The organism is Catenulispora sp. MAP12-49 (genome assembly GCF_041262705.1).
GTDB lineage: Bacteria > Actinomycetota > Actinomycetes > Streptomycetales > Catenulisporaceae > Catenulispora.
In genome coordinates, this window is sequence record NZ_JBGCCP010000003.1 from 397,066 (window position 1) to 512,408 (window position 115,343).

Consider the following 115,343-nt stretch of genomic DNA (forward strand, 5'->3'; position numbering starts at 1 on the left):
TACGCGACAGCTCTCTGCCCAACGGAAGAACCCTGCCCGGGGAAACGCCGGACGAAGTAAAAGGGAAGTAATATTTCCAGACGGTGATTGGGTCGTCCGATATCAGAACCGCTATCAGATTACCCCGTCCGAAGGCGATTCTTTGTCGAATTCCGCAATGTGCCTTCGCGCTGCCTCGGCGCCGGTCCACACGATGGCGTGGATCCCGGCCTCCCGGGCGGCGGCGACGTTCACCTCGCGGTCGTCCAGGAAGAGGACCTCGCCGGCATGTGCGCCGAGCCGGGCCAGCAGCGCCTGCCAGATCGCCGCGTCGGGCTTGGCGACTCCCAGTTCCCCGGAGATCACGAAATGCTCGAACGGCGCGGCCCACTGCCGTGTGCGGAAAGCCGTGCCGTGGGCTCTCGGCGCGTTCGACAACAGCGCCAGCCGCCGACCGGCCGCCGCGAGCTCCTCGATCAGCTCGACCGAGCTGGGGTCGAGGGTGTTCCACAGCTCGACGTCCGCCGCGCTCAGCGCCGCGGCCTCGGCCGGGCCCACCTCGACCTGTGCTTGTGCGCCGACCGCCTGCCAGTAGTCGAGCTCTGCCAGGCCGCGGTCGTACTTCTCCCGATGGCGCCAGTAGCCCTCGGCGAAGTCCGCGGCCGGCGCCTCGATGATCCCGGCCAGCCGCGCGAACGCCTGCTCTGTCGGCCGCTGGGCGATGACCTCACCGTAATCGAACACGATCCATGTCATCGCCCCAGCGTGCCAGCCGTCAGCCGCCCTTCACCACCGAGACGTCCACCGTCCCGCCGCTCGAGGACGAGGTCTGCTGCCATTTGCCCGAAGCCCGGGTCCACACCTGGTTCGCGTACTGCACCCGGTCCACGTCCAGCGTCTTGGACGAGGCCACGGCCCAGGCCGCGAGCACCTGCGGGTTGAACAGGTTGTTGGACGTTATCCGCAGCGTCAGGCCGTCGGAGGAGTGCGAGTACTGCGGAGCCGCCCCCGCGCCGTTCGCGCTGAACTGCTTCACCAGCGCCTGGCCCAGGGTCGAGGCGCGGGGCGTCAGGCCGCTCGAGCCGGGGGCCTCGACGGCCAGCTTCGGGTCGTCGTAGGTGCAGGTCAGCGAGGTGCCCGACTTGGCGTCCAGGGTGGTGGCCAGGATCGTGGCCATCTCCTCCCACTGCCCGTAGGACTCGCCCGAGGAATCCGCCGAGCGCTGCACGGCCTGCGCGGCCTTGCCGACGTCGATGGTCTCCCAGTTGTTCACGTTCAGCAGCGCGTAGAAGAACTTCCCGGTCGAGTACACCGGGTCCATGATCTGTTCCTGGCTGCCCCAGCCCTGCGAGGGCCGTTGCTGGAACAGGCCCAGCGAGTCGCGGTCGCCGCCCTGCAGGTTCTGGATCTTCGACTCCTGCTCGGCCGTGGCCAGGGCGATTATCGTCGCCCGCTCCGGCAGGTTCTTGGCCCGGGCCACCGCGGCGATGGTGGCCGCGTTGCCCATCCGCTCGTTGGCGATCGTGGAGGACTGGCCGTCCGCGCCGACGGCCGTGCAGTTCTCGGCGGAGACCCCGCCGTTGAACGCGTGGTAGACGAAGAAGCCGCCGGCGCCCAGCGCGCCGAGCAGCATCACGGTCACGATCCAGGCACCGATGTGCCGGGATTTGCGCGGCGCTTGTTCCTGCCTGCCTCGGGGGCGGCCTCTCTGACCCATACCGTCCAGTTCCGTCCGTTAATGTCCGAGATCCGTCCTGCGGTGTGAACGCCGCGAGGCCACCGTAGCTGAAACGCATATCGTGGTGGCCATGACGAACGCACCGACTGCCCAGGATTTCGCCTCCCCGATCTCGGCAGTGATCGACGAGCTGTGGGAGCGCCGCGCGGAGCTCAGCCCGGCGGACTCCGACGCCCGCAAGGCCGTGGTGGAGGCCGTGGACCTGATCGACGCCGGAACCGCGCGGGCGGCGTTCGTGGACGCGGCCTCCGACGAGGTGGTCGTGGACGAGCGGGCCAAGCGCGCGATCCTGATGTCGTTCAAGGTCCTGGACATGGTCGAGTCCAACGCCGGCGACTTCCGGTTCCACGACAAGATGCCGCTCAAGAGCGACTTCGGCGGTGCGCGCGTGGTCCCCGGGGCCATCGTCCGGTGGGGCTCCTACGTCTCCTCCGGTGCGATCCTGATGCCCTCGTTCGTCAACATCGGCGGCTACGTCGACTCCGGCACCATGGTCGACACCTGGGCCACCGTCGGCTCCTGCGCGCAGATCGGCAAGAACGTCCACCTCTCCGGCGGCGTCGGCATCGGCGGCGTGCTGGAGCCGCCGAACGCGGTCCCGGTCGTGATCGAGGACGACGCGTTCATCGGCTCGCGCTCGATGGTCGTCGAGGGGGCCCGGGTCCGCCAGGGCGCCAAGCTCGGCTCCGGCACCAACATCACCAAGTCGATGCGGGTCTTCGACGCGGAGACCGGCGAGGAACTGCCCCGCGGCGAGGCCCCGGCCTGGTCGGTGTGTGTCAGCTCGACCCGGGTGAAGAAGTTCCCCGGCGGGGAGTTCACCACTCCCTGCCTGCTGGTGCTGAGCCGCCTGTCCCCCGGCGAGTCCCACGACAAGCTGCAGATCAACGACATGCTCCGCGACAACGGATTCACCGGCTGAGGACGGGGAGCGACCAAAGGATGTCCGGCCTGGACCTCACGCAGAGTGCCGCCCGCCTGACCGCGGCGCTCGTCGACATCGAGTCCGAGAGCGGCAATGAGAAGGCGCTCGCCGACGCGGTCGAGGAGGCGCTGCGTCCGTACCCGCACCTTGAAGTGCTGCGCGACGGCGACTCCGTGCTGGCGCGCACCAATCTCGGCCGCGCCGAGCGCGTGATCCTGGCCGGACACCTGGACACCGTGCCGATCGCGGTCGACAGCACCGGGCGCCGCAATGTCCCCTCGCTCCTGGAGGGCGACTGGGAGACCGGGACCCTGCGCGGCTGCGGCACCTCGGACATGAAGGCCGGCGTGGCGGTCCAGCTGGTGCTGGCCGCCGGCCTGGCCGAGCCGAACCGCGATGTGACGTACGTCTTCTACGAGTGCGAGGAAGTCGAGGCCGAGCGCAACAGCCTGGGCCGGCTGATCCGCACCCGGCCGGAGTGGTTCGCCGCCGACTTCGCGGTGCTGCTGGAGCCGAGCAACAACATCGTCGAGGGCGGCTGCCAGGGCACGATGCGGGCCCGGCTGACCTTCCGCGGCGCCCGCGCGCACTCGGCGCGCTCCTGGCTCGGCGACAACGCGATCCATAAGGCCGGCGCTGCGCTGCGGCGGCTCGAGGAGTACCAGCCGCGCCGGGTCGAGGTGGAGGGCCTGGAGTATCGCGAGGGCCTGAACGCGGTCGGGATCACCGGCGGCGTGGCCGGCAACGTGATCCCGGACGAGTGCTCGCTGGTTGTGAACTTCCGCTTTGCCCCGGACCGCAGTCAGGACGACGCGGAACGTCATGTCCGCGAGGTCTTCGCGGATCTGGGCGCTGAGATCGTGGTCACGGACTCCGCTCCGGCGGCGCGTCCCGGTCTGCATCTGCCGTCGGCGGCGGAGTTCGTCGGCGCTGTGATGGCTGAGGTGGACACAGAGCCCACGGCGAAGTTCGGCTGGACCGATGTCGCCAGGTTCGCCGAACTCGGCGTTCCGGGCGTGAACTACGGGCCCGGAGACGGATCCCTGGCTCACAAACCGGATGAATCAGTGGACTTGGAGCAAGTTGTCCGATGTGCGGAACGGATGAGAAGCTGGCTCGGCTCCGCCCCGTGAGCTGACGGCCCGCGGCGGCGCGCGCCGGTTCAAACAGGTGCGCGCCGGAGGCAACCGGTTGGGACCTATTAGCGTCTTACCAGCGGCGGAGCAGCCCCCGTACGACCACGGGAGCCCGGCGATCAGCCCGCTGTCCAGGCAAGTTCCGAGAGGTCCGAAGTTTCGATGAGCCCGACCGGCTGGCCGATGATGGTGACGGCGATCCTTCTCGCGGTCGCCGCGCCGATCGGCACCTATCTGTTGTGGAACCGCATCCGCGGGCCGCGCCCCGTGCGTGCCGTGACACGGCTGTCGATGATCGGCGTGAGTCAGGTCATGGCGATCCTGCTGTGCGGTGTGGTGGTCAACAACTACTACGGGCTCTACGCGTCCTGGGACGACCTGCTCGGCGACACAGGCAGCCCGGGCGTGATCATCCACCAGAACACGGTGGCCTCCGGCACCCCGATCGCCGGCGGCGACCTGACGGACGGCCGGGCGCAGGGCGGGCGCGGCCAGGTGGTGCCGCGCGTGCGGCCGGACGGTCCCGCGCAGGACTTCAAGAAGTACGGCGACGACGCGCTGGTCACCAGCTTCACCGGGCCCAAGTCCGGGCTCGGCGGCACGAACGACGTGATGGTGTGGACGCCGCCGCAGTACAACGACCCGGCGTACGCGAACACCGACTTCCCGGTCGTCCTGCTGTTCCCCGGTTACCCGGGCACTCCGCAGACCTGGTTCGGCAACATGGCGGGACAAAAGGAGCTGGGCACGCTGGTCCAGCAGCACGCCGCCACCCCGTTCGTGCTGGTCGCGGTGAACATCTCGCCGGTCAAGGGCGTGAACACCGACTGCACCGACATCCCGGGCGGTCCGCAGGTCGCGACCTACATCACCGACGACATCCGGACCATGATCGAGCGCACCTTCCGGGTCACCACCGACCGTTCCGGCTGGGGCATGATGGGCTACTCCGAGGGCGGCCTGTGCGCGGGCAAGCTGCTGGTCCAGTATCCGCAGCTGTTCAGCGCCGCGGTGCAGATGAGCGGCGACGTGCGGCCCGGGGGCTATGTGGCCAAGTACGGTCCGGCCTTCGCCAACCAGAACTCCACGCTGTGGATCCTGCAGAACCACAAGCCCAACCCGCCGGTGGCGCTGCTGGCCGCGGCCTCGGCCGAGGACGCGCACGGCAGCGTGCTCTCCGACGCGCTCTCGCTGCAGCAGGTGGCGCCGGGTGTGGTGGACGTGCTGAAGAAGGACCACGGCTCGCACAACACCGAGGTGTGGAAGCAGTGGCTGCCGCAGGCCTACGGCTGGCTGAGCCAGCACCTGGAGCAGGTGCGCCCGCAGTCCTGAGGCGTTCTGCGGCCTGAGCGCGGCCTGACCGTCGCCCGCCCGCCGTCGTCCGGCCAACCCCGGCCGGTAATGTGCCGACTATGAGTCAAGGCAGCGGAAACGGACACGGCTCCGGCACCAGTTTCACCGAGCGGTTCGTCGGCGCGGTGACCCGGCGGCGCGGACACGAGCAGTTGCCGGCGGCCACGGCCGACCAGAAGCTGCTGGACCACGCCTACGGCAAGGACTGGAAGGACGAGGACCCCTGGCGGGTCCTGCGCATTCAGGGCGAGTTCGTGGAGGGGTTCGACTCCCTGGCCCGCACCGGTCCGGCGATCACCGTCTTCGGCTCCGCGCGTACCCCGGCCGGCAGCCCCGAGTACCTGTTCGGCGAGCAGATCGGCCGCGGCCTGGCGACCGCCGGCTGGACCGTCATCACCGGCGGCGGCCCGGGCGCCATGGAGGCGGCGAACAAGGGCGCCCTGAACGCCGGCGGCCGGTCGATCGGGCTGGGCATCGAGCTGCCCTTCGAGCAGTCCCTGAACAGCTACATCGACCAGGGCATCAACTTCCGCTACTTCTTCGTCCGCAAGACCATGTTCCTGAAGTACTCGCAGGGCTTCGTGGTCCTGCCCGGCGGCTTCGGCACCATGGACGAGCTGTTCGAGGCCCTGACCCTGGTCCAGACGCACAAGGTGACGTCGTTCCCGGTGGTGCTGGTCGGCCGCGCCTTCTGGGGCGGGCTGGTGGACTGGATCCGCGACGTCATGGTCCCGGCCGGCAAGATCGCCGCGGCCGACCTGGACCTGATCCACCTGGTCGACGACCCGGACGAGGCGGTCGCGATCATGGGGAAGCCGGGGGACCGCGGGTAGGTCCGATCCTTTGGCCTGCGGTTAGACCAGTCCGGCGGTTAGCCCGATTCGGCGGCTAGGCCAGTCCGGCGGCCAGACCGGTCCTGCGGCTAGGCCAGCCCCCGCTTGGCCACCGCCGGCTCCCGGAGCCCCTGGATCGCCGACACCATGTCGAGCACCTGCCGGGTCTCGGCCACCTCGTGTACCCGGTACACCCGGGCGCCGAGCCAGGCCGACACGGCGGTCGTCGCGAGGGTCCCGGTCAGCCGCTCCTTCACCGGCCGGTCCAGGGTCTCGCCGACGAAGTCCTTGTTCGACAGCGACACCAGGACCGGCCAGCCGGTCGCGGTCATCTCCGTCAGGCGGCGCGTCGCCTCCAGGGAGTGCCGGGTGTTCTTGCCAAAGTCGTGGCCGGGGTCGATCAGGATGCGGTCGCGCGGGACGCCGAGGGCCGCCGCGCGCTCGGCCTCGCCGTGGACCGTGCGCTCCAGAATGTCCGCCATCACGTCCGCGTAGCCGATGCGGTGCGGACGGGTGCGGGGTTCGACGCCGCCGGCGTGCGTGCACACCAGCGCCACCGCGTGCCGGGCCGCGACCTCCGCCAGCTGCGGGTCCCAGCCGCCCCAGGCGTCGTTCAGTACGTCCGCGCCCTCGGCGCACACCGCGTCTCCGACCTCGGCGCGCCAGGTGTCCACGGAGATGACCGCTTCGGGGAACCGCTTGCGGACCTCGGCGACGAAGGGCACCACGCGGCGCATCTCCTCGGCCAGGTCCACGGCGTCGCCGGGGCCGGCCTTCACGCCGCCGATGTCCACCAGGTCCGCGCCCTGGCTCAAGGCCGCCTCCACGCGGTCCAGCGCGGCGGCGTCGGTGAAGGTGGCGCCCTTGTCGTAGAACGAGTCCGGGGTGCGGTTCACGATCGCCATCACGAGCCGCTGGTCGGGTCCGTATTCGTACGGTCCCAGTCGCAGCGTGCCCTGCGGGACGGAAGCCGGGGCCACACTGCTGCCGGTGGGGCCGCCGTGGGTACCGTCCGCGTTCGATGACATGGAGATCAGCCTAACGGCGACGGCGCGGCGCCGGGCGTGGCACGATGTGCGCGTGCTGTACTTTCAGTTTCTGGTCGTCGCGGCGGTGTTCGGTGCGATCGCGTGGGTGGCCGCCGGCCGCGGCGGGGGTCTGGACGACCCGCGCCAGGACCGGCCCGAGCCCGCGCTGGCCGACGACCGGCAGCTGGGCCGGGAGGACATCGACGGCACCCGCTTCGCCGTGGGGTGGCGCGGCTACCGCATGGACCAGGTCGACCGGCTGCTGGACCGGCTCGCCGCCGAGATCGACCACCGAGACCGGCTGATCGCCGACCTGACCCGCCCGGCGGGCGCCCGGTTCGGTGAGGCCGGCGCCGGCTACGAGCCGGTGCCCCGGACCCAGGACGCGGTGCCCGGCATCGGGGGCGCCGGCGGCGCGGCTACCGCGACCGCCGTGGTGCAGCCCGGCTTCGGCCCCGGCGTGGACGTGGCGCCCGGCCAGACCGAGGCCGCCGCCCCGGCCGATCAGGACCCTGCGGAGGGCAACCCGCTGTCGTCGTGGTACCGGCGTCCGGAGGACGACCAGTAGGGTCTTCATTTCTTAAGCTCGCACGGAACGGCCGGCCCCGGCAGGGGGCCGGCCGTTCTGGTCGTTCTGGTCGTTCCGGTCTTTTCAGGGGCCGGTGTCAGCGTCCGGTGAAGGTGGGCTTCTCCTTGGCCAGGAACGCCCGCACCGCGTTGCGGTGGTCCTCGGTGGCCGCGCACGCGTCCTGCAGGTCGGCCTCCAGCTCCAGGGTCTCCTCGAACGAGTGCGTCAGCCCGAAGCCGACCGCCTGCTTGATCGCCGCGTAGGCCGCGGTCGGCCCGGCGGCCATCTTCGCCGCCAGCTCGCCGACCGCCGCGTCCAGCTCCTCGGCCGGGACCACGCGGTGCACCAGTCCCAGCTCGGCGGCCTGCTCGACGCCGATCGTCTCCGGCAGCATCAGCAGCTCCAGCGCCTTGGCCGGGCCGACCAGCCGCGGCAGCGTCCAGGAGCCGCCGGAGTCGGCGGTCAGGCCGATGTTGGCGAAGGCCAGGTTGAAGGCCGCCTTGTCGGAGGCGATCCGCAGGTCGGCGGCGAAGGCCAGGGCCGCGCCGGCGCCGGCCGCCACGCCGTTGACCGCGGCGATCACCGGCTTGGGCGCCGTGGTCAGGGCCCGCAGCAGCGGGTTGTAGTGCTCCCGCACCGTGTTCGCCAGGCCGGTGCCGGCCTCCAGGGACGCCGCGTGCTCCCGCAGATCCTGTCCGACGCAGAAGGCGCGCCCGGTGGCGCGCAGCACGATCACGCGAACGGAGTCGTCCTCGGCCGCCGCCGTCGCCGCGTCGCGCAGCGCCGCCTTGGTCGCACTGTCGAGCGAGTTCAGTGCGTCCGGGCGATTCAGGGTGATGGTGCCGACACCCTCGGTGACGTCGTAGACAACGTTGTCGGACATAGGGGGTCCCACTCTCCGCCTTATCGGCTTCCAGGCATGTACCAGTGTTGGTCGCGTCCGGTAGAACTGTTTGCAGACTCTGACGAAGCTACTCAGTCGGGCCTCCCGCGGCGACACCGGAACCCAATCCGGGCGCGTGCGGGATAATGGATTGGTTGAGAGCTGGCTCCTAGGAAGGGGAACGAGCATGGCGGCGATGAAGCCGCGGACGGGTGACGGCCCGCTTGAGGTGACCAAAGAGGGACGCGGCATCGTGATGCGGGTCCCGCTGGAGGGCGGCGGCCGGCTCGTGGTGGAGCTGTCGGCGGAGGAGGCCGCCGCGCTCGGCGAGGCGATCAAGGGCGTCGTCGGTTAGTCCGGCGCGGCCGCGATCGCCACCCCATTCGTCCCACCAGTGACGTCTGGCCCCCGAACGGCCGGGGTCCGGCGTCCTCCAACCCACGTGTTCCTTCTCACTTCCGCACCCGGCCGGACCGGCACCCCACCCCGGTCAGAGCGTCCGCGTCGGGTCGGACGTCGTCCCCGCCGGCTCGGCGGCCTGCCCGCGCGGGCGGTGCCGCGGGCGGCACGGGTCTGGCGTCGCCGAGCGCGAGGCCCGTTCTCAGGAGCGCTTAACCGCGCACAGCAACCCGTCCCCGGTGGGCAGCAGCGCCGGCAGCAGCCGGGTGTCCTCGGCGACCTGGCGGTGCAGGTACCGCAGCGCCGAGGTGCGCGCGTCCCGGATCGAGGGATCGACCACGCGGTCCTGGCCCAGGGCCCCGTCGAAGGCCACCAGCCCGCCGGGCCGCAGCAGCCGCAGCGCCTCCTCGTAGCCGGCCAGGTGATCGGTGCCGGGCCCGCCGCAGAAGACCATGTCGTAGCCGCCGTCGGCCAGGCGCGGCAGCACCGAGCCGGAGGCCCCGCCGATCACCCGGGTGCGGCTGGCGGCGAAGCCGGCGTCGGCGAAGGCGCGCCGGGCCGCCTGCGAACCCTGAGTGTCCTCGTCCACGGTCGTCAGCACCCCGTCCAGGCGCATGCCGCGCAGCAGGTATATCCCCGACACGCCGGCGCCGGTGCCGACATCGACGACCGCCCGCGCCCCGAGCGTGGCGGCCAGCAGCCGCAGCGCCGCGCCGGTGCCGGGCTCGACCGGGACGATGCCCAGCCGCCGCGCCTCGCGGCGCGCGGAGACCAGGACGTCGTCCTCGGCGACGTACCCCTCCGCATACGCCAGACTGGCGTGCCGGTGACTGGGGATGACGGCCTCCGAGGGTCGCGGGTCCCGGAGCCGGGTCGGCCGGGATCTGGTCGGTTGGTTGCTACTGGGCATCAAGAGCGTAGCCACCTGGCCGCGCGCATACCACGTCGGACTGTCATCCGAACAGATAGAGCGCGGGGGGACCGCTTATATGACGCGTGGCCGCGGCGGACGGTTCGGCGTGCCGTCCCGGAGCGGGACGTGCTGGTACCGCGGCCCGCGGCGGGGTCCTGATCGGGTCTTCTGATCGCTGTAGGCGGACACCGCGGGGGAACCTCCCCTTCGGGAACTTCAACCCGGTGACCGGCCGTTCTGCCCAAGACAGTGGCTCACGGTGTGGAGAGCCGGGAGATCTTAGACCGATCTCAGGTTCCTTTCAGCCTTTAGCAGCGAGGCAGGCGTCTATGGTGATGAGTGCGGTACTGGAAATAGGAGGTGGGGACGTCGTGGCTGACGCCAACAGCGCCCGCAATCCTGGAGCCGTCCCGGTCAATACCATTGGACCGCGGATAGATCTCGGGGAACTTCGTCGTCGGCGTGCGGCCCGCAAGGCCGCCTTGGAAAAGACCCGCCGGGGGGCGGAGGCGATCCCCGATACCGCGATGCCGGCGGAGACCGCCGCACCGAGCGCGGGGGAGATACAGACACAGGCCCAGCCGCTGGACGCCGCGGCCGTCGGCTGGGAGCCGCCGAGCTGGGACGACATCGTCCGGACCCATTCGCAGCGGGTGTACCGGCTGGCCTACCGCCTGACCGGCAACCAGCACGACGCCGAGGACCTCACGCAGGAGGTCTTCATCCGGGTGTTCCGCTCGCTGTCGAGCTACCAGCCCGGCACCTTCGAGGGCTGGCTGCACCGCATCACCACGAACCTGTTCCTGGACATGGTGCGCCGCCGGGCCCGCATCCGCTTCGACTCCCTGGGCGAGGACGCCGACGACCGGCTGCCCGGGCGCGAGCCGTCGCCGGAGCGGATCTTCGCGGACTCGCACATGGACGCCGACATCGAGGCCGCGCTGGCCGCGCTGGCCCCGGAGTTCCGGGCCGCCGTGGTGCTGTGCGACATCGAGGGGTTGTCCTACGAGGAGATCGCGACCACCCTCGATGTGAAGCTCGGCACCGTGCGCTCGCGGATCCACCGCGGCCGCTCGCAGCTGCGCGCGGCCCTGGAGCACCGGGCCCCGGGCGCGGCCGCGAACGCGAGTGGAAAGGAGGGCCGCCGGTGACCAGGCATCTCGGAGACCGCCTGACCGCCCTGATCGACGGCGAACTGGACCACGGCACCAGAGAGCGCATGCTCGGCCACCTCGCCCAGTGCGGGGACTGCCGGGCCGAGGCCGACGCCGAGCGGCAGACGAAGTCGCGCCTGAGCGCGATGGCCGCCCCGCAGGTGCCGGTGGAGCTGATGCTCGGGCTGCTGAGCCTGGACGCCAACCGGGGCGCGGCCTCGGGAGCGGCGTCCGGCGGCGTGTCGGGCGGCGGCAGCGGATCGCCGGCCGCCGGCCCCGGCGCCGGTCCGTCCCCGTTCTCCTTCCAGACCGTGCCGATCCGCCCGCCGGCGGCTCCGGCGTCCGGCCGCCCCACGGCCGGACGCTCCCCGGTGCGCCCGCAGCGGCTGCGGGTCGCGGCGATCGGCGCGGTGTCCCTGGCGGCCCTGGGGACCGGCGTGTGGCTGGTCGGCGACTTCAGCGCCAGCGCCAGTCCCTCGCACGCCCCGGCGAACCCGGCGCCGGCCCAGGTCGTCAACTACGGACCCGCGCACTGAGACCGCGGCCCCACCGCGATCACGGACTCCCTCTTGACGTCGAGGCTCGGCATTGCCGAGCCTCGACGCGCAAGGATCGAACGACATCCACCCTCCGGGGGTCCGGTATCCGCCCGGACGGGAGTTACGCTAGCGCGTAGCGCCGGAAAGCCGCCGGCCGCGCCCGCCAGAGCAGGAGCCTCCCACCGTGCCGTTTCTCGACATCAGCCCGCTGGAGCTGATCGCGCTGCTGGCCCTGGCCGTCATGCTGTTCGGCCCCGACAAGCTGCCCGGCGCGGTGCAGGGCCTGGCGCGTACCCTGCGGCAGTTCCGCGAGTTCACCCGCAACGCCCAGAACGACCTGAAGAAGGAGCTGGGCCCGGAGTTCCAGGACCTGGAACTGACCGACCTGCATCCGAAGAACTTCGTGCGCAAGCACGTGCTCGGACCCGAAGACGGCGACTTCCGCGAGATCAGGGACATCACCACCTCGCTCAACGGCGAGATACGCAGTGCGGCCGAGGGCGCCCGGCGCCCCCTTGCCGCCGACGACGCGACCCCGGACGATGCCCTCTACCGGGCCCCCGCCCCGCGCCTGGCCGCGGGCGAGCGCCCGCCGTTTGACGCGGATGCGACGTGAGGTTCCATGAGCAGCACCATCTCAACTGAAGACTTCGCCAATCCCCCCGGCCCGGCCTCGCAGCCGGGCTCTGTGGGGCTGGGCGTGGCCGGTGCCGCCGGTGCCGACCGCCGGGCCGGCCGCACCGCCGATCCGGACGACTTCGTCCCGGGCCCGCCGGTCGCCTCCATCTCCGCCGCCGCCCTGGCCGCCTCCGAACCCGACGTCTGGCCCGGCCAGCGCACGACCGTCCCCTGGTACGGCCTGGACGAGGCCTGGGCCGGCGACCGCTGGCTGGGCTCGATCATGCTCGGCCCCGACGGCGCCGCCGAGTACGGCACCCTGGGCCACGGCGACCACCCGGCGCGCCGCCCCGACGACCTGTCCCCCCGCCGCTTCTGCGGTGTGGTGACCATGGCCCGCCTGGACCGCCGCCCCGGCGGCGGTTCGACCATCCTGGAGCCGACGACCCTGTCCACGCTGGCCGCCGTGGCGGGCCTGGGCCTGCTCTCGGACGCCTGGCCCTGGGCCGTGGACAAGGCCCTGCGCGGCGACTGGCTGCACCAGCAGACCGACCTGGCCTACGAGGTCGCCGAGAACCTGGACGACGCCCCCTGGCGTGCGGTCCAGCTCCCGGTCGACGGCAAGCCCACCCGCTTCCGCTACCGCGAGAGCGAGTACGGCTGGGTCCTGGCCGCCGAGCTGCGCGAGTGCTGGCTCGGCGCCTACGGCCGCGGTGTGACGGCCTACGGCCTGGGCTTCGAACAGGTCACGCTGGACGCCTGGGAGGCGTACGAGGCGCTGCCGCGCTGACGGCGGCGCCGGGCCCGGCGGGCGTTCGGCGGCACCGGGCATTCCTTCGGGCTCGCGAGCCCGCAAGTCTTCGCGTCCTCGCGCAGGCGGGGACGATCACGAGGGGCAGACGTGACGACCCTTTCCATGCTCCTGGCCGCGGCCGGCATCGGCGTCGGCCACGCGATCCTGCCCGACCACTGGATGCCGCTGGCCCTGCTGGCCCGTACCCGCCGCTACCCGTTCGGCCGCGTGGCGCGCCTGGCCCTGGCCGCCGCGGTGACGCACGTGCTGATGTCGGTGGTGTTCGGCGCGGCGCTGGCGGCCGTCGGGCTGCGCCTGCGCGAAGCGGTGGCGCGGCATGCGGACCTGGCGGTCGGCGGGGTGCTCGTGGCGACGGGGGTGGCACTGCTGGTGCTGGAGGTCGCGGGGCGCGGACACCGGCACGACCACTCGGATGGCGGGGCCGACTGCGGTCACCATCAGGACGATCACATTCATGGTCATGGTCATGGCCATGCCGGTGCGGATGGTGAGGAGACGGCCACCGCCGCCCCGCTCGTGTCGAGCCAGGCAGAACCCAGGTCAGGCCATGCCGTCGCAGTGCTCGAACGGCCTGCTGCTTCTTCCGCATCCGATCACCGGCGCCGCACCATCCTGAACCTCCTGGGCCCCTTCGGCGCGGCCGTCAGCCCGGACCTGACGATCCTTCCGCTCTTCCTCACCGCCGGCGCCCTCGGCGTCGGCCCGGCACTGGGCGTCCTGGCCGTCTTCGCGCTCGCGACCATCGCCGTCATGGTGGGCCTGACCCTCGCCGCCGCGTCCGGAGCGCGGCGCCTGACCGCGCCCTGGATCGAGGAGCGCGCCACCCTCCTGACCGCCGCCACGCTTCTGGCCATCGGCGGGCTCGTGGTCAGCGGTGTCCTCTGAACGTGCCGCCCATCGCCGACACCGTCTCGACATCGGTGATCAGGCATCCGCAGTCCGGGTGCGGCGGCCGCTCATAGCGGGTCTGCGCGCCGAACGGCGGTACTACTTCCAGCGCGGCATTCACCGTCGGCGGCGGGTCGCCCTCGACGAACGCCAGGACGTGCAGCACCGCCTGGACCGCCAGGAGCGAGGCCATCGTGACATCGCAGGCGCGGTCCTCGGCCGCCGGCACCGCGTCCACACCGCCGAAGGGCACCATCGCCCGCGGCCAGCCCGGGTCGCGCGCCGTGCGGTACAGGTCGCGGCAGCGCAGGCACGAGGTGCGGCCGGGCTGCACGAACGGACCGAGCACGCCGGTGGTCTCGTGCACCTCGGCCGGCAGGTGCGGCACGCCGTCGGACTGCAGTGCGGCGGCCACTGCCGGGTAGCCGTCGGCGATCGGGGCCAGGACCGCCACATCGGGGTGCTGGCGGTTGGCCGGCAGCGTGGTGCGGGTCGAGGGCGCCGAGGCCCGGATCATGGCCCGGACGAGATCCTGGCGGCGAGGCGGGGGAGAGGCGAGATTGATCGTGGTGGGCGGGGCTGCCGGTCTGGACTCGGCTGCCTTTGCTGCTTTGCCGGCCTTGGCCTCGGTGGCGGCCTCAGTGGCAGTGGTGGCGGTGGCGGACCCCTTGTCCGTCCGCTTGCGCCGCGGCCCCGGAACCTCCCGCTCGTCCCGGTGACTCAGCCCGCGAGGATTCCGGAATCCGGCCGGCGCCGCGTCGGCGGGCCGCGCCCGCCCGCTGTCGATCGGCACCACACACCCGATGCCGGCCGCGGCCAGCAGGTGCGCGATCGACGCCCCGACGCGCCCGCATCCGTACACCGTGATCACCGCCATGCGCCGGCGCGTCATCGCCCGCACCGCGCCGCCCGGGACCAGGTAGCCCAGTGCCAGCGCGGCCAGATCCGGGGCGAGCCGGTCGGCCTCGGAGACGTCGAGCGCGCGCAGCGCCGGTCCCGGGTCGTAGCCGGCGTCGTCGAGGAAGCCGGCCCGGGCCAGCATGTCGAGCAGGGTCGTGGCCTGTGCTCCCGACAACCCGATCTGCTCGGCGAGTGTCAGCAGTTCGGAGATGTCCCGGTGTCCGTCCAGCGCGCCGACGAACGCGGTCGCGGCCGGGCCCAACCCGTTCAGCAACAGCGACCTGCCCGGTGTCACTCCCACCTGCAGCGCGCCGCCGGGCCGCCACAGCCGTCGCAACCCCGCCTTCAGCACCGGACGCACGCCCTGGCCTCCCGCCGTGTCAGCCCCAGCCCACCGCTGCCGTTCCCACCTGCTGCTTCCCACCCTGCGGCACCCGCCGCCGCCCCCGCATCCCTCAGCCCTCTAATTCACCCGTACGGCGGCCGGAGGACCGGCCGCCGCCTGCGCGTCGAACCTCAGGCCTTGCCCAGGATCCGGTTGAGCTTGGTGCCACAGGTCGGGCAGATGCCCTGCGCCATCCGCCGACCCGAGTCGCTGACCTTCACCTGGCCGGTGAAGTTCTTCTTCTCCTTGCACTTCACGCAGTAGGCGTCCCCGGTGTACGACTCCGCCATGCTTTGTCACTACCTTCCGTATCTGAGGCCATACGTACCATTCACCCCGAACGCGGAACACCATACGACAGCCCGGGGCCCAAAAAGCACCGCTACGCTGACGCCATGCCTGAGTCGCGCGAATATCCGCTTCTGGCCGTCCGTCGCACGTCGGATGGTGTGTTGACCGTGACGTTGGACGACCCGGACCGGCGCAACGCGATGACCGCGCCGATGACCGAGTCCTGGGATCGGCTCATGCGGGAAATCGCGCAGGACGAGAAAGTCCGCTGTGTCGTGGTGACCGGTGCCGGCTCCGCGTTCTGCGCCGGAGGCGATCTGGGCTGGATCGGTGCGGAGCCGGGCGCGCCTGTGGAAAAGCTGCGCGACAAGATGCTGCCCTTCTACCGGATCTGGCTGAGCCTGCGGGACCTGCCGGTGCCGACGATCGCCGCGGTGAACGGCCCGGCGGTGGGGGCGGGGGCGTGTCTGGCCCTGGCCTGCGATCTGCGCTACGCGGTGGACACCGCGAAGTTCGCGGTGCCGTTCACCAAGCTCGGGATGCATCCGGGGATGGCCGCGACCTGGCTGCTGCCGGAGGTCGTGGGGATGGCGAACGCGCGCGAGCTGCTTTACACGAACCGCGCCGTGAGCGGCACCGAAGCGGTCGCGCTGGGCGTCTACAACAGGGTGTTCCCTGCCGGGGACTTCCCTGGGGAGATCGAGCGGATCGCCTCCGAGGTGGCCGCCGGCGCGCCGATCGCGGTGAAGCTCACCAAGCAGGCCCTGATCGGCGACGGTCACGAGTCCTTCGAAGCGGCGCTGCGCTGGGAGGCTCTGGCCCAGCCGATCACGATGGCCACCGAGGATCTCCAGGAAGGCCTCGCCGCCCAGCGTGAGCGCCGTGCACCGCGCTTCACGGGCCGCTGACCCGCCCGTCTCTCACCGCCACCCGCTACGCGTCGCGGATCGATTGGCTTGTGTTAGGTAACCCACAAGAAGACACATCCTGTGGATAACTCTGTGGAAAACCTGTGCATGGCATGTGGACAATCCGATGAGCGCCGATGCCGACGCCCCGGCATGTCATTTCGGTAACGCCATAGGAGGGTGGCACACGCTAGGGTCCCTTGCCGTGGGACTCGACGAAGCCCCTCACCAGGGCGGTCAGATCGAAGTGCGGCGCAGCAACCGGCGGCGGCGCACCGTCTCTGCGTACCGGGACGGCGACAAGACTGTGGTGCTGATCCCGGCGCAGATGACGCGTGCCGAGGAAAAGCAGTGGGTCGACAAGATGCTCGCCCGCCTCGCCGGCCAGGAGCGCAAACGCAGGCCGGACGACGAGGAACTGTCCCGCCGGGCCCGTGACCTGTCGGTCCGCTATTTCCACGGCCGCGCGCAGCCCTCCAGCGTCCGCTGGGTCGCCAACCAGCAGACCCGCTGGGGTTCCTGCACGCCTGTGGACGGCACCATCCGCATCTCCGACCGGGTGCGCGGGATGCCGGAGTACGTGCTGGACTACGTCCTGCTGCACGAGCTCGCGCATCTGCTGGTGCCCAGCCACGGGCCGCGGTTCTGGGAGCTGATGAGCGTGTATCCGAAGACGGAGCGGGCTCGCGGGTTTCTGGAAGGGTTCGCCAGCGCCGGCGGCGGGATCGCCTCGGACGACGCGGACTGAGGCGCGACGGCACCACCGCACGACGGCACCACCGCACCACTGCACGGACGAGGCCCGGCCGTGCGGCGACGATGACTCTCGCCGCCGCGTGACCGGGCTGGTAGCTGGAGCCGCTACCCAGCTACCCGCTACTCCTTGGGCTTGTCCTCGCCGCTCTCGCCCGAGTCTTTGCCGTCCTCGTCCTTCGAGTTATCCACAGGGCCGTTGTCCACAGCCCCCTCTGTTTTGTCCTGGGCCTTGCTCCCGTCCCCGCCGCCCAGCAGCTCGTCCAGCCCGGAGAAGTCGAACTCCAGCCCGTCCTCGTCCCGGCCGTGCACGAATCCGTCCGGGTCGTCCAGGTCGGCCGAGGTCGGGAGCAGGTCCGGGTGCGACCACACCGCGTCGCGCCCCTCCAGCCCGCGCGCGTCGGCCAGCGAGGCCCACAGGCGCGAGGCGTCGCGCAGCCGCCGGGGGCGCAGCTCCAGGCCCACCAGGGCCGAGAAGGTCTGCTCGGCCGGGCCGCCGGCCGCGCGCCGGCGCCGCAGCGTCTCCCGGAGGGCGTCCGCGCCCGACATCTTCGGCGAGGCGGCGGCGTGCACCACCGCGTCCACCCAGCCCTCGGCCAGCGCCAGCAGCGTCTCCAGACGGGCCAGGGCCGCCTTCTGGGCCGGGGAGTCCACCGGCTGGAACAGGCCGCCGCCGCCCAGCATGTTCTCCAGCTGCGAGGGGTCCAGGTTGGTCAGGTCCATCTGCTCGGCCTGCTGGGCCAGCTCGCTGAACTTGGAGGCGTCGACCGTGATGCCGCGCGCGTACTCCTCGACCGCGCCGAGCAGGCGGGGCTTGAGCCACGGCACGTGGGAGAACAGCCGCTGGTAGGCGGCCTCGCGCAGGGCCAGGTAGAGGCGGACCTGCTCGATGTCGATCTCCAGGCCCTCGGCGAAGAGGTCCACGTTCGCCGGCAGCAGGACCGCCTTGCCCTCCGGGCCCAGCGGCAGGCCGATGTCGCTGCCGGAGACCACCTCGCCGGCCAGCGAGGCCAGGGCCTGGCCGACCTGGGAGCCGAACATCGCGGTGCCCATCTGCTTCAGCATGCCGCCGAGCGGGTTCTGGCCGCCGCCCCCTGCTGCTCCGCCGAACAGGTTGCCCAGCATGTCGCCCATGCCCGGCGGCAGGCCGGCCGCCTCCGGGTTCTCCGGCATGCCCAGCTCGCCCACCGCGCCGCCGACGGCGTCGCCCATCGCCGAGGTGATGCGCTCGGCGACCGGCTCGACCAGCTGCTTCCAGACCGGCAGGGTCTCCTCGATCCACTGCGCGCGGGACCACACGCGGGTGCCCGCGGTGCCCGCCGGCAGCGAGGTGACCTGGTCCAGCCAGTGCTCGGCGAGCTGCACGGCACCGTCGTAGGTGCGCTGCTCGCCGTCGGTGGGCGAAGGGTCGGGTCCGGCGGAGGCCACGGCGTTGCGCGCCATGGTCTTGGCCAGGTCCCAGTTCACCGCGCCGTCGCCGCCGCCGCTCATCAGGGCCTGGATCTGGCTGAACACCATCTGCAGCATCTGCGGGTCCGGCATGCCCGGGATGTTCGAGCCCGGGGACTGCGCCCCGCTTCCGCCGAACATCTGCTGGAACATGGCCCCCAGCGGATCAACGGGGCCGTCCGGGCGCTTACCCTGGTTCTGCGACTCGTCGTCGTCCGACGGGTTGTGATCTTCGGGGTTCTTGTTCACGGCGGGTGACCTCACGGACGACGGGGAAGAAGGATCGGTTTACAGCGCGGAGACTGACTTCCTCTACACATCTAACGTAACCACAGGAGAGCCTCAGTGAGTTCCTCGCCGGACCGCAAGCGCCCCGGCCGCACCAGCAAGCCCACCATCGCCGTCACCGGCGCGGCCGCCCGGCTGGGCGAGGCACTGACCGGCAAGCTGGCGTTCGGCGGCGAGGTGCGCCGGGTGGTGGGCCTGGACGCCGAGCGCGGGGCCGCCCCGGCGACCTGGCGGTTGGGCGAGGTGACCGACCCCCAGCTGGCCGAACGCCTGTCCGGGGTGGACACGCTGGTGCACCTGGCCGTGGACTCCGACCTGAACTCCGAGCCGCGCGAGCGCACCGCGCGCAACGTCCGCGCCGCCCAGACCGCCATCACCGCCGCGGCCGCCGCCGGCGTACACCATGTGGTGCTGCTGTCCACGGCGATGGTCTACGGCGCGCTGCCGGACAACCCGCTCCCGCTGGAGGACGACGCGCCGCTGCGCGCCACCCCGGACGGCACCCTGGTCGGCGACCTGCTGGAGATCGAGCGGCTGGCGGCGATCGCGCCCCGCGCGCACCCCGGGCTGACGATCACCGTGCTGCGCCCGGCGGCCATAGTCGGTCCCGGCGTCGACACCTACCTGACGCGGCATTTCGAGGCGCCGCGCCTGCTGGTGGTGCGCGGGTCCAAGCCGGTCTGGCAGTTCTGCCACATCGACGACCTGCTTTCGGCCCTGGAGTACGCGGCCCTGGGGAAGGTGAACGGGATCGTCCCGGTCGCCTCCGACGGCTGGCTCACGCAGGACGAAGTGGAGGAGATCTCCGGGATGCGCCGGATGGAGCTCCCGGAGGGCCTGGCCATCGGTGCCGCCGAGCGGCTGCACAGGCTGCACCTCACTCCCGCTCCCGCCAGCGACCTCCAATACGTCATGCACCCCTGGGCAGTTTCGAACAAGAAACTCCGCGAGGCCGGGTGGGAACCTGGTTTTACCAACGAGGAAGCGTTCGCCCAGCTCCTGGAGGACATCGACGGCCACCACGCCGCGCTGGCCAGGCGCCTGGGCAAGAAGGACGCCGCGGCCGGTCTCGGCGCGGCCGGCGCCACGGTCGCGCTGGTCGGCACCGCGGCCTTGGTACGCCGGGCACGGCGCAAGCGCCGTGGGGGAGGGACAGCGTGATCGAGGAGAAGGAAAAGGACCAGGTGACGACGGGACACGCAACCGTCAGGACGGCCATCCACACGGACGTCCGCGAGAAGCAACTGTCCGTCGACGAGGTCGTCGCGGCGGTCACACACCCGGCGGCCGGCGGCATCGCGCTGTTCATCGGCGTGGTGCGTGACCACGATCACGGCCGGTCCGTCACCGCTTTGGACTACAGCGCGCATCCATCCGCCGCCGAACTGCTGGCGACGGTCGCCGAGGACGTCGCAGCCGCGCACCCGGACGTGGTCGCGCTCTCGGCGATCCACCGGGTCGGCGCGCTGACCGTCGGCGATCTCGCGGTCGTGGTCGGAGCCTCGGCGCCGCACCGGGCCGAGGCGTTCGCGGCGTGCCGCGCCTTCATCGACACGCTCAAGGCGCAGGTGCCGATCTGGAAGCGCGAGGAGTTCGCGGACGGCGACCACGAATGGGTCGGCTGCTAGCTTCACTGCGCGTGACGGAATAGTGCGTTAAAGTCACCGTGTGCTGTCGATCCTGGCTTGGTGGGCGATCCCCGTCGGCGCCGTGGTGCTGGCCGCGGCGGTGTCAGCGCTGGCCCGTCATGTGCGGCGGCCCAGCGACGACGACACCATCCATGCCTATCGGCGGTTCCGGGAGGCGATCTCCAACGAGGACCCGATCGCGGTCGAGGCCGCTCCTCCGGCGTAGGTCTCAGCGCCGCTTCAGACTGCAACAGATAGCATCTGTGGAATGCAGCGCCGTGCCCTCACCCTGAGTCTGTCCGGAACGACGGTCGCCCTGCTCACGGCCTCGGCGTTTCTGATCCCGACGCCGTACGCGGAGATGTCGCCGGGTCCGACGTACGACACCCTGGGCAGCTACTCGACGGACTCCGGGCAGCCGGCCAAGCCGGTGATCGACATCACCGGCACCCAGACCTTCCCGCACACCAGCGGCGGGCAGCTGCGCATGGTGACCGTCGAGGTGTCCCGGGCGGACTACAAGCCGAACAGCGTCGAGGTGCTCTCCGGCTGGCTGTCCAGCGACAAGATCGTGGTCCCGCGCACGGTCATCTACCCCGAGGGGCAGACCGCCGAAGAGGCGACCCAGCAGAACACCGCCATGTTCGACGACTCCGAGGACCAGGCGATCACCGCGGCGCTGGCCTCCCAGGGGATCAAGCCGGTGCGGACCGAGGTGATCGTCGACTCGGTGACCCCGGGCAGCCCCGCGGACGGCAAGCTGCAGCCGCAGGACGTCATCGACGCCGTGGACGGCACGGCGCTGGTGAACCCCGACGACGTGCACACCCTGATCCAGAAGCACAAGGCCGGCGACACGGTGGTCTTCACCGTGACCCGGGCCGGCAAGCAGCAGCAGGTCTCGGTGGTGACCACGCAGTCGCACGACACCGGTCCGTCGCGGGCGCTGGTGGGCTTCCTGCCGGGCACCCAGAACGTCTTCCCGTTCAATGTGAAGATCCAGCTCGACAACGTGGGCGGGCCCAGCGCCGGCATGATGTTCGCGCTGGGGATCATCGACGAGCTCTCGCAGCAGGACATCACCGGCGGCCTGAAGATCGCCGGGACCGGGACCATCGACTCCACCGGCAAGGTCGGCCCGATCGGCGGCGTGCAGATGAAGACGCTGGCCGCCAAGCGGGACGGCGCGACCGTCTTCCTGACGCCCGCCGACAACTGCGCGGACGCCGCCAAGAACGCGCCGAGCGGGCTGCGCCTGGTGAAGGTGAGCACGCTGCAGGACGCGCTGAAGGCGCTGCAGACGCTGCGGGCCGGCGGAACACCGCAGGGATGCAGCTGAGCAGCGAGCAGCTGAGCACCTGAGAGCAGAAAGACGGGGTGCAGCCGGATAGGTCCGGCTGCACCCCGTCTGTGTATCAGAGAACTCTTGGCGGGCCGCCTACTCCTCGAAGGTCTCCAGCAGCGCCGTCGCCAGGTTCGGCACCAGGTCCGGCCCGGACAGCACCTCCATGTCCGAGTCCTTCGACCGCAGCCGGATCGCGGCCTGGCGCGTGCCGTCCCGCAGCACCCCGACCGCCATGCGTACGTCCTGGCGCTCCGGATGCTTGGTCACCCAGCGCTCGAGCGCGGCGCCCTCCAGGTCCTGCGGGATCTGCTCCTCCGCGCTCGGCGGGAGCATCTGCGACTCGATGACCAGGGCGCAGCCCTCGACCCCGGCGGGCCAGACCATCTTGGCCAGCATCTCGTCCAGCGGCTGGTTCAGGGCCAGGCCGTCCTGCTCGATCGAGGTGAGCGTCGGGATGCCGCCGGTCTCCGCCGACTCGTCGGACAGGCCCAGGGCCGCGGCCATCCGGGGCTGGGTGAGCAGCAGCTCGGCGGTGGGCACCAGGGCGAACATGCGCGGCCGCTGGTTCCAGCCGTCGGCGGCGACGTGCTGCTCGATCTCGACGACGGACTGCATCAGGGCGACGCTGGCGACAGAGCTCATGGCGCCATTGTCTCCCGGCGCGGCGGTGCTGCCGACCGGACGCCGTCCGGACCACGCTCCGGCCTTTCGATATGACGAACACACTGCACGCGGCCGTCGTCCTGCGCGGCCCGCAGCGTACGCTGAGGCCGTGGCGTTCGAGATGCCGGACTTCGGCGGGGATGACAGGGACGCCGGGGGCGGGCGTCGGGTGGCGTTCGGCGTTCCGCCGCGCCGCACCAGGGTACTGGCCATCACCATCATGATCATGGCGGCGCTGGTCGCCCTGTTCCTGGTCTTCGACGGCGTCTACACCTCCTACCTGTGGTACCACTCCGTCGGCGCGGGGCAGGTGTACCGGACGCGGACCCTCACGCAGATCGTCCTCTTCCTGGTCTTCGGCGCCCTGATGGCGCTGATCGTCGGCGCCAACATGTGGCTCGCGCACCGGTTCCGGCCGCCGCTGACCGGGGTGTCCCTGGAGCAGCAGGCGCTGGACCGCTACCGCATGGGTCTGGCGCCGTTCCTGCCCTGGCTCCTGGCCGGCACGTCGGTCCTGTTCGGCATCGCGGCCGGCGCCTCCTCCGCGGGATCCTGGCGCACCTACCTGATGTGGGCCGACGGGGTCCCGTTCGGCACCGAGGACCCGCAGTTCCACAAGGACATCGGCTTCTACGTCTTCACGCTGCCCTGGCTGCGCCACATCCAGGGCTTCCTGGTCGCCGCGGTGCTGCTGAGCCTGCTCGCCGCTCTGTTCACGCACTACCTGTTCGCCGGCTTCGCGCTCACCCCGCCGGCCGGCGCCGGGGGCGGGCACGTCCTGGGCTCCCGGGCCACCCGCGCCGCGCAGGTGCACATCTCGATCCTGCTCGGCTGTCTGGTCCTGGTGAAGGCCTACGCCTACTGGCTCGACCGGTACTCGCTCACCGTGGACCGCTCCAAGATCACCAGCGGCTGGGCCGGCCCGACGTACAAGGACGTGCACGCGGTCCTGCCGGCCAAGTCGATCCTGCTGGTGATCGCTATCCTGTGTGCCCTGCTGTTCTTCGGCAACGCCGTCCGCCTGCTCGTCCGCGCCGCGGTGCCGGACTTCGACCGGGGCGGCCACCCCTGGGCCCTGCCGGCGCTCGGGGTCTCGCTGATGGTGCTGGCCTCGGTGGTGATAGGCGGGGTCTACCCGCTGGCGGTCCAGCAGCTCAAGGTGGACCCGAGCCAGGCCTCGAAGGAGGCGCCGTACATCCAGCGGAACATCGACGCCACGCGGGCCGCCTACGGCCTGGACGGCAGCCGGGTCGCCACCACCTCCTACCCCGCCAAGACGGACGTGGCGAAGGGCCTGCTGGCCGCCGACGCCGGGACGGTCGCCCACATTCCCGTCATGGACCCCTCGGTGGTCTCGCAGGACTTCGACGGGCAGCAGGCGGGCCCGAACGGCGCCTACTACACCTTCCCTGACACCCTGGCCGTGGACCGCTACCAGGTCGACGGCAAGACCCAGGGCACACTGGTCGGGGTCCGGGGCCTCAAGCCCGCCGGCACCCTGGCCTCCCCGGACAACTGGGTCGACGAGCACCTGAAGTACACCCACGGCTACGGCGTCGTGGCCGCCAAGGACAACGCCACGGCGCTCGACGGCTCGCCGGACTACATCGAGCAGAACCTCCCGGCCTCCGGCGCCCTCGGCCAGTACCAGCAGCAGGTCTACTTCGGCCAGGGACTGCCGGACTATTCGATCGTCGGCGGCCCGGCGAACACCGCGCCCGCCGAGTTCGACCGCCCTGACGACGCCACGCCCACGGAGCAGCAGAGCACGACGTACTCGGGCCGAGGCGGCGTGCCGGTCGGCTCGTTCCTGGACAAGCTCTTGTACGCGGTGAAGTTCCACGAGCCGAAGATCCTGCTGTCCAACGGGGTGAACAAGGACTCGCGGATCATGTACGACCGCGACCCCGGGCAGCGCGTGCGCGAGGTGGCGCCGTGGCTGACCGTCGACGGCAACGCCTATCCGGCGGTCGTGGACGGCCGCATCCTGTGGGTGGTGGACGGCTACACGACCACGTCGGCCTATCCGTACTCGACGACGACTCAGCTCGGCGGCAAGGCCAACTACGTCCGCGACGCCGTGAAGGCCACTGTGGACGCCTACGACGGCACCGTGACGCTCTACGCCTGGGACGACACCGACCCGATCCTGAAGACCTGGATGAAGGCCTTCCCCGGCACGGTGAAGCCCCGCTCTGCGATCAGCTCCGACCTGTCGGCGCACCTGCGCTACCCGCAGGACCTGTTCAACGCGCAGCGCGACATGCTCGGCCGGTACCACGTGACAAACGCCAAGGAGTTCTCCGCCGGCACCTCGTTCTGGACCGTCCCGGCCGATCCGACGAAGGACAGCCCGGAGGGTCAGTCCCAACAACCGCAGCAGCCGTACTACCTGACGCTCCAGATGCGGGGCCAAAAGGCACCCGCCTTTTCGCTCACCTCGACCCTGGCCTCGGGCAGCAGCGGCAACCCGGCGGCCTTCATGGCCGTGGACTCCGAACCCGGCCCGGACTACGGGAAGATCAGCGTTCTCGAACTACCCGCCGACACCAAGGTGCCGAGCGCAGCACAGGTCCAGAGCAGCTTCCGCACCACTTACGCGGACCTGCTGAACACCCCGAAGACCGTCGAGGGCAACCTGCTGACGCTGCCGGTCGGCGGCGGCCTGCTGTACGTCGAGCCGGTGTACGTGCCGCCGACCGCGCAGGCCGAGTATCCGGTCTTGAAGGGCGTGATGGTCGCGTTCGGGGACCACAAGGCCTTCGAGCCCACCCTGCAACTGGCCCTCGACGCGCTCTTCCCCGGCGGATCCGGCGCCGCGACCGGCGAGAATGCCCTGCCGGCCGGCGTCCCCACCTCGCTCCCGGCTCCCGGCAGCCTGGTCGCCGACCAGTTGCGGCAGGCGCTCACCGACGCGTCCGCGGCGCAGGACAAGGCGGTCAAGGCCCTGAACCAGTCGCCCCCGGACTGGACCGCCTTCGGAGTGGCCGAGACCCAGGCCCAGGAGGCTCTGAAGCGGGCCCAGGACCTCGCGAAGAACCTCCCCGGTGTGCCGTGAAACGGCCGGTGACCCGCGGGTCACCGGGGGCGCGGCCACTCGATTTGCTCTGTCGGCCCTCGGCGGGTTACCTTTAGTTCACCGACGCGGGGTGGAGCAGCTCGGTAGCTCGCTGGGCTCATAACCCAGAGGTCGCAGGTTCAAATCCTGTCCCCGCTACTAGGGAAAGGGCCCGGTTCTTCGGAACCGGGCCCTTTCGCGTGCCCGGGTGCGCCGCCGACCGGCCGGAATCCGCCACCATCATCCTGACCAGCGCGATCCCTTCCGCGCGACGGACTATTCACTCGGGTTATACCTCCGGTGTATAGTCCTTTCCGTGAGCGTCCCCCTGACCCTGCTGGGCCTGCTGGCCCGAGGCCGGCCGACCCACGGCTACGACCTCAAGCGCGACTACGACAGCCACTTCGCCAACGGCAAGCCGCTGCCCTACGGCCAGGTCTACTCGACCCTGGGCCGGCTCGCGCGGGACGGGAAGGTCGTCGGCGGGGAGGCCGAGCCGGGGGACGGGCCCGACCGCAAGCGCTACGCGATCACCGATCTGGGGCGCGGCGAGGTCATGGACTGGCTGTCGCAGACCGTGGAGCCGGAGCCGCATCTGCAGACCGTGCTCTTCTCGAAAGTCGTGCTGGCGCTGATGCTCGGCGAGGACGCCGCCGGCTACCTCGACGCCCAGCGGGCCTCCCATCTCAAGCGCATGCGCGAGCTCACCGAGATCAAGCGGACCGGACCGACGGTCGACGCCCTGCTGGCCGACTACGGACTGTTCCACCTCGAAGCCGATCTGCGCTGGATCGAGCTGACCTCCGCCAGGCTGACCGCCCTGGCCCGCGTCGTGACCGACGACCAGAAGCAAATGGGGGAAACACAATGAGCGAGTACATCCTGGAGGCGCGCGATGTGCACCGCGCCTTCGGCCAGACGCAGGCGCTGCGCGGGGCGAGTGTGGCCGTGGAGCGCGGGGAGCTCCTGGCGGTCATGGGGCCGTCCGGATCCGGGAAGTCGACGTTGCTGCACTGCCTGGCCGGCATCTACACGCCGAACCAGGGCGAGGTGTGGTTCGACGGGGCGCGCGTCGACACGCTGAACGAGGGCAGGCGCACCGAACTGCGGCGCGACGCCTTCGGCTTCGTGTTCCAGTTCGGCCAGCTGGTGCCGGAGCTGACCGCGCTGGACAACATCGCGCTGCCGCTGCTGCTGGCCAAGAAGCCGCGCCGGCAGGCGTACGCGCAGGCCGCGCCGTGGTTGGAGCGCCTCGGTCTGGAGGAGCACGGCGACCACCGCAGCGGCGAGCTGTCCGGCGGCCAGGCGCAGCGCGTCGCGCTGGCCCGCGCGCTGGTGCACAAGCCTCGGGTGCTCTTCGCCGACGAGCCGACCGGCGCGCTGGACACGCTCACCGGCGAGACCGTGATGAACCTGCTGGTCGGCGCGGCGCGCGACGAGGGGACCACCGTCGTGCTGGTCACCCACGACGCCCGCGTGGCGGCCTACGCCGACCGCGAGATCGTCGTGCGCGACGGCCGCGCGGTCACCACCCCGAGCTCGGCGGTGGCCTGACCATGATCCGCTTGGGGATGCGCCTGACGCTGCGCGGCGGGCGGGAGGCGGTGATCCGCCTGGTCGTGACGTCGCTCGCGGTGGCGGTCGGGGTCGCCGTCATGCTCGGCGTCTTCAGCCTGTTCAACGCCTATCAGGGCACGACGAACCGGCAGTGCTGGGAGTGCTCGCCGAGCATGACGGCCGCGGCGGGCCCGGCGGACGGTGCCACAGGGCCCGCCAGGCCTGGGGGACGCAACGAACAAGGCATGCCGGCCGGCATGAAGGCCGACGGCACCGTCGACGTGGCCGTCGCGAAGCAGGCCGGCGCCAAGGAACTGTGGAACTTCTCCCAGGACTTCTATCAGGGCACGGAACTGCGCCGCCTCGACGTCGCGGCACTCACCGCCGACGCCCCGACCCTGCCGGGCATGACGACGGTGCCCGCACCCGGCGAGTACTACGTCTCCCCGGCGCTGGCGCACCTGCTCACCACCGTCCCGTCAGACGAACTCGGCGACCGCTTCCCCGGCCACCAGGTCGGCGTGATCCCGCGGGCCGCCCTCTACAGCCCGGACGAACTGGCCGTCGTCATCGGCCACACGCCGGAGGACCTGGCCGGCCGCCAGGCCACCGAGCCGATCACCGCGATCTCGACCGCCAAGGAGGTGAAGGGCACCACCACCATCTACCGGTTCGCCTTCGCCTTCGGCACCGTCGCCCTGCTGCTCCCGATCGTCATCATGGTCGGCACCGCCACCCGGCTGTCCGCCGCCCGCCGCGAGGAGCGCTACGCCGCGATGCGCCTGGTCGGGGCGACGCCGCGGCAGGTGGCCGCGGTCGCCTCGGTCGAGTCGTTCGTCGGCGCGGCCCTGGGCTCGGTCCTCGGGATCGGCGTCTATCTCGCGGTCAGTTCGCAGGTGGCCAAGGTGAACGTCACCGGCACCCGGTTCTTCCCCGCCGAGGTCTCTCCGGGACTGCTCGGGTATCTCGGGGTCCTGATCCTGGTGCCGGCGCTGGCCGCGCTCGCGGCCGTGCGCTCGCTGCGCCGGGTGCGGTACGACCCGCTGGCTGTCGCCCGCAAGGCCACGCCGAAGTCGCTGACCGCGAAGCGGCTGATCCCGCTGGCGCTGGGTATGGCGCTGTTCGTGGTCGCGGTCAGCCTCCCCGCCAATGACAACGCCGACGGCGTGGTCTACCCCTCTTTGATCCTCACCATGTGGGGCGTCGTCTTCGCCGGGCCCTGGGTCACCATGTGGTCCTCCCGGTTGCTGGCCCGCATCGGCGGAGGCGCCGCCACGACGCTGGCCGCGCGCCGGCTGGCCGACGACCCGCGGGCGACGTTCCGCACCGTCGCCGGGGTGACCGTGGCGGTGTTCGTCGGGACGGCGGTCGCCGGGGTCCTGCCCACCGCGGTCTCGGCCCAGACCTCCGGCCAGCGGGCACCGCTCACGGACGTGCTGCGCCTGCGCTACGACATGAGCTCGGTGGCCGGAAGCGGCGGCCTGACCCCCGCCCAGGCCGCCGCCACGCTGCACGACCTGCGGGCCATGCCGGGTGTCACCCCGATCCCGATCTACGTCACCGCCGACACCTCGGGCTGGGACCCGGTCGGCGGCACCCCGCCGCCGATCGGCTGGACGCCGCCGGCGGACTATGTGAGCTGCGCCGATGCGGCGGCGCTTCCGGTCCTCGGCAGCTGCGCGCCGGGCCAGGGCGTCTCGGCGATCGCCGCCGACGAGCTGTTCATCGACAACCCCCTGATGCTGCACCTGCCGGTGATGGGCTTCAGTGACATCGACCGCGTTTCCGGCAACGGCAAGGCGGCGTCGGTCCCGGCCGGCGTCGATCTGTCGAAGCTGGACGTCACGACCCTGATGGTCGCCGCCTCGAACCCCGCGGTCCTGGAGCGCGCCCGGACCTACTTGGACCTCCACGCGCCGGTCCTGATCGGCCTGGGCAGCCCGGACCAGTGGTCCACCAACGCCGCCGGGCCCATGACCTTCGGCGAGGTCGCCTCGGTCCGCGGCGAGCAGCTCACGGCGGCCCAGCAGATGATCATGTTCGTGGTCGGCCTGACCCTGTTCGTGGCCGGCTGCGGCCTCGCCGTGGCCACCGCCGGCAGCCTGGTCGAGCGCAAGCGCCCGTTCACTCTGCTCCGCCTGACCGGCACCCAGATCGCGGTCCTGCGCCGCGTGGTGTTCCTGGAATCGGCGCTGCCCCTGGTCGCGGTCTCGGCCATGGCGGGTCTTGCCGCCTACGCCATGGCGCTGATCGCGGTGCGCTCGCTGGCCAAGGGGGTCTCGATGTCCTTCCCGCTGGCCACCTACTCGGTGAGCGTTTCCGTGGTGGTCGTCGCGGCCCTGGCCGTGATCCTCGGCTCGATGACGCTCCTGAACCGCATGACGCGCTCGGAGTACGCGCGTTTCGAATAGCGGGGGAGGAGACGGTCGGGCGGACATCTGGTGTCTGCCCGACCGCCTCTGTGTGCTGCTATGTTGACCGCCATGCCGTCCGGGACCAAAGGCGTTGCCATAGCCGTCCTCGTCACAGCCGCTCTGAGCACGGCAGCGTGTGGTGGTGGTTCGGCCAAGAAGGCCGCCCCGCCGCCATCTCCGGCGACGGCGACGACACCGACGACAGCGACGGCGCCGTCGACGACGACCTCCAGCGCCGCCGCGGCCGGCGGCCTGTCGGCGGCCCAGCTCGGCAAGCTGCTGCTGACCGGCCAGGACGACGCCGGCTTCACCTACGACGCCTCCCAGGACGGCTCCTCGGTCACGAGCATCCAGGACGTCGTGACCACCGGAGGCAGCGCCTGTCAGGCCTTCGTGGACGCCCAGGAGGCCCTGTCCACGAAGTACGGCACGACCGCCGAGGTCGACCGCCAGCTGACCAAGGCGAACGACGACAGCCACGTCGTGGAGTCCTCGGTGATGGCCTTCCCGTCCGCGGCGAAGGCCTCGGCGATGGTCTCCGACCTGACCGCGAGCCTCACGGGCTGCAAGAACCTGGCGGTGAACCAGGACGGCACCGCCGTGACCATGGCGCCCAGCGTGATCCCCGAGCTGGTCAAGGACGGCCAGGTCGGCTACGTCGACGACATGACCGCCGCCGGTCACACCGAGCTGCTGGCCGCCGACCTGGTCCGGGTCGGCACGGTGGTCTCGGTGGTCGCCTTCCTCGGCCCGGTGACCAACGATCCGGCGGCTCTGCAGCAGATGGGTGGCGTGCAGCTCGCACACCTGTCGGATGTGCAGGTCGCGCGGCTGAAGGCGGCGCAGGGCTCGAGTTGATCGGCGGGGGAACCCCACACGATTCCCCGGGTGCCCGTCACTCGATGTAAACAGAAACCAAGATTGTTGACAGCTTCAAACAAGCCGCGGTCCTGTTCCACCGGCGCCTCGCAGGGCTAGTCCGCCAGCCCGGTGTAGGTGGCGAACGACGCGCGAGAACCTCACAGTTCCGGACATGTTCAGCCAACAACGCGGTCCAAGACCCACAGGGTTCGGGTTGCAACTGGGTAACGGATGGGTTCCGCGCTGTTACGGAACCTTGACAGTGCCCGTTCGGCCGAGTGTGATGTGCGGCACCTGTTCGTTCGTGTTCGATCCTGGTGGCATTCTCATTCGGCAGGGAGACCCTCATATGACTTCCCCTCGGATTCCCCAAAACTTCGAACGGCCTCTCGCGCGTCGAGGGCTGCTCAAGGGGATGGGCGCGGCTGCGGCATTCGCGACGGTGCCGGGCGCTCTGGCCGCCTGTTCCTCAAGTAAGAGCTCGGGTTCCTCGAGCAGCAACGCGGGCTCGGCCACCGCTCCGGTGACGTTCGGATCCAACTACTCCGACGCCAGCCCGAAGGCGGCGTTCGCGGCGCTGTGCGCGGCCGCCACTGCGGCCGGCGGCCCGAAGGTGACCGTCAACACGGTCGACCACAACACGTTCCAGAACAACATCACCAGCTACCTGCAGGGCACCCCGGACGACCTGTTCACCTGGTTCGCCGGCTACCGCATGCAGTACTTCGCGGCGCAGGGCCTGGCGCTGCCCATCGACGATGTCTGGGCGAAGATCGGCGGCAACTTCAGCGCCTCGGTGAAGACGCTGTCCACCGGCCTGGACGGCCACCAGTACTTCGTGCCGATCTACAACTACCCGTGGGTGGTCTTCTACAACAAGAGCCACTTCGCCTCGAAGGGCTACACCGTCCCGACCACCTGGGACGACTTCATCACGCTGTGCAAGAAGATGAAGTCCGACGGCATCATCCCGCTGGCCTTCGCCGACAAGGACGGCTGGCCCGCGCTGGGGACCTTCGACATCCTCAACATGCGCATCAACGGGTACGACTACCACCAGAAGCTGATGAAGCACCAGGTGCCGTGGACCGACGCCGGCGTCACCGCGGTGTTCGACAAGTGGGCCGAGCTGATGCCGTACATGCAGACCGGCGCCAACGGCCGCATCTGGCAGGACGCGGCCAAGACGCTGGAGCAGAAGCAGGCCGGCATGATGTTCCAGGGCACCAACCAGGTCGCGGCGCAGTACGTCACGGACAACGCGAACCTGGACGACCTGGACTTCTTCCCGTACCCGGCGATCAACCCGACGTACGGCCAGGACTACATGGACGCCCCGACCGACGGCTTCATGATCAGCAAGAAGGCCAAGAACCCGGCCGGCGCCAAGGCGATCCTGGAGTACATAGGCACGGCCGCCGCCGAGTCGACGTTCCTGAAGACCGACCAGTGGGACGTCGGCGTCGCCACCGGTCTGCAGGCGCCGTCCTACGACGCGATCCAGAAGAGCTCGGTCACGGCGATCTCCAACTGCAAGGCCGTGGCCCAGTTCATGGACCGCGACGCCGACCCGGCGATGGCCACCGCGATGATCTCGATCATCCAGAAGTTCATCGACGACCCGAGCACCGGCAACATCACCAGCCTTCAGAACAGCGCTGAGCAGCAGGCGAAGGCGATCTACACGTCATGACCGACCAAGAACTGAGCCCGGCGGCGGCCGCGGCGCCTCGCGCGCCGCGCCGCCGCCGGGTGGGCCGGCTCAGCGGCCGGGACAAGGCCGTGGTGGCCGTCCTGCTGGGCCTGCCCATCCTCCTCGACCTCGCGTTCATCTGGGGTCCTGCGCTGGCCACCGTGGGGCTGTCGTTCACCAAGTGGAACGGCGTGGGCGGCCTGTCCACGAAGATCTGCCAGCCGAACGTCCCCTCGATCCTGAACAACGGATGCCTGTACGGCGTCCAGAACTACCACCAGGCCGCCACCATCTACCCCGAGTTCTGGCCGGCGGTGCGGCACAACCTGATCTGGCTGGCGGTGTTCGTGTTCTTCGCGACCCCGCTCGGCATGTTCTTCGCCGTGCTCATCGACCGCGGCATCAAGGGCAGCCGGATGTACCAGAGCATCCTGTTCCTGCCGGTGATGCTCTCGCTGGCGCTGGTCGGCATCATCTGGGAGTTCATGTACTCCCAGAACTACGGCCTGATCAACACCGTCATCGGGCACAACCACAACGGCAACGCCATCGACTGGCTGGGCAATCCGAAGCTGAACCTGTGGTCGGTGCTCATCGAGGCCAGCTGGCGCCAGGCCGGCTACGTGATGGTGCTCTACCTGGCCGGCCTGAAGGCCGTGGACCCGCAGCTGCGCGAGGCGGCGCTGATGGACGGCACCAACGCCTGGCAGACCTTCTGGAAAGTGGTCTTCCCGGTGATGCGGCCCATCAACATCGTCGTCATGGTGGTGACCGTCATCGAGTCGCTGCGAGCCTTCGACCTGGTCTACATCACCAACAAGGGCATCAACGGCCTGGAGCTGCTGTCCGTCCTGGTCACCTCCAACATCGTCGGGGAGACCCAGCGCGTCGGCTTCGGCTCGGCGCTCGGCGTGATCCTTCTGGTCATCTCGCTGGTGCCGATCTGCGCGTTCCTGTACCTCACGTTCCGCCGCGAGACCCAACCCAAGGGTGCCCGATGACTGCACAGACCATCCACCGGACGACGCCGCGTGCCTCGGCCGGCGGCGGCCGCAGGAAGCCGCTGCGCTGGGGGCAGCTCGCCTCGCAGGTGTTCCTGATAAGCGCGTGTGTGCTGTGGCTGCTGCCGATCGCCTTCGCGCTGTATGTGGCACTCCGCCCTTATTCGGAGACCCAGAAGTACGGCTACGTGTCGATGCCGCACCACCTGACGCTGAAGAACTTCAGCGACGCGTGGAGCCAGTCGGACATGCTCCACTACTTCTGGAACTCGGTGCTGATCACCGTACCCTCGGTGATCATCGTCCTGGCGCTGGCCGCCGGCCTGGCCTTCGTCCTCACCCGGGTGAACGTCAAGATCAACGTGGCCCTGCTGATCCTGTTCACCGCCGGGAACCTGCTGCCGCAGCAGGTCATCATCACCCCGCTGTACCGGCTCTTCCTGCAGATCCACATACCGACCTTCCTGGGAAGCAGCGGGCTGCTGTACAACTCGATCCTCGGCCTGATCGTCATCAACGTCTCGTTCCAGCTGGGCTTCTGCACCTTTGTGCTGAGCAACTACATGAAGTCGATCCCGGATGAGATGTACGAGGCCGCGCTGGTCGACGGAGCGGGTCTGTGGACCCGGTTCAGGAAGCTGACGCTCCCGCTGTGCCGGCCCGCGCTGGCGGCCCTGGCGACGCTGCTGACGACCTGGATCTACAACGACTTCTTCTGGGCCATCACCTTGATGTCCTCGGGCGACAAGCGGCCCGTCACCTCCGCGCTGGCCAACCTGCAGGGCCAGTTCGTGAGCAACCAGAACCTGATCGCCGCGGCCGCGATGATCGTGGCGATTCCGACCCTGGTCGTGTACGTGCTGTTGCAGAAGCAGTTCATCGCCGGGCTGTCGCTGGGGAGCAGCAAGGGCTGAGTTCGCCGGTCGGGGTGCGCCGCCTCGGCCATTGATGGAGACCGACATCGCGACACACCCGCGGCGGGCGGGCGACACGAGGGGCGGAACGGCGGATGCTGGCAGCGCAGCGGCAGGCGTGGATCCTCCAGGAGGTCCGACAACACGGAGCCGTGCGGGTCACGGAACTGGTCGCGGCGTTGAACGTGTCGGACATGACGGTGCGCCGGGACCTGGACTCGCTGGCCGACCAGGGCCTGGTCACCAAGGTGCACGGCGGCGCCACGGCGCGCGGCGGCGGCTCCACCGACGAGCCGGCGTTCAGCGTGAAGGCCGCGCGGCAGCGGCGGGCCAAGGAGGCCATCGCGCGGGCCGCCGCGGATCTGGTGCGCCCCGGGACGGCGATCGGGGTGTCGGCCGGGTCCACCACCTACGCCTTCGCTCAGCAGCTGGCCCGGGTGCCGGACCTGACGGTGGTGACGAACTCGCCGCCGGTCGCCGAACTGCTGCACGCGCTGCCCGGCCCGCCGCAGACGGTGATCCTCACCGGCGGCATGCGCACGATCTCCGACGCGCTGGTCGGCCCGGTCGCGATCGACGCGATCCGCCGGCTGCACCTGGACTGCGTGTTCATCGGGGTGCACGGCATCGACGCCGAGGCCGGGTTCACCAGCCCGAACCTGATGGAGGCCGAGACCAACCGGATGCTGGTCTCCACGGCCCAGCGCCTGGTGGTGATGGCCGACCACACGAAGTGGGGCGTGGTGGGGCTCTCGGAGATCGCCGCGCTGCACGAAGCCTCGGTGCTGGTCAGCGACGACGGGCTGGGCTCGGCGGCGCGGCAGATGCTGCGCGAACAGGTGGGGGAGTTGATCGTCGTTCCCGTTGAAGGGACGGGGGCGAATGAGGAGGAAGAGTAGGGAGGCACCATGCGTCATCGGGCCCCGCGCAGTCGACAGTTGCGCGCCGCCTTCGCAGCGTTCGCCCTCGTGGTCGGGACGTTGTTCGGCGTAGCGGTATCGGCACCTGCACAAGCACTCGGCAACGGTCTGGCTCTGACCCCGCCGATGGGATGGAACGACTGGAACTCCTTCGGGTGCAACGTCTCGGAGAGCCTGGTCGAGCAGACGGCGGACCTCATCGTCTCGTCCGGGATGAAGAACGCCGGCTACCAGTATGTGAACATCGACGACTGTTGGATGTCCTCGAGCCGGGACGCCAACGGGAACCTGGTTCCCGACCCGGCCAAGTTCCCGGACGGGATCTCGGGGACCGCCGCCTACGTCCACAGCAAGGGCCTCAAGCTCGGGATCTACGAGAGCGCGGGCACCGCGACCTGCGCCGGGTACCCCGGCAGCCTGAACCACGAGCAGGCCGACGCGAACTCGTTCGCGTCCTGGGGCGTGGACTACCTGAAGTACGACAACTGCAACAACCAGGGGATCTCGGCCCAGACCCGCTACACGGCGATGCGCGACGCGCTGGCCAAGACCGGCCGGCAGATCGTGTTCAGCCTGTGCAACTGGGGCCAGGAGTCGGTGTGGACGTGGGGCGCCGGCGTCGGCAACCTGTGGCGCACCACCGGCGACATCAACGCCAGCTTCAGCAGCATGCTGTCCAACTTCCACAACACGGTCGGGTTGGCCTCCTACGCCGGTCCCGGCGGCTGGAACGACCCGGACATGCTCGAAGTGGGCAACGGGATGTCGTTCACCGAGGACCGCTCGGAGATGTCGCTGTGGGCCGAGATGGCCGCGCCGCTGATCTCCGGGACCGACCTGCGCAGCGCGACCCCGGCGACCCTGTCGCTGTACACGAATAAGGACGTCGTCGCCGTCGACCAGGATTCCCTGGGCAAGGCCGGGAAGGAGATCGCCTCCTCCGGCGGGGACGACGTGATGGCCAAGCCGCTGTCCAACGGCGACGTGGCGGTGGTGCTGTTCAACGAGAACTCCTCGGCGCAGACCATCTCGACCTCCGCCTCGGCGATCGGGATCGCGTCGTCGTCCTCGTACAAGCTCGACAACCTGTGGTCGAAGGTGATCACGTCGACGTCGGGTTCGATCAGCGCCACGGTGCCCGCGCACGGATCGGTGATGTACCGGGTGTCCACGGGCAGCGGGAGCAGTGTCGGGAGTGCGCACCGGTTCGTCGGCGCGTCGTCGGGCCGCTGCCTGGACGTGCCGAACGGGAGCACGACGACCGGCACCCAGCTGGACATCTGGGACTGCAACACCGGCTCGAACCAGTCCTTCACCCCGACCTCGGGCAAGGCGCTCCAGGTCTACAACGGCAGCCTGTGCCTGGACGCGAGCGGTCAGGGGACGACAGCCGGGACCAAGGTCATCATCTGGACCTGCAACGGCCAGACGAACCAACAGTGGAACCTGAACCCCGACGGGTCGATCACCGGCGTGCAGTCCGGGCTGTGCCTGGACGTGACCGGCGGCAACGTGCCGGCCGGGAACGTCAACGGCACCCTGCTCGAACTGTGGGGCTGCAACGGAGGCGCGAACCAGCAGTGGAGCCTGGGGTAGCGCGCTGCGCGTAGGCGCCGGACCGTCCTGACCTTGATCGCCGGGCCCACCCGGTTGCGAGCGGCACCGAGGCATTCGATCATCGCCTCATGATGCCGACCTCGGAACTGGTGGACCCGGCGGTGCGCACTTTTGTGGACGCGCTGAACGCCAACGACCCGGTGGCCGTGCGCGCCGCCATGACTGAGAACGCGACGATGACCGACGACGGCACGCCCCGGCTGCTGTGGGACTGGCTCCAGCGCGAGGCCTTCGACACGCGCGGCCGGATGGACGTGACCCAGCAGTCGGCGGACGGCCGCAACCTGATCGCCGACTTCACCAACGAGCAGTGGGGCACCATGACCACGCGCTGGCACTTCGAGGTCGCCGGCGACCGGATCGCGCACTTCGACACCGGGCAGGCAGGCGAGCCCCCTTATGACCCGGCGTCATGGCTGGGGCAGCCATGACGCGTTGCGGGTATGTGGCGGCGGACTACATGGGAAGCGCGGGGCACCGTCTCTAGCGTGACCGGGTATGACGCCTTCTATGGACGCTGCTGCCGCTTCTGTCGCCTCCCTGGATCTGTCCGGCCGCACCGCGCTGGTCACCGGCGCCGCCGGCGGCATCGGGCTGGCCTGCGCCGAACGGCTGGCCGCGGCCGGGGCCAAAGTGGTCGTGGCCGACATCAGCGCCGACGGTGCGCACGCCGCCGCCGAGAGGGTCGGCGGCGAGGCGCTGGTCGCCGACCTGAGCGACCTGGACCAGGCCTCGGCCCTGCCGCACCGGATCGGCGGCGTGGACGTGCTGGTCAACAACGCCGGCCTGCAGCATGTGGCCCCGCTTCACGAGTTCCCGGTCGAACGCTTCTCGCTGATCCTGCGGCTGATGGTCGAGGCGCCGTTCCGCCTGATCCGCGAATCGCTGCCGCACATGTACGAGCGCGGCTGGGGCCGGATCGTGAACATCTCCTCGGCGCACGGGCTGCGGGCCTCGGAGTTCAAGGCCGCCTACGTGACCGCCAAGCACGGTCTGGAAGGGCTGTCGAAGGTCGCGGCGCTGGAAGGCGCGCCGTACGGGGTCACCTCGAACTGTGTGAACCCGGCTTACGTGCGCACGCCGCTGGTCGAGAACCAGATCGCCGACCAGGCCGCCGCGCACGGCATCCCGGAGGAGGAGGTGGTGGCCAAGGTGATGCTGGAGCGCTCGGCCGTCAAGCGCCTGATCGAGCCCGCCGAGGTGGCCGAGCTGGTGGCCTACCTGTGCTCGCCGGCTGCGGCCTCGGTCTCCGGCGCCTCGTTGGCCATGGACGGTGGATGGACAGCGCGGTGAGGTGCGCGTGATGCTGGGCGCCATGTCCGCGCTCGCCACCGCTTCGGTGTTCCTCGACCTGCTGGCCCGCGATGCCGCCGCCATCGAGTACGACGGCCCGGTGGTCGCCGCCCGCGTGGCCGGCGCGGGCGCCGAGGAGCTGGCCGAGCTGGAGGCGGCCAAACGGGTGGCGCTGGAGGTGCGCGCGACCCTGGCCCGCTCACGCCGCCGCGAGGCCGAGCTGGTCGCGCTCTTCGAGACCGCCGGCGACCTGGCCGCCCTGCGCGACCTCGACGCGGTCCTGAAGGCGATCGTGACCCGCGCGCACACGCTGATCGGCGCGGACGTCACCTACCTGACCCTGGACGACCCCGAACGCGGCGACACGTACATGCGGGTGACCCACGGCTCGGTGTCGGCCCGCTTCCAGTCCCTGCGCCTGCCGATGGGCGCGGGCCTGGGCGGCCTGGTCGCCCAGACCGCGAAGCCGTACGTCACCCCGGACTACCCGGGCGACGCCCGCTTCCGGCACACGAACGAGATCGACGAGGGCGTCGGCGAGGAGGGGCTGATCGCCATCCTCGGAGTCCCGCTGGTGCTGGGCAGCCGGGTGATCGGCGTGCTGTTCGCCGCGAACCGCACCGCCCGGCCCTTCGCCCGCCACGAGATCACGCTGCTCGGCTCCCTGGCCGCGCACGCCGCGGTCGCCATCGACAACGCGCGCCTGCTGCAGGCCACCCGCGACGCCCTGGGCGAGCTGCGATCGGCGAACGAGCTGGTGCGCGCGCACAGCGAGGCGGTCGAACGGGCCGCGGCGGTCCACGACAAGCTGGCGGACCTGGTGCTGCGCGGCGGCGACGTGGAGGGGATCGCGGCGGCGGTCGCCGAGGCGCTCGGCGGCGGGCTGGTGGTGCTCGACGCCGACGGGGTGGTGACGGCGGTCGCCGGGGAGGTCGGCGCACTCGACGGCACCGGGATCGGCGAGCGCGCCGGATCGGGTGCCGCGGTCGGCATCCAGGGCGCGAACCGCGCCGCTGAAGCCGAAGTCGCGATCGATGTCATCTCCCGGGTCGTGAGATCCGGGCTGGCGATCGCTGCTGGGCAGGGCCATGGCGCGGGGTTCGGCGGCGCGGCCGATCTGGTCGCCCTCTCCGCCGCCACCGGCCGGGCCGTCCGCTCCGGCGACCTGGTCGTCGCCGCTGTCGCGGCTGCCGCCGAGCCGCTCGGTGCGCTCGTCTTGTCCGCCCCCGAGTCGTTCAGCGATGTCGACCAGCGCATTCTGGAGCGCGCGGCGCTCGTCGTCGCCCTCCATCTGCTGATGCGCAGATCCGAAGCCGAAGCCGCCGAGCGGCTGGGCGGCGATCTGCTCGACGACCTCCTCGCCGTCCCCGTCCGCCACACCTCCACCCTCGCCGAGCGCGCCCGCCGCGTCGGCGTCGACCTCGACCGTCCGCACACCGTCGTGGCCGCCGACGCCGCCCCGGCCGACCGGCCCCGCGCGCACTTCGCCGCCGGCCGCCTGGCGAAAGCCGAAGGCGGTCTCGCAGGCTCCCACGAGGGCCGCATCGTCCTGCTGCTTCCCGGTGACGACCCCGCTCCTGCCGCGCAGCGCGTGCTGGCTGCGCTGCGCGGCGGTCTGGCTCATCCCGTCACCGTCGGTGCCGGCGGCCCCAAGTCCGAGGTGGCTGCTTATGCCGACGCTCACGCCGAAGCCGTCCGCTGCCTCAGCGCCCTGCATGCCCTCGGACGTGTCGGCTGCGCTGCCGCGTCCTCCGACCTCGGCTTCCTGGCGCTGGTCTTGGGCGGCGGCGATCCCGGCGCCGTGGTGCGCAGGGCCCTCGGGCCGCTCGTCGACTACGACGCCAAGCGCGGCACCGACCTGCTCGGCACCGTCGAGCAGTACTTCGCGTGCGGGCGCAGCCTCGGGCGTACCGGCGAGGCGCTGCACATCCACGTCAACACCGTGACCCAGCGTCTGGACCGCACCGCGCGGCTGCTGGGCGCCGACTGGCAGGAGCCCGGCCGCAGCCTGGAGATCCAGCTGGCGCTCCAGATCCGGCGCGTCATGGGGCTCTGAGGCACAACCCTGCTTGATCTTGTGGCGGGCGAAGACATATCAAACGGAGCAGTCCGTCCATACCGTCCATCCTCATGGACAAGACAGCCCCGACCCCGTCCCAAGCGGTGGCCGACATCCCCTCGGCGGCCACGCTCGCCGTGGGCGGCTTCGGCCTCTGCGGCATCCCCAGCACCCTGATAGCGGCCCTGCTCGACCAGGGCGCGACCGGGCTCTCCGTCGTCTCCAACAATTGCGGCGTGGACGACTGGGGCCTCGGCCTGTTGCTCAGCGCCGGCCGCATCGCCAAGATGACCAGCTCTTATGTCGGCGAGAACAAGGAGTTCGCGCGCCAGTACCTGGCCGGCGAGCTGGAGGTCGAACTCCTGCCGCAGGGCACGCTCGCCGAGAGCCTGCGCGCCGGCGGCCTGGGCATCCCGGCGTACTACACCCCGGCCGGCGTCGGCACGAGCGTCGCCGCGGGCAAGGAGACGCGCGTCTTCGACGGCCGCGAGTACCTGCTGGAACCCGCCATCACCGCGGACTTCGCGCTGGTCCGCGCCATCAAGGGGGACCGCCACGGAAACCTCGTCTTCCACGCCTCGGCCCGCAACTTCAACCCGGTGGTGGCCATGGCCGGCCGGGTGACGCTCGCGGAGGTCGAGGAGCTCGTCGAGCCCGGGGAGCTCGGCCCCGACGAGATCCACCTGCCCGGCGTCTTCGTGCAGCGCGTGGTCCAGGTCCCGCCGGACCATCGGGACAAGCGCATCGAGAAGCGGACCACCACCCCGAACGGAGCCTCCTGACATGCCCCTCACCCGCGACGAGATGGCCGCCCGCGCGGCGCGCGAGCTCCGCGACGGCTCCTACGTCAACCTCGGCATCGGCCTGCCGACGCTGATCCCCGGCCACCTCCCGCCCGGTGTCGAAGTGGTCCTGCAGTCCGAGAACGGCATCCTGGGCCTCGGGCCCTACCCGGCTCCGGACGCCGTCGACCCCGACCTCATCAACGCCGGCAAGGAGACCGTCACGGTCCGGCCCGGGGCCAGCTTCTTCGACTCGGCCACCTCCTTCGGCATGATCCGCGGCGGCCACATCGACACCGCCGTGCTCGGCGCGATGCAGGTCTCGGCCGGCGGGGACCTGGCGAACTGGACCGTCCCGGGCAAGCTGGTCAAGGGCATGGGCGGCGCGATGGACCTGGTACACGGCGCGCGGCGGGTGCTGGTGGTGATGGAGCACACTGCGAAGGACGGCTCCCCGAAGCTGCTCCAGGAGTGCACGCTTCCCCTGACCGGCAGGGGTGTCGTCGACCGCGTCATCACCGACCTGGCGGTCCTCGACGTGACGCCCGAGGGCTTCCGGCTGGTCGAGCTGGCGCCGGGTGTCGGCGTCGAGGAGGTGATGGCCAACACCGCGGCGCCCCTCGATGTGGCGGTGGCCCACATTTCGGGGCCCGTAACGCGCACTTAACGTTCCGGCCATGCATTCCACCAGCATCCTGCCGGGACTCAGAATTTTGCACAGATACAGCGCCGCCGCCATAGCCGCCGCGGCCATCGCGGCCCTGGCCGCGTGCGGGAGCCCGAGCAAGGCGGCCGGCGGGTCGTCGGGCGGCGGCTCCTCCTCCGGGGCCTCCGGCGCGCCGATCAAGGTCGGCCTCGTCTACTCCGAGACCGGCGCCCTCGCCGACTACGGCAAGGACTACTACCAGGGCTTCCTGGCCGGCCTCGACTACGCCACGCACGGCACCGACGCCGTGAACGGCCACAAGATCGAGGTGGTCCAGCGCGACGACGCGGGGGACCCGACCAAGGCGGTCAGCGCCGCCAAGGACCTGATCGGCCAGGGCTACCACATCCTGGCCGGGTCCACCGCCTCCGGCGTCGCGCTCCAGGTGGCGCCGCTGGCCGCGCAGAACAAGGTGCTGTTCATCTCCGGCCCGGCCGCGACCGACGAGGTCACCGGCCTGAACAAGTACACGTTCCGGTCGGGCCGCGAGACGTATCAGGACATCGCCACCGCCGCGTCCTTCGTCGGCGACCTGACGAACAAGCACGTCACCGTCCTGGCCCAGGACAGCGCCTTCGGCCAGGCGAACGTCGCGGCGGTGAAGGCGGTGCTCGGCGCCAAGGGCGCCAAGGTGGACTCGGTGCTCGCCCCGCCGAGCGCCACCGACCTGACGCCGTTCGCCACCCAGGCCAAGAACGCCAAGCCGGACCTGCTGTTCGTGGCCTGGGCCGGCACCACGGCCCAGGCGCTGTGGACCGCGCTGTCGCAGCAGGGCGTCCTGGACTCCACGACCACCGTCACCGGCCTGGACGTGCGAGCCTCCTACCCGGTGTTCGCCTCGACCGGCGGCAAGGTGTCCTTCCTGGCGCACTACGTCCCCGACGGCACCAGCAACGACGCGGCCAAGGCGATGGACGCCTACCTGGCGGCGCACGGCGAGCAGCCGGACCTGTTCAGCCCCGACGGCTTCACCGCCGCGCAGATGGTGGTGCACGCCGCGGAGAACGGCGACAGCGACGTCGACGCCATGGTGAAGAACCTGGAGGGCTGGAGCTTCGACGGCATCAAGGGCGCCTACACGATCCGCGCCTCGGACCACGCGCTGCTGCAGCCGATGTTCCAGGCCAAGCTGGACGGCACCACCCCGACCGTGGTGAAGACCCTGGACCCGAACGAGGTCGCGCCGCCGGCCAAGAGCTTCCCGGCGAGCTGACGATGGGCGACGTCCTCTCACTGACCGGGCTGTCCTGGACAGTCGGCGGCTCGGCGATCTTGTCCGGTGTGGACCTCTCGGTCGGCGAGGGCGAGTTCGTCGCGGTGATCGGGCCGAACGGCGCGGGCAAGACCTCGCTGTTCAACCTGGTCAGCGGCCTGAACCGGGCCAGCGCAGGCCGCATCGCGCTGGACGGCGCGGACATCACCGCCGAGCCGCCGCACAAGCGGGCCCGGCGCGGGATCGGCCGCACCTTCCAGTCCTCCAGCGTGTTCCCGACCATGACCGTCGCCGAGCACGTGGCGCTGGCCCAGCAGGTCGCGGCGAAGCGGCGCGGGGCGGTCCTGGACCCCCTGGAGCGCGTCCGGCTCACCGAGAAGTCTGGCGCCCTCGCCGCCGACCTGTCCCACGGCGACAAGCGCAAGCTGGAGTTGGCCATGCTGCTGGCCTCCGGCGCCGAGCGGCTGCTGCTCCTGGACGAGCCGATGGCCGGCGTCGCCTCTGGCGACGTCCCCGAACTCGTCGAGGTGATCAGGGCCCTGCACCGCGACGAGGGCCGCACTGTCCTGATGGTCGAGCACCACATGGAGGTCCTGCTGGGCCTGGCCGACCGCGTCGCGGTGATGCACCACGGCGCGCTGCTCGCGATCGACACCCCGGAGCGGATCATGGCAGACCCGCGGGTGCAGGAAGCCTACGTGGGGGACGCGCTGTGATCCTCGAACTCGACGACGTCCGCGTCACCCTCGGCGGCTCGCACATCCTGCAGGGCGTGTCGTTCGCGGTGGCGCCGACCGGCGTCACCGCACTGCTCGGGCGCAACGGCGTCGGCAAGACGACGACGGTCAAGGCGATCCTCGGCCTGGTCCCGCGCACCGGCCGCATCGATTTCGCCGGCGGCCCGGTGCACCGGCTGCGCACGCACGAGATCGTGCGGCGCGGCATCGGCTACGCGCCGGAGGACCGCTGCGTCTTCGCGAAGCTGACGGTGACGGAGAACCTGGCGCTGGCCGAGCGGCGCGGCTCGAAGCACGCCTACGACCTGGTCTACGAACTCTTCCCCGAGCTCAAGACGCGCGGCGCGCAGGCCGCCGGCACCCTGTCCGGCGGCCAGCAGCAGATGGTCGCGATCGCGCGCACCCTCCTGAACGACAACCGCCTGATCGTGGTCGACGAACCGACGAAGGGCCTGGCCCCGAAGGTGGTGACCGAGGTGGCGGAGGTGCTCGAGCGCGCCGCCGAGCGCGTGCCGATGCTGCTGGTCGAGCAGAACCTGGCGCTGGTGCGCCGGCTCGCCGGCGACGGCGTGGTGCTGGCGGCCGGGCAGGTGGTGCACCGCGGGCCGGTGCGCGACCTGCTGGCGGACACGGCGCTGACCCAGGAACTGCTCGGCGTCGGGCAGGCGCGCGGCGCGGCTGCCGAGCCGGTTGCCGAGTCGGTCGCCGAGCCGGCGGGCGGTGCGCAATGAGCACCCTCGTCCTGCTCACCCTCACCGGCCTCGGCCTCGGCGCCCTGTACTTCCTCATCGCCAGTGGCCTGTCCCTGATCTTCGGCCTGATGGACGTCCTCAACTTCGCCCACGGCGCGCTGGTCACCGCCGGCGCCTACGCGGCCTGGCGGCTGACCGGCCACCTGCCGTTCGCCGTGGCCGTGGCGGCCGCGATCGCGACCGGTGCCGTCCTCGCAGCCGTCATCGAGACCGTCCTCATCAGGCCCCTGTACTCCCGTCCCAAGGACCAGATCCTCGTCACCGTCGGGCTCGGCCTCGCGCTCCCGGCCCTGGTTCAGGGCATCTGGGGCGCCGACGCCCGGCAGCTCCAAGCGCCGAAGCAGCTCGCCGGGACCGTCAGCCTGCTCGGCGCGAAGGTCCCCACCGACCGCTTCGTCCTGATCGCGGCCGCGATCGTCGTCCTCGCCGCGCTGAAGCTGTTCCTGGCCAAGACGCGCTATGGCCTCATCGTCCGCGCCGGTGTCGAGGACCGTGCCATGGTCACCGCCCTCGGCATCGACGTGCGCAAGGCGTTCACCCTGGTCTTCGCGATCGGCGGCGCGCTGGCCGGGCTGGCCGGGGCGCTCGGCGGCGTCTACTTCGGCAGCGTCTCGCCCGACCAGGGCACCTCGCTGCTGGTGTTCGGGTTCGTGGTCGTGGTGATCGGCGGGATGGGGCGCACAGACGGGGTCGCGCTGGCCGCGGCTGCCGTCGGGCTGATCCAGCAGTTCACCAACTACTACGCCGCCTCCGGCCTCGGCGACTTCGCCGCGGTCGCGATCCTTGCCGTCGTGCTGCTCGTGCGCGGGAACCGGGACGGCATCCAAAGGCTCATCCGGAGGACAGCGTGAAGCGCCACCTCAAGCACCTGATTCCGGTCGCGGTCCTCGCGGTCCTGCTGAGCCTGCCCTACTCGACGCTCCAGATCCCCGGCGTCTTCGACGGCGCCGTCAACACGCCCGGCTCGCTGCAACTGCTCGCGCTGTGCCTGCTGTTCGCCGGCCTGGCCGTCGGCTACGACCTGCTGTTCGGCAGGCTCGGCCTGATGTCGTTCGGGCACGCGCTCTACGTCGCCGTCGGCGCGTACAGCGCGGAGCTGGCGATGAAGGACATGCACCTGCCGCTCGCACTCGCCGCCGTGCTGGCGATCGGGATCGGAGCCGCCGTCAGCACCCTGCTCGGCGCGGTTTCGCTGAAGGGTGTCGGAAATCTGGGCACCGTCGGGTTCGCCATGGTCACCCTGGCGTTCGCGCAGGCCGGCTCCATCCTCGTCAGCCGCGATCCGAAGACCACCGGCGGGGAGGAAGGGCTGCCGCTGAGCACCGAGAAGGTGCCCGCGGCGTTCGTCGGCGTCGTCAACACCGTCAACCTGTACTGGCTCGCGCTGGCCTACCTGGTCGTGGTCTGCGGCGTGGTGTGGTGGCTGACCGGCAGCCGGATCGGCCGGGTCTGGCAGGCGATCCGCGACAACGAGCGGCGCGCCGAGGTGCTCGGCCTGAATCCCTTCCGCTACCAGCTCGGCGCGTTCGTGCTGGCCGGGACGCTCGGCGCGGCCGGCGGCGTGGTGCACCTGCTGGTCACCGCCGGCGCCACGCCCGAGACCACGACCACCGACTTCACTTTGGCGCTGCTGGTCATGGTGGTGCTCGGCGGGTCCGGGACGCGCTGGGGCCCGGTGCTCGGCGGCGTGATCTACACGCTGCTGGACCACCGGCTCGGCGCGGTCGCCACCTCGGACTCGGTGGCGAGTCTGCCGGCGGTGCTGCGGATCCCGCTGTCCCAGCCGCTGGTGCTGCTCGGTGTGTTGTTCGTGCTGGTGGTCTACGCGGTCCCCGGCGGGCTGGCCGCGCTGCCGCGCCGGCTACGCGGCCGAGACTCCGGAAGCCTCGGAAGTTCCAGAAGACCCAGAGGCCCCCGAGGACAGCGAGGCGAACAGCACCGGCTCGGCGTGGTCGAGGGCCAGGCGCACGGCGCCCATCCCGACCGCGTCGCCTCCGAGCTCTGACACCCGCACGTCCGGCGGATACAGGCAGACCTCGCCGAGCAGGGCCTTGATCGGCTCGGTGAGGCGCTCGCCGGTCTGGGCCAGGCTGCCGCCGATCACCACCAGGTCCGGGTCCAGCGGCGTCACCAGGCTGACCAGCCCTTCGGCCAGCCCCCGGGCGAACGCCTCGAACGCCGCGGCGGCCTTCTCCTCGCCCGCGGCCGCGCGCTCCATCGCGAACAGCGCGGCCTGCGACGGCGCCCGCAGCTCGCCCGGGTCGGCGGCCATCGCGTAGTCCATGACGTGCTGGAACGCCGCCCACCGGCTGTTCGGATGGCCGCCGAGCTCGCCGGCGGCGGCGTGCGAGCCCCGGTAGGGCACCCCGCCGAACAGCAGCCCCAGCCCGATCCGGCGGCCGGTGTGCAGGTAGAGCACGTTGTCGTGCTCGCAGGCCGCGCCGCGCCAGTGCTCGGCCAGCACCGCCAGCCGCATGTCGTTCTCGACCAGGACCGGGACCGGCAGCCGCGAGGCCAGCTCGGCCTGCAGATCCACCCCCGACCAGTTGGACAGCGCGACGCTCTTGAGCACCCGGCCCTCGTTGTCGATGACGCCGGTGGTGCCCACGCCGACCGTGGCCAGCCGGCTCAGCGGTACGTCGGCCGCGCCCGCAGCGCGCTCCAGCACCCGCTGCACGGCGTTCAGCCGGTCCGCGGCGGACAGCTCGGGGCTCAGGTGCTCCACGGCCCGGCCCGCCACGTCCCCGTCCAGGTCGGCGACCATCGCGGTGACGCCGGAGCCGCCGATGGCGACCCCGGCGACGTGCGCCGCGGCCGCTCGGAAGGTGTAGCGCCGGGCGGGGCGTCCGCGCTGGCCGTCGGCCACCGCCTCGGCCTCGACCACCCAGCCGTTGCGCTGCAGCGAGTCCATGATGACCTCGGTCGTGGCCCGCGACAGCTGCGCGGTCCGGGCCACCTCGGCCAGGGTCGGGGTCCCCGTCTCGCGCAGCGCGCGCAGCACCGCCACCTCGTTCAGGCTCCGCAGAAAGCTGCCGTCGCCGCTGGTCCGTCGCATGGCGGCCATCTTAGGCGGGCGGAGCCGGGAACGGCAGGTATTTATCCTGGCCACTGTTTTAAAGATGTCCGAGTCATCCCGATTGAAGATCACGGGCCGATCTCGGAACGGGTACTTTTTCGCGTCTCGTGCGTGACCCTGCTCGATTAACACTGGTCTCAAGCAAAAACGGCGGCTAGTGTCCCGGATCACGGGAGGCCCGCCTCCCGAACCCACCCCTCACAGCCCTCTGACAGGCGGCGACGCCGCGGACGGCGCACGAAAACGTTGGGAGACGCGGATGTTCCGAAAGGCGTTGGTGCTGGCCGTCGGCGGGGCTCTGGCCCTGGCCGCGACCGGCTGTTCCTCCTCGAAGTCCTCGTCTTCCGGACAGGCCGACTCCGGTCCGGTCACCCTGACCTACGGCATCTGGGACCCGAAGCAGAAGCCCGCGATGCAGGAGATCGCCGACGCGTTCCACGCCTCGCACCCGAACATCACGATCAACATCCAGCTGACGCCGAACGCCGACTACTGGACCAAGCTGCAGACCGCGGCCGCCTCCGGCACCGCCCCCGACGTCTTCTGGATGAGCACCACGCGCATCGGCCTGTACGCCGGCCAGAAGCAGCTGCTGTCGCTGTCGGACAAGCCCGGCTTCGACAACAGCCCGTTCCCGAAGTCGCTGAACGACGTCTACACCCTCGACGGCAAGCAGTACGGCATGCCGAAGGACTTCGACACCGTCGGGCTCTGGTACAACAAGAAGCTTTTCGATGCCGCCGGGGTTAAATACCCGACCGCCAGCTGGACCTGGCAGGACGTGCTCAGCGCGGCCCAGAAGCTGAACGACCCCGGCAAGGGCGTGTGGGGCATCGCCTCCCCGGACTGGACGCAGGAGAACCTGTACAACACGATGCTCCAGGCCGGCGGCCAGGCCATCACCCCGGACCACAAGAAGTCCGGCTTCGACGACCCCAAGAGCATCGCCGGCCTGCAGTACGCGCTGGACTTCGTCACCAAGTACCACGTCTCGCCGACCGCGCAGCAGATGACCGACACCCAGCCGGACCAGCTGTTCGCCTCCGGCAAGGTGGCGATGTTCGCCGACGGCGACTACGACATGCCCGAGTACAAGGCGGCGCCCGGCCTGGACGCCGACGTCGCGCCGCTGCCGGCCGGCCCGGACGGCAAGAAGGCGACGGTCATCAACGGCCTGGCGAACGTCATCTACGCCAAGACCAAGCATCCGCAGGCGGCCTGGGAGTTCGTCCAGTACCTCGGATCCAAGGACGCCAACGAGATCCAGGCCAAGACCGGCACCGTGATCCCGGCCTACAACGGCCTGTCCGCGACCTGGGTGGCCTCGACCCCGCAGTACCACCTGCAGTCCTTCATCGACCAGCTGGACGTCGCGGTGCCGTACCCGGTGTCGAAGAACACCGCGGCCTGGACCACGCCGATGCAGACCACCCTGGACCAGATCTGGGGCGGCAAGCTCGATCTGCAGACCGGCGCCAAGCAGATAGCGGACCAGATGAACGCCGAACTGGCCAAGGAGTAGCCGGGTGTCAGCCACCGAATCCCCCTCCGTCGCCGCCGGCAAGGCGGCGCGGGGGGCCGGCCCGGAGCGCGGGCCGGCCCCCCGGCCGGTCGCCGGCCGGCGCCCCCGCTTCTCCAAGGCGCACATGAAGGAATGGGCCTGGGGCTACGCGATGATCGCGCCCCTGTTCCTCGGCCTGGTGCTGTTCTACCTGTGGCCGATCGTGCAGTCCGCCTATTTCAGCTTCACCTCGTGGGGCGTCTTCGGCGGCCAGCAGTGGGTCGGCTTCAAGAACTACAGCTCCTTCATGTCGGACCCGCAGCTGCCGCGTGCGGCCTGGAACACGGTCAAGTACTCGCTGATCGTGCTGGCCGGCATCCCGATGTCGATCGTCTTCGCCGCCCTGATGAACCAGGTCAGCGGCAAGTACGCGAGCCTGTACCGGATCCTGTACTTCATCCCGGTGGTCACCATGCCGGCCGCGGTCGCGATGATCTGGCGCTGGCTCTACAACGGCGACTACGGGCTCATCAACTACCTGCTGTCCCTGATCGGGATCCACGGCCCGCACTGGGTGTCCGACGACCGGTACACGATCTGGGCCATGGGCCTGGTGGGCATCTGGAGCTCGCTGGGCTACAACATGATCATCTTCGCCGCAGGGCTGAAGAACATCCCGCGCCAGTACTACGAGGCCTCCTCGCTGGACGGCGCCGGACGGATCCGGCAGTTCTTCTCGATCACGCTGCCCCTGCTGAGCCCCAGCATCTTCTTCGTCTCGGTGCTGTCGGTGATCGGCGGCCTGCAGATGTTCGACATGGTCCTGCTGATGCTCGGCAAGTCCAACCCGGCGCTGGCCGGCAGCAAGACGATCGCCTACCTCTTCTACGAGGACGCCTTCGTCACCGGCAACCAGGGCCTGGCCGCGGCCATCGCCGTGGTGCTCACGCTGGTGCTGCTGGTGCTGACCGCGCTCCAGTTCCGGCTGCAGAAGAGGTGGGTCCACTATGGGTAGCAGGCAGCGGCTGTGGCCGATCCACGTGATCCTGATCATCGGCGCGTCGGCGATGGTGGCGCCGTTCCTGTGGCAGCTCATCACCTCGCTGCAGACCACCGGCGAGACCACCAGCGTGCCCCCGCACTTCCTGCCCTCGTGGCAGTGGTCGAACTACAGCCAGGTCTTCCACGACACCAAGTTCGCCCAGCAGTTCCTGAACTCGGTGCTGCAGACCGTGGTGCGGGTCGTGGCGCAGGTGCTGTTCTGCTCGATGGCCGCCTACGCCTTCGCGCGGCTGCGCTTCCCCGGCCGCAACGCCCTGTTCCTGGTGATGCTCGCGGTCCTGATGGTGCCCAGCCAGGTCTACCTGCTGCCGCAGTACCAGCTGGTGCAGAACCTCGGCCTGCTCAACACGCTGTCCGGCGTGGTCCTGCCGGGCCTGTTCAGCGCCTTCGGCACGTTCATGCTCCGGCAGTTCTTCATGTCGCTGCCCGACGAGGTCGAGGAGGCCGCGCGCCTGGACGGTGCCGGCACCTTCCGGATCTTCTGGACGGTGATGCTGCCGCTGGCCAAGCCCGGGCTGATCTCGATGGGCGTGCTCACGGTGCTGTGGTCGTGGAACGACCTGCTGTGGCCGCTCGTCGTGGTGAACGACGACTCCAAGATGCCGCTCACCGTGGGCCTGTCCACGCTGCAGGGCGAGCACCTCACCGAGTACCCGCTGCTGATGGCCGGCTCGCTGCTGGCCAGCCTGCCGATGATCATTCTGTTCCTGGCCGCGCAGCGCCGCATCACCGAGGGCATAGCCCTCACCGGCACCAAGTAAGACTTTTACGAAAGGCACACTCTGCTGTGAGCAATCTGCGCTTCGGTGTGATCGGCTTGGGCCTGCGCACCTCTTTGGCCGTCGCCGCGCACCAGCCGGATCGCGGCTTCGAGGTCGCCGTGCTCTGCGACACCGATCCGGCCGCGCTGGCCAAGGCGGTGGAGCGGGTCGGTGTCACCGAGACGGTCGACGACTACCGCAAACTCCTGACCCGCTCCGACATCGACGCCGTCATCATCATGACGCCGGATGACACCCACGAGGCGATCGCCGTCGAGTGCCTGCACGCGGGCAAGGCGGTCTACCTCGAGAAGCCGATGGCCATCACCATCGAGAGCTCCGACGCCATCCTGCGCGCCGCGTACGAGACCGGGACCCGGCTCTACGTCGGCCACAACATGCGGCACATGGGCGTGGTCCGGACGATGCGCGACGTCATCGCGCGCGGCGACATCGGCGAGCCGAGGACCGTGTGGGTCCGGCACTTCGTGTCCTACGGCGGCGACTACTACTTCAAGGACTGGCACGCCGAGCGGGACCGCACGACCGGTCTGCTGCTGCAGAAGGCGGCGCACGACCTGGACGTCGTCCACTGGCTGGCCGGCGGATTCACCAAGCGGGTCAGCGCGTTCGGGGACCTGATGGTCTACGGCGACCTGCCGCGGCGCGAGGAGGGGACGCCACGGCCGGCCGGCTGGCTCAAGGAGTTCGACTGGCCGCCCACGGCCCGCCGCGACCTGAACCACCGGGTCGAGGTCGAGGACGTCTCGGTGATGAACATGACGCTGGACAACGGCGTCATCGCCGCCTACCAGCAGTGCCACTTCGCGCCGGACTACTTCCGGAACTACACCGTGATCGGCACCGAGGGCCGGCTGGAGAACTTCGGCGACGGGCCCGGCGACGTGGTGAAGGTCTGGAACACCGGCCCGACCGGCTACCGGGGCGACGCCGACATCGCCTACCGGGTCCCGGACGCGACAGGCAGCCACGGCGGCGCGGACGGCGCGATCATGGCTGAGTTCGCCCGCTTCGTCCGCGACGGCGGGACCACCGACACCTCGCCGGTCGCGGCGCGCATGAGTGTGGCGGCCGGCTACATGGCCACGCTCTCGCTGCGCGACGGCGGCACGCCGCTGGACGTCCCGCCGCTGGATCCGGAGCTGATCGAGTACTTCGACCGGGGGCAGGTGCGCTGAGGGCGTCCGCACCGGGCACGGGTTCGAACCCGCGCCCGGCCCATCCGGTCGAGATCGGGGCGCCTGCCTACAGCAGCGCCCTGACCGACTCGGCGACCGCGGCGATCCCGCGGTCGCCGAGCAAGATCGAATAGTGGTTGGTGCCGGGCACGAAACGCACGCCGACCCCGGCATCGGGGAGCTCGGCCGCGGCCACGACCTCGGGCGAGTAGAGCCCGACGGGCTCGTTCAGCAGACCTCGTTCGGCGTACAGGAACGTCGCCGGCCCCGGCAGCCGGCGGATCGCGCCGACCACCTCAGGATTCCGCAGCTGGTCCGCGGCGTCGCCCCGGACCGCCTCCAGGATGCACGCCGAGCGGATCTCCGGCTCGGTGCCGATGATGTCCCGCAACTGGTACGCCTCGACCTCGGGCGTGTATCCGCCGTCCTGGAACGACGGGTGTGTGCGCCACGGCGCGAGGAACTCCTCCCGGCTGGCATAGACCGTGCGCAGCTTGGCCATCGCCGGGCCGAGCAGTCCGTCGAGCAGCTGGTCCAGATCGGTGCCCTCGGGCAACGGGAAACCCAGGCCGCCGTCGACCAGCACCACCCCGGTGAACCGGTCCGGGTGCCGGACCGCGGCGGTCGCGGCCACCCATCCGCCCATCGAATGGCCCAGCATGGTCGCGCGCTCCACCCCGAACTCGTCGAGGGTGCGGACCAGGTCGTCCGCGTGCGCGGCGATCGAGTACGGGCCGCCGACTTCGCGGGAGCGCCCGCGACCGCGCAGGTCCGGCGCGATGAGGTCGACTTCCGGCAGCGCCTCGGCCAACGGCGCGAAGGCCAGGCTGTTGGCGGTGATGCCGTGCGCGGCGATCACGGTAGGTGTCTGATCCGTCTCTCCGGGTCCCGACCAGCGGGTCACCGCATACGAACCGGCACCTGAGGGGAACTGGATCTCCACGCTCTGTCGCATCCCGCCAGGTTCCCCGCGACAGAACGCCATGGCAATAGGGCCCGTCGCCATATCCGGCGCTGCGGGTGTGGTGGTGCCCACGCGAATAACGCGCCAGTCGGTAGCGAAGAGGTGTTACAGTAGAGGAGAAGCAAGACGGCGCGGGGTGGAGCAGCTCGGTAGCTCGCTGGGCTCATAACCCAGAGGTCGCAGGTTCAAATCCTGTCCCCGCTACCAACGAGGCCCCTCAGATATCTGAGGGGCCTCGACGTTTATGTGGGAGCCCTGATGGTGCGCGAACCGGAAGCCGAGATGAGCATCGTCACGGCCCTCGTCCGCTCGGCCTTCCTGGTCGACGCCACCTACGAGCAGACGGCTCGCAAGCACCAGCTCACCTCGCAGCAGGGCCAGTTGCTCTGCGTCCTGATGGGCAAGCCCGAAGAGGGTTTTGGCATGGGCGAACTCGTCCGCATCCTCGGTCTGGCCAAATCCAGTCTCACCGGTCTGGTGGACCGCTCGCTGCGCCGCGGTCTGGTCCGGCGCGAGGCGGACAGCGCCGACGGCCGCGCGGTCCGCGTCTTCCTCACCGAGGAGGGGGAGAGGCTCGCCGAGGAGTTCTACGACGAGACCGTGCAGCGCGTCGCCGAGCTGCCGGTCATGCTCTCCGACGAGGAACAGGCACAGCTGGCGGAATTGCTCGGCCGTCTGGTCATGGCGAATCAGGTGCCTGTCGTGTTCGGGGACGACTTCACCTGCGAAAAGCAGGACTGAGGCGCCGCGTCCGGCGATGGACCGGACCGGCGCGACGATAGGGTGAGTGCCGTGCCCGACAGCCCGCCGGAGGCCTCCGCCCAGGATGACAGCCCGGAGGACACCCCGGACGGCGGTCCGGACACCGATGGGCTCGACGACAGCCCGGATCGGCTGATCGCCCTGTCCGACGGGATCTTCGCGATCGCGATGACCCTGCTCGTCCTGAACGTCTCAGTACCCTCCGGACTGAACCACGCGCAGTTCACCAAGGCCCTGCACGACACCTGGTCCGAGATCGGCGCCTACGTGCTGACGTTCGCCATCACCGCCGACCGCTGGCGCGACCACCGCCGGATCTTCCGGCTGGTCCAGCGGACCGACGCCGCCGTGGTGCGCCTGACTCTGGCGCTGCTCGGGGTGGTGGCGCTGCTGCCGTTCCCGACCGCGTTGCTGTCGGAGTACGGCGGGAACGAACCGCTGGCCATCGTCTACTACGCGGTCACGATGGGCGTCCTCAACGTGCTGATGCTCGCGCTCTTCCTCGCCGTCCGCCGCGACGAGCGGCTGCAGGCCCGGGTCATCTCCGACCGCCTGGCCCGGGCCATGCTCTGGGACTTCGGCACGGCGACGGTGATCGCGGTAGTCGCGATCTTGGTCGCGTTCGCCGTCTCGGCCCCCGCCGGGCTGATGATCTGGCTCGCGGCCATCCCGGCCGGCCTCGTGGCCCGGCAGCTGCGCAAAGGCGCCTGATCAGACGTTGAACAGCTCCCGGAAGTGCCCGAGCATCATCTCCGAGCCCTTCATCTGCACCACGGTCTCCATCGGCACCTGGAACGGTGCCCCCTGCTCATCGGGGAACTGCCCGACGCCGCCGGTCGGGCCCAGCGGCAGCAGCCCGACCTTGATCGGCAGGGGGGTGTAGACGGCCGCCGGCTCCTCGCCGCTCGCGTGCGCGATGATGTTCGCCGCCACGACCTCGGCGTGCCGCAGCGCGAAGCCGGCCATCTTGGTCTCCGGCAGGTCGGTGATGTCGCCGAGGGCGTAGAGGGTGTCGTGGCCTTCGACGCTCAGCCGCTCGGTGACCTTCACCTGCCCCCGCTCGTTGCGGGGGACCGCGCCGTCCAGGAAATCGGTGTGGATCCGGGAGCCGTGCGCGCGGAACCAGATGTCCGCGGTGAGTCGCGAGCCGTCTTCATCGGTGACGGTGAACTCGCCGACGACACCCGGCGCGACCGTCGGCCCGGCCGCCAGGGCACTGCCCAGCCGCAGCTCGATCCCCAGCTCGTCGAGCTGGCCGCGCAGGTCGGCGACCAGCTCGGGCAGGAAGCCGGGCAGCAGGTCGGCCGACGGGTCGACGATCGTCACCCGCTTGTCCGGCCAGGTCGTGGCGATCTCCCCGGCCAGCTCCAGGCCGACCGGCCCGGCGCCGAGGATCAGGACCCGGCCGGCGTCGGCCAGTTCCTTGTGCGCCTGGTGCAGTGCGGCCAAAGCCTCATCGGCGACGTCGGTGTGCATCTTCGCCGGGAAGGCGTAGGAGGAGCCCGAGGCGAGCACCACGTAGTCGGCGTCGACCCGGCCGCCGGAGGCGAGGTGTACGCCGTGCGCGTCCACCCCCACCGCCCGGTCGCGGACCACGGTGCCGTTCTTCAGCAGGGTGCCGTAGGGGAAGAAGATGTTCTCCGCCCAGTCCGGGCGGACCAGCGCGCGCAACGCCGCCGCGCTGTGCACGAAGGCATCCTTCGGATCGATGAGGACCACATCGAGGTCCGCGTCCAAGGACTTGGCGGCCTTCGCCCCGCCGTAGCCGCCGCCGACGATCGCGACCTTCTTGCGCATGGGAGCCGTCCCCTCGCGGCGGTCCGGGCCGCCGCCTCAGTGGTTCGTGGTGGTTCGTGGTTCGTGATGGTTCGCAGTGGTTCGCGATGCGAACTTAATCGTTCGCGTCACGAACCATAGCGGGCCCCGGGCTTGTTCGCAACACGAACCAAGCGCCTGGCCAGCGAGGCTTCCGTACGCTAAGAGCAGGCCGGTAGTGGGCGGTGGGGTTAACCCCACCGCCGGACACCTGGTGGCTCCGTGGCGGTGGATCCGCGGCGGCTGGCAGCCTTAGTGACGTCGATCGACACCGACCTAGCTGAAGCCACCCGAGGGGAAGATCATGACAACGGCAGCACAGGCCGCGGTCACCCACCGCACCGTCGGCACCGCCGCCCGCGCCCAGGCCGTGACCAAGCGCTACGGCCAGGGGGAGACCGCGGTCGTCGCGCTCGACCAGGTCGACGTCGACATCGAGCGGGGCCGGTTCACCGCGATCATGGGGCCGTCCGGCTCCGGCAAGTCCACGCTGATGCACTGCCTGGCCGGGCTGGACGCGGTCAGCGCGGGCAAGATCTGGATCTACGGCCGGGACGGCGTGGCCAGCGAGCTCACCGCCATGAAGGACAAGGAGCTGACCAACCTGCGCCGGGACCGGATCGGGTTCATCTTCCAGTCGTTCAACCTGCTGCCCACGCTGAACGCCGCGGAGAACATCACGCTGCCGATGGACATCGCCGGCCGCAAGCCGAACAAGGCGTGGCTGGACCGGGTCATCGACACCGTGGGCCTGGCGCCGCGGCTCAAGCACCGCCCCAGCGAGCTGTCCGGCGGCCAGCAGCAGCGCGTGGCCGTGGCCCGCGCCCTGGCCGGCCAGCCGGAGATCATCTTCGGCGACGAGCCCACCGGCAACCTGGACTCCCGCAGCGGCGCCGAGGTGCTCGGCTTCCTGCGCCGCTCCGTGGACGAGCTGGGCCAGACCTTCGTCATGGTCACCCACGACCCCTCCGCGGCCGCCTACGCCGACCGCGTGCTGTTCCTGGCCGACGGCCGGATCGTGGAGGACATGACCGCGCCGACCGCCGACAAGGTCCTGGACCGGATGCGGCAGTTCGACACCCACGGCCACCCTGTGCACGACAAGAACCTGCGCGGCGACGCGCAGCAGCGCTGAGCCGGCCGGGGGGAAACGATCATGTTGAAGGCATCCCGCCGCAACTTCTTCGCGCACAAGGGCCGGCTGTGGCTGTCCCTGGTCGCCGTGGTGCTGAGCGTGGCGTTCGTCACCGGCACCCTGATGTTCACCTCGACCATCACCACCACCTTCGACCGGCTGTTCGCCACCACCGCCTCGGACGTCGCGGTCTCGGCCAAGGCCGACAAGGACGCGCTGCCCGGCGCGCCGGAGCAGACCGTCCCGGCGTCCGTGCTGGACACCGTCAAGGCGCTGCCGGGCGTGCAGGCCGTCTACGGCGACGTCAGCACCGAGCGGCTGGCCGTGGTCGGCCCGGACAACAAGGCCATCTCCAACTCCTCCGGCGGCCCGACCATCGGCGCCAACTGGTACGCCACGCCGCACCCGGCCGTGAACCTGACCTCCGGCCGGCCGCCGGCGGGCCCCGGCGACGTGGTCGTCGACGCCGACACCGCGGCCAAGAAGCATCTGGCGCTCGGCTCGTCGCTGCGCATCGTGACCGGCACCGACGCCGGCACCTTCCCGGCCACGGTCAGCGGCATCGCGACCTTCCGGACCACCAACCCCGGCGCGTCGCTGTTCTACTTCGACACGGCCACCGCGCAGACCAGGCTGCTGGGCAAGGCCGGAGTCTTCACCGGGGTGAACCTGGACGCCAAGCCCGGCACGGCCGACGACACGCTCAAGGCCGAGGTGTCCGCCAAGCTCGGCGCCGGCTACGACGTGAAGACCCGGGCCGAGCAGGAGGCCGACGGCCGCAACAGCGTGGGCTTCATCGGCTTCATGAAGTACGTGATGCTCGGCTTCGCCGGCCTGTCGCTGATGGTCGGCGCCTTCCTGATCGTCAACACCTTCCAGATGCTCGTCGCCCAGCGCACCCGGGAACTGGGTCTGCTGCGGGCGCTGGGCGCCAGCCGGAGGCAGATCAACCTCTCGGTCCGCTTCGAGGCGCTGCTGCTCGGCGTCATCGGCGCCACCCTGGGCATCGCCGCCGGCGCGGGCCTGGCCTACGGCCTGATCGCGATCATGAACGGCGTCGGCATGAACCTGGCGGCCTCCGACATGGCGGTGACGCCGGCCTCGGTGATCGCCGGCTACGCGGTCGGCGTGCTGGTCACGCTGCTGGCGGCCTGGATCCCGGCGCGGCGCGCGGCCCGCATCACGCCGATGGCGGCGCTGCGCGACGCCGGCACCCCGGGCGACCGCCGTGCCTCCTGGATCCGCAACGGCATCGGCCTGACGATCACCGGCGGCGGCGCGGCGGCGCTGATCGGCGGCGCTGTCAACGGCGCCACCGCGACCGGGGGACTGCTGCTTGGCCTGGGCGTGCTGGTCACGCTGATCGGCGCGATCCTGCTCGGCCCGCTGCTGGCCGGCGTGGTGATCCGGGTGCTCGGCGTCTGGATGCCGGCCGCCTACGGCTCGGTCGGCACCATGGCCCAGCGCAACGCGCTGCGCAACCCTCGCCGCACCGGCGCCACCGCCGCGGCCCTGATGATCGGGCTGTCGCTGGTGTCCGGGATGGCCGTGGTCGGCTCCTCGCTGGTGACCTCGGCGACCTCGGAGATGGACCGGAGCGTCGGCGCGGACTACATCATCACCACCAGCGGCGGCCTGGAGATCACCCCGGAGGTGCTGGCCAAGGCCGAGGCGACGCCGGGCCTGGCGCACGTCACCGAGAACAAGTTCCTGAACGCCACGGTGTCGGGGGCCTCCGGTGACGGCAAGGGCGGCGGCACGATCGTGATCTCGGCCTCCTCGCCGACCCTGACCCAGGACTTCGACGCCGCCACCACCGCCGGCTCGCTGTCCGAGGTGTTCACCAAGGAGGGCATCGCGATCCCGGCGGCCGAGGCCAAGTCCCGGAACGCGACCGTCGGCTCGGTCCTGACCGTCGCCTTCCACGGCGGCACCCCGCTCAAGCTGCCGGTCCTGGCGATCTTGAGCGACAAGACGGTGTTCAACCACGGCGACGGCTACGTCTCGCTGGCCACGCTGGGCAAGTCGCTGCCGGCCTCCGCACAGCCCGCCTCCGAGCTGTTGTTCGCCAAGGCCGAGACGGGCCAGCAGGACAAGGCGTACGCGGCGCTCAAGGACGGCCTGGCGCCCTTCCCGCAGGTGACCGTGAAGAGCCAGACTGACTACAAGCAGCTGATCCACGACCAGGTCGGCGGCGTGCTGAACATGGTCTACGGGCTCCTGGGCCTGGCGATCGTGGTCGCGATCCTGGGCGTGGTCAACACCCTGGCCCTGTCGGTGGTGGAGCGCACCCGCGAGATCGGCCTGATCCGGGCGATCGGGATGGGCCGCCGCAAGACCCGCCGCATGATCCGCCTGGAGTCGGTGGTGATAGCGCTGTTCGGTGCGGCCCTGGGGGTCGGTCTGGGCCTGGCCTGGGGAGTGGCCGCGCAGCGGGTGCTGTCCGGGATCGGCATCAGCACCCTGGCGATCCCGGTCGGGACCATCGTCGCGGTGTTCCTCGGAGCCGCGGTGGTCGGCCTGCTGGCCGCCCTGGCGCCGGCTTTCCGGGCCTCGCGGATGAACGTGCTGCGGGCGATCGCCGCCGACGGCTGACGCCCCGCGGCCATCGGGGGACGGCCCGGCTTCGCTTCGGCGAAGCCGGGCCGTTTTGGTGGCTAGCCTTTTCGGCGAACACCTTCAGGAGGGGAACTCTCGATGAACGAAACCGCCACGGCCACCGGGCTGCGACTGGTACCGGTGACGCCGGAGAACTTCGACGCGGCCGTGGCGGTGCAGGTCCGCCGGGACCAGGAACACCTGGTGGCACCGGTGATGAAGTCGCTGGCCCAGGCCTACGTGTTCGGCGCGTCGGCCTGGCCGCGGCTGATCCTGGACGGCGACCGTGTCGTGGGCTTCCTCATGGCGTTCCTCGACGTCGACTGGAGCCAGGGCGCCTGCGCCACCCCCGACCTGCGTTCCGGGCTGTGGCGGCTGAACATCGGCCTCGGCGAGCAGCAGCGCGGCCACGGCCGGTTCGCCGTGGAACAGGTCGCCGACGAGATCCGCCGCCGCGGCGGCACGAAGATGTTCGTGAGCTATCACCCGGGTTCCGGCGGCCCTCAGGATTTCTACCTACGCCTGGGTTTCCGGGCCACCGGCGAGACCACCGGCGGCCAGACCGTCGCGGTCCGCGACTTGACCTGAGACGACCGGGGGTCATGCCACGCACGGCCGATACGGCCGTGTGGTGGCAAGTCCAGGCGCGTCCCGCCGCTTTGGTGCGACGGCCCGCCGTGCCTGGCCAAGGTGTACAGCGGATTGCCGAAGAGCTGCCAATCCGTCATCGGAAAGCGGGCTTGGCGCCCGCCCGGGCGGCGGTAGCCTGGCACACGTGACGAAAGAACCGTCAGCCGACAGCGTCGTCGGCTGTCCTGTAGGCGCCTCCTCCGATTTCGGCGACGAAACGGTCACCAGCCACCACTTCGGCGAGGAGGGGGCGAAGCTGACCTACGGCTCGTACCTCCGGCTGGAGCAGCTGCTGTCCGCGCAGGTCCTGGAATCGGATCCGCCGGCGCACGACGAACTCCTGTTCATCACCATCCACCAGGTCTACGAGCTGTGGTTCAAGCAGCTCCTGCACGAGGTCGACGCGGCCACCGCGGCCATGTTGGCGGGGCGGCTGTGGTGGGCCAAGCACCTGCTCAAGAGGGTCGCGACCATCGAGGACGTGCTGATCCAGCAGATCGCCGTCCTGGAGACCATGACCCCGCAGGACTTCCTGGTCTTCCGTGAGCTGCTGTCCCCGGCCTCGGGCTTCCAGTCCGCGCAGTTCCGCGAGCTGGAATTCGCCTCCGGGGCCAAGGACCCGACCTACCTCAAGCGGTTCCGCGGCCTGACCGAGGTCGAGCAGAAGCGGCTGGCCGAGCGGCTGGAAGCCCCGAGTCTGTGGGACGGCTTCGTCCACGCCGTGGCCCAGGCGGGTCTGCCCGCCGGCTCCGAGGACGAGCTGCGCGACTCGCTGGTCAAGGTGGCCCGCGACCGCGACGGCTATGGAGAGCTGTGGGAGCTGTCCGAGGCGCTGCTCGACCACGACGAGGCCGCCGCGCTGTGGCGGGCCCGGCACGTGACCATGGTGGAGCGCCAGATCGGCACCAAGTCCGGAACCGGCGGCTCGACAGGCGCGCCCTACCTGCGCTCTCGTCTGGGCTTGCACTACTTCCCACTCCTGTGGGAGCTCAGAAGTTTCCTTTAGACGTGACTTTTCGGCGTGTCTGTCGTCTTTTCGAATATGACTCCATGCGCGCCGGCCTGGTCCGACGACAACTTCACACGCAGTAGCGCGAGTCCCCTCGTAAACCACTTAGTCACGCAACGGCGCGCGACAGAATAGAGTTCACACGGCCATGCAGAGCACGTATACGGGTGCGAAACTGGGCAAGCTTGATCAGGCGAAGGCCGACCTGCTGAGCCAGGCGGCCAGACCCGGCACCGATGCCGGGGGCGGCGCCTCGGCCGCGGTGCTGATGCCGGCTAAAGGCGACGCCGCCATGGAGGCCTACCTCGACGAGTACTACCGCCACGCGGCTCCCGAGGACCTGATCGGCACCGCGGCCAAGGACATCCGCTCGGCGGCGCTGTCGCACGCGGCACTGGCCGCCTCGCGGCCGCAGGGCACGGCGAAGGTGCGCGTGCACACCCCGACTGTGGAGACCACCGGCTGGTCCAGCGGGCACACCGTGGTCGAGATCATCACCGACGACATGCCGTTCCTGGTGGACTCGGTGACCTCCGAGCTGTCCCGGCAGGACCGCGGCATCCACGTGATCATCCACCCGGTCATGCACGTCCGTCGCGACCTGGTCGGCGACCTGCTGGAGATCATGGCCCCGGACCAGGACAAGTCCGGTCCGGACGTGACCGTCGAGTCCTGGATCCACATCGAGATCGACCGGCTGTCCGCGCGCGAGGACGCCGACGGCACGCGCTACGCCGAGATCGAGGGCGACCTGCAGCGGGTGCTGCGCGACGTGCGCGAGGCGGTCGAGGACTGGCCGAAGATGCGGGCCACCGCGCTGTCCCTGGCCGAGGACCTGCACCCGGCTTCGGACCAGCAGAAGCCGCCGGTGCGCGGCGAGGAGCTGTCCGACGCCTCCGACCTGCTGCGCTGGCTGGCCGAGGACCACTTCGCGTTCCTGGGCTACCGCGAATACGACCTGACCACCGACGACAACGGCGAGGAGACGCTGCGCGCCGTGCCCGGCACGGGCCTGGGCATCCTGCGCGGCGACCAGCCGATGTCGCAGAGCTTCTCCAAGCTCGGCCCGGACGCCCGGGCCAAGGCCCGCGAGGCCCGGCTGCTGGTGCTGACCAAGGCCAACACCCGCTCCACCGTGCACCGCCCGGCCTACCTGGACTACGTCGGCGTGAAGAAGTTCGACGCCGAGGGCAACGTGGTCGGCGAGCGCCGCTTCCTGGGCCTGTTCGCCGCCCCCGCCTACACCGAGTCGGTGCTGCGCATCCCGGTGGTGCAGCGCAAGGTGCGCGCGGTGCTGGCCGAGTCCGGCTTCGACCAGAACTCCTTCTCCGGCAAGGAACTGCTCCAGATCCTGGAGACCTACCCGCGCGACGAGCTGTTCCAGATCCCGACCCAGGAGCTGGCCGAGATCTCGATCGCGGTCTCGCAGCTGCAGGAGCGCCGCCGGCTGCGGCTGTTCCTGCGCAAGGAGGCCTACGGCCGGTTCTACTCGGCGCTGGTGTACCTGCCCCGCGACCGCTACGACACCATGACCCGCCTGCACATGCAGGACATCCTGATGCACGAGCTGAACGGCGCGGTCATCGACTACACGGTGCGCAACACCGAGTCGGTGCTGACCCGTCTGCACTTCGTGGTGCGCGTCGCCCCGGGCACCGCGCTGGCCGACGCGGACGCGGATGCCATCGAGGCCAAGCTGGCCGCCGCCACCCGCACCTGGGACGACGACTTCGCCGACGCCCTGCTCGGCGACTTCGGCGAGGCGCAGGCCCGGGAGCTGCGCGAGGCCTACGGCGCGGCGCTGCCGGAGTCGTACAAGGCCGAGGAACGCCCGGAGATGGCCGTCGCCGACGTCAAGGTCCTGGAAGGGCTGAAGGCCTCCGGCGAGGGCAGCGCGGTGCGGCTGTACGAGGAGGTCGACTCGGCCCCGGGCGACCGCCGCTTCCGCATCTACCGCGTCGGCTCCTCGGTCTCGCTGGCCGAGGTGCTGCCGGTCTTCCAGCGCATGGGCGTCGAGGTCGTCGACGAGTTCCCCTACGACCTGGAGATCGACGCCCCGAACCAGCCCTACTCGCGCATCTACGACTTCGGGCTGCGTTGCGACCCGGCCTCGATCGCCGAGTACGGCATGGACGAGGCCGCCCGCACGCGCTTCCAGGAGGCGTTCACCGCGATCTGGACCGGCCGGGCCGAGAACGACCGGTTCAACACCCTGGTCCCGCTGGCCGGCCTGACCTGGCGGCAGGTGGTGATCCTGCGCGCGTACGTGAAGTACCTGCGCCAGGGCGGCATGACCTCCAGCCAGGAGCTGGTGGAGACGGTGGTGGCGAACAACCGCCGCGTGGCCCGCCTGCTGGTGAAGCTGTTCGAGGCGAAGTTCTCCCCGGCGTACTCGCACGAGACGCCGGAGCTGTGGGAGAGCATCGTCGAGGAGATCGAGGGCGCGCTGGACAACGTGCAGTCCCTGGACGAGGACCGCATCCTGCGCTCGCTGCTCAAGGTCATCCAGGCCACGCTGCGCACGAACTACTTCCAGACCGGCCCGGACGGCGAGCCGAAGACCTACGTGTCCTTCAAGCTGGACCCGCACGCCGTCCCGGACCTGCCGGCCCCGCTGCCCAAGTTCGAGATCTGGGTGTACTCCCCGCAGGTCGAGGGCGTGCACCTGCGCTTCGGCAAGGTGGCGCGCGGCGGCCTGCGCTGGTCCGACCGCCGCGAGGACTTCCGCACCGAGATCCTGGGCCTGGTCAAGGCGCAGATGGTGAAGAACTCGGTGATCGTGCCGGTCGGTTCCAAGGGCGGGTTCTACGCCAAGAACCTGCCGGACCCCTCGGTGGACCGCGACGCCTGGCTGGCCGAGGGCGTGTCCAGCTACAAGACCTTCATCAGCGGTCTGCTGGACATCACCGACAACCTGGTCTCCGGCGAGGTGGTGCCCCCGGCCGGCGTGGTGCGCCACGACGGCGACGACACCTACCTGGTGGTGGCCGCCGACAAGGGCACCGCGACGTTCTCCGACATCGCCAACGGCCTGGCCATCGACTACGGGTTCTGGCTCGGCGACGCCTTCGCCTCCGGCGGCTCGGTGGGCTACGACCACAAGGGCATGGGCATCACGGCGCGCGGCGCCTGGGAGTCGGTGAAGCGCCACTTCCGCGAGCTCGGCGTGGACTCCCAGAGCGAGGACTTCACCGCGGTCGGCGTCGGCGACATGTCCGGCGACGTGTTCGGCAACGGCATGCTGCTCTCCGAGCACATCCGGCTGGTCGCGGCCTTCGACCACCGGCACATCTTCCTGGACCCCGAGCCCGACGCGGCGGAGTCCTTCGCCGAGCGGCAGCGGATGTTCAACCTGCCGCGCTCCTCGTGGGGGGACTACGACACGAGCAAGATCAGCGCCGGCGGCGGCGTGTACCCGCGCGGCGCGAAGTCGGTCCCGATCTCCCCGCAGGTGCGCCAGGCGCTGGGGCTGGAGTCCTCGGTCCTGCGGATGGCGCCGAACGACCTGCTCAACGCGATCCTGAAGGCGCCGGTCGACCTGTTCTGGAACGGCGGCATCGGCACCTACGTCAAGGCCTCCTCGCAGAGCCACGCCGAGGTCGGCGACAAGGCCAACGACGCGATCCGGATCGACGGCACCGACCTGCGCGCCCGGGTCGTGGGCGAGGGCGGCAACCTGGGCTTCACCCAGCTCGGCCGGATCGAGTACGCGACCTCCGGCGGCCCGGGCAACACCGGCGGCCGGATCAACACCGACGCCATCGACAACTCCGCGGGCGTGGACACCTCCGACCACGAGGTGAACATCAAGATCCTGCTGGACCAGGCGGTCCACGCCGGCGACCTGACGGTCAAGCAGCGCAACAAGGTCCTGGCCGAGCAGACCGACGAGGTCGCGCGCCTGGTCCTGCGCGACAACATCGACCAGAACATCGCGCTGGCCAACGCCCAGTGGCAGGCCCCGGAGCTGATCGACGCGCACGGCCGGCTGATGCGCCGGCTGGTCAAGGACGGCCTGCTGGACCGCGAGCTGGAGTTCCTGCCGAACGACAAGCAGCTGGCCGACCGCCGCGCGGCCGGCCGCGGGCTGACCCAGCCCGAGCTCTCGGTGCTGCTGGCGTACGTGAAGATCGTCCTGGCCGACGAGCTGTTCGCCTCCTCGCTGCCGGACGACCCGTACTACGTCGAGCGCCTGGCGAAGTACTTCCCGACGCCGCTGCGCCAGACCTACCGGGCCCTGATGGACTCGCACCCGCTGCGCCGCGAGATCATCACCACCCAGGTGGTCAACGACCTGGTGAACGCCGCCGGCATCACCTTCGCCTTCCGCATGCGGGAGGAGTCGGGGGCCGCGGCCGACCAGATCGCCCGCGCCTACAGCGCCGCGAACGAGGTCTTCGACATGGGCGGCTACCTGACCGCCATCGAGGAGCTGGACAACAAGGTCTCGGCCGCGGTGCAGACGGCGATGCGGATGGAGATCCGCCGGCTCACGCAGCGCGCCTCCCGCTGGTTCCTGCAGAACCGCAGGCACCCGCTGGACATCCCGGCGCAGATCGAGCAGCTGCGCGAGGGCGTCCGCGACATCGCCGCGCACCTGCCCAAGCTGCTCAAGGGCCCGCACCTGACCCGCTACCAGGAGCACCGCGAGGACCTGATCATCGCCGGCGTCCCCGGCGAGCTGGCCTCGGCGGTGGCCGGCATGCCGTCCATCTTCGGCGCGCTGGACATCGTGGAGACCGCCCGCGCGACCGACAAGCCGGTCCTGGACGTCGCCGACGTCTACTTCGACCTGGCCGACCGCATGGGCATCGCGGCGATCCAGCAGAAGATCGTGGAGCTCCCGCGCCTGGACCGTTGGCAGACCATGGCCCGCGCGGCCCTGCGCGACGAGCTGTACGCCTCGCACGCCGGCCTGACCGCCGCGCTGCTGGCCTCCGGCGCCGAGGACGACACCCCGGAGCAGCGCTACGAGGCCTGGCTGGACAAGGACCGCGCGGCGGTGGAGCGCTCGCGCACGGTGCTGGACGAGATCATGGCGACCGAGACCTACGACCTGGCGACGTTGTCGGTCGCCATGCGCACGATCAGCGCCATACTGCGGGCGACGTCGATGTAGTCGGCGATCTGTTCGCTCTGGGTACAGCGAGCGGCCGGGACGCGCGATGCGTGTCCCGGCCGCTTCGTGTCCGCCGGAGTATCGTCGATCTCGACGAAGGGGGACGGGGGATTCGTGAACGCGGTGACTGCTGCGCGGTGGGCGGACTATGTCCGGACGAGCTGCTCGACGTGCAAACCCGGGCCGGATGGTACGTGGACCGGGGTGGGCTGGACGCTGATCGCCGTCGGGGCGGCTGTCTTGCTGCTCGGGGTGGGCATGCTGTGGTTCGAGGCGCGCTCGGGCACGGCCTCGGAACTGGAGCCGGAGGCGGAGCCAGGGCCGGAATCAGAGCCGGAATCAGAGCCGGAATCAGAGCCGGAGCCGGAGGCGAGTGAGCCGACGGCGGTCATGGACAAGGCTCAGCGAGAAGACCTCGAACGCCGGGCCGCGCAAGCCGTGCCGGACCAGCAGACGACGGAGTCCGAGGAGGCGACGGAGTCCGAGCAGACGACGAAGTCCGGGCAGTCGGCGGGCGGCCCGGTCGTCGGGCTGGGTGTCGGCGCGGCTCTGATCGGCGTGATCATCATGGCGTTCTCTGCCTCCCGGGTCGAGGACGACAAGAGCCAACTGCGGCTGGCGGCCGCCAACGTGCTCTCGACAGCCGTCGACGGCCCGGCCATCTGCCGGGCGACCGCGGTCGTCGAGTCCGAGGATCTGCCGTCGTCGGATACCCAGTTCCTGCCGAACGCAGCGGACTGCGGCGCCTCGCCACGGAAGTACGCACAACAGCAGAACTCGAGTCCAGCAGGCGTGTTCATCCCTGTCGAGTACGTCTTTTCGACGTCCTTCACCACGGACGGCGAGGTCACCGTCCACGACAAGCAGGACAACCGCTCGCTGTGCGTCACGGTGCCGGATACCGATGTCGCGGCCGCGACAGCGTCAGAGAACGAGACAGCGACAGCGACGAGCACCGACTCGGGCCCGATGCCGCTGTTCGACGACGTGACCGTCGACCCGGACCCGTACATCAAGGACGGCGCCTGCCCCGACGCGCCGGTGAGTTCTACGAACTCGCAGTGAGCAGGCCCTACCGCTTCTCCTTCTGCCGCAGCATCATCTCGAAGCCCGCGGCGCGGAGCCGTCCGCGCAGGTCCTCGGCGGTCGTCCCGATCGCTCCGGCCGCCGCCGACAGCCGCCAGTCGTGCGAGGCGAGCAGCTCCAGCAGGTAGCCGCGCCGGATCTGCGCCTCCGAGAGCCGGAACGTCTTCAGGTAGGCGATCGCGCCGGCCCGGTCGGTGATCGCCTCCCCGATGTGGTTCTCCTCGCCCGGCTTGAAGCGCGGCCGGAAACGGACCAGGTCGAACTCACCCATCTGGTACCCGCGCTCCGCGGTGTAGTCGTGGTCCAGGAGCGCGTTCGCCATTACACGGTCGTTGAACTCCGCCCACATCGCGCTCTGCGCTTCGGCGGCGGACCGCAACTGGGCCAGGCTTTCGATGCCGTCGTCGGCGATGTCGACCCGGAACTCCTGGACCGCGAGCATCATGAGCGCGTACTGATAGATCATCTCGCCGAAGTGGTCCAGCACCAGCGTCGGATGCAGTTCTCGGTAGTCCTCCGGGTGTGGCACCGCGAACGCCGCCGCCAGCGCGTCGGCCGCGTACAGCAGCACGCCGCACTGCCCCTCATGGATCTCGAAGACCTTCAGCGCGTCCCGAAGCCCCGCCACCGCTGTGCCTCGGTACGAGGCCTCCACACGCGGCGACAGGCCATGCCGCAGCACCCGGTCCGACCATTCGCGCCAGGCGATGTCCGGTCCGCCGAAGTGCAGGGTGAGGTAGCCCTCGATGGCGAAGTGCAGCGGCAGGAAGCGTGCCCGCTGCTTGCCCAGCTTCTGCGTCATCCGGCGGTGGACCGGCATTGGCATGCCGCGCACGCTCCCGCGCTCGTCCACGATTTGCGTTCCGTACGCCGCCGACTGGCTGCTGTCGCCGCTGTCCCGGTTCCAGTCGGCGACGAAGCCGTGCGGGATGTAGGAGTAGTACGAGACCTTCGAGGTGAGCTTCACCTCGCTCCAGCGCGGCTCCTCGGAGTATGCGATCCTGTGCAGCCGCAGGCCTTCGACCGGCTTGTCGCGCAGCAGCGGCACCAGACGGAGCGCTCCCCACGTCTGCGAAGGCCCGGCCCGCAGGCCGATGAGATCAATCCGCACCGAGGAACCTCCGTACCCGGCCGTCGAGATAGGCCATCAGCTCCGGCAGCCCGACCCGGCCCTGCGCGAACTGCGCCAGCTCGGCCAGCAGCACCAGGTCCTCCGCATTGCGGATGCCGACCGACGGCACCAGCGGGCTCAGGGCCCGCACATCCAGCCCTTCGGCGTCGAACACCGGGTTGACGTGCACGATGTCCACGCGCTGCTCCGGGTCCAGCCGGGTGCGCCACACCCGCAGCACCTCGCCGGCGAGCCCGGGAGGGCTGTTGTCCCAGCCGTCGGAGACCACCACGATCCGCTCCGGCGAGGTCTCCAACGCGTCGAGCAGACGCGTCCCGAGCGGTGTCGCGCCACTCGGATACGCCAGCAGCGGATCGTCCCGCCCGGACAGCCACAGCGGCGTGTACTGACCCGGCGCGGCCAGCGCCTCCAGCAGGAAGTGCGTCGCCAGCGCCACGGCGAGCGGCCGGCGCCGCTTCACCGGCGAGCCGAAGGACGAGAAGCTGTCGTCGAGCACCGCCGTGACGCGACCCCATGTTCCGGTCAGGTCCCCGGCCTCGGCGCGGGCCCACCTGCGCATGCCCGTCGTGAGCTCGGCACGCCGCGCGGCGCGCTCGTCCAGCGGCAAAGCCAGAATGCGGATCGCGAGCCGGGTCAGCCACGGTATCTGATCGGTCCCGCAGTACTTGGCGCTGCCTTCGAGAAGCGCGAGCGGGTCCACTGGTTCCCTGTCGGTGCGCAACTTCTCCAGAGGAGTCATCTGCTTGCCTATGCGCTCCAGGAAGACCTCACGCTTGATGCCGCGCTTAGCGGCGAAGCCCTCTGCGACCGTGTAGGGGAGCTTATAAAGAACGTTGCCGTCGTAGTGCGCCTGACGCCATGTCTCCAGGATCGGTGTCTTATAAGGCTTGCGCTGGAGCGGCCCGAACAAGAAGTCGCGCACTTCGTTGTCGCCGAGGTCTACGTGTGCGTGCTTCAGCCCGGCCTTGAAGCCGCTGCGGTACTTGACCGCGTGGTACGCCGGGTTGTCGAGGCCGGTGATCCAGTCCCGGATGATGGCGCGGGTCCGCCGATTGTTGACGCCGTCGCGCTGCAACGCCTTGAAGAGACGGAACACGCGCGGCGGGGGCAGCGTCAGCAGGGTCCGCGCTATAAGGCGTCCCTCTATAGCTTTCTGCTCTGCACTGATGTCCCGTACGTCGCCCAGCAGACCGCGTATAGCGAGCGCGGCGTTGTGGTCGTTGATGCCGAGCGCCAGTGTCGCGGCGTAGAGCTCGCGGTAATTGACGCGCATGTACTCGTGCAGGAAGTCCAGCGACATCGTCTGCTGTTCGGCGTCCTGCGAGAACTCCCGCTGCCCGGTGGAGGCGGTCGCCGCATTGACGAACAGCAGCACGTCTTCCGCCGCCACCACATCGCGCCCATACGCCTTGATGCCGGTCGGGGAAGGAAGGCGCGAGCTGCGAATCGTTGCTCCAAAGGCAGGTTCCGGAAGTCGCGTCGCAAGTCCCGCGACCGGCGCGCCTCACGATACGCGAAAGGCAGTGCGGGACGCGTCGGCATTTTCGGCCGTCCTGTGCAGAGCCCGGATATGGAGCAGCTCGCGGGTCAGTTCTCGACGACGACAGCCGCCGGCTCCCCGCCCAACCGCGCGTCCAGCAGCCGCCGCAGCGAGTTCAGCCGCGCCGCGCCCGCATGTCCCTCGGCGACCCACGCGTCCAGCGCGCACTCCGGCGCCAGCGAGTCGTGCTGGCAGCCGCGCGGGCAGTTCTCCGTGCCCGCGGCGAGGTCCGGGAAGTGGTCGATCAGCCGGTTGACGTCCACGTGCGCCAGCCCGAACGAGCGCACGCCGGGCGTGTCGATCACCCAGCCGCCGCCCTTGCCCGGCAGCTCCAACGCCAGCGCCGAGGACGACGTGTGCCGCCCGCGCCCGGTCACCGCGTTCACCCGGCCGGTCGCCCGGCCCGCGGTCGGCACCAGCTTGTTCACCATGGTCGACTTGCCCACGCCCGAGGAGCCGACCAGGACCGAGGTCCGCCCGGCCAACCGCGCGGTGAGGTCCTTGTATCCCGAGCCGTTGGCCGAGACCACTATCGGGATGTCCAGCGGCCGGTACATCTCCAGGACGGCGTCCTCTTCCCACGCTATGACCAGGTCGGCCTTGGTCAGGCAGAGCAGCGGCTTCATGCCGGCGTCGTAGGCGGCGACCAGACAGCGGTCGATCATCCGGGGCTGCGGGTCCGGGTCGGTGAAGGAGGCGACGATCACCAGCTGGTCGGCGTTGGCCACCAGCACCCGCTCCACCGGGTCGGTGTCGTCGGCGGTGCGGCGCAGCACGGTCTGCCGGTCCTCGACCCGCACTATCCGGGCCAGCGCGTCCGGCGACCCGGACAGGTCCCCGACCAGGCCCACCCGGTCGCCGACCACTATCCGCTGCCGGCCCAGCTCGCGCGCCGTCATCGCGATCACGGTCCGGGGCTTCTTCTTGTCCGGCACCAGGCAGGTGTAGCGGCCGCGGTCGACGGTGATCACCATGCCGGTCGCCGCGTCCTCGTGCGCCGGCCGGCTCTTGGTCCGGGGCCGGCTGCCCTTGGGGTTGGCCCGGACCCGCACATCACTCTCGTCGTAGCTGTCGAGCTTCCGGCCGCCGCCCGCCATCAGATGCGGGCCCCGGTCGGGGTCGGGGCCTGGTGATCGTCGGCGCCCAGCATCGCCGCCCACATCCCCGGGAAGTCCGGCAGCGTCTTGCCGGTGGTGGCGATGTCCTCCACCTCCACACCGGGCACGGCCAGGCCCAGCACCGCGCCGGCGGTGGCCAGGCGGTGGTCGTCGTAGGTGGCGAAGGCGCCGGCGTGCAGCTGCCGGGGCCGGATCAGCAGGCCGTCCGGCTCCTCGACGACGTCGCCGCCCAGGCCGTTGATCTCCCGGGCCAGCGCGGCCAGCCGGTCGGTCTCGTGCCCGCGCAGGTGCCCGATGCCGGTGAACCGGGACGGGGAGTCGGCCAGCGCGGCGATGGCGGCCAGGGTCGGCGTCAGCTCGCCGACGTCGCGCAGGTCGGCCTCCATGCCGTGTACGCCGGCTCCGCCGGAGACGGTCAGCCCCGCGGGGGTGAGTTCCACACGGGCACCCATCTCCCGCAACAGGTGCCGCAAAGCGTCCCCGGCCTGGGTGGTGGCGGCGGGCCAGTCGGCGACGGTCACCGTTCCGCCGGTCACCAGGGCCGCGGCCAGGAACGGGGCGGAGTTGGACAGGTCCGGCTCGATGTTCCACTCGCGGCCGCGCAGAACCGAAGGGGTGACGGCCCAGCGCCCCGGCTCGGAGGCGTCCACGGTGCCGCCGGCGGCCCGGACGAACTCCACGGTCATGTCGATGTGCGGCTGCGAGGGGATCGGTCCGCCGACGTGCCGTACCTCCACACCGTTCCGGTACCGGGAGCCGGCCAGCAGCAGCGCCGAGATGAACTGCGAGGAGGCGGTGGCGTCCAGCTCCACCAGCCCGCCGGGCACCTCGCCGACGCCCTCGACCAGGAAGGGGAAGGTGCCGCGGTCGCCGTCGTCGATGCGGACGCCGAGGTCGCGCATCGCCTGCAGCAGCGTGCCCATCGGGCGAGAGCGCGCGTAGGGGTCGCCGTCGAAGTAGACCGGGCCCGCGGCCAGCGCCGCGACCGGGGGCAGGAAGCGCATGACGGTGCCGGCCAGGCCGACGTCGACCTTCGCCGGCGTCCCGTCCGCGCCGCCGCGGAGCTGCGCCGGCGGGGTGACCCGCCACACCGGGGCGTCGAGCTTCTCACCGGCGTCCACCTCGACGCCCAGCGCCCGCAGCCCGCCGACCATCAGCACCGAGTCCCGGGCCCGCAGCCCGCCGGTGATCGTCGAGGGCGAGTCGGCCAGCGCGGCCAGCAGCAGCGCCCGGTTGGTCGCCGACTTCGAGCCCGGGACGCGGACGTCCGCCGTCACGGGGCGGCTTGCGGACGGCGCGGACCACAGGGTCTTCTCGGCGGAGGTCATGGGTCAAATCTAGTCGGTGCGGCCGATCACCGCTGGCGACGCCGTATGCCGGCTGGGTTCCTGTGGGCGACTCGTGGTTAGCTCGATGGCATGTGTGGACGCTACGTGCTCCGGACCGACCCCTCGCAGCTGGCCGACCAGCTCGGCATCGGGCAGTCGGAGGTGGCCGAGCAGCTCGCCCAGACCTTCGAACCGAACTACAACGTGGCACCGACCGATTCGGTCGTGGCCGCGATCGAGCGGCACCCGCGGGACGCCGGACCCGGCTCGGAGGCGGTGCGCAAGCTCAAGGAGGTCCGCTGGGGCCTGGTGCCGTCCTGGGCGAAGGACCGCAAGATCGGCCAGAAGATGTTCAACGCGCGCATCGAGACGATCACCGAGAAGGCGTCCTTCAAGCGCGCCTTCATGAAACGGCGCTGCATCATCCCGGCCGACGGCTACTACGAGTGGTACAAGCCGGCCGGCCCCAAGCCTGTGAAGCAGCCGTTCTTCATCCACGACGGCTCCGGCGACGCCCTGGCTTTCGCCGGGTTGTACGAACTCTGGCGCGATCCGGAGGTCGAGGACAAGGAGGACCCGGCGGCCTGGCTGTGGTCGGCCACGATCCTCACCACCGCCTCGGTCGGCGGTCTGCACCACATCCACGACCGGATGCCGGTCATCGTCCCGCGGACGCACTATGACGCCTGGCTGGACCCCGACTACGGCTCCGGCGAGGGTGACGCCGACGCCCTGCTCGGCCTCCTGGACGCCGGCCGCGACCCGCGCCTGGACACCTATCCGGTCTCGCCGGCGGTGAACTCGGTGCGGAACAACGGGCCGGAACTGGTGGTGCCATTGGAGGCCGAGTAAGGCCGGGCGGGACGCGCCGGAGGAGATTCCGCAGGCCGGGGCCGTCCAGGCGTTGAGGTAGGGTTCTGTCTCGGTGTGACAGGGGGTTGGCATGCCTTAGGATCGGCGGGTCTTCATCCAGCCTCTGCCTCAATAGGCTCACTCTCCGGGGGGACCGTGAGTACGCCCACCATGTCTCGCGGCGCGCGCGCCATGGCCGCGAAGCGCGACGAACGCCGCGCGTTGGCCGACGCGCACCTGCACCTCGACGACGTCGAGAAGTGGTTCATCAAACGCGGACTGCCGCACTTCATCGAGAACTACAAGGCGACCGAGGACGTCTTCAACCGCGCGCTGCCGCTGTTCGTCGTCCTGGTCGTCTTCCAGATGGGCCTTGAGCTCACGAGCAAGAGCGTGACCTGGAAGGACCGGCTGATCGGCGGGGCCCTCGGGCTGGCCGCGGTCGCGGTCGTGATCCTGGTCGCCAACCTGGTCCGGCAGCCGCAGCGCTGGTACCGCTGGCCGCGCAAGATCGGTCCGGTGGAGATCACGCTGCTGGTGCTGCTCGGGCCGGTGGTCGGCAAGCTGTCGGGGGCGCGCTGGAGCGCGGTGCTGGCCGACTTCTTCGCCAACATAGGCGTACTGGCCCTGGTGTACCTGCTGACCGCCTACGCGATCCTGCCGGTGCTCAAATGGGCGCTGCGGCACTCGTTCGAGGAACTGGGGAACCTGGGGAACCTGGCGAGCAAGGCGCTGCCGATGCTCGCGCTGTTCGGGACGTTCCTGTTCCTGAACGTGGACATGTGGCACATCGCCTCGTCCTTCGACAACCGCAGCCAGCTCTGGTACACGACGTTGTTCTTCGCCGCGATCACCTTCCTGTTCCTGATGGTGCGGCTGCCCGGCGAGGTCAAGAACCTGCAGGGCGACTACTACCTGGAGGCCGTGATCGCGGCCGCCGCCGACACGCCGCTGCACGAGCACGTCGGCGACCTCGACGACGAGCTGCCGCAGCTGCGGACCAACCGGCGGCAGCGGGTCAACATGCTGTTCGTGCTGGCCTTCACGCAGGTGATCCAGATCCTGCTGCTGTCGGTGGTGGTGTTCGTCTACTTCGTGTCGCTGGGCAAGCTGGCGGTGACCGACGGACAGGTCGCGGACTGGCTGCGGACGCCGGAGTGCCCGAAACTCCCATTTAGGCCGGCGCACAACCCTGAGGCGTACATGCAGGCGTGCGGGTTCGCCAACGAGGAGCAGGCGAAGGCCTGGATGAAGATCATCGATCCGGGCACGCTGTTCGGCTTCCAGGCGCGAGTCCCAGGCACCAACCTGGCCTTCTCCGAACCGCTGCTGCGCACCGCGATCCTGCTGACCACCTTCTCCGCGTTCTTCTTCGCGGTCTCCGCGGTCACCGACGAGGCCTACCGCAAGGACTTCTTCGAGTCGATCACCGGCCGGATCGCCAAGTGCCTCACGGTCCGCTGCGGCTACGTGAACCTCTACGAGAAGGCCGGCCGCCGTGCATTGGGGGAGAGCGGGATCGACCCGAAGGCGCTCGACGAGGACCACCGGCGCACGGTCCAGGTCCCGTCGATGGTGGCCGACCCCAACAACCGGACCCAGCAGCTCAGCTCGTACCAACCGAGCGGCGGCTATCTGGCGCTGACCGATCCGGAGCCGGAGAACCCGTTCAAGCGGTCCTCGCCGGACAAACGGTCGTCGCCGGACAAGGACTGAGTCCACAGGGCTGAGCCCTCACCGGATTCTCGCTACTCACGACGAAGCCCGGCCCCGCATCGCTTGCGGGGCCGGGCTTTCGTGCAGTCGCTTCAATGTTTCACGGGAATCAGGGAATCAGGCCGAATCAGGCCACTGTCAGGAACCGGTCGAGCACCTTGCTCCCGAACTCCAGCGCGTCCAGCGGCACCCGCTCGTCCACGCCGTGGAACATCGCCGCGAAGTCCAGGCTCGGGTCCAGCTTCAGCGGCACGAAGCCGTAGCCGCGGATCAGGCCCCGGCCCATGTCCATCACGCCGAACGTCTTGTTGTCGGTGCCGGCCGACAGGCAATAGGGGACTATGCGCGCCGCCGGGTCCTCGGCCTGCAGCGAGGCCATCATCTTCTCCACCAGCGGCACCTCGAACGGCGCCTCCAGCGCGATGTCGTAGTGCGTGAACTCGCGGGTGACGTCCGGACCGAGCAGCTTGTCGATCTCGGTGAAATACTCCTGCTCCAGGCCTGGCAGGAAGCGTCCGTCGATCTCGGCGAAGGCCCGCTCCGGGATCACGTTCACCTTGTACCCGGCCTCCAGCTTCGTCGGGTTCGCGGTGTGCTGGAGGGTGGCGCCGATGAACCGGGCCAGCGGGCCGATCTTGGCCACCGCGGCCCGTGCCGAGGCCGGGTCCTTCGGGTCGAAGTCGACCCCGAGCGCCTCGGTGACCTCGGCGAGGAAGGTGGTGACGGTCGGCGTAAGGGTCACCGGCCAGTCGTGGCGGCCGATCCGTGCGACCGCCTCGGCCAGCGCCGTGACCGCGTTGTCGTCGTTGATCATCGAGCCGTGGCCGGCCTGGCCGCGGGCCTGCAGGCGCATCCACGCCAGACCCTTCTGCGCGGTCTCGATGAGGTAGAAGCGCAGGTCCGGCGAGACCTCGTAGGAGTAGCCGCCGACCTCGCTGACCGCCTCGGAGACGCCGTCGAACAGGTCCGGGTGCTGCTTGGCCAGGAACTTGGCGCCGTAGTTGCCGCCGGCCTCCTCGTCGGCCAGGAAGGCCAGCACCACGTCGCGGCGCGGCTTGCGGCCCTCGCGGAGCATGCGGCGCGTGACGGCGAGCATCATCGCGTCCATGTCCTTCATGTCGACCGCGCCCCGGCCCCACACCATGCCGTCGCGCACCTCGGCGGCGAACGGGTCGAAGGTCCAGTCGGCGGGGTCGGCCGGCACCACGTCCAGGTGTCCGTGCAGCAGCAGCGCGTCGGCGCTCGGGTCCGAGCCCTCGAACCGGGCCACCACGCTGGCCCGGCCCGGCTCGGACTCGAAGATCTGGGGCTCCAGCCCGGCCTCGGCGAGCTTCTCGGCGACGTACTCGGCCGCCGGCCGTTCGGGCTTGACCGGGTTCGACGTGTCGATCCGGATGAGGTCGCGCAGGAAGCCGACGACCTCGCCGTAGGGGACTTCTTCGGGGTCCGGGGTGCTCGTCATGCCCCAACCCTACGCTGCCCGATCTGTGCCGGGACGGTGCTCAGGCGGGTGCCTCGGGCGATCCGAGCCTCAGCGCAGCGGCTCGCCGAGGAAGGCCTCTTCCCACTTCGTCGGCGCGAACTCGCAATAGCGCGTGGTCCGCTTTCGGGAACGCCACAGCACCATCGGATCGGGCAGGTCGGCCAACGCGGCGGTGTCCTTGTCGGGCAGCGCCAGCACATGCCGCGCCATCGCCGCCTCCTCGCGCGGCAACCGCTGCAGGCCCACCAGATCCGCATCGCGGAGATAGCCGGCGGTGCGCGGATCGAAGTAGGGGAGCAGGGTCACGATCGAAGTCCAGGGCCCGCGGGGCACCTCCGCGTAGGGCGGCCGCGCACCGCAGTCCCGCAGCACGAGCAGCGGCGTGGCCATGCTCGGCGCGGGCCAGCCGGGGTGGCCGACGGGACGGCCGACCGGTTGGACGATCAGGCGCGCCGCGTCCAGGCCGGAGTGCAGCAGGACTGAGTCCCACTCGCCCTGGCGTGCGGTTTCGATGATCACCCGGGCGCCTACCGCGGCACAGCGCAGAGCCAGTATCTGGGCGAGGTGCAGACTGCCGATGATCGCGGTACTCAGGGTCGTGCGGTGGAACAAGCCGAGCGTCACCGGGCGATGGGCCGGGTCCATGCCGATCAGCACGCCTCCGGGGGCTGCCCGTGTGCTGCTGTCGGTGCTGTGCGTGCTGCCTTTGCTGCCTGAACTGCCCGCGCTGCCTTTGCTGCCTGTACTGCCTCTACTGCCTGCGCTGTTTGTATCTCTATGCGTATCGGGGCAGGCGCGGGTCTCGGCCAGGTCGTTGCCGGAACCGGGCCGGCAATCACCGTCTGTATGCGTCGTGTAGTCAGTGTCGGCGAGGGTGATCGTGCGATAGCCGGCGAGCGCGAGCTTCGCCGACGCGGCCCGCGTGGCCTTGTCGAGCGTCCGGTGCGCTCCCGTGATGCCGCCGCCGCGCGCCAGGATCGGGCCGGCGGCGCGGGCGGCCAGGGTCTGGCGGCGGCTGCCGGGCAGTTCCAGGCGGAACGCCAGCCAGGTCAGGCGGACGGCCGGAACCGGCTCGGTGCCGAGGCGGCGGGCGACGTCCTGGTTGAGGCTCTGGTACGAGGCGCCGGCCTGGGAGCGTTCCGGCAGCCCGGCGCCGGTCGGCTGGACGTGCTGGACCAGCCGCACGTCTGCCAGCCCGAGCAGCGGATCCTCGCGCAGGCCGGCCAGGATCCGCGGCGGGATCGGCGCCGGAGGGTCGGCCGAGGGCAGGACGGCGTCCACCGGCTCGATCTCCAGGACGGCGCTGACATGATCGGGAATCGGCGGCCTGGACCGCTTCAAGCTGTTCGAGTTCAAGCTCTTCGAGTTCTTGTTCCAGTTCTCATTCCAGCCTTTATGTGACTTTTGATCATCCAGCTCTACGATGTCCGCGCCGCCGAGTCTCAACGCCACCGACGGCGTGTCGGCTGCCGCCGTTTCCAGCTGTTTGCGGCGGGTTCGCAGGCGCCAGGCCGCGGCCACACCACTCGCGGCGGTGACTTGGCCCGCCAGCACCAGACCCATGCCAGCGAAGGTCCGCATGAGGACGTATCGTACGGGGAATGGCGACGCGAAAGGAGCAGCTGACCGCGGCGGAATTCTCGCGGCGCCGGGTCATCGGAGCACTGCTGCGGCCGGGTGCGGACGGCGTCGGCGAAGGGGCGCCGCGTCCGTTCCGGGCGACGTTCGTGGCCGCGATCGTGGTCGTGGTCGCCCTCGGGACGGCCGGCGTGATCGGCTACCTCCATCCGCGATCCAAGGACGCGTGGCAGAAGGACCTGATCGCCGACGGCTCGGGCACGCAGTACGTGATGCTCGACGGACGTCTGCACCCGGTCCTGAACTCGACGTCGGCGCAGCTGATGCTCGGCCCGACCCCGAAGCTGGCGCAGCCGAAGCCCGCGCAGCTGGCACCGTTTCTGCAGCATGTCGGTCCGGCCGTGGGCCTGGCGCGGGTCCCGGGCTCGCTGCCGGCCGCCGGCGACCTGGACCTGAAGGACTGGTCGGCCTGTGTGACCCCGACCGGCAAGACAGCGGTCGAGATCGGCTTCACGGTCGGCGGCCCCGCCGACCCGGGCGTGTTGTCGGGCCCTGACGCCCTCCTGGTCCAGGACGAATCCGGCCAGCAGTGGGTGGTCGAGGACGGTCTGAAGTACCGAGTCGGCGACCGGGCCTCGGTCGCGGCGGCCTTCGGCACCGGCGCGGTGAGGCCGCGCCACGTCCCGGAGGCATGGCTGGGCGGCCTGTCGGCGGGCGACGTCCTGGGCGTGCCGACCATCTCCGGCCACTACGGCGGCCCGGACCCGCGCCCGGCCCCCGACGGCTTCAACCGCATCGGCATGTTCGGCCGCACCCTCGGCCCCGACGGTGCGGTCGTGGAGTACTACCTCGTGACCGGTGACGGCATCGCGGCCGTGACACCGACGATGTACGACCTCTACCGGCGCGATCCCCGTCTGGGCGAGTTCAGGTTCACCGAGACCACCCTGCCGCCCGGCACGGTGACCCCGGACATGCTGGTGACGACGGCGGCCTCGCAGACGCTGTCGTGGCCGGCCCTCCCACCGCACTTCTCAGCGGCTTCGCAGAGCGCTGAGGGCGGCGCGGCTGTCCTGTGCGCGACCTTCTCCGGCGTCTTCGACCAGCAGGGACGCGCGCACGTGGAGGTGGCGGTGCGTTCCTCGCTGCCACAGTCCCTGGCGGCGGTCGGCACGGTCGTGGTGGTGCACGCCGGGCACGGGACGATCGTGCGCGAGTCCGGCAGCGACCCCGCGACGGCCCCCGACTACCTGGTGACCGACACCGGTCTGCGCTATCAGCTGGTAGGCGCGGCGGCGATGCGGTTGGGGTACGACGGGATCGCTTCGTGCGAGGTGCCGGCGCCGTGGCTGCGGTTGGTGCCGCTGGGGCCGGCGTTGGATCCGGCGAAGGCGGGTCAGCCTGCTGATGGCAGTGCCGGCGACTATGGTGGCCCTTCCGGTACTGCCGGTTCCACCAATAGCGCTGGTTTCTCCGGTGCTGCTGGTTCCTCCGATACTGCGGGTTCCGGCAGCCTCGGCTTGTGATTCTTTCTTCTGCTGATCCTCCCCACCTACCCGTCGGTTGTTGAACCCTGGTACACCGCGTCCCACTGCGGCTCCGGTACCAAAGCCGTCTGCACCAGCACCGTCCCGCCCCGCCGCCGCACCAACTGCCCCCGCCCCACCGGCTGTCGACTCGGCCGCGCCCCGCCGACCAGCGGTCCCTCTTCCCGGTCGCCGGAGAGCAGCAACCCGGCGGTATTCAGATCCCGGAGCTTCTGCAACACCGGGTCGAACATCGCCCGCCCGGCCCCGCCACTGTTCCGCGCGATCACCACGTGCAGCCCCACATCCCGCGCGTACGGCAGCAGCTCCACCAGCGGTCCCAGCGGATTCGTGGTCGGCGACGCCACCAAGTCGTAGTCGTCGACGAATACGTACACGTCCTTCCCGGTCCGCCAACTCCGCGTCCGCAACTGCTCCGCGGTCACGTCCGGTCCCGGCAACCGGTCCCGCAACGCTTCGGCCAGCTGCGACATCATCGACAGCGCCGCCGGCCCGGCGACCGCGTACCCGGCGCTGAACTCCTCCGGCACCACGCCCATCAGGCTCCTGCGGTAGTCGATCACCATGAACCGGGCTTCGAGCCGTCCGGCCGTGACCTCCTCGACCAGGCCCGTCGCCACCATCCGCAGGAAGTTCGACTTGCCGGCCTCGCCTTCTCCGAACACCACGAAATGCGGCTCGGCCTCGAAGTCCAGCGCCACCGGCAGCAATCGGGCCTCATCGATCCCGATCACCACGCCTGCGTTGGTCCGGCCTCCCGTGTCTGCTCGTCCGTGCGCGACCACCTCGTCATAGGCAACCTGCGACGGCAGCATCCGCACCGGCGGCGCCACCGGCCCTCGCCACGCTTTCGCGATCGCCGCGGCCAATTCCTCCGGTGGTACGGCCGTCACCGCGCCGAGCGTGTGCAGCTTCTGCCGTGTCACGCCTCGGCCCGGCACTCCCTGCGGCACCTCCGCCGCCGCCCGCCGATCCATCTCCGACTCCATCGGATCACCGAGCCGTAGCTCCAGCCGTGTCCCGACGGCGTCCTTCAACGGGGCCCGCACATCGGCCCACCGCCCGGTCGATGCCAACAGATGCACGCCGAACGCCAGCCCGCGCCGTGCGATGTCCACGACGTCCTGCTCCAGCGCCTCGAACTCGGCCCGGAACGCCGACCACCCGTCGATGACCAAGAACACCTGCCCTTGGTCCGCCTCGGCCTGCGTCCCGCCCGCGGCTTCGCGCCGGTCGAGCACCCCGACCGCCTCCGCGACGATCCGTCGCACCAGGTCGGGATTCGCCCGGCCGGCGACCGCCGAGACATGCGGCACCTCGGCGAGCGGCGCGAGCGCCCCGCCGCCGACGTCCACCACCAGGAAGCGCGCCTGCGCCGGGGTGTGCGTCACCGCGAGTGCGAACACCAGCGTCCGCAGCGTCGTCGACTTCCCGGACCGGGGCCCGCCGGCCACCAGCACGTGACCGCCGGCCCCGGACAGGTCCAGCACCTGCGGATCCTGACGCTGCAGCGCCGGCCGGTCGACGATGCCCACCGGCACCCGCAGCTGACCCGTCCCGTACCAGCGCGTCGCCGACAGTCCGCGCTCGGTGGTGACCTCGATCCCGGGCAGCAACGCCTCGAGCGTCGGTGGCTCGGCCAGCGGCGGCAGCCAGACCCGGTGCGCCGCCGGGCCGAAGCCGGTCAGCCGGTCCACGATCACGTCCAGCACCGTCGCGGACGTCTTCTGGTACCCCATGGCCGCGTCCAGCGCGGTGACCGAGGCCGGGTCGCTCGGATCCGGCTCGGCCGACCCGGCCCGCAGCGCCACGACCGGCGCCTGGTGCAGCGCGGTGAACCAGACCGGCTTCCGGTGGAGCGCGCTGCGCGCCGCCGGTGCCGCGGTCTCCTTGGCCTTTCCATACGGCCCGGACACATACGCGGCCTTGAACCGGACCATCGACTCGTTGTCGAACTTCAGGTATCCGGACCCCGGCACGCTCGGCAGGTTGTGGGCGTCGGAGACACCGAGCACGGCCCGTGACTCCGCGGCCGAGAACGTCTTCAATCCCAGCCGGTAGGACAAGAACGTGTCCAGCCCACGCAGCCGTCCTTCCTCCAAGCGCTGCGAGGCCAACAAGAGATGCACACCGAGGGATCGCCCGATCCGGCCGATCTGCAGGAACATCTCGATGAACTCCGGCCGTGCGGTGAGCAGCTCGGAGAACTCGTCGACGACCACCAGCAACGACGGCAGCGGCACCAGATCGGCGGCGCGGACCCGGTCGTAGTCGTGCACGTTCTTCACGTTCCCGGCACGCTTCAGCAACTCCTGGCGTCTGTTCAGCTCGCCGGTCAGCGCGTCGCGCATCCGGTCCACCAGCGTCAGGTCGTCCGCGAGGTTGGTGATCACCGCGGCCACATGCGGCAGGGTCGCCAGCCCGGCGAACGTCGCACCGCCCTTGAAGTCGGCCAGGATGAAGTTCACCTGCTCGCTGGAATGCGTCAGGGCCAGAGCCGACACCAGACTGCGCAGCAGCTCGGATTTCCCCGAACCGGTGGCGCCGACACACAAGCCGTGCGGGCCCATACCGCCGAGCGCGGCCTCCTTCAGGTCCAGCACGACAGGCTGACCGTCCTCGCCGACGCCGATCGGCGCGCGCAACCGGTCGTGCGGCGAGGCCGAGCCACGCTGCCACAAGCTCGGCGCATAGATCTCGGCGGCATCCTCGATCCCGAGCAGGTCGGTGAACTCCAGCGCCGACAACAGCGGCTCGTCCCCGCCTCCCGCCGACAGCCGCAACGGAGCCAACTGGCGGGCCAGAGCCTCGGCCTGCCCCAGGGTCAGCGTGTCGACCCGGATCGGGAAGGCACGCTCGTCGGAGCCGGCCCGGCCGTCCGGCAGTTCCACCGCCGCGGTGCCGTCGAGGGTGATGTGCAGCGCCATCTGGTTCCGCTTCGGGCGCGCGGCACCCGCCCCGCCGATCTCGACGATCGTCACTCCGAGCAGACCGCTGTCGGAGATCAGTTGAGTGGACGACGCGGCTGATCCCGTCGACGAGGACAAAGCGGAGGCAGAGACATACGAGTCCGACAACGGCGCCAAGGCGGTGTCGAACAGGACGATCACGTGCGGCCGGTCGAGCAGCGAGACGATCCCCGTGAACCGCGGCCGTTCGGCCAGCAGCTGCTCCAGGCCCGCCTCGGCGTCCGTCCGGTCGTCGTAGATCATGCGCTGCGGACCGGCGGCATCCTGCGCGCTCGGGTGCTGGACGTGCGGCAGCCACTTGAGCCAGTCCCAGCGCTGGACCCGGTCGCTGTCCGCGATCACGCAGATCTTGAGGTCGTCGGGGGAGTGGAACGTCACCAGCTGCGCCAGCAGCGCGCACACCGCCGACGGCCCCGGTCCGCCGCTCACGACCAGGCGCGCGATCGAGCGCAGCGGGATCGAGACCGGCTGGTCCGGCACCGTGCCGTGGACGGCGAGCAGCCGGCGTAAGGCGTCCGCGCACATCGGCTCCAGCTCCTGCATCGGAGCCGTCTCCGGCGGCACGAGTTCCGTCGCCAGGCGCGCTGCGCCGCGCCCGATCCGCACGGTCAGGAAGTCGGGATCGGACTGCCGCCGCTCCCACAGGCGCTCGCGAAGGGCGACCAGGCTCCACAACCGGTCCGGATCCGGATGGGCGTAGCTCGCCGCCGTCTTCTGGGCACGCGTCGCCGCCGTCACCTCCGAGCGGATGTTCGCGAGATGCCGCAGATAGTCGCGCCGGGCGTCGACGAGCCGGCTCGTGCCCCCGGCACGCTGCCGGACCGCCGTGACCGCCCCGAACACCAGGCTGGAGGCGAAGGTCACGCCGCCCACGATCATCATCAGGGCATTGGCACCCGGCATGAAGAAGAACACCACGGATCCCAGCCCGGCCACCATCGGCAGCAGGTTCAGGGCCCAGTGCCCCTCCCCGCCCCCGCGCGGCACCTCCGGCGGCGGCTGGAGGACCACGGTGCCGCTGGGCATTTCCGGCGACGGGCGACGCGGTCCGCGGGTGACAGAGGTCGTACTCACTGGTGAAGGGTATTCGGAGTGACCGGCTGGCTACCATAACGGCATGACTGCAGGTTCCGGGGTCGCCGGGCGGCCCGTCGCGGTCGGCGGCCACTGCCGGGTCACCGTCATCGCGCCCACCCGCCGCGTCGATGTGGCGCTTCCGGAGGACGTGCCACTGGCCGAACTCCTCCCGGAACTCCTGCGGCTGGTCGGCGACCCGCTCCCGACCTCCGCCGCCCTCGCTGCCGCACTGACCGGCTACGTCCTCACCGGCGCTGACGGCGAGCCGCTGGACACCGCGGCGTCGCTGACCGAGCAGGGCGTGCTCCACGGCGGCGTACTCCGCCTGCGCCCGGCCGACGACCTCCCCGAGGTCGCGGTCCACGACGACATCGCGGACGTGGTCGCCCAAGCGGTCATCGCCGGCGGTTCGCAGTGGACGACGGCCGCTTTGCGCGCCACGGCCTTGGCCGTGGTCGTCGTCGCCTCGGCGCTCGGCGCGGGCGTGCTCTGGTTCTCCAACACCGGGACGTTCCACGGCTGGAAGGGCATGGTCGCGGGCGCGATCACGGTGCTGCTGTTCGGCGTCGCGATCCGGCGCGCGCGGTACGACCGGTCTGCTGTCGGGCGCGGAAGCTACTACGGGTACGGAGACGGTGCGGGCCCGGGCGCTCCGTCCGGCCCTCCGGATCGTGACCGTCCCGAGCGCAGACACGATCGAGTGAATCAGCCCCCGGCGCGAGGCGAAGGACCGGACGGCTACTACGGCGAGCCCACCGCTGACTACGGCTACTCGTCCGGTGATCCGGACGACGGCTCCGCCAACACGACGATGACCTTCGACCTCGCGTCCTTCGCCTCCGAAGATCCCGACTCCCGGCCCACCGCGACCCACTTTCTCGGCAGCGCCACGGCGACCCGGGCTGCGAAGAGCGTCCGCGACGGCGGCCTCGGCAGCCTCGCGGCCTGGCCCACCGTCGCCGAGGCGATGGCCTGGGCGACCGGCGCGCACCATCAGCGTGACTACACGGCGGCAGCCGTACTCGCGGCGTCGTCGCTCCCTTATGCCTTCATCGCCGGCACCGGTCTGCTGCCCGCCGACGCCGCAGCCGGACACGGCCTCGGCCGCGCCCACTTCCTGGCCGGCGCCGCCACCGTCCTGGTCATGGCCCTGGCCGCGATCATCGGCCTCGGCCGCCGGATCGCGGTGCCGGTGGCAGGCGCGACCGTGGGGCTGGTCGCCACCTGTGCTGGTATCGGCCTGCTGGTGACCAAGGCCAGCCCGGCCTCCGGCATCGCCGTCGTCGCCGCGGTCTGCGCGCTGGTCATCGAACTGCTGCCGTTCGCCGCGATGGCCGCCGCCCGCTTCGTCATCGAACCCCCGACCAGCGGCGTGGAACCCGGCGACTTCGAAGGCTCCCCGGTCAACAACTACGTGGTCGGCCTGCGCGTGGCCCGCACCCTGGAGGTCCTGACCGGGCTGACGGCGGGCGTCGGCACGCTGCTGGTGCTCTCGGTCGCCCTCCTCGTCACCCCGATCGACGCCATGCAGACCGCATCGGACGCCTCCCACACGGTGTGGGGCCAGGCGCTCGCGCTCCTCGTCTCGGGCGTGACCCTGTGCCGCGCGCGCCTGTTCCGCGAACGCGCCCAGGTCCTGGCCCTCGCCCTCAGCGGTCTGGCCGGCCTGGTGATCGCCTTCATCGCCATGGCCGCCAACGCGGTCCCCGACCTGCGCGCGATGTGGCTGGCCCCGTTCCTGGTCGTGATCGCCCTGCTGGCCCTCGGCCTGGCCTCGATCCGCCCCCGCCGCGGCACCTCCGAGCCGATCATGCCGCCCCGCTGGGCCCGCGCCGTCGACCTGCTCGAGGGCGTGATCTTCCTCGCCGTGCTCCCGGTGCTGATGGCCGTGCTTGGCGTATACGGCCAGGTGCGCAATCTGAAGGGCTGACCTCCGCAGCCGCCGAACGATCCCGGTCATCACGCTTCACCACCCGCGACCCCGGCACCCGCCACGGCCTCCGCGGCATCAGGCCGCCACGGACTCGGCCCGGGATACCAGGCCGGCGTGTCCGTGTACCAGGGAGCCCGCGGCTTCTGGAACCGGCGCTGCTCGTTGTACGTCCGAACCTCCGACTCCTGCCAGCCGTGCTGTCGCTGCCAGAGCTCGTCATGCAACTCCCGATGATGCCGACGGCACAGCAGGCGCATCTGGTCCAGGTCGGTATGACCGCCCGCAGCCCACGGGATGTCATGGTGCGCATCGCACTCGCGCGGCGGCCGCCCGCACCCCGGCGCGGTACAGCCCCCATCGCGCACCGCCATGGCCTCGTACTGGGCCCGCGTGGCAAGCCGCCGTTTGCGCCCCTGCCACAACACCTCGCCCTCGCCGTCCACCAGCACCGCCCGCAACGCGGCCTCGCACCGCAACATGTGCGCCTCCGCCGCGGGAACGGCGCGCCCCCGCCCCGTCCGCGCCCCCGGCGCCCCCGGCAGCGCCTGCGCCGTGTCGGCCCGCATGACGATGGTCATGGTCGTCGGGCCGTTGTGGCGCTGCGGCAGGTCACCGGACCGCAGCCGGTCCTCGGCTAGCCGCACCAGGGCATCGGCCCGGACCCTCGCGAGGTCCTCGGCACCGTCGGCCACCTCGTCAGCGCCACCGGCTCGCGGATCGCCGAGCGCGTCCAAGGCCGTCAGCAACGCATCACCACCCGTGGTGGACAGAAACCCACCAGGCACATAGCCGTCGAGCACAGGGGTCATATGGAACCCCCGCTTCTCCTCGGCCACCCTGGCCCGATTGAGCGCGGTGGCCGGCGCGACCCGATGAGCGGCATCCTCGGCATGCTCCCGCAGGCTCTCGGCCCCCTCAGCCATCGCCCGAGCGATCAGCGCCCTGCGAACCCGGTCGACGACCTCGTCCGGCTGGTGCACGAGCGCAGCAAGAGTCTCGGCGATGATCCTGGCCTGCGGAGCAGAGATGTCACCGGTCCGCAGCGCATCCTCGGTCGCCGGATCCTTCCTCAGCGCCTTGACCGTGGCAATCAACCGCCCGGCATCACCCTTAGTCCGCCCCAGATCAACGATCAGGGCCTTCCGGGCGGCATCAGTGGCGCGCCACGACAGTTCCTCCCGCGTAGTCTCCGGCGTCTGCACCGGATCACCACGGTCATGCCACGTCCGGACACACCGAACAAGCACCCCCTCAGCCGCACGCGAGACCTGTTCGGCAGCCCGCGCGACAGCCAGGCTGCCGCTCGTGTCATAAGCGAGCGGATCCAGCCCCGCGAGGCAGGTCGTGGCATCGCTGAGCTGGCGCAGCGGGTTGACCATCGTCGTGTCCCTTCGACGTGTTCCCCGCACGCCTGTTCTGACAGGACCAACGATAGCTGGCGTAAATGGTCTATGTAGGGCAAACGACTCTCTCGAAACAAGTCATATAAGAGACCTCAAATCAGACCCACGACACGCCTTACCAAGCCACCCGCCCCGCCCCCCCCGCGACGCACTACGCCCGCCGCACCCACCGCCGCACCCCAACAAGAACGAGCCCACAACCACCCACCGCACCCCCGCCAACAAGCCACCACCACCCCCACCCACCGCCGGCCCGCCGCACGGGCGCCCCAACCACACCTCCAACAACCGGCGGCGCAGCGAGCCGCACAGCCGCCAAAACATCCAAAATCCCCGCCCCATACCGATCATCCCGAGCAGCCCCCCGCATAGCAGCAGGCTTATCAGCAGTCCCCTCCAAAGCCGCAACAACCTCCGCAGCACTCCACCCCGGGTGCGCACTCCGCACCAAAGCAGCCGCAGCAGAAACATAGGCGGTAGCCTCCGAAGTCCCATCGGAATACCCCACCCGCCCCCGATTATCATCCCGCATAATATGCACCCCCGGCGCCACCAAAGCCACATCAGCCCCCGTATTCGACTGACTCCACACCTCCCCCGAACTATCAATCGCCCCCACACCAACCACCCCAGGCCACGCCGCCGGATAGTACTGCTGCGAGCTCCCATCGTTTCCGACGGCCGCCACGACCACGACATCATGGGCAAGGGCGTCCTGAACCGCACGATGGATGTCAGGGTCGTCCCGGTCGAACCCCAAAGCTAAGTTAATTACTGATGCTTTGCGTGAAACGGCGAACTCGATTGCTGGGGCGACGCCAAAAATCAAACCACTGCTAGAACCATCTGTGGCTCGCACTGGAAGAATACCCGACTCGGGCGATAGTCCGAGTGTTCTCGCTCCGGCGCCTCCGATAATTGATGCTTCGCCAGTTCCGTGTCCGTCGCCATCCTTATCGAGACGGCCATCTCCAATACTGGCGCCGGTTGCGTCTGAGAAGTCTGCGCCGGTAAGAAGATTGATTGTGGTGTCGCTATTTGACTGAACTCCGGTATCGACGACTGCAACGACCGTTCGCGCTCCACGTGTAATATTCCAGACTTTGCTGGCTTGAAGATAGCGTAGGGCCCATTGAGTATCTGTTGACGTGCTAGCAAGGTACGTTGGCACCACGGTAAGCCCAATTACTAGAGGTGCTTGGGCCAGTCTGGACCGATGACTCCATCGGCGGGTGCTGCGACTGTGTTGGGTAGCCATACGCTTTTTCGCTCTTTGAGATATTCCGGACGAGGATTACGTTCTTCGCGCGTACGGTGTATGGAACCTACGCTGCTAAATGGAGGAACCATAGGCGCGGTTTCGTCGCTGGTCCCATCGTGCTGCGACTGATAGGTCTGCTGGGGCATAGGTCGAGGTGGAAGTGCATCGTCGTCGGCTTTTTGGGGCGAGAAGTGGGTTTCGGTCGTTGCTGAAGATGAACTTGCGTTAGCGACGTCAGTTGTTTGGTGGTTGGACTTTGTGCGCGTTGTGATGGGTGAACGGTTTTGATGGTGGGTCTCCTCTGGGGTCCGCACTTTTTTACCTTCTGCGTGAATTTCCTGCACGCTACTTACGAATGCGTCATCGCCGGTGGGGCGGGTTAACGCTGTTCCTGTGATGGCGGCAGGGGCATCATGGACCGCTCTTGAGGCCTCACTATTCTCGCCCAGGGTTTTTGCGGGGAACTTATGTGAAGTGGCAGTGCTGATCAAGTTTAAGGTACTCTCGCCATGTTGAATTTTGCTGCCCGATGAAGGCTCAAGGGGGATCGAGTCGGAAGCTTGGTGGTCACCGTGAAGGGCTACCAGCGGCGCGCGCCTCTTGAAGGAGGTGTTGAGACTATTTGCAGTGTCTCTTGGGGGTAGGCGGTGACGCTCGTAGGGTTGCGGAAGCCCGGCCGCAGGTGGCTCTGCTGTCAGTGAATCGCTCTTGCCGGAATCTCCCATCGAATTGAGCATCTTTGATTCCTCGGCGGGGGTAAAACCTTTATCAAATTCGAATCCGACGTTTGAAAGCTGCCCACGGGTTTCTACATATTGAGCAGCGATGCCGTTGACCACCTGCACGGCTTGCTCGTGCGCCGCCTGATACTTGGCGTCTTGCCGCGCTGCTTCAAGTGCCTCGAATGGCGTAGCGGGACGCTGGACCACAGCAGTGACGCCGGGTTCTGGCAGGTCAGGTACGTTCATCATCTGATGTTGCTGCTCAGCGACGACCTGCGCGCACCGGCCGACAGCAGTGGCAGCGGCCAGGGCGCTTCCGTGGAAATCTCGAGCCTCAGCCGCGGCACGCCCCAGCGTTGCCGCCGCCTGTTCCGCGGCCTGTCCCCGCCACCAGTTCGGCAAGTCCGCCTGGGCGTGCGAAAGCAAGTCCGCGACCTCTCCGACCCGGTCGGCCAGGGCGCGAAACGACGCAGGCATAGCCTGCATAGTCCCGACCTGCGGCGAAGCCGCCAGGCTCCGCAGCTCGTCGAGGGTGAAGTGGCCGTACTCGAACTGGGATTCGCTCACGGCATCGCTCCGCCCAAGCCGCCCAAGCAGTTCACGTCACCCTCCGCTGCCCGCATCGCGGCGGCGGCAGCAGTCGCGACCGCGTCGTCGGCGGCGGCGTATGTCGCGCGGGTGCGCTCCGCGTAGGTTGTCAATGCGGTGACCGTTTCGTGGATGCGGTGGTACCAGGCTTGGAGGTGGTGGACCAGGTCTGTGTGGGTGTTGCCTAGGGGGTCGGCTTCGTTCAGCAGTCCATATACATATGTGGCGGCGTCGTCTTTCTCTGTGCGCCACGCCGCTGGGCCTGTGTGGAGGGTGGGGTCGATGGTGGGCCAGTGGTGGGCGTGGGGGGCTGACAGGGTTGATTCCAGGTCGGCCAGGGCTCGGCGGAGGGTTGCCAGGTGGTCCAGGCAGGTGTGGAAGGTGGGGGTGGTTGTTTTTGTGGTTGTGGTGCTCATGGGGTGTGGGGCCTCCCCGGGTGGGGCTTTGGGCTTGGGGGTGTGGTCGGGGTGGTAGCGTTGGCACGCGGCCGCGAGTTGTGTGGTTCCCCGTGGAGACGACCGGGGGCGCTCAGCGACCACAATCTTACGAGGAGTCACTGTGTCCCTGGACGCTGCTACGAAGAAGAAGATCGTTGAGGAGTACGGGACCGGGGCGAGCGACACGGGCTCCCCGGAGGTGCAGATCGCGCTGCTCACGTACCGGATCAACGAGCTCACCGAGCACCTGAAGTTCCACAAGCACGACCACCACAGCCGGCGGGGGCTGCTGCTGCTGGTCGGCCAGCGGCGGCGGCTGCAGGGGTACCTGCAGAAGACCGACATCGTGCGGTACCGCGCGCTGATCGAGAAGCTGGGCCTGCGGCGGTAGGTTCGGCCGGGTTGTTTGTGCTGTGAACTGGAGCGGTCCGTTCGTCACGGACCGCTCCTGTCGTGTACCCGGTGGGTGCTGGGCCGGACCAAGCTGATGACTTTTCCGGTTAGAGTGGGTACCGGAAAAGTTCCATACGTTTTAGGGAACTGAAGAGGCACTGCGCGACGTGGCTCGCGTCGAAGTGGCCGGTTGGGCGCCGATCTTCGGTAGTGGCCCTCGGGACGTTCTACGCCCGGGGGCTTCGATCGAAGACCGGGCCGCCGCACGGCGGCGTGGGCCCACGACAAACGCGTCCTCTTCAGTCCGCCGCATTCGAACTGAGGAGTACCTCTTGTCCGAGGGTGTTTTCACCACCGAGGCTTTGATCGACAACGGTCCGTTCGGTCAGCGCACCGTGCGTTTCGAGACGGGCCGGCTGGCCCGTCAGGCTGCCGGGTCTGTCGTGGCCTATCTGGACGAGGAGACGATGGTCCTTTCGGCGACCACCGCCTCGAAGTCCCCCAAGGACTCGCTCGACTTCTTCCCGTTGACGGTCGATGTCGAGGAGCGCATGTACGCCGTGGGCCGTATCCCCGGCTCCTTCTTCCGGCGGGAGGGCCGGCCCAGTGAGGACGCGATCCTCACCTGCCGGCTCATCGACCGGCCGCTGCGTCCGTCCTTCGCCAAGGGCCTGCGCAACGAGGTGCAGGTCGTGGCCACCATCATGGCGCTGAACCCGGACCACCTGTACGACGTCGTGGCGATCAACGCCGCCTCGGCCTCCACGCAGCTGGCCGGCCTGCCGTTCTCCGGTCCCATCGGCGGCGTGCGCGTCGCGCTGATCCAGGACCGCTGGGTGGCCTTCCCGACCCACACCGAGCTGGCCGACGCCGTGTTCGACATGGTCGTGGCCGGCCGGGTGCTCGACGACGGCGACGTCGCGATCATGATGGTCGAGGCCGAGGCCACCAGCCAGACCGTGTCCCTGGTCGCCGGCGGTTCGACCGCCCCGACCGAGGAGGTCGTCGCCGACGGCCTGGAGGCCGCCAAGCCCTTCATCAAGGCGCTGTGCGTGGCCCAGCAGGAGCTGGCCTCGCAGGCGGCCAAGGAGACCGCGGAATTCCCGCGCTTCCTGGACTACCAGGACGACGTCCTGGAGGCCGTGACCGCCACCGCCAAGGCCGAGCTGGCCAACGCGCTCACGATCGCCGGCAAGCACGACCGCGAGGCCGAGCTGGACCGCGTCAAGGCGCTGGTCGTGGAGAAGCTCGCGCAGCAGTTCGAGGGTCGCGAGAAGGAGATCGGCGGGGCGTTCCGCGCCCTGACCAAGAAGCTGGTGCGCGAGCGCATCATCCGCGACCAGGTGCGCATCGACGGCCGCGGCGTGCGCGACATCCGTCCGCTGTCCGCCGAGGTCGAGGTCGTGCCGCGGGTGCACGGTTCGGCGCTGTTCGAGCGCGGCGAGACCCAGATCCTGGGCATCACCACGCTGAACATGCTCCGGATGGAGCAGCAGCTGGACACGCTGAACCCCGAGACGCGCAAGCGCTACATGCACAACTACAACTTCCCGCCGTACTCCACCGGTGAGACCGGCCGCGTGGGTTCGCCCAAGCGCCGCGAGATCGGCCACGGTGCCCTCGCCGAGCGCGCCCTGGTCCCGGTCCTGCCGCCGCGCGAGGAGTTCCCCTACGCGATCCGCCAGGTCTCCGAGGCGCTGAGCTCCAACGGCTCGACCTCGATGGGCTCGGTCTGCGCCTCGACGATGTCCCTGCTCAACGCCGGTGTGCCGCTGAAGGCCCCGGTCGCCGGCATCGCCATGGGCCTGGTCTCGGCCGAGATCGACGGCAAGACCGAGTACGTGGCGCTGACCGACATCCTCGGCGCCGAGGACGCCTTCGGCGACATGGACTTCAAGGTCGCCGGCACCAAGGACTTCGTCACCGCGCTGCAGCTGGACACCAAGCTGGACGGCATCCCGGCCTCGGTCCTGGCCGCCGCCCTGAAGCAGGCCAAGGACGCCCGCCTGCACATCCTGGACGTCATGATGGAGGCCATCGACGTCCCGGACGAGATGAGCGAGTTCGCCCCGCGCATCATCACGGTGAAGATCCCGGTGGACAAGATCGGCGAGGTCATCGGCCCGAAGGGCAAGATGATCAACCAGATCCAGGAGGACACCGGCGCGGAGATCACGATCGAGGACGACGGCACCATCTACATCGGTGCCGCCAACGGCTCGGCCGCCGAGGCGGCGCGGACCACGATCAACCAGATCGCCAACCCGACGATGCCGGAGGTCGGCGAGCGCTACCTGGGCACCGTGGTGAAGACCACGACCTTCGGCGCGTTCGTCTCCCTGATGCCCGGCCGCGACGGCCTGCTGCACGTCTCCCAGCTCAAGAAGCTGGCCGGCGGCAAGCGGGTGGAGAACGTCGAGGACGTGATCAAGGTCGGCGACAAGCTGCAGGTGGAGATCGCCGAGATCGACTCCCGCGGCAAGCTGTCCCTGATCCCGGTGCTGCCGGATGCCGAGGATGAGGCCAAGCCGGCCGAGGCCAAGGCGGAGTAATCCTCTTGAACCCGGCTGAGACCCTGATCGCCGGGCAGAACGGCAGCGGCACTGTGCGCCGCACCGTCCTGCCCGGCGGTTTGCGCGTGGTCACGGAGACCATGCCATCCGTTCGGTCTGTGACGTTCGGCATCTGGACCGGCATCGGCTCGCGCGACGAGCACGCCGAGGAGTCCGGCGCCACGCACTACCTGGAGCACCTGCTCTTCAAGGGCACGGCGAAGCGGTCGGCGCTGGACATCTCGGCGGCGCTCGACGCGGTCGGCGGCGAGATGAACGCGTTCACCGCCAAGGAGTACACGTGCTACTACGCGCGCGTGCTCGACACCGACCTGCCGCTGGCCATCGACGTGATCTGCGACCTGGTCACCTCGGCGCTCATCCGCCCCGAGGACGTCGCCTCCGAGCGCAACGTCATCCTCGAGGAGATGGCGATGACCGAGGACGAGCCGGCCGACCAGATCCACGACGAGTTCGCCTACGCCCTGCTCGGCGACTCCCCGCTGGGCCGGCCGATCCTGGGCTCGGTGGCGTCGGTGAACGCCCTGACCAGGGACGCCATCGCCGAGTACTACCACTCCCACTACACCGACGACCACCTGGTGGTCTCCGCGGCCGGCAACCTCGACCACGACGTGGTGGTGGCCCTGGTGGACGCGGCGTTCGCCCAGGCCCGCGGGGTCCGGGACGCCGACCGGCAACCGGTCGTGCCGCGCATCGGCGGCGACTGCGGGGTCGCGCACTCGGGCCTGCGCCTGGTGTCCAAGCAGACCGAGCAGACGCACGTGGTGCTCGGCGTGCCGGGCGTGGCGCGCAACGACCGCCGCCGCTATCCGCTGGGCATCCTGTCCACGATTCTCGGCGGCGGCATGTCCTCGCGGCTGTTCCAGGAGGTCCGGGAGAAGCGCGGGCTGGCCTACTCGGTCTACAGCTTCTCCTCGCACCACGCCGACTGCGGCATGTTCGGTGTGTACGCCGGCTGCCAGCCGGAGAACTTCACCGAGGTGCTGAAGATCTGCCGCGACGAGGTCGCCAAGGTGGCCGACGGCGGTGTCACCGAGGAGGAGCTGCGCCGCGGCATCGGCCAGGTGCGCGGCTCCACGGTGCTCTCGCTGGAGGACACCGGGTCGCAGATGACCCGGATCGGGAAGAACGAACTCGTCTACGGCGAGCACCTCACCATCGAGGAGCTGCTGGGGCGGGTCGAGTCGGTGACGCTGCAGGACGTCAAGGAGGTCGCCGAGGAGTTCCTGCGGCAGCCCCCGGCGATCGCGGTCATCGGCGACTACGAGGATGCGTCATCGTTCGAAGGGGCCCTGGGATGACCAGTACGACTCCCGCCCTGAGCCAGGGCATCGTGAAGGTCGCGGTGTTCGGGGCGGCCGGCCGGATGGGGCAGGCCGTCTGCCGCGCCGTGCTGGACGCGCCGGGCCTGGACCTGGTCGCGCAGATCGACGTCGACGACGACCCGCAGCGCGCGGTCGACGCCGGCGCCGAGGTCGCTGTCGACTTCACGCACCCCGGCGTGACCATGCAGAACATCGAGTTCTGCGCCCGGAACGGGATCAACGTCGTGGTCGGCACCTCCGGCTTCGACGAGGCCCGGCAGGACCAGGTCCGGGCTCTGCTGCACGGCACCGACGTGCGCGTCCTGGTCGCCCCGAACTTCTCCATCGGCGCGGTGCTGATGATGAAGTTCGCGGCCACCGCGGCGCCGTACTTCGAGAGCGTGGAGATCGTCGAGCTGCACCACCCGGACAAGGTCGACGCGCCCTCGGGCACCGCGACCCGCACCGCGGAGCTGGTCGCCGAGGCCCGCGCCGCCGCCGGGAGCGCGCCGATGCCGGACGCCACGAAGACAGGGCTCGACGGCGCGCGGGGCGCCGTGGTCGAGAGCATCCCGGTGCACTCGGTCCGGCTGCGCGGCCTGATCGCGCACCAGGAGGTCCTGCTCGGCACCGTCGGCGAGACCCTGACCATCCGGCACGACTCGCTGGACCGCGCCTCGTTCATGCCCGGCGTGGTGCTGGCCTGCAAGAAGACCGGCACGCTGCCGGCCGGCCTGACCGTCGGCCTGGACGCGTTGCTGGACCTGTAGAGATTCCGATAGGCACTGAAAAGCTCATGCGCACCCGCACCACGGCCCTGATCCTGGTCGTCATCCTGTGCTTCTACCTGCTGCTGGCCGTCCAGCGCGGGGTGTGGCTGGTGGCCACCGGCAAGCCGGTGCTGGTGCTGTTCGGGATCGGCGTGCTGATGCTGCCGGTCGTGGGTGCCTGGTTCGTGGTCACCGAGGTGCGGATGGGCAACGCCTCTTCGCGCCTCGGGACCCGGCTGGAGGCCGAGGGCTTGTGGCCCACGGAGGAGATTCCGCGGCGGCCCTCCGGCCGACCGGATCTGAAGGCCGCCGACGAGATCTTCGAGAAGCGCAAGGCCGAGGTCGAGGCCGATCCGGAGAACTGGCGCGGCTGGTACCGGTTGTCCCTGGCGCACAACGACGCGCGGGACAGGTCCCGCGCGCGCAAGGCGCTGCGGAAGGCCATCGAGCTGGATCGGTTGCAGGCTTGATGGGGCTGCGCTGCTGATCCGGCTGCACAGCTGATCAGCGCTCCCGGGTCCGTCGCTTTCCGTAACGCCGCTATATCGATCTGGTCACGGCCGCAACGATCGGCGAAACCCGCTTCGTCCTCCCTCGCGGCGGTCGGCGTTCTGCCGGCCCCATACACGGGGAGGCAGAAATGCGAAGACAATTGGCGGCGCTCGGGGCGATTGCCCTGGTCGTGGCCGGGATGGCGGCGCCTGCTAGGGCTGCTGCCGGAGCGGAGCCGCTTGCCGGGTACTACGGGCAGCGGCTGGATTGGCAGCCGTGTGCGGGGATCCCGGCGTACGAGTGCGCGACCTTCGTCGTGCCTCGCGACTACGGCCGGCCCGACGCGGGGGACTTCCGGCTGCCGGTGATCAAGAAGCCGGCCGGCGATCCGGCGCATCGCGTCGGGAGCCTCATCCTCGACCCGGGCGGCCCCGGCGATTCAGGGCTGGCGGACCTGCCTGGCGACGTGTCCTCGTTCGGCGCCTCGGTGCAGGCGGACTTCGACGTCGTCTCCTGGGACCGGCGGGGCATCCAGGGCGGCGATCCCACGGTGACCTGTGGGAACACCGCGGCGATCGACGCCTTCACCCATCTGGATCCCGCACCGTCCACCCCGCGGGGAGTCCAGGCGCTGGTCACGGCCGGACGGACGTTCACGGCGGCCTGCCGTGCGAACTCGGTGCCCGACCTGCTGGGCCAGCTCGGATCGATCGCGAACGCGCGGGACATGGACATCCTGCGGGTGCTGCTCGGCGAGAACAAGATGAACTTCTTCGGCTACTCCTATGGCTCCTACCAGGGGCTCATCTATGCCGAGCTGTTCCCCGGCCGCATCAGGACCATGACCCTGGACGGCATCTTCGACCCTTCCCTCACGGCTGCCCAGATCACGGTGGAGGGTGCGGCGTCCGAGGAGAGCGAGCTCCAGCACTACTCCGACGTCTGCACCACGACGCCGGGCGTCACCTGTCCAGCCTCCACGCCGGCCGGCATCATGGCCTTGATCGACAAGCTCCAGCGGCAGGTGAAGACCAGGCCGCTGCCGGCTCAGGGGACGACGCGGACAGTCGGACCGGCGGAGTTGGCATCGGCCCTGCGCCTGAACGCGGTAGCGCCGAGTGTCTTCTACGCGATGACCAGTCCTGCACTCTCAGCCGCGGCGAACGGTGACGGCACCCAACTCCTGGCTCTGGCGGACCTGTGGAACAGCCGCACGCAAGGAGCGCCGGGGACCGTGACCGGCTATACCGATGGATACCAGGATGACACCGCGCTGTTCTGCACCGATCGGCCATGGCCGAGTGGAGCGGGCGCCTACGGTCCGCTCCTGGCAGCCTCCGAAGCCGCGTCGCCGCACCTCGGCGCCGAGCGCGCGACCATGGCGCTGCCCTGCGGCTCGTGGCCGGCGACCGATCTGCCGCACGTGGTCCGCGCTCCCGGCGCGCCGCCGATCCTGGTGGTGTCCTCGGTCGGCGACCCCGTCACGCCCTACCAGTGGGGTGTCCACGTCGCCGACTCCTTGGCGAACGGAGTCCTGCTCACCTCGGATTCGCACGGTCACACCGCCTACGGCGGCAACGGATCGCCGTGCCTGGACGCGCACGTCGACGACTACATCGTCAACGCCGCGCCGCCGGCGCCCGGCACAGCCTGCTGACCGGGACGGCGTGAGCCCGTCGTGCCGTGGAGTTCGCGGGCTTGCGTCGGACTGACGATCGCGGAGTTCTGCGGTGGCGCTGATCTGTAGTGCTGCCGCAGAACTTTGCCGGTGACCGGAGCGACCGGTGAGATCACCGTGATGCCGACACGCGGTACCTTGGCGATGCGGGTTCCTATACGGATGAACGGCCGCGCTACACGGATGCCGAGATCTATAAGCCGCCACTGGTGGAAACCACCTGTGCGACGCATCCATGTAGGCAGCGAATGGATGCTCAGAATCGCCGTGAAGCGGGACGCGGCCCAGACGCGGAAGCCCACTTTCCTTAGCGGCGGGAAGAGTAGATAGTGCATCCCGCGCTGTGCGCGCTCTGAGGAACACAGCTGCGGCCGCACCTTCTCGAAGTACGCCTTGACCTCCTCGCGATTGCGCGGGATGTCTGCGGGATCGCAGGTCTGGAGCTCGGCGGCGACTCTGCACTCGGCCCAGTAGCGGTCCTCATCGGCCTTGGACAAGCGGCCGGGGCCATAGAGCTCGTAACACTTCAGGACGCTGTGCCATCCCGTTATGTGAATCCACAGCTGGGATTCCGGGTTGTTGGCGCTATAGCGTTTCCCCGTAATGGGTTCCACGCCGGTGGCCTTGGCGTGGACGCGCATCAGGAATTCGGCGGCCTGAATCACGGTGCGGCTGTCGCCGACGGCCACCGTGAGGAAGTAGGCGAGGGTCTGGTCGAGGCGGCCGTGCGGATCCTCGTAGATGCCGCCGCTGTCGGCGACCGCGGCGGCCAGCGGGGGATCGAAGTGCTCGAGCACCACGGCGCGCTGGAACCCGATCAGCGAGGTCGGGGACGTCCAGACCTTCCAGCTCACCGAGTCCGGGCCGAAGAAACCGTTGTCGAGGCTGCGCAGCGGTCCGCGGTCGGGGGAGACGGGGACGTCTTCGGCGCTGGGGTGGGGCATCGGGTGTGCCTCCTTATACAGTGGACGCCGGGAATTACTACCGGCGCGTAGCAATATGCTACGCGGGCGTAGCTTTGTAAAGGGGCCGGGTGTGGCGACGGAGAACGGGCGGCGGCGGCGCGAGTACGCGCCCCGGGTGCCGATCGAGCAGCGTCGCGAGGAGTTGCTGGATGCCGCGCTGCGCATCGTGGTCCGGGACGGCCATGCCGCGGTGACGATGGAGGCCGTGGCAGCGGCTGTCGGGGTCACCAAGCCTGTGGTCTACGGAGTGTTCGCGAACAGGGCGACGCTGTTGGGGGAACTGCTACAGCGAGAGCAGGCAGCGGCGCTGGAGCAGTTGGTGGGACTGCTGCCGGCGCTGCGTAAGGGCTTGGCAGCCGGCGCGCATCCGGCGGATGTGCTCGCCGAGGCGTTGGACGGCTTCCTGGCCGCCGTGCGGGTGGCACCGGAGCGGTGGTCCTGCATCGTCCTGCCGACGGCCGACATGCCGCCGCAGTTCACTGCGGTACGCGAAGAGGCGCGGGGGTTGGTGTTGGCTTCGGCGGAGGAGCTGGGCCGGTGGATCACGGGGACCTTCGACGCCCCGGCCGATCTCGATCCGGAACTGATCGCGCACACCGTGGTGACGCTCGCGGAGATGGCTGCGCGGCTGGTGCTGACCGATCCGGAGAGGTATGAACCGGTCCGTTTCGTAAAGGGACTGCGTGCTGCGGTGGGGCTTGTGCGTTAGAGCTGTGCTTGGTGCGTTAAAGCTCTGCCTAGTGGGTTAAATCTGCGCCAGGCTCGACGGCCAGCGCCGGTCGCGCCAGTCCTGCAGGAAGTCCTCGATCCGCGACACGACCCCATCCCGCTGCGTCAGCAGGAAGAACATGTGGCCGCCGCGGAAGAACTCGATCTCGGAATCGCGGATGCCGACCCGGGTGGCCAGCGCGGCGGTCGGCGTCACGCTGCGGTCGCGGCGTCCGTGCAGGATCAGTGTGGGCGCCACGATGGCGTCCAGCCGGTCGGCACCGTCGTACGACGTGCTGGCGGCGACCTGGCGCTGGTGCGCGTAATGCGGTTGCCGATGGACCTCTCCGGCTCCGGGCAGGAGACGCAGGCGTTTTGCCAGCCCCAGGATCCGGGCCGGGAGCGACATCCGCAGCCGGCCGGTCCCGGTCGCCGCCGTGGAGATCAGCACCAGGCGGTCGACGCGGTCGGGGCGGCCGGCGGCCAGCTCGATGGCGATCCGGCCGCCCATCGACACCCCGACCACGTGCGCGCGCGGCAGGTTGAGCGCTTCCATCAACGCGTCCACGTCCCCGGCCATCATCGGGATCGAATACGGGACGTCCGGCTTGTCGCTGCGCCCGGCGCCGCGGTTGTCGAAGGTGAGGACGCGGAAGCTGCGCGCCAGCAGCTCGGTGAAGGGCGCGAACACGGTCAGATCCGCGCCGAGGCCGCCGATCAACACTAGGGGCGGGCCGTCGCCGTGGATCTCGTAGTAGACGTCGATGTCGCGGACTCGAACCGATGGCACTCAGCCAGGATAGGCCTGTCGCGGGCCGCTGACCTGAGAAAACGGATTCGAATTGGTCTCAGATGACGGCGGTCGCCTCCACTTCGATCAGTGCCTCCGACATGAAGAGCGACGAGACCTCGACCGCGGTGCTGGTCGGTGCGGGCAGTCCTTGGAAGCACTCGGCGCGCACTTCGCCGTACTCGCGGATCCGGGAGATGTCGGTCAGGAATGTGCGGAGGCTGACGACGTTCGCGAGCGTCGCGCCGTGTGCGGCCAGCACCTGACTGATCAGGTCCATGACACGGCGGGTCTGGGCGCGCAGGTCGCCGGGGCCGACGATCCGGTGCTCGTCGTCCCATGCCACCTGGCCGGCCAGCATCAGCAGCGTGCGCTCGCCGAGCGGGATCACGGCGACGTTGGAGAAGGCCTTGCGCGGCGAGCTCGGGACGCCGGCGGGGTCGTCGAGAGTGAAAACGGTCATGGGCCGAAGCTATGGTGCGAGCATGGATACCAGAAGCGAATAGTTCGCATGGAACTCATGCGGAGCTAGCATGGCCGGCCATGGACACCGCGCTGCTCGAAGTCTTTCTGGAAGTCGCCCATCGAAAGTCATTCACCGCGGCGGCCAGTCCGCTCGGCTACACGCAGTCGGCGATATCGCGTCAGATAGCCGTGCTGGAGGCATCGGTCGGCGCGCCGTTGTTCGACCGGCTCCCACGGGGCGTACGGCTGACGGAGGAGGGCCGGGCCTTGATACCGCACGCGACGGCCGTCGTAGGCCGTCTGCGGGCCGCTGTGGCCGATGTGCGGGCCGTCCGGACGATGGGCGGCGGGGGGCTCCGGCTCGGCGCGATCCCGACCGCCGACATGGCCCTGATCCCGCGGGCCGTCGCGGAGTTCCGCCGGGTGCATCCGGCGGTGGCCGTGACGCACACCGAAGGGCTGACCCGCGGGCTGGTCGTGGACGTCCGCGAGGGGGATCTGGATCTGGCGGTGATCGGGACGGCACAGCCCGAGCCGGCTTTCGAGGGCGTGTCCCTGCGCAAGCTGATGGACGATCCGCTGTCGGTCGCCTTGCCGCTCGGCCACCGGCTCGCCGGCCGGGACATGCTGTCGCTGGCCGATCTCGAGGGCGAGAACTGGATCGCCGGCCAGCCGCGCTCGCAGGACACGCTGATCGCCGGGGTGCAGGACGGGGGGTTCCAGCCGCTGATCCCTTACGTGGTCCTGGAATGGTCCGCCAAGCAGGGCTTCGTGGCGGCCGGGCTCGGCGTGACACTGGTCCCGGCGCTGGCGGCCGCGTCGGTGCGGCCGGACGTGGTCGTGGTGGCACTGGATCCGCGGGAGGTCGCGCCGCGGTCGGTGTTCGCCGCGACTCCCGAGGGCGTGGCGGACAGTGCGGCGGTGACCGGGTTCCTGGAGCTGCTGACCGGTGATTGATGACAGATACAGATTATTGATGACAGATACAGATTCGGTGACAGGTACAGATCGGTGACAGGTCCGGAACCCGCCGGTGTAAGGGGCGCCGGCGGCCGACGATTGAGGCATGCACACAGTTCCAGGCATCAAAGTCCTCTACTTCGGAACCCCTGTCGTCCTGATCACGACCCGCAACGAGGACGGCACCCCCAATATCGCCCCCATGTCCTCGGCGTGGTGGCTCGACGGAAACGCCATGCTGGGTCTGGGGAACTCCTCACAGACCTCCGCCAACATCGCCCGCGAGGGCGAGTGCGTCCTGAACCTGCCGTCCTCCGACATGGTCGCGTATGTCGACCGCATCGCGATGACCACCGGGCGCAAGGAGATCGCGCCTTACCGGATCGAGCAGGGCTACCGCACCGAGCGCGACAAGTTCGGGCTGGCAGGGCTGACGGAGCAGCCCTCCGAACTGGTCTCCCCGCCGCGGATCCTGGAGTGCCCGATCCAGATGGAGTGCCGGCTGACCGTGGCGCACCCGGTGGGCTCGGGGAACCTGGCCGCGTTCGAGGTCGAAGTGCTCCGGACGCATGTCGAGGAGAAGCTGGTCATCCCGGGGACGCACTACATCGACCCGGAAGCGTGGGACCCGCTGATCATGAAGTTCTGCGAGTTCTTCGGCGGCGGACAGCCGGTGCACTCCTCGCGGCTGGCGGCCGGTTGGAAGATGCCGCATACCCTGCGGAACCTTCCAGTGACGGACGGTGCCGATGCTGTGGTAGAGCCCGCGCTCAGTGGGTCAGCGTCAGCTTGATCGCCAGACCCGGGAGCAGCAGTCCGAACGCGCTGAAGGCCAGCGGGCCGTGCGCGCCGCAGTGCAGCCGCCGGGTCGCGCCCTCGCGGACGTCCACCGAGACCTTCGTGGAGTACATGCCGTCCAGGGAGATCTCCACCAGGTGGATACCGGGCTCGACGACGAACTCGGCCGCGCCGTTTTGCGCCAGGCGGCCGACCGCTACGCCGTCGATCCAGACCCGGTAGGGCCGCGGGCGCAGCTGGAATCCGCTGCGGCGAGTGAGAGCTATCGTCCCGGACATGCGCAACCTGCCTAATTCGGACATCGGGGGTCGCAAGGAGCATAAGCGCGAGGGCGGCACCGGGATCCGGTGCCGCCCTCGGCCGTTATGCGATCGTCGCCTACCTAGGATGCCGCCGCCGCCGCGAAGCGTGACATGGCGTGCTCCACCAGGCGGATCAGGGTCAGCTTGGTGGACTCCCGGCTGCGGGCGTCACACGTGACGACCGGCACATCCGGCGGGATCGACAGCGCCTCGCGGACGTCGGCGACCTCGTGGGTGAGCATGCCGTCGAAGCAGTTCACGCCGACGATGTAGGGCAGGCCCGCGTCCTCGAAGTAGTCGATGGCCGAGAAGCAGTCCGCCAGGCGGCGGGTGTCCACCAGCACCACCGCGCCGATGGCGCCGCGGCACAGGTCGTCCCACATGAACCAGAAGCGGTTCTGGCCCGGGGTGCCGAACAGGTACAGGATCAGCTCGCGGTCCAGGGAGACGCGCCCGAAGTCCATGGCCACCGTGGTGGTGACCTTGCCGGGCACGACCGTCAGGTCGTCCACGCCCTCGGAGGCGGCGGTCATCACGGCCTCGGTGGTCAGCGGGGCGATCTCCGAGACCGCGCCGACGAAGGTGGTCTTGCCGACGCCGAAGCCGCCGGCGACGACGATCTTCACCGACGTGGTCGGGCCCACCGCGGGCTGCGGCTCGGGCGCCTGTCCGTAAGGGGAGTAGTTCACTGCACGGCCTCCTTTCTACAGATTGCGGAGCCCGATGAGGACTCGTTCGAGGAGCGCGAGGTTGGGCTGGCCGCTGTCGGACTCGCCAGGCTGCTGGATCGTGACCAGGCCGGCGTCCGACATGTCGCCCAACAGCACCCTGACCACCCCCAGCGGCATCCGCATCAGCGCCGCGACCTCGGCGACCGACTTCAGCTCGACGCACAGCTCGCAGATGCGCTGGTGCTCCGGCTCGCGGCCGGGGAGGCGCGATCGTCCGTTGTCCGTCGTGGATACCAACGCCTCGATGGGCAATTGGTAACGGGCCCGCGTGCGGCCCCTGGTCAGCGCGTATGGGCGGACGAGGGGCGAGGAATCGTGCGCGCTGCTCACGGCCGCGTGCTCCTGTCGCTCGTCACAGCAGGGGGAAGGGGGGTCACCTGGCGTCCTCTCAGCGCGGCAGCGACGACTGGAGCTCGGCGCGCAGCGCCGGCGTCAGGACGTCGCCGGCGCGTTCGACGAGCAGGGCCATTTCATAGCCGATCAGGCCCATGTCGCAATCCGAGGAAGCGAGTACGGCAAGAGCGGAACCATCGGAGATGGCCATCACGAACAGGAAACCACGGACCATCTCCACGACGGTCTGGGTCACGGCGCCGCCCTCGAAGATGCGGGCGGCGCCCTGGGTCAGCGACGACAGGCCGCTGGCCACGGCCGCCAGCTGGTCGGCGCGGTCGCGGGGGAATCCGTCGGACACCGCCAGAAGCAGGCCGTCTGAGGAGACCACCACCGTGTGCGCGACCCCCGGAACGCGGTCCACGAAGTTGGTGATCAGCCAGTTGAGATTCCTGGCGGCTTGGGTCAGGTTGGGGTCGTTCACGGTTGCTCAGTCCTGCTTTCCTGGCTCAGGAGCACCGAAGGCGGCCTGGCCGTCGGACGCGGTGGGGTTGGCGGGATCGGAGGGCTGCGATTCGCCGGGGTTGGCGGCGTCGCGGCCCTGGCGCAGCCCATTGTGGAAGCTGGCCAGGCGGGAACGCACGGCCTCGGCCGAGCGCGCCGGGATCGGCGAGGGCGCGACCTTGGCGGCGCCGGTGCCGTCCGCCGAGCCGGGCACGAGGTTGGACCGCGGGACGCGCTTGGGCAGACCCTTGGGGGTCAGGCCGGCCGCGACCGGCTTCTTGACCACTTCGGCGGCCCTCCAGCCCTCGTCCCCCGGGGACTGCCAGGCCTGGCCCGCGGAGCTTTGGTCGTCGTTCATGGGCTCCTTGGGTTCCTCGTGCGGTGCGGCGGGCCGGGCCGTGGCGCCGGGGATGCCGGCGGCCGGCGCGGCCGGCGGGGTCGGGGCACCGGGACCGGCCTCGGGGGCGGTCGGCGGAGCCGGGGTGGACGCGCCCGCGGGCGCCTGGACGGGCTCGGCGGGCGCCTGGGGGGCCTGCGGGGCCTGAGCCGGGAAACCGATGCCGGATCCCGCCAGCGGGTCTCCTGCGGGCTCTGTGCGCGGTGCCGGCACGGCCGGCCGGACCGGTTCGGCCGGGCGCACGGGGGCGGCTTCCAGAGCGCTCTGCGGAACGGGCGGTGCCTCGCCGGCCCGCACCCGGAACCACTCGGACTCGATCGCGTTGAAGATCGAGGTGTCGTGCGCCGCGGGGTCCATCGGGATGGACTCGAGCGGTGCGGTGAGCGGGTCGGGGTAGTCGGCGTAGTTGCTGCCGGAGGAGGACAGCGGGTCCGGCGCGGCGATCGGCTCACCGGCAGGGGGCGCGTAGCCGGCGCCGCCCATCGTGTCGCCGAGCGTCTGGTGGAAGCCCGAGCCGGACAGGTCGGCGGCCGGCGGGGCGGCCGGTTCGCCGTACTGCGGGGCGTCGAAGCCGGGGCCGGACAGCGGTTCGCCGACCGGCGTGTGGAAGCCGGAGCCGGACAGGTCCGCGGCCGGAGCACCGGCCGGGCCGCCGTACTGCGGGGTCTCGAACTGCGGGGCCTCGAACTGCGGGGCGTCGAAGCCGGGGCCGGAGAGCGGTTCGCCGACGGGGCGGCGGCCGAAGGACGGGGCGTCGTTGCCGTAGCCCGTGCCCACGGTGGGCGCCTCGGGCGTGGTGAACGGATTCCTGAGGCCCGCCATCGGGTCGCCGGGGCCGTCGCTCGCCGGAGCGCCGGCCGGGGTGCCGTACTGCTGGGCGTCGAAGCCGGGACCGGACAGCGGTTCACCGACGGGGCGGTGGCCGAAGGACGGGGCGTCGTTGCCGTATCCGGTACCGGTCGGGGCGCTGGGCTGCTCGGTGAACTGCTGCGGGGGCTCGAAGCCCGGGCCCGCCAGCGGTTCGCCCATCGGGCGGCGGCCGAAGGACGGCGCGTCGTTGCCGTAGCCGGTCCCGCCCTGACCGCCGGGCTGCGGGGCCTCGAACTGCGGGGCCTCGAACTGCGGCGGCTGGTACTGCGGAGCCTCGAACTGCGGAGCCTGCGGCGGCTGGAACTGCGGCGGCTCGAAGGCCGGCCCGCTGAACGACTCGGTGCCGGGCTGCCCGGCGGCCGGGGCCGCGGGGCCCTGAGCCTGCGCCGAGTTGCCGAAGCCGCTGTCGTCCAGGTGCCCGCCGAACGGCGTCATGCGCACCTCGCCGGGTGCGGCGAACGGGTCGCCGGCGGCCAGTTCGGCGCCGAGGTCGTTGTTCAGGCCGCTCGCGGAGAGCGGTTCGGCGGCACTGAAGCCGCCAGCGGCCGGGGCCTGCGGGGCCTGGCCGGGCGCGGCGAACGGGTTCGCCGGCGGCGGCAGGAGCAGGTCGTCGTTGCCTTCCTGGGCCTCGCGGTACGCCGCGAACTCCCCGGTGTGTTCCATCTCCGGGATGTTCGGGAGCAGATCGTCGAAGCTGGAGTTGAAGTTCAGGCTCGAGGACCTCGGGGGAGCCGGCGGGGTCGGCGGCGCCGCGGGCGGCGTCGGGACTCGGAACTGACCGGTGTTCTCCATGCCCTGAGGGGGAGCCTGCGGGGTGTTCGGCCGGAAGTCGTACGTCGCGGTTCCGTCCAGCGCCTCGGACAGCCGGTTGTCCAGCTCCGGTTCCGGCAGCACGAACTCGGGCCGCGCGAAGGCGCCGCTGCTGCCCGGATCGCCCGGGTCGCCGTCGCGGATCACCGGGGTCACGCCCTGCGACATGGCCTCGGTCTCGGCGAGCAGTTCGGCCAGGCCCGGCGGGGTGGCGTCGGTGCCGCGGTACGGCGGGGCCGCCGCGCTCACGTCCTCCCAGCCGTCTCCGTCGCCGCCGCCCGTCGGGACCCGCTCGCCGCCGAACGGCGGCAGCGGGGCCGGCTGCTGCGCCGGCGCGTCCTGGAAGTCCTCGGGCGAGGGCAGCTCGCGCTGCTCGGCCCGCACCGCGCCGCCGGGGCGCCGGGGCAGGCCGGTGGAGGTCAGCGCGGGGAGCTGGCCGGTGTCGGCGATGTCGCCGAAGGTGCCGCGGTTGCCGCCGACGGCCGGGGCGTCGGACAGGTTGCCGGCCAGCAGCGCGGCCGGGACCAGCACCAGCGCGGTGATACCGCCGGTGGCCGAGCGGCGCAGGCGGACCTGGATGCCGTGCCGGGTGGCCAGCCGGCCGACCACGAACAGACCCATGCGGCGGGAGATGGCGACGTCCACGACCGGCGGGTTGGCCAGCCGCTCGTTGGAGTCGTCCAGTTCCTCCGGGGTCATGCCGATGCCGGAGTCCTCGATCTCCAGCATCACGCCGCCGGTGTTCAGCAGGTTGCCGGTGACCGAGACCTTGGTCTCCGGGGCGGAGAACGACGTCGCGTTCTCCAGCAGCTCGGCGACCAGGTGGACGACGTCGTTCACGGCGCGGCCGGCGACCTCGACGGTGGGCAGGTCGCGCAGGGTGACCCGCTCGTACTGCTCCACCTCGGAGGCCGCGGCGCGCAGCACGTCGATCAGCGGGACCGGCTGGGACCAGCGGCGCCCGGGCTCTTCACCCGCGAGCACCAGGAGGTTCTCACCGTTGCGGCGCATACGGGTCGCCAGGTGGTCCAGCTTGAACAGCGAGGCGAGCTGGTCGGGGTCCTGCTCGGCGTTCTCCAGCTCGTCGATCAGCCGCAGCTGGCGCTGCACCAGCGACTGCGACCGGCGCGAAAGGTTGGTGAACATCGCGTTGACGTTGTTCCGCAGCATGGCCTGCTCGGTCGCCAGCCGGACCGCCTCGCGGTGCACCTCGTCGAACGCGCGGGCCACCTGGCCCACCTCGTCGGTGCTGGACAAGGCGATCGGCGCGATCGGCTCGATGGCCTCGCTGCCGTCCGCGTCGCGCAGGCGGCGCACCATCTCGGGCAGGCGGTTGCCGGCGATCTCCAGCGCGGTGTTCTGCAGTACCCGCAGCGGCCGCACGAGCGAGCGCGCGATCAGCGCGGTGGCCACGGACACCACGAGCAGCACGCCGACGATGATGCCGATGTTCAGGTACATGGTGTTGCGGGCGCTGTTGGACAGCGAGTCGGCCCGCGACACCAGGGCCTGGGCCTGCTGGGCACGGACCTGCTTGTACTTGGCGAGCAGTTCGTTGTACTGCTCGTACACGCTGCCGGGGACCAGCTGGTTGCCCTGGTCGCTGGCGTCGCTGTTGGCCAGTTTGTCGGCGATCGTCGTCAGGTACTGGTTCGCGCCGGTGTAGGTCTCGCCGACGTCCACGGTGTCGCTCAGCGACTGCTGCATCGGCGTGGTGGCGACGGTCTTGAACTCGGTGCGGGTGGAGGCCAGGTCCGAGATCAGACCCTGCAGCTGGGCCGAGTTCGCCTGGGCCTGGTTGGGGTCGGAGCGGACCGCCAGGACCGTCAGGAAGCCGCGCTCGCGCGAGGTCGTCTCGGTCATCTTGCCCAGGTCCGCCAGCGACCGGGAGTCGTTGATCAACTGCTGGTCGCCGGCGTCTGCGGCGACGAACTCGTAGAGGTTGTCCAGGCTGTCCAGGACCTTGTTGTACTGGCCGAACACGCTCAGCGGGTTCGAGTACGAGCCGTCGACCGCGGTGTGCAGGGCCTCCACGCCGGTCATGTTCGCCTTGGCGTCGGCGATCGCGGCCAGGGTGTCGGCCGGATAGGAGCCGTCGATCTTGTTCAGCACCGGCGTCATGGCGTCCGAGGCGCGGTCGGTGACCTTGCGCTTCGTGGCCATGCTGGTGGTCAGGTTGGTCAGCGTATCGGGGTTCGCCCCCGGCGTCCGGAACGCCATCATCTCGATGCTGACGTCGCGCTCGTCCTGCAGCGCGTCGATCAGGTCCGACAGCGGGCTGGCCGCGGCGGCCATGGTCTTGGCGTGGTCGTAGGTCTGCACGTTGCCGACCTGCTGCACGATCCGGGCCGCGGCGCCGAAGATGGTCGCCACCAGCGGCACGATGACCAGCACCACCAGACGGGTGCGGACGCGCCAGTTGCGCGGGGCGAAGCGGTTGGCCGGCCCGGTGGGGACCGGCGGGGGTGGCTGATGGCCTCCGCCGCCCTCCGACTCCTGCGGAGTGGGGACCGGACGTTGTCCGGGCAGCACGCCGTCCCGGACCCCGCGCGGAAGCTCGCCGGGAGCCGTGCGGCCGGCGGCCGCGTCGGATATGGATCCGCCGGGAGGTGGCCCGCCCACGCCGCGCTCCGGGAAAGGAGCCGGCGGACGGCGCGGGGACACGGGTCGAGTCTGCACTGGCCCTCACAGCTTTCTTTGCAACCGGGCCGCTAATGCGGCGGGTGGGGCGCCACACGGGGCTCGCGGTCTCTAGGTTTCAAGCAACGCATTCCAGCACAGGAGAGCGAGCGAGGCCAAGGGCGGGGGTTGACAGAGGTACGGTTCGATGCGTTATAGGTGGATAAACCGGGCAACGGGTCCGCGTATATGCGTATCCTTACTCGTGCATTAGTGCTAGTCGATCTCAACGGTGACGTAGGGGTCCGGCGGCCCATGTATTACGATGCGCCGACCGGCTTCATCGAAAACCCTGTAGGGGGCAGCGCAGTGCGATCAGCCAAACCCCGAGCCCGTTCACGCAGGACCTCGGCGATCGTCCTGACTCTGGTGCTCACAGCGTCGGTAGGCGCCGCCACGGCGTGCAGCTCCAGCACGTCCTCGGGGTCCTCGATGCCGTCCCACGGAGCACTGGAACAAAATCATCTCCGAATAGGCATCCCCAAGGGCGAGATCGGCGCACTGCCGATCTACACCGGAGTCGACAAGGGCTATTTCAAGGCCCAGGGGATCGATGTCTCGATCGATGATTCCTATTCCTCCTACCAGGCGGCGCTCCAGGCCCTGAACGACGGTAAAGTCGATCTGGTCTACGACGACTACGTGCACGCGATCCTGGCCCAGTCCACCGGCGCCTACCGGCTGCAGCTGGTCGCCGAGGGCTACACCGCGGGCGACGGCAGCGTGCAGCTGGTCGGCAATCCCACGACCATCAAGAGCGCGGACCAGATCAAGAACGTCTTCAGCGCGGCCGACGGGTTCCTGGTGCCGACCTCCGGGACCAACGACGCCAACGACGCCTACACGGTCCCCACGATCATGCTGATGACCTCGCTGCCGGACCTGGCCAACAGCCTGCGGATCAAGGCGGCCAGCTCGGCGGCACACCTGAAGTCCATGGCGCCCGGCGCGGCGGTGGACAAGCTGACCGGTTCCGGCACCAAGAACCCGAACCTGGCGGCCGTCATGGCCGAGCCGTACTACAGCGTCGCGATGAACAACAACCAGCTGGTCAACCTGCTGGACCTGACGCGCGGCTCGACCCAGGCCATGCCGATGGGCGGCTACTTCGCCAAGCAGGACTTCGCGGTGGCCGACACCAACCTGTTCAAGGCCTTCACCGGGGCGCTGAACCAGGCCAAGAACGTGACCTCGCAGCGCGCCACGGCCATGGCCGAGATGCAGATCCACTACGGCACCATGGCGAACTCCACAGTCGCGGCTAGCTTGAGCTTCGGCACGTTCCCGACCACCGTGAACGTCGACCGGGTGGACCGCGTCCTGACCCTCATGCAGAGCCTGGACCTCGCGCAGTATTACAACATCGACACGATGATGCCGCCGGACGCGCTGCGCGGCGGGGTCGACGGGAGCTGACGGGGGCTGTCGCACCGTCCGCGCCGGCGTCGTCACAGGTCGGCGCCGTTAGGCTCGGACGGTGAGTGCAGAAGCTACGCGGAGCGTGCGGTTCCGCTCGGACATGACCGTGGAGCTGGTGAAGGCCTCGGCCTCCGACAGCGACGTGCTGTGGGCGGCGCGGGTGTCGACCAGGGGCGAGCAGTCGCTCGAGGACGCCGGCGCCGACCCCGCCCGCTCCGCCGGTCTGATCAACTTCCTCATGCGGGACCGGCACGGCTCGCCGTTCGAGCACTCGTCGATGACCTTCCTGGTGGCCGCGCCGATCTTCGTCTTCCGCGAGTTCATGCGGCACCGCGTCTGGTCCTACAACGAGGAGAGCGGCCGCTACCGCCAGCTGGAGCCGGTGTTCTACGTGCCGGGCCCGGACCGGAAGCTGGTCCAGGAGGGCAAGCCCGGCAAGTACGTGTTCGTGGCGGGCAGCCCGGAGCAGCACAAGGCGGCCGAGGAGACGGTCCGCCGGTCCTGCGAGGCCAGCTATGCCGCCTACCTGGAGATGCTCGACGCCGGCATCGCGCGCGAGGTGGCCCGCACCGTGCTCCCGGTCGGCATCTACTCCTCCATGTACGCCACCTGCAACGCCCGCGCGCTGATGCACTTCCTGTCGCTGCGGACCAAGCACGAGGACGCGACGTTCCCGTCGTTCCCGCAGCGCGAGATCGAGATGGTGGCCGAGCAGATGGAGGAGCACTTCGCCGAGCTGATGCCGCTGACCTACGCGGCCTGGCAGGCGAACGGACGAGTCGCGCCGTAGGGCTGACTGACTGTCAGTCGCGAAGTGCTCACTCTTGGTAGTCCTAAAGAGTGAAAAACGACCGGCGCTCCAATCCGACCCGTAACGCGCTACACACACCTCTGTTAAGCACGGCGGACCCCGTCCCCACCGGACCCCCGAGCGGTGGAGACGGGGTCTGTCCATCCACGGGGCGACGATTCCCGGCAGGGCTCCTTTCAGCGCGGCTGTGGGATTCGCGTAAGCAAAGCCAGATATTCGATCACCGGTGCGGGCCGGTACCTTTGTGCCATGCCCCAGAACGCGCACCCCGCCGAGCCCGCCACGGCCCCTTGGCCAGACAATGCCCTCTGGTCGGCCGGGGCGCCCTTCGGCCGCATGATCACCGCGATGATCACGCCCTTCCAGGCGGACGGCTCCCTGGACCTGGACGGTGCGCAGAAACTGGCCGCACACCTGGTGGACGCCGGCAACGACGGCCTGGTGATCTCCGGCACCACCGGCGAGTCGCCGACCACCTCCGACGCCGAGCAGGCGGCGCTGCTGCGGGCGGTCCGCGAGGCCGTCGGCGACCGGGCGACCGTGATCGCCGGCGTCGGCACCAATGACACCGCTCACACGCTGGAGCTGGCCCGGCGGGCCGAGGCCGACGCCGACGCGCTGCTGGTGGTGACCCCGTACTACAACAAGCCGACCCAGGAGGGCCTGTTCCGGCACTTCACCGCGGTGGCCGACGCCACCTCGCGGCCGGTCGTGCTCTACGACATCCCGCACCGCTCCGGCATCCCGATCGAGGTCGACACCCTCAAGCGGCTCGCCGAGCACGAGAGGATCGTCGCGGTCAAGGACGCCAAGGGCGACCTGGTCGCCGGGTCCGAGGTCATCGCTGCCACCGATCTGGCCTACTATTCGGGGGACGACCCGCTGACCCTGCCCTGGCTCTCGGTCGGGGCGGTCGGCGTGGTGAGCATGTCCGGGCACCTCGCGGCGCCGCGCATCCGCGCGATGATCGCCGCGTATCTGACCGGCGACGTGGCCGAGGCGGCCCGCCTGCACGCGGAGCTGCTGCCGGTCCACGCCGGTGTGACGAGTCTGCCAGGTGTGATCTCCCTCAAGACGGCAATGAACATGCTGGGACTGCCCGGCGGCCCGGTGCGGCTGCCCCTGGTCGAGGCGACCGAGGAGCAGCAGGACCGGCTCAAGACGTTTCTCGCCCAAGGCGGCGTGAAGATCTAGCAAGGAGCGGACCAGAGGTCCGCGGAACACAAAGGAAAACTGCATGAGCCATCCGCATCCGGAACTCTCCGGACCCCCGCCGTTGCCGCGAGGCGCGCTGCGAGTGACCCCGCTCGGCGGTCTCGGAGAGATCGGTCGCAACATGACCGTCTTCGAGTACGGCGGCAAGCTGCTCATCGTCGACTGCGGCGTCCTCTTCCCGGAGGAGGCCCAGCCCGGCGTCGACCTGATCCTGCCGGATTTCAGCTCCATCCGGGACCGGCTGGACGACGTGGTCGGCGTGGTGCTGACGCATGCCCACGAGGACCACATCGGCGGGGTGCCCTACCTGCTCAAGGAAGCCCCGGACATCCCGCTGATCGGCAGCAAGCTGACCCTGGCGCTGGTCGAGGCCAAGCTCACCGAGCACCGGATCCGGCCCTACTCGCTGCAGGTCGCCGAGGGCGACGTGGAGCAGATCGGGCCGTTCGAGTGCCGCTTCGTGGCGGTGAACCACTCCATCCCGGACGCCATGGCCGTGGCGATCAAGACCCCGGCCGGCACGGTGTTCCACACCGGCGACTTCAAGATGGACCAGCTGCCGCTGGACAACCGGCTCACCGACCTGGCGACCATCGCCGAGCTCGGCAAGGCCGGCATCGACCTGCTGCTGGCGGACTCCACCAACGCCGAGGTGCCCGGCTTCGTCACCTCCGAGCGGGAGATCACCCCGGTGCTGGACCGGGTGTTCGGCCGGGCCAAGGGCCGCGTCATCGTGGCCTCCTTCGCCTCGCACGTGCACCGGGTGCAGCAGGTCTGCGACGTGGCCGCGGCGCACGGCCGCAAGGTGGCGCTGGTCGGCCGGTCCATGGTCCGCAACATGGCCGTGGCCCGGGACCTGGGCTACCTGAAGGTCCCCGCGGACCTGATCATCGATCTCAAGGAGATCGACGACCTGCCCGACGACAAGGTCGTGCTGATGTGCACCGGGTCGCAGGGCGAGCCGATGGCCGCGCTGTCGCGCATGGCCAACCGGGACCACCAGGTCCGCATCACCGGCGATGACACCGTCATCCTGGCGTCCTCGCTGATCCCGGGGAACGAGAACGCGGTGAACCGGGTGATCAACGGCCTGACCCGCTGGGGCGCCACGGTCGTGCACAAGGGCAACGCCATGGTGCACGTCTCCGGACACGCCGCGGCCGGCGAGCTGCTGTACTTCTTCAACCTGGCCAAGCCGCGCAACTTCATGCCGGTGCACGGCGAGTGGCGGCACCTGCGCGCCGCGGCCGACCTGGCGATCAAGACCGGGGTGCCGGAGGACCGCGTGGTGATCGCCGAGGACGGCGTCACCGTGGACCTCGTCGACGGCGTCGCGCGCATCACCGGCAAGGTCGACGCCGGCTACGTCTACGTCGACGGCAGCTCGGTGGGCTCGGTGACCGAGGCTTCGCTGAAGGACCGGCGGATCCTGGGCGACGAGGGCTTCGTGTCGGTGTTCGTCGCGGTGTCGGCCGACACCGGCAGCATCGTCACCGGCCCGGTCATCACCGCCCGCGGCTTCGGGCTGGACGACCAGACGCTGGAGCAGGCCAAGCCGCTGATCGTGCAGGCGCTGGCGGACGCCGCGGCCGAGGGCATCGGCGACACCCACCAGCTGCAGCAGCTGGTGCGCCGGGCGGTCGGACGCTGGGTCTCCAACACCACGCGGCGCCGCCCGATGATCCTTCCGGTGGTCGTCGAGGTCTGAGCGCGGGCCGGAGGCGTCCGGCAAGGCTGGGCCCCTTAGCGGGTCTGGGCCTTTGGTAGGTCTTGGCGGGCCATCCTTTCGGTGCTGCATCGAAAGGATGGCCCGCCGCGTTCGGTGCGAGCTGTAATGGATGCGGGACGAGGGGCGGCCTTCGTGGGGCGGAGCCGCCTCCTCGGCCAGGGGGAACCCAAGCATCGGCACCTCACCGGGGGGTCAGGGGCGGGGGTTCGTACGGGGGAACGGGGAAAACGGGGGTAACGGGGGTGGCCGGGATCGTCGGCCCGCATCCTGCGGGCGGGGCGGTCCCGGCCATATGGGATTCCCGTCGTGGACCGGACTGCCGGGGCCGGCGGGGGCTACCGGCGGTTCGCCGCTATCAGTTCGGCGCCAAGGCCGGTGAGCCGGTGCCGGACGCTGCGCCCGGTGCGTTCGGTGACGACCAGCCCGGCCGAGCGCAGCGCGGCCGCGTGGGCCGAGGCGGTGGGGGACTTGACGCCGAGGCGTACCGCCAGCTCCCCGGTCGTGGGATCGTCGCCGATGGCGCGCAGCGCGGCGGCGCGGGCCCGGCCGATGAGCGAGGCCAGGCCGTCGTGGGGCGGCCCTTCCGCGGTGAGCGCGGCGGCGGCGTCCAGATCCGAGACCGGATAGGCCATGATCGAACGTCTGCCGGGGGCTATCAGCGAACCCACGTAGTGCCCGAACACCGACGGTGTGAACGTCAGCCCGTCGCCGCGCAGGTCGTAGCGCCAGTCCGGGACCTTGGCCACGGCCAGCGAGAGCTGCTCGGGTTCCCAGCTCAGCTTGGGATGCAGGTCGTTCAGGACCGCGCCGGGGCCGTCGGTGGCCATCTGGCGGGCCCGGCGCCCGATGTCGGCGTCCAGGGTGCGGCGGATGTCCGGCCAGTCGTCGGCCAGGCAGGAGGTGAACAGCGCGTGCATCGCGTCGGTGAGCACCGGGATCAGCCGGTCGCCGTGGTCGCGCAGGGCGTCGTAGGCCCGGGAGGGGCGGCGGTCCCAGGTGTCGAAGATCGTGAAGTCCAGCGCCAGCTCGGTGTCGCGGACCGCGCGCAGCGCGTCGAGCTCCTCGTCCAGGCCGCGGTGCAGGCGCCCGCTCGGCGGCAGGTCCGGGATCAGGAAGGCCGGGGCGTAGTTGGGGATCGCGTTCAGCAGCTCCATCAGCGGCCGGCAGCGTTCGGGGACGTGCCGCAGGGCCCCGGCCAGCCAGCGCCGGTGCGCCGAGCGTAAAGGACGGGTGGATCCCAGCTGGTCCAGGCCGCGGACCAGGTTCACCAGGGGAGAGGTCTCAAAACCGATGTTCGCCAGGTCGGCACTGGTCATGGGGATGCCGACCACGCCCCACCCCCTCTTCGCCGAGCCCGCGCCCGCCCCGGCCGGCGGTGCGGCAACCCCCTGACAACCGACGACCCCGCCGGCTGCCGTCGCTCGCATGATACGCCGCGAGCCCCCGACCGCGTGCGGTCGGGGGCTCGCTATGCGTGATGGCGCGAAGCCTCGCGTCAGGCGGCGGCCTCGGCGAGCTCGCCGGCGGTCAGCTTCTCCGCCAGCGCCTTCCACGCCGGGACCTTCTCGCCGAACTTGGCGGCCAGCTCGGTCACCTCGGCGTCGATCTTCGTGCGGTCCGCGCCCTCGATGGCGGACAGGAGGCCGAACAGCTCCTCGGAGTCCACCTTCAGGTGCAGGTTCTTGCCGTCGGCGGCGGCGAAGTAGCAGAAGCCGCCACCCAGCGGCGTGAACCGCTTCATGTCACCGAAGACACGCCCGCCGCCGGCACCACCGGCACCGGCCCGCACGGATGCGCGCGCTGTCTTGCTTTCCTTCTTGGCACCGGCCACGACGGCCCTCCTCGATAGTCCCGGCGCGTCGTGCAGACGCGGACGAACCAGCTGATGAATTGGGGGATCGACCCGCTCGGGAAGGGCGCACACGCGAATACTGCGCGGCACCCACAAGGGGCCGACCGAACTACTTTAGCCTGAACGGCCGCCCGGACGGGAATCGGCCGTCGGGCGGGTAACGGCTCGCACGCGCGGGCGAACTTGCGTGTGGCGGGCGGTGCCGGTGGGACATCACCGGTAGCCTGGTCATCATGGCCACCCGTACGCCCTCCAAGAACAGCAAGGCAACGGCAGCCACATCCGCGTCCAAGTCCGGTGCGAAGTCCTCCTCGGGGTCGGCCGGATCGGCGGGGGCGGCCAAGGGCACCGCCGCGAGAAAGGGACGCGGCAGGGCTGCCGCGTCCGGCGCCGCGCCCGCCGCCGCACCTCCGCCGAAGAACCCGCGCTCCCGCTC

General features: G+C 70.2%; 99 protein-coding genes, 2 tRNA genes and 1 pseudogene (1 of these 102 running past the window's edge). 69 read left to right on the top strand and 33 right to left on the bottom strand.

Translation table 11 applies throughout. The features are described from left to right. Window positions 1-114: 114 nt before the first annotated feature. Window positions 115-735 carry an HAD family hydrolase gene (locus ABIA35_RS08955; protein WP_370337846.1) on the bottom strand — a complete coding sequence of 207 codons (621 nt, stop codon included), beginning with the start codon at window positions 733-735 and terminating at the stop codon, window positions 115-117. Window positions 736-754: 19 nt separating this feature from the next. Further along, window positions 755-1,621 (bottom strand): hypothetical protein, encoded by an 867-nt coding sequence (locus ABIA35_RS08960; RefSeq protein WP_370337848.1) that lies wholly within the window; start codon window positions 1,619-1,621, stop codon window positions 755-757. Window positions 1,622-1,787: 166 nt separating this feature from the next. On the opposite strand from ABIA35_RS08960, the gene ABIA35_RS08965 reads away from it, so the two are divergent. From ABIA35_RS08965 to ABIA35_RS08980, 4 genes are all read left to right on the top strand, one after another. Then, window positions 1,788-2,639, top strand: a complete 852-nt coding sequence (locus ABIA35_RS08965) for a 2,3,4,5-tetrahydropyridine-2,6-dicarboxylate N-succinyltransferase (RefSeq protein WP_370337850.1) — start codon at window positions 1,788-1,790, stop codon at window positions 2,637-2,639. 20 nt (window positions 2,640-2,659) lie between these two features. Further along, entirely contained in the window at window positions 2,660-3,775 is a 1,116-nt protein-coding gene (gene dapE, locus ABIA35_RS08970) for a succinyl-diaminopimelate desuccinylase (RefSeq protein WP_370337852.1), read from the top strand. 165 nt (window positions 3,776-3,940) lie between these two features. Then, window positions 3,941-5,110, top strand: coding sequence for an alpha/beta hydrolase (locus ABIA35_RS08975; RefSeq protein WP_370337854.1), 1,170 nt, complete (start codon window positions 3,941-3,943; stop codon window positions 5,108-5,110). Window positions 5,111-5,190: 80 nt separating this feature from the next. After that, window positions 5,191-5,964, top strand: coding sequence for a TIGR00730 family Rossman fold protein (locus tag ABIA35_RS08980; protein WP_370337856.1), 774 nt, complete (start codon window positions 5,191-5,193; stop codon window positions 5,962-5,964). An 89-nt stretch (window positions 5,965-6,053) separates the two neighbouring features. Here ABIA35_RS08980 and folP read toward each other — a convergent pair whose 3' ends face one another. After that, window positions 6,054-6,869, bottom strand: a complete 816-nt coding sequence (gene folP / locus ABIA35_RS08985) for a dihydropteroate synthase (protein ID WP_370338461.1) — start codon at window positions 6,867-6,869, stop codon at window positions 6,054-6,056. 175 nt (window positions 6,870-7,044) lie between these two features. On the opposite strand from folP, the gene ABIA35_RS08990 reads away from it, so the two are divergent. Continuing rightward, window positions 7,045-7,560 carry a DivIVA domain-containing protein gene (locus ABIA35_RS08990; RefSeq protein WP_370337858.1) on the top strand — a complete coding sequence of 172 codons (516 nt, stop codon included), beginning with the start codon at window positions 7,045-7,047 and terminating at the stop codon, window positions 7,558-7,560. Between the two features lie 97 nt (window positions 7,561-7,657). Here the strand turns inward: ABIA35_RS08990 and ABIA35_RS08995 are convergent, their stop codons facing one another. Continuing rightward, on the bottom strand, window positions 7,658-8,443 hold the full coding sequence (locus ABIA35_RS08995) for an enoyl-CoA hydratase-related protein (RefSeq protein WP_370357563.1): 786 nt from the start codon (window positions 8,441-8,443) through the stop codon (window positions 7,658-7,660). A 187-nt stretch (window positions 8,444-8,630) separates the two neighbouring features. On the opposite strand from ABIA35_RS08995, the gene ABIA35_RS09000 reads away from it, so the two are divergent. Further along, window positions 8,631-8,798, top strand: coding sequence for a DUF3117 domain-containing protein (locus ABIA35_RS09000; protein WP_015796491.1), 168 nt, complete (start codon window positions 8,631-8,633; stop codon window positions 8,796-8,798). 246 nt (window positions 8,799-9,044) lie between these two features. Here ABIA35_RS09000 and ABIA35_RS09005 read toward each other — a convergent pair whose 3' ends face one another. Next, window positions 9,045-9,752 (bottom strand): O-methyltransferase, encoded by a 708-nt coding sequence (locus tag ABIA35_RS09005; protein ID WP_370337862.1) that lies wholly within the window; start codon window positions 9,750-9,752, stop codon window positions 9,045-9,047. A gap of 530 nt (window positions 9,753-10,282) precedes the next feature. On the opposite strand from ABIA35_RS09005, the gene sigE reads away from it, so the two are divergent. The 5 genes from sigE (at window position 10,283) to ABIA35_RS09030 (ending at window position 13,765) form a co-directional block, all read left to right on the top strand. Continuing rightward, entirely contained in the window at window positions 10,283-10,906 is a 624-nt protein-coding gene (gene sigE, locus ABIA35_RS09010; RefSeq protein ID WP_370337864.1) for an RNA polymerase sigma factor SigE, read from the top strand. Further along, window positions 10,903-11,445, top strand: coding sequence for an anti-sigma factor (locus tag ABIA35_RS09015; protein WP_370337866.1), 543 nt, complete (start codon window positions 10,903-10,905; stop codon window positions 11,443-11,445). Before sigE ends, ABIA35_RS09015 begins: the two co-directional genes overlap by 4 nt. A 187-nt stretch (window positions 11,446-11,632) precedes the next feature. Further along, window positions 11,633-12,064, top strand: a complete 432-nt coding sequence (locus ABIA35_RS09020) for a sec-independent translocase (RefSeq protein WP_370337868.1) — start codon at window positions 11,633-11,635, stop codon at window positions 12,062-12,064. Window positions 12,065-12,070: 6 nt separating this feature from the next. Then, window positions 12,071-12,856, top strand: coding sequence for a hypothetical protein (locus ABIA35_RS09025; protein WP_370357564.1), 786 nt, complete (start codon window positions 12,071-12,073; stop codon window positions 12,854-12,856). A gap of 111 nt (window positions 12,857-12,967) precedes the next feature. Next, window positions 12,968-13,765: a hypothetical protein gene (locus ABIA35_RS09030; RefSeq protein WP_370357565.1), complete on the top strand. Its 798-nt coding sequence runs from the start codon at window positions 12,968-12,970 to the stop codon at window positions 13,763-13,765. On the opposite strand, the gene ABIA35_RS09035 is transcribed toward ABIA35_RS09030, so the two are convergent. Next, window positions 13,749-15,029 (bottom strand): hypothetical protein, encoded by a 1,281-nt coding sequence (locus ABIA35_RS09035; protein ID WP_370337874.1) that lies wholly within the window; start codon window positions 15,027-15,029, stop codon window positions 13,749-13,751. The two genes, ABIA35_RS09030 and ABIA35_RS09035, sit on opposite strands and share 17 nt — an antisense overlap. A 155-nt stretch (window positions 15,030-15,184) precedes the next feature. After that, a complete protein-coding gene (locus tag ABIA35_RS09040) occupies window positions 15,185-15,343 on the bottom strand; it encodes a DUF5679 domain-containing protein (RefSeq protein WP_370337876.1) in 159 nt (52 codons plus the stop codon). 105 nt (window positions 15,344-15,448) lie between these two features. Here ABIA35_RS09040 and ABIA35_RS09045 point away from each other — a divergent pair, with 105 nt between their 5' ends. Together ABIA35_RS09045 and ABIA35_RS09050 are read left to right on the top strand one after the other, a co-directional pair. Next, window positions 15,449-16,252: an enoyl-CoA hydratase/isomerase family protein gene (locus ABIA35_RS09045; RefSeq protein ID WP_370357566.1), complete on the top strand. Its 804-nt coding sequence runs from the start codon at window positions 15,449-15,451 to the stop codon at window positions 16,250-16,252. 205 nt (window positions 16,253-16,457) lie between these two features. Continuing rightward, window positions 16,458-17,000: a M48 family metallopeptidase gene (locus ABIA35_RS09050; protein ID WP_370357567.1), complete on the top strand. Its 543-nt coding sequence runs from the start codon at window positions 16,458-16,460 to the stop codon at window positions 16,998-17,000. A gap of 128 nt (window positions 17,001-17,128) precedes the next feature. Here the strand turns inward: ABIA35_RS09050 and ABIA35_RS09055 are convergent, their stop codons facing one another. Then, window positions 17,129-18,703 (bottom strand): zinc-dependent metalloprotease, encoded by a 1,575-nt coding sequence (locus tag ABIA35_RS09055; protein ID WP_370337881.1) that lies wholly within the window; start codon window positions 18,701-18,703, stop codon window positions 17,129-17,131. 96 nt (window positions 18,704-18,799) lie between these two features. Here ABIA35_RS09055 and ABIA35_RS09060 point away from each other — a divergent pair, with 96 nt between their 5' ends. From ABIA35_RS09060 to ABIA35_RS09075, 4 genes are read left to right on the top strand one after another with little or no spacing between them, the layout of a single operon-like run. Beyond that, window positions 18,800-19,903 carry an NAD-dependent epimerase/dehydratase family protein gene (locus ABIA35_RS09060; protein ID WP_370337883.1) on the top strand — a complete coding sequence of 368 codons (1,104 nt, stop codon included), beginning with the start codon at window positions 18,800-18,802 and terminating at the stop codon, window positions 19,901-19,903. Then, window positions 19,900-20,370, top strand: coding sequence for a molybdenum cofactor biosynthesis protein MoaE (locus ABIA35_RS09065; protein WP_370357568.1), 471 nt, complete (start codon window positions 19,900-19,902; stop codon window positions 20,368-20,370). The genes ABIA35_RS09060 and ABIA35_RS09065 overlap by 4 nt, the downstream gene beginning before the upstream one ends. Window positions 20,371-20,410: 40 nt before the next feature. Then, entirely contained in the window at window positions 20,411-20,596 is a 186-nt protein-coding gene (locus tag ABIA35_RS09070; RefSeq protein WP_370337886.1) for a hypothetical protein, read from the top strand. A 42-nt stretch (window positions 20,597-20,638) separates the two neighbouring features. Next, window positions 20,639-21,709: a PDZ domain-containing protein gene (locus ABIA35_RS09075; protein ID WP_370337888.1), complete on the top strand. Its 1,071-nt coding sequence runs from the start codon at window positions 20,639-20,641 to the stop codon at window positions 21,707-21,709. A 99-nt stretch (window positions 21,710-21,808) separates the two neighbouring features. Here the strand turns inward: ABIA35_RS09075 and ABIA35_RS09080 are convergent, their stop codons facing one another. After that, on the bottom strand, window positions 21,809-22,357 hold the full coding sequence (locus tag ABIA35_RS09080; protein WP_370337890.1) for a PPA1309 family protein: 549 nt from the start codon (window positions 22,355-22,357) through the stop codon (window positions 21,809-21,811). A gap of 130 nt (window positions 22,358-22,487) precedes the next feature. Between ABIA35_RS09080 and ABIA35_RS09085 the strand changes: the two genes are divergently transcribed. The 21 genes from ABIA35_RS09085 to ABIA35_RS09185 all read left to right on the top strand — a co-directional run bounded on the left by ABIA35_RS09085 (window position 22,488) and on the right by ABIA35_RS09185 (window position 45,960). Next, window positions 22,488-25,436: a UPF0182 family protein gene (locus tag ABIA35_RS09085; protein ID WP_370337892.1), complete on the top strand. Its 2,949-nt coding sequence runs from the start codon at window positions 22,488-22,490 to the stop codon at window positions 25,434-25,436. Between the two features lie 85 nt (window positions 25,437-25,521). After that, window positions 25,522-25,595: transfer RNA gene (locus ABIA35_RS09090), tRNA-Met, on the top strand. A 157-nt stretch (window positions 25,596-25,752) separates the two neighbouring features. Then, on the top strand, window positions 25,753-26,307 hold the full coding sequence (locus ABIA35_RS09095; protein WP_370337894.1) for a helix-turn-helix transcriptional regulator: 555 nt from the start codon (window positions 25,753-25,755) through the stop codon (window positions 26,305-26,307). Beyond that, on the top strand, window positions 26,304-26,990 hold the full coding sequence (locus ABIA35_RS09100; RefSeq protein WP_370337897.1) for an ABC transporter ATP-binding protein: 687 nt from the start codon (window positions 26,304-26,306) through the stop codon (window positions 26,988-26,990). The genes ABIA35_RS09095 and ABIA35_RS09100 overlap by 4 nt, the downstream gene beginning before the upstream one ends. 2 nt (window positions 26,991-26,992) lie before the next feature. Further along, window positions 26,993-29,404, top strand: a complete 2,412-nt coding sequence (locus ABIA35_RS09105; RefSeq protein ID WP_370357569.1) for an FtsX-like permease family protein — start codon at window positions 26,993-26,995, stop codon at window positions 29,402-29,404. A 72-nt stretch (window positions 29,405-29,476) separates the two neighbouring features. Continuing rightward, the gene (locus tag ABIA35_RS09110) at window positions 29,477-30,265 is read left to right on the top strand and encodes a sensor domain-containing protein (RefSeq protein WP_370357570.1); all 789 of its coding nucleotides are present in this window, start codon (window positions 29,477-29,479) and stop codon (window positions 30,263-30,265) included. 418 nt (window positions 30,266-30,683) lie between these two features. After that, a complete protein-coding gene (locus ABIA35_RS09115; RefSeq protein ID WP_370337901.1) occupies window positions 30,684-31,961 on the top strand; it encodes an ABC transporter substrate-binding protein in 1,278 nt (425 codons plus the stop codon). After that, window positions 31,958-32,962 carry a carbohydrate ABC transporter permease gene (locus ABIA35_RS09120; RefSeq protein ID WP_370337903.1) on the top strand — a complete coding sequence of 335 codons (1,005 nt, stop codon included), beginning with the start codon at window positions 31,958-31,960 and terminating at the stop codon, window positions 32,960-32,962. The genes ABIA35_RS09115 and ABIA35_RS09120 overlap by 4 nt, the downstream gene beginning before the upstream one ends. Then, a complete protein-coding gene (locus tag ABIA35_RS09125) occupies window positions 32,959-33,876 on the top strand; it encodes a carbohydrate ABC transporter permease (protein WP_370337905.1) in 918 nt (305 codons plus the stop codon). The genes ABIA35_RS09120 and ABIA35_RS09125 overlap by 4 nt, the downstream gene beginning before the upstream one ends. 95 nt (window positions 33,877-33,971) lie before the next feature. Continuing rightward, window positions 33,972-34,775, top strand: coding sequence for a DeoR/GlpR family DNA-binding transcription regulator (locus ABIA35_RS09130; RefSeq protein ID WP_370337907.1), 804 nt, complete (start codon window positions 33,972-33,974; stop codon window positions 34,773-34,775). 9 nt (window positions 34,776-34,784) lie between these two features. After that, on the top strand, window positions 34,785-36,392 hold the full coding sequence (locus ABIA35_RS09135) for an RICIN domain-containing protein (RefSeq protein ID WP_370357571.1): 1,608 nt from the start codon (window positions 34,785-34,787) through the stop codon (window positions 36,390-36,392). An 89-nt stretch (window positions 36,393-36,481) separates the two neighbouring features. Beyond that, a complete protein-coding gene (locus tag ABIA35_RS09140) occupies window positions 36,482-36,844 on the top strand; it encodes a nuclear transport factor 2 family protein (RefSeq protein WP_370357572.1) in 363 nt (120 codons plus the stop codon). A 79-nt stretch (window positions 36,845-36,923) separates the two neighbouring features. Beyond that, the gene (locus ABIA35_RS09145) at window positions 36,924-37,706 is read left to right on the top strand and encodes a 3-hydroxybutyrate dehydrogenase (protein ID WP_370337913.1); all 783 of its coding nucleotides are present in this window, start codon (window positions 36,924-36,926) and stop codon (window positions 37,704-37,706) included. Window positions 37,707-37,728: 22 nt separating this feature from the next. Further along, window positions 37,729-39,762, top strand: coding sequence for a helix-turn-helix domain-containing protein (locus ABIA35_RS09150; RefSeq protein ID WP_370357574.1), 2,034 nt, complete (start codon window positions 37,729-37,731; stop codon window positions 39,760-39,762). 74 nt (window positions 39,763-39,836) lie between these two features. Further along, complete coding sequence (locus ABIA35_RS09155) at window positions 39,837-40,547, top strand: CoA transferase subunit A (RefSeq protein ID WP_370357575.1); 711 nt, start codon at window positions 39,837-39,839, stop codon at window positions 40,545-40,547. A 1-nt stretch (window position 40,548) separates the two neighbouring features. Then, window positions 40,549-41,214: a CoA transferase subunit B gene (locus tag ABIA35_RS09160; protein WP_370357576.1), complete on the top strand. Its 666-nt coding sequence runs from the start codon at window positions 40,549-40,551 to the stop codon at window positions 41,212-41,214. Window positions 41,215-41,224: 10 nt separating this feature from the next. Further along, window positions 41,225-42,466, top strand: a complete 1,242-nt coding sequence (locus ABIA35_RS09165) for a substrate-binding domain-containing protein (RefSeq protein ID WP_370357577.1) — start codon at window positions 41,225-41,227, stop codon at window positions 42,464-42,466. A 2-nt stretch (window positions 42,467-42,468) separates the two neighbouring features. Further along, window positions 42,469-43,182, top strand: a complete 714-nt coding sequence (locus ABIA35_RS09170; protein ID WP_370337923.1) for an ABC transporter ATP-binding protein — start codon at window positions 42,469-42,471, stop codon at window positions 43,180-43,182. Further along, window positions 43,179-43,934, top strand: coding sequence for an ABC transporter ATP-binding protein (locus tag ABIA35_RS09175; RefSeq protein ID WP_370357578.1), 756 nt, complete (start codon window positions 43,179-43,181; stop codon window positions 43,932-43,934). Before ABIA35_RS09170 ends, ABIA35_RS09175 begins: the two co-directional genes overlap by 4 nt. After that, entirely contained in the window at window positions 43,931-44,806 is an 876-nt protein-coding gene (locus tag ABIA35_RS09180) for a branched-chain amino acid ABC transporter permease (RefSeq protein WP_370357579.1), read from the top strand. Before ABIA35_RS09175 ends, ABIA35_RS09180 begins: the two co-directional genes overlap by 4 nt. Continuing rightward, window positions 44,803-45,960, top strand: coding sequence for a branched-chain amino acid ABC transporter permease (locus ABIA35_RS09185; protein ID WP_370357580.1), 1,158 nt, complete (start codon window positions 44,803-44,805; stop codon window positions 45,958-45,960). Before ABIA35_RS09180 ends, ABIA35_RS09185 begins: the two co-directional genes overlap by 4 nt. A 9-nt stretch (window positions 45,961-45,969) precedes the next feature. On the opposite strand, the pseudogene ABIA35_RS09190 reads toward ABIA35_RS09185, so the two are convergent. Next, window positions 45,970-47,019, bottom strand: a pseudogene (locus ABIA35_RS09190) (ROK family protein); the annotation flags it as partial. Window positions 47,020-47,290: 271 nt separating this feature from the next. Here ABIA35_RS09190 and ABIA35_RS09195 point away from each other — a divergent pair. Genes ABIA35_RS09195 through ABIA35_RS09210 form a run of 4 tightly spaced genes read left to right on the top strand, consistent with a single transcriptional unit; the run spans window position 47,291 to window position 51,554 of the window. Beyond that, entirely contained in the window at window positions 47,291-48,553 is a 1,263-nt protein-coding gene (locus ABIA35_RS09195) for a sugar ABC transporter substrate-binding protein (protein ID WP_370337931.1), read from the top strand. Window positions 48,554-48,557: 4 nt separating this feature from the next. Further along, entirely contained in the window at window positions 48,558-49,547 is a 990-nt protein-coding gene (locus ABIA35_RS09200; protein ID WP_370357581.1) for a carbohydrate ABC transporter permease, read from the top strand. Further along, entirely contained in the window at window positions 49,540-50,355 is an 816-nt protein-coding gene (locus ABIA35_RS09205; RefSeq protein WP_370337935.1) for a carbohydrate ABC transporter permease, read from the top strand. Before ABIA35_RS09200 ends, ABIA35_RS09205 begins: the two co-directional genes overlap by 8 nt. Window positions 50,356-50,381: 26 nt before the next feature. Then, window positions 50,382-51,554 carry a Gfo/Idh/MocA family protein gene (locus ABIA35_RS09210; protein WP_370357582.1) on the top strand — a complete coding sequence of 391 codons (1,173 nt, stop codon included), beginning with the start codon at window positions 50,382-50,384 and terminating at the stop codon, window positions 51,552-51,554. 67 nt (window positions 51,555-51,621) lie between these two features. Here the strand turns inward: ABIA35_RS09210 and ABIA35_RS09215 are convergent, their stop codons facing one another. After that, the gene (locus tag ABIA35_RS09215) at window positions 51,622-52,413 is read right to left on the bottom strand and encodes an alpha/beta fold hydrolase (RefSeq protein ID WP_370337939.1); all 792 of its coding nucleotides are present in this window, start codon (window positions 52,411-52,413) and stop codon (window positions 51,622-51,624) included. 235 nt (window positions 52,414-52,648) lie between these two features. Here ABIA35_RS09215 and ABIA35_RS09220 point away from each other — a divergent pair. The 3 genes from ABIA35_RS09220 to ABIA35_RS09230 all read left to right on the top strand — a co-directional run bounded on the left by ABIA35_RS09220 (window position 52,649) and on the right by ABIA35_RS09230 (window position 53,991). Further along, window positions 52,649-52,725, top strand: a tRNA-Met gene (locus ABIA35_RS09220). A gap of 51 nt (window positions 52,726-52,776) precedes the next feature. Next, window positions 52,777-53,259, top strand: a complete 483-nt coding sequence (locus ABIA35_RS09225) for a MarR family winged helix-turn-helix transcriptional regulator (RefSeq protein WP_370337941.1) — start codon at window positions 52,777-52,779, stop codon at window positions 53,257-53,259. A gap of 51 nt (window positions 53,260-53,310) precedes the next feature. Then, the gene (locus tag ABIA35_RS09230; RefSeq protein WP_370357583.1) at window positions 53,311-53,991 is read left to right on the top strand and encodes a TMEM175 family protein; all 681 of its coding nucleotides are present in this window, start codon (window positions 53,311-53,313) and stop codon (window positions 53,989-53,991) included. On the opposite strand, the gene ABIA35_RS09235 is transcribed toward ABIA35_RS09230, so the two are convergent. Beyond that, entirely contained in the window at window positions 53,992-55,077 is a 1,086-nt protein-coding gene (locus ABIA35_RS09235; RefSeq protein ID WP_370357584.1) for an NAD(P)/FAD-dependent oxidoreductase, read from the bottom strand. 322 nt (window positions 55,078-55,399) lie between these two features. Here ABIA35_RS09235 and ABIA35_RS09240 point away from each other — a divergent pair, with 322 nt between their 5' ends. The 6 genes from ABIA35_RS09240 to ABIA35_RS09265 all read left to right on the top strand — a co-directional run bounded on the left by ABIA35_RS09240 (window position 55,400) and on the right by ABIA35_RS09265 (window position 66,651). Then, window positions 55,400-56,230, top strand: coding sequence for an ABC transporter ATP-binding protein (locus ABIA35_RS09240; RefSeq protein WP_370337947.1), 831 nt, complete (start codon window positions 55,400-55,402; stop codon window positions 56,228-56,230). A gap of 21 nt (window positions 56,231-56,251) precedes the next feature. After that, window positions 56,252-58,825: an ABC transporter permease gene (locus ABIA35_RS09245; protein ID WP_370337949.1), complete on the top strand. Its 2,574-nt coding sequence runs from the start codon at window positions 56,252-56,254 to the stop codon at window positions 58,823-58,825. A gap of 102 nt (window positions 58,826-58,927) precedes the next feature. Further along, entirely contained in the window at window positions 58,928-59,416 is a 489-nt protein-coding gene (locus ABIA35_RS09250; RefSeq protein ID WP_370337951.1) for a GNAT family N-acetyltransferase, read from the top strand. A 187-nt stretch (window positions 59,417-59,603) separates the two neighbouring features. Beyond that, complete coding sequence (locus ABIA35_RS09255) at window positions 59,604-60,464, top strand: tryptophan 2,3-dioxygenase (RefSeq protein ID WP_370337953.1); 861 nt, start codon at window positions 59,604-59,606, stop codon at window positions 60,462-60,464. A gap of 151 nt (window positions 60,465-60,615) precedes the next feature. After that, window positions 60,616-65,586 (top strand): NAD-glutamate dehydrogenase, encoded by a 4,971-nt coding sequence (locus ABIA35_RS09260; protein ID WP_370357585.1) that lies wholly within the window; start codon window positions 60,616-60,618, stop codon window positions 65,584-65,586. Window positions 65,587-65,790: 204 nt separating this feature from the next. Continuing rightward, window positions 65,791-66,651, top strand: coding sequence for a hypothetical protein (locus ABIA35_RS09265; RefSeq protein ID WP_370357586.1), 861 nt, complete (start codon window positions 65,791-65,793; stop codon window positions 66,649-66,651). 7 nt (window positions 66,652-66,658) lie between these two features. Here ABIA35_RS09265 and ABIA35_RS09270 read toward each other — a convergent pair whose 3' ends face one another. From ABIA35_RS09270 to aroA, 4 genes are all read right to left on the bottom strand, one after another. Continuing rightward, complete coding sequence (locus ABIA35_RS09270) at window positions 66,659-67,783, bottom strand: hypothetical protein (protein WP_370337959.1); 1,125 nt, start codon at window positions 67,781-67,783, stop codon at window positions 66,659-66,661. Beyond that, window positions 67,773-69,197 carry a hypothetical protein gene (locus ABIA35_RS09275; RefSeq protein ID WP_370337961.1) on the bottom strand — a complete coding sequence of 475 codons (1,425 nt, stop codon included), beginning with the start codon at window positions 69,195-69,197 and terminating at the stop codon, window positions 67,773-67,775. The genes ABIA35_RS09270 and ABIA35_RS09275 overlap by 11 nt, the downstream gene beginning before the upstream one ends. Window positions 69,198-69,391: 194 nt before the next feature. Next, complete coding sequence (rsgA, locus tag ABIA35_RS09280) at window positions 69,392-70,441, bottom strand: ribosome small subunit-dependent GTPase A (protein WP_370337963.1); 1,050 nt, start codon at window positions 70,439-70,441, stop codon at window positions 69,392-69,394. Next, the gene (aroA, locus tag ABIA35_RS09285) at window positions 70,441-71,790 is read right to left on the bottom strand and encodes a 3-phosphoshikimate 1-carboxyvinyltransferase (protein WP_370337965.1); all 1,350 of its coding nucleotides are present in this window, start codon (window positions 71,788-71,790) and stop codon (window positions 70,441-70,443) included. Before aroA ends, rsgA begins: the two co-directional genes overlap by 1 nt. 90 nt (window positions 71,791-71,880) lie before the next feature. On the opposite strand from aroA, the gene ABIA35_RS09290 reads away from it, so the two are divergent. Both ABIA35_RS09290 and ABIA35_RS09295 read left to right on the top strand, forming a co-directional pair. Then, window positions 71,881-72,642 (top strand): SOS response-associated peptidase, encoded by a 762-nt coding sequence (locus tag ABIA35_RS09290; protein WP_370337967.1) that lies wholly within the window; start codon window positions 71,881-71,883, stop codon window positions 72,640-72,642. 156 nt (window positions 72,643-72,798) lie between these two features. Next, window positions 72,799-74,358, top strand: a complete 1,560-nt coding sequence (locus tag ABIA35_RS09295; RefSeq protein WP_370337969.1) for a hypothetical protein — start codon at window positions 72,799-72,801, stop codon at window positions 74,356-74,358. 127 nt (window positions 74,359-74,485) lie between these two features. Here ABIA35_RS09295 and ABIA35_RS09300 read toward each other — a convergent pair whose 3' ends face one another. Together ABIA35_RS09300 and ABIA35_RS09305 are read right to left on the bottom strand one after the other, a co-directional pair. Then, entirely contained in the window at window positions 74,486-75,820 is a 1,335-nt protein-coding gene (locus ABIA35_RS09300; protein ID WP_370337971.1) for a M20/M25/M40 family metallo-hydrolase, read from the bottom strand. Between the two features lie 69 nt (window positions 75,821-75,889). Next, window positions 75,890-77,422, bottom strand: a complete 1,533-nt coding sequence (locus ABIA35_RS09305; protein WP_370337973.1) for a hypothetical protein — start codon at window positions 77,420-77,422, stop codon at window positions 75,890-75,892. A 20-nt stretch (window positions 77,423-77,442) separates the two neighbouring features. On the opposite strand from ABIA35_RS09305, the gene eccB reads away from it, so the two are divergent. Then, window positions 77,443-78,945 carry a type VII secretion protein EccB gene (gene eccB, locus ABIA35_RS09310; RefSeq protein WP_370337975.1) on the top strand — a complete coding sequence of 501 codons (1,503 nt, stop codon included), beginning with the start codon at window positions 77,443-77,445 and terminating at the stop codon, window positions 78,943-78,945. A 26-nt stretch (window positions 78,946-78,971) separates the two neighbouring features. Here the strand turns inward: eccB and eccCa are convergent, their stop codons facing one another. After that, a complete protein-coding gene (eccCa, locus tag ABIA35_RS09315; protein WP_370337977.1) occupies window positions 78,972-83,009 on the bottom strand; it encodes a type VII secretion protein EccCa in 4,038 nt (1,345 codons plus the stop codon). Between the two features lie 43 nt (window positions 83,010-83,052). On the opposite strand from eccCa, the gene ABIA35_RS09320 reads away from it, so the two are divergent. Beyond that, window positions 83,053-84,942 (top strand): EsaB/YukD family protein, encoded by a 1,890-nt coding sequence (locus tag ABIA35_RS09320; RefSeq protein ID WP_370337979.1) that lies wholly within the window; start codon window positions 83,053-83,055, stop codon window positions 84,940-84,942. 29 nt (window positions 84,943-84,971) lie between these two features. Here ABIA35_RS09320 and ABIA35_RS09325 read toward each other — a convergent pair whose 3' ends face one another. The 4 genes from ABIA35_RS09325 to ABIA35_RS09340 form a co-directional block, all read right to left on the bottom strand. Continuing rightward, a complete protein-coding gene (locus ABIA35_RS09325; RefSeq protein WP_370337981.1) occupies window positions 84,972-86,324 on the bottom strand; it encodes an HNH endonuclease in 1,353 nt (450 codons plus the stop codon). A 175-nt stretch (window positions 86,325-86,499) separates the two neighbouring features. Beyond that, entirely contained in the window at window positions 86,500-87,606 is a 1,107-nt protein-coding gene (locus ABIA35_RS09330; RefSeq protein ID WP_370337983.1) for a S8 family serine peptidase, read from the bottom strand. Then, a complete protein-coding gene (locus tag ABIA35_RS09335) occupies window positions 87,537-88,898 on the bottom strand; it encodes a hypothetical protein (RefSeq protein ID WP_370337985.1) in 1,362 nt (453 codons plus the stop codon). The genes ABIA35_RS09330 and ABIA35_RS09335 overlap by 70 nt, the downstream gene beginning before the upstream one ends. Beyond that, entirely contained in the window at window positions 88,895-89,335 is a 441-nt protein-coding gene (locus ABIA35_RS09340; RefSeq protein WP_370337987.1) for a hypothetical protein, read from the bottom strand. The genes ABIA35_RS09335 and ABIA35_RS09340 overlap by 4 nt, the downstream gene beginning before the upstream one ends. A gap of 142 nt (window positions 89,336-89,477) precedes the next feature. Here ABIA35_RS09340 and rpsO point away from each other — a divergent pair, with 142 nt between their 5' ends. The 6 genes from rpsO (at window position 89,478) to ABIA35_RS09370 (ending at window position 96,548) form a co-directional block, all read left to right on the top strand. Beyond that, window positions 89,478-89,747: a 30S ribosomal protein S15 gene (gene rpsO, locus ABIA35_RS09345; RefSeq protein WP_370337989.1), complete on the top strand. Its 270-nt coding sequence runs from the start codon at window positions 89,478-89,480 to the stop codon at window positions 89,745-89,747. A gap of 334 nt (window positions 89,748-90,081) precedes the next feature. Beyond that, the gene (locus ABIA35_RS09350; protein ID WP_370337991.1) at window positions 90,082-92,301 is read left to right on the top strand and encodes a polyribonucleotide nucleotidyltransferase; all 2,220 of its coding nucleotides are present in this window, start codon (window positions 90,082-90,084) and stop codon (window positions 92,299-92,301) included. A 5-nt stretch (window positions 92,302-92,306) separates the two neighbouring features. After that, entirely contained in the window at window positions 92,307-93,626 is a 1,320-nt protein-coding gene (locus ABIA35_RS09355) for a M16 family metallopeptidase (protein WP_370337993.1), read from the top strand. Continuing rightward, window positions 93,623-94,399, top strand: a complete 777-nt coding sequence (gene dapB, locus ABIA35_RS09360) for a 4-hydroxy-tetrahydrodipicolinate reductase (protein ID WP_370337995.1) — start codon at window positions 93,623-93,625, stop codon at window positions 94,397-94,399. The genes ABIA35_RS09355 and dapB overlap by 4 nt, the downstream gene beginning before the upstream one ends. 26 nt (window positions 94,400-94,425) lie before the next feature. After that, on the top strand, window positions 94,426-94,869 hold the full coding sequence (locus tag ABIA35_RS09365; protein WP_370337997.1) for a hypothetical protein: 444 nt from the start codon (window positions 94,426-94,428) through the stop codon (window positions 94,867-94,869). Between the two features lie 170 nt (window positions 94,870-95,039). Next, window positions 95,040-96,548 carry an alpha/beta hydrolase gene (locus tag ABIA35_RS09370; protein ID WP_370337999.1) on the top strand — a complete coding sequence of 503 codons (1,509 nt, stop codon included), beginning with the start codon at window positions 95,040-95,042 and terminating at the stop codon, window positions 96,546-96,548. Here the strand turns inward: ABIA35_RS09370 and ABIA35_RS09375 are convergent. Continuing rightward, window positions 96,503-97,513, bottom strand: coding sequence for an oxygenase MpaB family protein (locus ABIA35_RS09375; protein WP_370338001.1), 1,011 nt, complete (start codon window positions 97,511-97,513; stop codon window positions 96,503-96,505). The two genes, ABIA35_RS09370 and ABIA35_RS09375, sit on opposite strands and share 46 nt — an antisense overlap. 136 nt (window positions 97,514-97,649) lie before the next feature. Here ABIA35_RS09375 and ABIA35_RS09380 point away from each other — a divergent pair, with 136 nt between their 5' ends. Further along, entirely contained in the window at window positions 97,650-98,243 is a 594-nt protein-coding gene (locus tag ABIA35_RS09380) for a TetR/AcrR family transcriptional regulator (RefSeq protein ID WP_370357587.1), read from the top strand. Between the two features lie 36 nt (window positions 98,244-98,279). Here ABIA35_RS09380 and ABIA35_RS09385 read toward each other — a convergent pair whose 3' ends face one another. Beyond that, complete coding sequence (locus tag ABIA35_RS09385) at window positions 98,280-99,032, bottom strand: alpha/beta fold hydrolase (RefSeq protein WP_370338005.1); 753 nt, start codon at window positions 99,030-99,032, stop codon at window positions 98,280-98,282. A gap of 58 nt (window positions 99,033-99,090) precedes the next feature. Further along, window positions 99,091-99,495, bottom strand: a complete 405-nt coding sequence (locus ABIA35_RS09390; RefSeq protein WP_370338007.1) for a RidA family protein — start codon at window positions 99,493-99,495, stop codon at window positions 99,091-99,093. Between the two features lie 80 nt (window positions 99,496-99,575). Here ABIA35_RS09390 and ABIA35_RS09395 point away from each other — a divergent pair, with 80 nt between their 5' ends. Next, window positions 99,576-100,454: a LysR family transcriptional regulator gene (locus tag ABIA35_RS09395; RefSeq protein WP_370338009.1), complete on the top strand. Its 879-nt coding sequence runs from the start codon at window positions 99,576-99,578 to the stop codon at window positions 100,452-100,454. 109 nt (window positions 100,455-100,563) lie between these two features. After that, entirely contained in the window at window positions 100,564-101,250 is a 687-nt protein-coding gene (locus ABIA35_RS09400; protein WP_370357588.1) for a flavin reductase family protein, read from the top strand. Here ABIA35_RS09400 and ABIA35_RS09405 read toward each other — a convergent pair. From ABIA35_RS09405 to ABIA35_RS09425, 5 genes are all read right to left on the bottom strand, one after another. Then, window positions 101,228-101,533: a hypothetical protein gene (locus tag ABIA35_RS09405; protein ID WP_370338013.1), complete on the bottom strand. Its 306-nt coding sequence runs from the start codon at window positions 101,531-101,533 to the stop codon at window positions 101,228-101,230. The two genes, ABIA35_RS09400 and ABIA35_RS09405, sit on opposite strands and share 23 nt — an antisense overlap. Window positions 101,534-101,637: 104 nt before the next feature. Next, window positions 101,638-102,246: an ATP/GTP-binding protein gene (locus tag ABIA35_RS09410; RefSeq protein ID WP_194897899.1), complete on the bottom strand. Its 609-nt coding sequence runs from the start codon at window positions 102,244-102,246 to the stop codon at window positions 101,638-101,640. Between the two features lie 15 nt (window positions 102,247-102,261). Further along, a complete protein-coding gene (locus ABIA35_RS09415) occupies window positions 102,262-102,618 on the bottom strand; it encodes a DUF742 domain-containing protein (RefSeq protein WP_370338016.1) in 357 nt (118 codons plus the stop codon). Between the two features lie 58 nt (window positions 102,619-102,676). Continuing rightward, on the bottom strand, window positions 102,677-103,090 hold the full coding sequence (locus ABIA35_RS09420; RefSeq protein WP_041543529.1) for a roadblock/LC7 domain-containing protein: 414 nt from the start codon (window positions 103,088-103,090) through the stop codon (window positions 102,677-102,679). A 21-nt stretch (window positions 103,091-103,111) separates the two neighbouring features. After that, window positions 103,112-107,824, bottom strand: coding sequence for a nitrate- and nitrite sensing domain-containing protein (locus ABIA35_RS09425; protein ID WP_370338018.1), 4,713 nt, complete (start codon window positions 107,822-107,824; stop codon window positions 103,112-103,114). A 426-nt stretch (window positions 107,825-108,250) separates the two neighbouring features. Here ABIA35_RS09425 and ABIA35_RS09430 point away from each other — a divergent pair, with 426 nt between their 5' ends. The 4 genes from ABIA35_RS09430 to ABIA35_RS09445 all read left to right on the top strand — a co-directional run bounded on the left by ABIA35_RS09430 (window position 108,251) and on the right by ABIA35_RS09445 (window position 113,034). Then, window positions 108,251-109,297, top strand: coding sequence for an ABC transporter substrate-binding protein (locus ABIA35_RS09430; RefSeq protein ID WP_370338020.1), 1,047 nt, complete (start codon window positions 108,251-108,253; stop codon window positions 109,295-109,297). Between the two features lie 103 nt (window positions 109,298-109,400). Further along, window positions 109,401-110,090, top strand: coding sequence for an FAD-dependent thymidylate synthase (gene thyX, locus ABIA35_RS09435; RefSeq protein ID WP_370338466.1), 690 nt, complete (start codon window positions 109,401-109,403; stop codon window positions 110,088-110,090). Window positions 110,091-110,447: 357 nt separating this feature from the next. After that, window positions 110,448-111,305: a 4-hydroxy-tetrahydrodipicolinate synthase gene (dapA, locus tag ABIA35_RS09440; protein WP_370338468.1), complete on the top strand. Its 858-nt coding sequence runs from the start codon at window positions 110,448-110,450 to the stop codon at window positions 111,303-111,305. Window positions 111,306-111,348: 43 nt separating this feature from the next. After that, on the top strand, window positions 111,349-113,034 hold the full coding sequence (locus ABIA35_RS09445) for a ribonuclease J (protein ID WP_370338022.1): 1,686 nt from the start codon (window positions 111,349-111,351) through the stop codon (window positions 113,032-113,034). Window positions 113,035-113,390: 356 nt separating this feature from the next. Here the strand turns inward: ABIA35_RS09445 and ABIA35_RS09450 are convergent, their stop codons facing one another. Both ABIA35_RS09450 and ABIA35_RS09455 read right to left on the bottom strand, forming a co-directional pair. Further along, the gene (locus ABIA35_RS09450; protein WP_370338024.1) at window positions 113,391-114,386 is read right to left on the bottom strand and encodes a DUF5937 family protein; all 996 of its coding nucleotides are present in this window, start codon (window positions 114,384-114,386) and stop codon (window positions 113,391-113,393) included. A 164-nt stretch (window positions 114,387-114,550) separates the two neighbouring features. After that, the gene (locus ABIA35_RS09455; protein WP_370338026.1) at window positions 114,551-114,796 is read right to left on the bottom strand and encodes a hypothetical protein; all 246 of its coding nucleotides are present in this window, start codon (window positions 114,794-114,796) and stop codon (window positions 114,551-114,553) included. 344 nt (window positions 114,797-115,140) lie between these two features. On the opposite strand from ABIA35_RS09455, the gene ABIA35_RS09460 reads away from it, so the two are divergent. Next, window positions 115,141-115,343, top strand: partial view of a DNA translocase FtsK 4TM domain-containing protein gene (locus ABIA35_RS09460; RefSeq protein WP_370338028.1) — the 5' end (the start) only. 2,446 nt of this gene lie beyond the right edge of the window; the window shows 203 of its 2,649 coding nt (coding positions 1-203); it begins with the start codon at window positions 115,141-115,143; the stop codon falls past the right edge of the window.

Bases quoted from the DNA above. Each gene is read 5' to 3' on its own strand.
- ABIA35_RS08955 (WP_370337846.1), bottom strand. From the start codon at position 735: ATGACATGGATCGTGTTCGATTACGGTGAGGTCATCGCCCAGCGGCCG.
- ABIA35_RS08965 (WP_370337850.1), top strand. From the start codon at position 1,788: ATGACGAACGCACCGACTGCCCAGGATTTCGCCTCCCCGATCTCGGCA.
- dapE (WP_370337852.1), top strand. From the start codon at position 2,660: ATGTCCGGCCTGGACCTCACGCAGAGTGCCGCCCGCCTGACCGCGGCG.
- ABIA35_RS08975 (WP_370337854.1), top strand. From the start codon at position 3,941: ATGAGCCCGACCGGCTGGCCGATGATGGTGACGGCGATCCTTCTCGCG.
- ABIA35_RS08980 (WP_370337856.1), top strand. From the start codon at position 5,191: ATGAGTCAAGGCAGCGGAAACGGACACGGCTCCGGCACCAGTTTCACC.
- folP (WP_370338461.1), bottom strand. From the start codon at position 6,869: ATGGCGATCGTGAACCGCACCCCGGACTCGTTCTACGACAAGGGCGCC.
- ABIA35_RS08995 (WP_370357563.1), bottom strand. From the start codon at position 8,443: ATGTCCGACAACGTTGTCTACGACGTCACCGAGGGTGTCGGCACCATC.
- ABIA35_RS09000 (WP_015796491.1), top strand. From the start codon at position 8,631: ATGGCGGCGATGAAGCCGCGGACGGGTGACGGCCCGCTTGAGGTGACC.
- ABIA35_RS09005 (WP_370337862.1), bottom strand. From the start codon at position 9,752: ATGCCCAGTAGCAACCAACCGACCAGATCCCGGCCGACCCGGCTCCGG.
- sigE (WP_370337864.1), top strand. From the start codon at position 10,283: ATGCCGGCGGAGACCGCCGCACCGAGCGCGGGGGAGATACAGACACAG.
- ABIA35_RS09025 (WP_370357564.1), top strand. From the start codon at position 12,071: ATGAGCAGCACCATCTCAACTGAAGACTTCGCCAATCCCCCCGGCCCG.
- ABIA35_RS09040 (WP_370337876.1), bottom strand. From the start codon at position 15,343: ATGGCGGAGTCGTACACCGGGGACGCCTACTGCGTGAAGTGCAAGGAG.
- ABIA35_RS09045 (WP_370357566.1), top strand. From the start codon at position 15,449: ATGCCTGAGTCGCGCGAATATCCGCTTCTGGCCGTCCGTCGCACGTCG.
- ABIA35_RS09075 (WP_370337888.1), top strand. From the start codon at position 20,639: ATGCAGCGCCGTGCCCTCACCCTGAGTCTGTCCGGAACGACGGTCGCC.
- ABIA35_RS09080 (WP_370337890.1), bottom strand. From the start codon at position 22,357: ATGAGCTCTGTCGCCAGCGTCGCCCTGATGCAGTCCGTCGTCGAGATC.
- ABIA35_RS09100 (WP_370337897.1), top strand. From the start codon at position 26,304: ATGAGCGAGTACATCCTGGAGGCGCGCGATGTGCACCGCGCCTTCGGC.
- ABIA35_RS09105 (WP_370357569.1), top strand. From the start codon at position 26,993: ATGATCCGCTTGGGGATGCGCCTGACGCTGCGCGGCGGGCGGGAGGCG.
- ABIA35_RS09110 (WP_370357570.1), top strand. From the start codon at position 29,477: ATGCCGTCCGGGACCAAAGGCGTTGCCATAGCCGTCCTCGTCACAGCC.
- ABIA35_RS09115 (WP_370337901.1), top strand. From the start codon at position 30,684: ATGGGCGCGGCTGCGGCATTCGCGACGGTGCCGGGCGCTCTGGCCGCC.
- ABIA35_RS09120 (WP_370337903.1), top strand. From the start codon at position 31,958: ATGACCGACCAAGAACTGAGCCCGGCGGCGGCCGCGGCGCCTCGCGCG.
- ABIA35_RS09125 (WP_370337905.1), top strand. From the start codon at position 32,959: ATGACTGCACAGACCATCCACCGGACGACGCCGCGTGCCTCGGCCGGC.
- ABIA35_RS09130 (WP_370337907.1), top strand. From the start codon at position 33,972: ATGCTGGCAGCGCAGCGGCAGGCGTGGATCCTCCAGGAGGTCCGACAA.
- ABIA35_RS09135 (WP_370357571.1), top strand. From the start codon at position 34,785: ATGCGTCATCGGGCCCCGCGCAGTCGACAGTTGCGCGCCGCCTTCGCA.
- ABIA35_RS09140 (WP_370357572.1), top strand. From the start codon at position 36,482: ATGATGCCGACCTCGGAACTGGTGGACCCGGCGGTGCGCACTTTTGTG.
- ABIA35_RS09145 (WP_370337913.1), top strand. From the start codon at position 36,924: ATGGACGCTGCTGCCGCTTCTGTCGCCTCCCTGGATCTGTCCGGCCGC.
- ABIA35_RS09150 (WP_370357574.1), top strand. From the start codon at position 37,729: ATGTCCGCGCTCGCCACCGCTTCGGTGTTCCTCGACCTGCTGGCCCGC.
- ABIA35_RS09155 (WP_370357575.1), top strand. From the start codon at position 39,837: ATGGACAAGACAGCCCCGACCCCGTCCCAAGCGGTGGCCGACATCCCC.
- ABIA35_RS09160 (WP_370357576.1), top strand. From the start codon at position 40,549: ATGCCCCTCACCCGCGACGAGATGGCCGCCCGCGCGGCGCGCGAGCTC.
- ABIA35_RS09165 (WP_370357577.1), top strand. From the start codon at position 41,225: ATGCATTCCACCAGCATCCTGCCGGGACTCAGAATTTTGCACAGATAC.
- ABIA35_RS09170 (WP_370337923.1), top strand. From the start codon at position 42,469: ATGGGCGACGTCCTCTCACTGACCGGGCTGTCCTGGACAGTCGGCGGC.
- ABIA35_RS09180 (WP_370357579.1), top strand. From the start codon at position 43,931: ATGAGCACCCTCGTCCTGCTCACCCTCACCGGCCTCGGCCTCGGCGCC.
- ABIA35_RS09195 (WP_370337931.1), top strand. From the start codon at position 47,291: ATGTTCCGAAAGGCGTTGGTGCTGGCCGTCGGCGGGGCTCTGGCCCTG.
- ABIA35_RS09205 (WP_370337935.1), top strand. From the start codon at position 49,540: ATGGGTAGCAGGCAGCGGCTGTGGCCGATCCACGTGATCCTGATCATC.
- ABIA35_RS09225 (WP_370337941.1), top strand. From the start codon at position 52,777: ATGGTGCGCGAACCGGAAGCCGAGATGAGCATCGTCACGGCCCTCGTC.
- ABIA35_RS09235 (WP_370357584.1), bottom strand. From the start codon at position 55,077: ATGCGCAAGAAGGTCGCGATCGTCGGCGGCGGCTACGGCGGGGCGAAG.
- ABIA35_RS09240 (WP_370337947.1), top strand. From the start codon at position 55,400: ATGACAACGGCAGCACAGGCCGCGGTCACCCACCGCACCGTCGGCACC.
- ABIA35_RS09245 (WP_370337949.1), top strand. From the start codon at position 56,252: ATGTTGAAGGCATCCCGCCGCAACTTCTTCGCGCACAAGGGCCGGCTG.
- ABIA35_RS09250 (WP_370337951.1), top strand. From the start codon at position 58,928: ATGAACGAAACCGCCACGGCCACCGGGCTGCGACTGGTACCGGTGACG.
- ABIA35_RS09260 (WP_370357585.1), top strand. From the start codon at position 60,616: ATGCAGAGCACGTATACGGGTGCGAAACTGGGCAAGCTTGATCAGGCG.
- rsgA (WP_370337963.1), bottom strand. From the start codon at position 70,441: ATGGCGGGCGGCGGCCGGAAGCTCGACAGCTACGACGAGAGTGATGTG.
- aroA (WP_370337965.1), bottom strand. From the start codon at position 71,790: ATGACCTCCGCCGAGAAGACCCTGTGGTCCGCGCCGTCCGCAAGCCGC.
- ABIA35_RS09290 (WP_370337967.1), top strand. From the start codon at position 71,881: ATGTGTGGACGCTACGTGCTCCGGACCGACCCCTCGCAGCTGGCCGAC.
- ABIA35_RS09300 (WP_370337971.1), bottom strand. From the start codon at position 75,820: ATGACGAGCACCCCGGACCCCGAAGAAGTCCCCTACGGCGAGGTCGTC.
- ABIA35_RS09305 (WP_370337973.1), bottom strand. From the start codon at position 77,422: ATGCGGACCTTCGCTGGCATGGGTCTGGTGCTGGCGGGCCAAGTCACC.
- eccB (WP_370337975.1), top strand. From the start codon at position 77,443: ATGGCGACGCGAAAGGAGCAGCTGACCGCGGCGGAATTCTCGCGGCGC.
- ABIA35_RS09320 (WP_370337979.1), top strand. From the start codon at position 83,053: ATGACTGCAGGTTCCGGGGTCGCCGGGCGGCCCGTCGCGGTCGGCGGC.
- ABIA35_RS09325 (WP_370337981.1), bottom strand. From the start codon at position 86,324: ATGGTCAACCCGCTGCGCCAGCTCAGCGATGCCACGACCTGCCTCGCG.
- ABIA35_RS09330 (WP_370337983.1), bottom strand. From the start codon at position 87,606: ATGGCTACCCAACACAGTCGCAGCACCCGCCGATGGAGTCATCGGTCC.
- ABIA35_RS09340 (WP_370337987.1), bottom strand. From the start codon at position 89,335: ATGAGCACCACAACCACAAAAACAACCACCCCCACCTTCCACACCTGC.
- dapB (WP_370337995.1), top strand. From the start codon at position 93,623: ATGACCAGTACGACTCCCGCCCTGAGCCAGGGCATCGTGAAGGTCGCG.
- ABIA35_RS09365 (WP_370337997.1), top strand. From the start codon at position 94,426: ATGCGCACCCGCACCACGGCCCTGATCCTGGTCGTCATCCTGTGCTTC.
- ABIA35_RS09370 (WP_370337999.1), top strand. From the start codon at position 95,040: ATGCGAAGACAATTGGCGGCGCTCGGGGCGATTGCCCTGGTCGTGGCC.
- ABIA35_RS09375 (WP_370338001.1), bottom strand. From the start codon at position 97,513: ATGCCCCACCCCAGCGCCGAAGACGTCCCCGTCTCCCCCGACCGCGGA.
- ABIA35_RS09390 (WP_370338007.1), bottom strand. From the start codon at position 99,495: ATGACCGTTTTCACTCTCGACGACCCCGCCGGCGTCCCGAGCTCGCCG.
- ABIA35_RS09395 (WP_370338009.1), top strand. From the start codon at position 99,576: ATGGACACCGCGCTGCTCGAAGTCTTTCTGGAAGTCGCCCATCGAAAG.
- ABIA35_RS09400 (WP_370357588.1), top strand. From the start codon at position 100,564: ATGCACACAGTTCCAGGCATCAAAGTCCTCTACTTCGGAACCCCTGTC.
- ABIA35_RS09405 (WP_370338013.1), bottom strand. From the start codon at position 101,533: ATGTCCGGGACGATAGCTCTCACTCGCCGCAGCGGATTCCAGCTGCGC.
- thyX (WP_370338466.1), top strand. From the start codon at position 109,401: ATGACCGTGGAGCTGGTGAAGGCCTCGGCCTCCGACAGCGACGTGCTG.
- dapA (WP_370338468.1), top strand. From the start codon at position 110,448: ATGATCACCGCGATGATCACGCCCTTCCAGGCGGACGGCTCCCTGGAC.
- ABIA35_RS09445 (WP_370338022.1), top strand. From the start codon at position 111,349: ATGAGCCATCCGCATCCGGAACTCTCCGGACCCCCGCCGTTGCCGCGA.
- ABIA35_RS09455 (WP_370338026.1), bottom strand. From the start codon at position 114,796: ATGAAGCGGTTCACGCCGCTGGGTGGCGGCTTCTGCTACTTCGCCGCC.